Below are 112,558 nucleotides of genomic sequence, written 5' to 3' on the forward strand. Positions count from 1 at the left end.
TGTGAACGTGGACCTCACCATCTACGACACCCTCACCATCAGCACTGCTGACGACAGTGTGGAGGTGGTGGCATGAGTCAGATCAGTGTCCAAGACGTCATAGACGCCGGCAGGCGCACCTCCCTCACGGGGAGTGTCCTTGAGGAGTGGGCTGTCAAAGGCACACCCAAGCAGCGTGAGTATCTGCATGAGATCCTGGTTGCTGAACATGAATCACGGCTGGAGTCTCGGCGCCGGCGACTGCTGAAAGCCGCACGCCTACCGGCCTTAAAATCTTTGTCGGGGTTTGATTACAACGCGGTCCGGTTTCCCACTGACTACGGCAGAGAACCTCTGGAGTCGCGTGAGTTCATCACTCACGCTCAGGACCTGGTCCTGTACGGAGATGTTGGGACAGGGAAAACACATATGGCAAGCGCTCTTGTCGCCGCTGCCTGTAACCGCGGTATCCCTGCCCGGTTCTTCACCACCTCAGCCCTGGTCATGGCTCTACGGCGAGCTAAAGAAGAGGACCGGCTTGATAAGGAACTCGCCTCGATCGCGAAGAACGAGTTGATCGTCATTGACGAGCTCGGCTACCTCCCCATCGACACTGAAGGGGCCCGGCTGTTGTTCCAGGTCATCACCGATGGGTATGAGAGACGTAGCCTGGTCATCACCACCAACCTGGAGTTCTCCAGGTGGGGCACCGTTTTCGGGGATGACAATATGGCTGCCGCGGTCATTGATCGCCTCGTCCATCACGGCCGCCTCCTCCAATTCCGAGGAGAGTCCTACCGAGTGAAAAACGCGCTCATGAAATAACAAGAAAAACGCGGCGCTCAAACGGCCTAGAACACAGCTGAAGTGGCCTACTTCTTAGCGCTCTTTCGGCACACATCAACTTGACGAAACACACGCGGTTGCAGGCGAAACCTGGAACCGCTCCGCTGCGCGTCGGATCGACCATCCCTGATCGACAATCAGAGAAGCCAGGCGCTGCCTGCCCACAGGTGTCAATGGTGCGTTAGCGTGGGACATGAAGACCTCCGGTTACTGGATGCGAGCGTGGTAACCCACATCCTGCCGGAGGTCTTCATCTAACTCGAGCGTTCACAACCTCCCGAGGAACTACAGCTAGGCGGAGATCTCGTCTCGCGGCCCGATGTGTGAGGGTTCATGCCGAGACGGGTCGGCCGTTCTTTCTACACTCGGCCAAAAGCTCTCGGTCAGCTGGATCTCATTTTTTCTCGGGTGCTCTTTGTGGCCTCCGCGGGCGTGTCGATCGGTAGCGTCCAACGAGCGGCACGGGCAAGCTCGAAGCGACACCGATGCTTTACGCTGACTGTGTTGAGACGTTTCCAGAAGGAGTTCCCATGTTGCTCACAGATAAGGTCGCAGTCGTCACCGGAGCCGGTTCAGGTTTTGGTGAGGCTACGGCTAAGCTCTTCGCGGAGGAAGGCGCCTCCGTCGTCGTCGTGGACATTGATGGTGACGCCGCTGCGGCTGTTGCGGATGCAATCACAGGTGATGGTGGGACCGCCATCGCCGTGACCGCCGACGTCGCCGATCCTGACGCTGTCAAGGGCTTTATTGATCGTGCGGTCGACGAGTTTGGCCAGCTCGATGTCCTCTTCAACAACGCCGGCATCTACCGTCCCGGCAATGTCGAGGACACCTCAATTGAGGAATGGGACCGGTCGGTCGACGTCAACCTTAAGAGCGTGTTCCTTGGCATGAAATACGCAATGCCGCACCTGAAGAAGACGAAGGGCAACGTCATCTCGACCGCGTCAGCTGGCGGCATCATCGGCTTCCCTGACGCAGTGTCGTACGGGGCGACCAAAGGCGGGGTTGTTTCCCTCACCCGCGCCGCAGCAGTCGACTACGCCAAGGACGACATCCGGGTCAACTGCATTTGCCCCGGCACCGGAGAAACTGGCATGACACGCGGACTCCTCGATGATCCGAACATCAAGGATGCCTTCCTCGCTCCGATCCCGCTCCACCGACTCGGCCAGCCCGAGGATGTCGCGAAGGCGGCGCTCTTCCTCGCCTCTGACCTGTCGGGCTACATCTCAGGCCATGCGCTTCCAGTCGACGGCGGCTGGACGATGTCCTGACGATTGGGGCGCCGTGATCAGCGCCCCTTATGTGTCAATTCTTTATCGGTCGGTCGCCGCAACCGCCCATGTGACTCCGAACCGATCGCGCACCTGGCCGTACCAGTCGCCCCACGGGGCCTGTTCGTAGTCCATGATCTTTTCGCCGCCGTCCTCGGCGAGGCGTTCGAGGAGGGCCCTGCCCTCCTCGACGTCGTCTCCGTAGAGGACCATCGAGTACACCTGCGAGCCGAGAGCCTTGACCTCTCCGTCCCCGCCGGACACATTGACAATGCCGCGGAGCTCGCCGTGGGCGACCCAGTCGGGATCTGGGTTAAAGGGGTATTCGTCCAGGTTGCCCATCTCGCTGTAGAGCATCATCGTGAGCTCGCCCCCGAATACTGATCGGTAGTAGGTGAGGACCTCTGCTGCGTTGCCGGGAAAGGTGAGGTAGAGGCTGTGGCGTAAGGTCATGACGTCTCCTTATCAATTGCGGCCCAGGGTACTCTTGCTCGTCGCGGGCGCAACCGGGGACAGGACCGGTGAGGGACCTCTCGGACTAAGTAGCGTCCTCCACCCGTTCATAGAGTGTTGTCATTGATGGAGGTTATGTGCAGTCGCTGGTGAGGATTCTCAGGTTCACGAAAGAGCTGAGCGGACACTACGCAGCGATCATCACCGCCTCGGTGCTCACGGCCGTTGCCGCCCTGACCGTGCCCTTTATCATCGGGTCAGCGACTGACGTCGTCGTTGAGACTCTTGCGGGTGACCGCTCAGAGGCCGACGCGATCCGGACAGTCCTCCTGCTCGCGGGCGCATTCCTCGCGGTCGAGCTTTTCTCCACGGCCGTGTCATCGGTCGGCGGCTACGTCGGTGATGTCATGAGCGCTCGAATGAGGGAAATCCTCTCGACTCGCTACTACGAGAAGCTTCTCTCTTTGCCTCAGCGCTACTTTGACAATGAGCTGACGGGCAGGATCGTCTCCCGCCTCAACAGATCAATCACTGAGGTGACGAGCTTCGCGAAGTCATTCGCGAACAGCTTCTTCACCCTCCTCATCACGACCGTTGCGGTGCTCGTCATCTCCGCCTGGTACGCGTGGCCGCTCGCCGTGCTCCTCCTCATCGTCTTTCCTGTCTACATGTGGCTGACCGCCATCACGTCGAAGCGGTGGCAGCGGTATGAAGCTGTCAAGAATGAGGACATCGATGTCGCAGGTGGCCGCTTCACTGAGGTTGTCGGCCAGATCAAAGTCGTCAAGTCCTTCGTGTCCGAGCTCCGGGAGCACCGGGTCTTCTCCGAACGCTACGGGCGCACCGTCGAAGCGACGAAGAAGCAGTCGACCCATTGGCACGCAATGGATGCGTTGCGGCGCGGCGTCATGGCCGCGATCTTCTTCGGTGTCTATGCCATCATCTTCACCTATACGGTTCGCGGCATCTTCAGCGTCGGCGACATGGTCCTCCTCGTCCAGCTCGTCGCCATGGCCCGCCAGCCCGTGACCATGATGTCCTTCATTGTCGACTCCGCCCAGCGCGCGATCGCCGGATCTCGCGACTACTTCGAGGTTATCGAGCTCGAGACTGTCGAGGACACTCCGATGTTCGAACAGGCCCGCGTCCTCACCGGGGCAAGGTCGACCTTTGTACGTGACCCACATGCGCCGGCCCTCGTGTTCGAGAACGTGACTTTTGGTTACGACGATGACGAAGCGGTGCTCGACGGGGTGAGCTTCACCGTGGCGAGAGGTGAGCGGGTTGCTCTCGTCGGGGAGTCCGGAGGCGGTAAGACGACGCTTATCAACCTCCTGCTCGGCCTATACCCGCTTCGAAAGGGCCGCATTGCCGTCGCAGGTGAGGATGTCGCGACGATGTCTCTCTATGAGCTCCGCTCCCGCATCGGCGTCGTCTTCCAGGACTCAAGCCTGTTCTCCGGCACCATTCGAGAGAACATCGGATACGCGGACGAGTCGGCGACCGAGGACGCCATCATCGCCGCGGCGAAGAAGGCGAATGCCTGGGAGTTTATTACTCGTTTCAGCAACGGCCTCGACACCGTCATTGGCGAGCGCGGTCTTAAACTGTCTGGCGGGCAGAAGCAGCGCATCTCCGTTGCCCGCGCCATCCTTAAGGACCCGGCTCTGCTCGTCCTCGACGAGGCGACCTCCGCCCTCGACACCCGGTCCGAGCGGCTTGTCCAGGCGGGTCTCGAATCGCTCATGGCGGACCGCACGTCCCTCATCATCGCCCACCGTATGTCCACCATTTCGACGGTCGATCGGATCGTCACCCTTAAGGACGGCCGCGTCGACGAAATCGGCACACCCGCCGACCTCGCAATGAGCGGCGGAATCTACGCCCAGCTGCTTGCGCTTCAGAACGAAGGAACCCGCGACGCAAAGAAGAAGTTGCGTGGCTACGGCATTGAGCGCTAGGACGGCGCGGAAGGGATAACGTGGAAAAGAGAACTCTCAAGGAGGTATCTCGTGGTTGATCTGCTCTCGGCGTCGCCGCTCCTCACCATCTTCATTGTCGTCGCCCTCGGTGCCGCTCTCGGGGCAATCCCCTTCGGACCGCTCCGCCTCGGCGCCGCTGGCGCGCTCTTCGTTGGCCTCGCCATCGGGGCCTTTGTTCCCGACGTCGGCGCAACTCTCGGACTGCTTCAATCTCTTGGTCTCGCCCTGTTCGTCTACATGGTGGGGCTTTCGGCAGGGCAAACGTTCTTCGCTGACCTCAAGCGGCAGGCACCGCTCATGATGTGGGCGGCGATCATCCTTATCCTGGCTGCCGCAGGTGCCATTGTGCTCGGCCGCGTCCTCGGCCTCGAGGTCGACATGGTTACCGGCATTTTCGCTGGCTCCCTCACCTCGACCCCGGCCCTTGCCGCAGCGAACGCCGCGACATCCTCGGGACTTCCTTCGGTCGGCTACGCCATTGGTTATCCGGTAGGCGTCATCCTCGCGATTCTCGTCGTCGCCTGGATTGTCGGCAAGGACTGGCCGGGCCGTAAGGATGTTGGCTCACTCGCGGGTGAGGATATCGACGCTGTCTCCGTCGTCGTGAAGAACCCCATGCCGGTGCGCACCGTCAAGGGCTTCGCCGACCAGGAACTACGCATGAGCTACTTGCGTAGGCACGGGCGCACCCGCGTGATTTCACCCGGTGAAGAGCTTGTCGCCGGTGACGAGGTGCTATTTGTCGGCACTGCCCCCGTTGTCGCAGCCGCTGTCGAGCAGGTGGGGGAGCGGATCCCAGAACATTTGGCGCACGACCGCGCGCAGGTCGACTTCCGTCATTTCGTCGTCTCCAACGACGATCTTGCCGGTCGGACTATTGCTGAGCTCAACTTCGCCGCCCGCTTCGGCGGCGTCGTCACCCGAGTCAGCCGCGGGGACCTTGAGATGCTGGCCCGCGATGATCTCATCCTTGAACTCGGTGACCGAGCCCTCGCCGTCGTTCCGCGGGAGTCACTCGATGAGGTTGCCTCCTTCTTCGGAGATTCGGTCCGGGGCGTTTCTAGCTTCTCGGCGCTCTCAGTGGGGGTGGGGATGGCGCTTGGCTTGCTGGTCGGCATGGTTGAGATTGCCCTACCGGGCGACGCCCAGTTCTCCCTCGGTGCGGCAGCTGGTCCCCTTGTCGTCGGTATGGTCCTCGGTGCACTTCACCGTACGGGCCCCCTGGTATGGCAGGTGCCGCAGGCCGCCAACCTGACGATCCGCCAGCTCGGCCTTCTCATCTTCCTCGCCGCTGTCGGCATCACCGCGGGCCCCGCCTTCATGGAGACTGCGTTCACCCGAGTCGGGGCGCTGTCGGTTGTTGTCGGCGCTGTCGTCGTCCTTATCGCCTCGCTTGGTATGGCGGCGGCGGGACGTCTGTCCGGTCTATCGGTTCCCCGTACCGCCGGCGCAATTGCAGGCATGATCGGGCAACCAGCGATCCTGTCGTATGCCACAAGCCGCCGAGATGACGAACGTATCGAGGCTGGTTATGCGGCATTGTTCGCGCTCAGCATCATTGTGAAGATTCTCCTCGTCCACGCGATCTTGGCGTTCTGAGGAGATTTTTCCCATCCCCGCAGCGCACTTTCTTGTGGACATTTCGGGTCAAACGCCACCCACGAACATCAACGATTCTTTGAGTGCGGCTGGAACATCGTGTGAACACCCTGAGAATTCGGTGAATTCGTCCGCCGTTCCGCGCGTTATCGCGGAGTTTCCGCTAGATTCGACCTAGTGATCCAACCCGGGTCCGCAAGAACAACTGAGGAGAGGTGGGCATTATGTCCCTGAACCGTACCGAGCTCATCGCCAAGATCGCAGAGCGCTCCAACCTGACGAAGACCGATGCCGATGCTGCGATGAACGCCCTGCAGGAGGTTCTCGTCGAGTCCCTGGCTGCTGGAGAGGCCGTCAAGATCACGGGTCTCATGTCGATCGAGCGCACAGAGCGCGCCGCCCGCAAGGGCCGTAACCCCCGCACCGGTGAGGAGATTGAGATCCCGGCGGGCCACGGCGTCAAGCTCTCGGCCGGTTCGGCCCTCAAGAAGGCCGTCGCCAAGTAAAGTCATCCAATCGTTGTGCTGGCCCCGGTGACGGGGCCAGCACTATGATCGAGACCATGAGTCACCAGACATCCGGAAGCGCGTCGACGCAGGCACGTGAAGAGCAGAAGATTAAGCCGGGCGATGCCGAGCGTTATGCCCATTACGTGCGAAAAAACAAGCTGACCGAATCGAATGTGACCGGAAAAGCGGTCATCGCCCTATGCGGCAAGGTGTGGATTCCGGTTCGAAACCCAGAGGTGTTCCCCGTGTGCCCTGCATGCAAGGAAATCTACGCGCAAATGAAGAGCGGCGGCGGCAAAAGCTGACCGATCGCAACAGACTGAGGGAGCGCAATTGCGCTCCCTCTCGTCATGTCCGGACACGGCCGACCGCAGGCTCAGGTGCCGTCGTACGGGTTGTCGTCGCCCGGGAAGATGTCGATCATCGTTGACGGGATGCCCGGCTCGCCCTCCGACAGGCGCCACGCCTGGTACGGCAGTTCGTTACGAGACTCAATGTGATGGGCCGCGGCCTCCTGCGCCGTGAAGTGAGGCTGCACCTCACCAGCGAGGACGAGTGGTACCTGGAGCGGGCGAGCGCCGGTCTCATCTAGCTTTGCGAAGCCCTGCTCCCAGGATTCACAGGACACGATGAGCTCCTCTCGAGCGACGCCATCCTCGTCCCGTCGGCGGCCAGCGACTTTAAGCCCGCCTACCGAGCCCTTCGACTTGGACTTTTTTGCCACTTCGCGGATGTGGCCGTGAGAGTCCTCGCGGGCGACAAGTTTGTAGACGAGCTCTGCCGTGGGGAAACCCGAGCCCGTCACGAGCTTCGTGCCAACGCCGTATGAATCGACAGGAGCGGCGCCGAGCGCCGCAATCGAGTACTCGTCGAGGTCAGAGGTGACCGTGATCTTCGTGCTTGCCGCGCCAAGGTCATTAAGTTGCTGGCGAACCGTGACCGCTTGAGCGACGAGATCGCCAGAATCGAGGCGAATAGCACCGAGCTCGCCTCCGGCGTCGCGTGCTGCTCGGACGGCACGTTCGACGCCCCTGCGCACATCGAACGTGTCAACGAGCAGGGTCGTGTCAGGTCCCATCGACGCGACCTGGGCTGCGAAGGCGTCCTCTTCTGTGTCGTGGACGAGCGTGAACGAGTGAGCTGCCGTGCCGATGGCGCGGATGCCGTGCGTTCGTCCAGCTTCGAGAACCGAGGTGCCCACGAAGCCGCCGACAACGGCTGCTCTGGCGGCGGCAACCGCCGCCTGCTCATGAGTCCTCCGTGCCCCCATCTCCAGGCATGGTCGTCCGTGGGCCGCAATCGTCATGCGGGAGGCAGCGGCTGCGACGGCGGCATCATGGTTGAGGATCGAGAGAATAAGAGTCTCGAGGAGGACGGCTTCGGCGAATGTTCCTGTCACTGTGAGAACGGGGGATCCCGGGAAGAAGCACTCGCCCTCCCGGTAGCCGTAGATGTCGCCCGTGAACCGATAGTCCGCGAGCCACTCGATGGTCGACTCGGAGACAATCCTCCGCTCTCGGAGATAGGTCAGCTCCGCGTCGGAGAAGCGGAAGTTCGCCAGTTGCCTGAGGATCCGACCAGTTCCTGCGACGACGCCATAGCGGCGACCGGGCGGGAGACGGCGGGCAAAGACCTCGAAGACGGACTGTCGATCTGCCGCCCCGGACTGAAGCGTCGATTCGACCATCGTGAGCTCATACATGTCGGTGAGCAGTGCAGTTGACTGGTGCATAGACATCAGACTAACGGCCACGGCTAACCTCACACGTCAAGACGTTGCGATTTGCGTAGAATGGCAGCCAATGACACAGCCGACTTCTTCCCAAGCACCCTCGGAGGAGCAGGTCTCTGCTCCGTCGTGGCGCACCGTTGTCCACGACGATCCGATCAACCTCATGAGCTACGTCGCCTGGGTATTCGAGTCATACTTCGGATTCGATGCCATGACGGCCAACAGGCTCATGATGGAGGTCCACACCCGCGGCCGCGCAGTCGTGTCCTCCGGCTCTCGAGAGGCCATGGAGACCGACGTGCAGGCGATGCACACGTACGGCCTGCGTGCGACCATTGAGAAGGAGTCCTGATGTACGGATTCAAACGGGTGAGGGGTGGGGTCAGCTCCGGCGGCGACATCTTCGAACTCGAACTCGTTGCCTCCCTTATGCGAGACGTCGTCGCCATTCTCGGTGAGGATGTCGCAGTCGTCGACGTCACGGATGACCCCCTCGCGGTTCTCGAGAGGGAGCTTGCCCCCAGTGCCGAGCCTTCCTTTGACCCCGTTGTCGAACGTTTGTTGCCGGACATGAGCGAAGATCCGGACGAGGCGCGCGAGCTACGCGAGCTTAGTGAATCCAGTGTCCGCTCGACGAAGGTATCGAATCTCACGTCCGTGTATAGGGCGTTGTCGTCCTCGACTGGCCGCGTGTTTGTCGCCGAGGATGAGATCCCGGTGTGGATGTCGGCTCTCAACGATTTACGGCTTGTTCTCGGGACGAGACTCGACATCAACGATGAGGCGAGAGCGGAGGAGGTCGCGGCCCGGGCGGGCGAGATTGCCGACGGACACCACGCCAACCCACTGAGAGACGAGGACGAAGTCGAGCATCAGCTCATGCTCGTCTACGCGATGATCACCTGGTGGCAGGATTCACTCATCGACGCCGTGCGGCTCCGGCGGCCGCGCGGATAAGGTCGGTTTATGAATGATGCGCCCATCGGAATCATCGACTCAGGTGTCGGTGGTCTGACGGTCGCACGCGCGATTATTGATCAGCTTCCCGGTGAAGCAATCACCTACATCGGCGACACCGCCAACGCGCCGTATGGTCCGAGGCCGATCGCGGAGGTCCGCGAACTCACCCTCGATGTGCTCGACAAACTTGTCGAATCCGGCGTCAAGATGATCGTCGTCGCCTGTAACTCCGCGTCCGCAGCAGCTCTTCACGATGCTCGTGAACGCTACGAGGCCGGCATGGGGATCCCGGTCCTCGAGGTCATCCGCCCGGCCGTCCGGCGCGCCGCCGCGTCGACCCACACGGGTCGGGTCGGCGTCATCGGCACCGAGGCGACCATCAATTCAGGGGCCTATGGTGACGCGTTCGCAGCAGCCCCGTCCATCACGTTGACGATGGCGGCGGCTCCGCGGTTCGTTGAGTTCGTTGAGTCCGGCCAGACGACCGGGGCCGATCTCCTCGAGGTTGCCTACGAGTACCTCAACCCGATTAAGAAGGCGGGGGTCGACACGCTCGTTCTCGGGTGTACGCACTACCCGCTTCTCACCGGTGTGATCTCGTATGTCATGGGCGAATCGGTCACCCTCGTCTCCTCCGCGGAGGAGACCGCGAAAGACACATACCGGGCCCTTGTGGCTCAGGGCCTCATGAGAACACATCCATCCCCGCCTCACTACCGATTCCTGTCAACAGGTGACGCGGCATCGTTCCAGGTGCTCGCCCGCCGCTTCTTGGGGCCTGAAGTGGGCTCCGTCGACCGTGTGGAGGTCACGTGAAACTCACAGTAGTCGGATGCACCGGCTCGATGTCTGGACCGAAAGGGGCAGCATCGTGCTACATCGTCTCGACCGACACAACGACGATCCTCCTCGACCTGGGGCCGGGCAGCATGGGACAGCTCATGAACCACATCGACCCGGGCGAGATCGACGCGATTGTCCTGTCTCACCTTCACACGGATCACTGTGCCGACATTATCGGTATGCAGGTGTATCGGCGCTGGTTGCCGAGCGGCCCGCTCGGCCCCATTCCCGTCTACAGCCCGGGCGACGGTCTCGTTCGCACCCGGCAGATTGGCGGCGATCCTGCCGACGAGACGTACTCGGGAGAATTCGACTTCCGCACCGTTACCGCAGGTGACACGATCCACATCGGCGACATGTCGATCGAGTTCTTTGCCGCCGTCCATCCTGTCCCGGCGCTCGCGACGAGAATCACCGGCGCCGCGGGCGGCGTTCTCGCCTACTCCGGCGATACGGACTATTGCGAGGGACAGGTCGCTGCGGCACGGAACGCAGACCTCTACCTGTGTGAAGCTGCGTTCGAGGCAACCCGTGACACGGTGCGTGACATCCATCTGACCGGGGGGCGGGCAGGTCGGATCGCCGCCGAAGCGGGAGCGCGAAACCTTGTGCTCACGCACCTGCAACCGTGGACTAATCCGCAGACAGTATCGGACGAAGCTCGCGAAGAATATTCGGGCCCGGTCGCCGTTGCGATTCCGGGTGGGACGTTCCATGTCACCCCTGCCCCTACTATGGAGTCATGAAGACTCGCAAGGACTCCCGCAGGGCAAACGAACTACGCTCGATCACGATCACTCCCAACTGGCAGGAAGCCGGAGAAGGAAGCTGCCTCGTCGAGTTTGGTAAGACACGGGTGCTCTGTACCGCATCATTCACCGAAGGCGTGCCGCGCTGGAAGAAGGGCGCCGGGAGCGGTTGGGTGACGGCCGAGTACGCGATGCTACCGCGCGCAACCGACTCTCGCGGTATACGCGAATCAGTTAAGGGCAAGATTGGCGGTCGCACACACGAAATCTCTCGCCTCATTGGACGCTCACTGCGCGCTGTCGTCGACATGGACAAGCTCGGTGAAAACTCAATAGTGCTTGACTGCGATGTCCTCCAGGCTGATGGTGGGACGCGCACCGCCTCCATCACCGGCGCCTATGTCGCCCTCGCACTCGCGGTCGATTGGGCACTGCAGAACAAGATCCTCAAGGCGTCGCCGCTCAAGGATTCTGTCGCCGCCGTATCCGTCGGCATCGTTGACGGCGTCCCATTGCTCGACCTTCCATACGAAGAGGATGTGCGCGCCGAGACGGACATGAACGTCGTCGTTACCGGCTCGGGATCCTTCGTCGAGATCCAGGGAACTGCAGAAGACGGTACGTTCAACCGCAACGAGCTCGACGCGATGTTGGATCTCGCTCTCTCGGGCACGGCCGAGCTCACCGAGCTGCAAAAGGAGGCGCTCGCGTGATTCTTGCCTCCCGCAACGCCCACAAGCTCGGCGAAGTCCGGCAGATTCTCCGGCGAGACGATATCGAACTGTCCCCAGAAGGGCTGGGCGAGCCAATCGAGGATGATGTGACGTTTGCCGGAAACGCTCTTATCAAAGCTCGCTACGTCGCCGAACGCACCGGTACTCCTGTCGTCGCGGATGACTCCGGCTTGTGCGTTGATGTCCTCGGTGGTGCCCCCGGCGTCTTCTCAGCCCGATGGTCCGGCAGACACGGTGCTGACCAGGAGAACCTTGAGCTTCTTCTGCGTCAGCTCGCCGATGTGCGGGACGAGCATCGGGCCGCGACATTCATCTGTGCCGCCGTGTATGTGGATCCTCGCGGGCGTGAGCTCATCGCGACGGGAACGATGGAGGGTACGCTCTTGCGCGAGCCGCGTGGCGAGGGTGGCTTTGGCTATGACCCCATTTTTCAGCCACATGGTCATGATGTGAGCGCAGCAGAGCTGTCACCGGAGGAGAAGAATGCGATCTCCCACCGGGGGCATGCCTTCCGTGCGCTCAAGGCCGAACTTGATCGACTGAGGATCGGGTAACGTTCCCGATCTCTTCACCTCACGGGGCGAAATCTACGGGTCGACGCTCTCACTCGCCGAGGGAACCTGAGCGGACATACTGCGCTTGAGTTGGTGGCTTCGTTGCCGTTCGAACGAGTGTCCTCACCGTGGAGAACGAGAGCTCCGAAAAGCGGCTATCGCCCGCCACCCGAAGAAAAACACCGCAAGGACCGACGCGGTGACGAGAGTGAAGGCTCCTGCCAACCCGTCGCCGAACAGCGCGCGAAGGCCGAGGCCGCCGATTGTCGTCACGGACCAGACAATCGCTCCCGAGACGAGCGAGGCAGGGTCACGTGAGACCCGCGGGAGCGCCCAAGCTCCGACGAGGGCGATGATGAAGGGAAGAGCTGTGAGTGGGTACTCGGCGGGTGGGGACCCGTGCGATGCCATGCCAAGAGCGACGAATCCGGCTGTCAACACGAGGTCGAGGAGAAAAGCCCTCATCTAGATCGCGGCCATGTGGGCAAGCGCCTGCCTGAGGATCTGCGCATGGGATTCGCTCATCTCCGCCTGAAGTTCGGGGGTGCGGACTTCCCCGGGCGAGAACCACGTGACGTCGAGCGTGTGGGCGGCTGGGTCGCATTCACCCATGACGGGAACGATGTAGCACAGGGACACTGCATGGTGGCGTTCGTCGAACTTATCGGAGCCCGGGGTGGGAAAATACTCGGCCACGGTGAACGGCGTGATCGTCGCTGGCAGCTGAGGGAGCGACATTGGGCCGAGATCCTTTTCGAGGTGCCGGGCGATCGCCTCCCGGAGAGACTCGTGGTAGAGGACGCGTCCAGAGACGAGCGCGCGGGAAATCCCATCGTTCTGAGCTTCGAGGAGGAGCCCGATTGACTCGAGCTGACCGACCTCGTCTGTGCGGATCGGGACAATGTCGACGTACACCATGGGCACTTTGCGCCGAACAAACTCCAACTCCTCTGGCGACAGCCAGGGCCCCATATCTCCAGATGCAATATCGCTCACGTCTCGATTGTGCCAGCACTTCATCGAAACTATGAGATTGTCAGCGTATGGAGAACATTCGTCGCCTCTACTGGGGTGGGGCAGTCCTCGGCGCCATGTACTCGCTCTCGGGTATTGTCGTGTCGATCCTGACAGGATTCCCGCCCGGGCTCCTCATCGCCGTCACTTTCTCGGTTATTGGTGCCGTTATCGCCTACGTCGGCGCAAGGAAGGCCGATCTGGCGTGGTGGGCTGCCGGAATCCTCATGACGGGCTTCGTCACCCCGACGACATGGGGAATCGTGCCACTTATCATCGCGCTTGCTCTTGTCCTCGTTGCAGCCGTCCTCGTGTGGCAGCAGGAGCGTCGCCGCTCACGAGACTGACAGCGCCGTTCAGGAGCCAACGAGTGGCACGAATCGGTAAAGACCGTGCTCTGTGACGTCTGGGCCGTCTGCGCGCATGACAATCCGCAACATCCTGCCGTTGACCGGAATAACCATGACGCCGCCAACGTCGAGCTGGTCGACGAGAGCGTTCGGTATACGACTGGCCTCTGCCGAGACGAGAATCCTGTCATATGGCGCAAGTTCGGGCCATCCCAGATTGTCAGGGTCAGCATCGTGGATCGTCGCCCACGGCAGGTCCTCGCCCTTGAGCACGGTTCGAGCCCGCTCCGCGAGCTGCGGCACAATTTCGGTTGCCGTCACAGTACCGTCGGGACCGACAATGTCGCCAAGGATTGCCGTCGTCCACCCCGACCCGGAACCGACATCGAGCACATGATGGCCAGGATGGACGTCGAGAAGGACGAGCATGTCGACGACCGTCGACGGTTGAGAGTTCGTCTGACCGTGACCAATACTGATCGGATGATCAAGCCCGGCCGATCGCCTGGCATGCTCGGGAAGGAACCGCGTCCGATCGCGTCTCCTCATTGCCTCAATGACACGTAGTCGCTCACTCATTGCTCCTCCTGGCACTTACTCGGAATCTATCACCGACGTCGAGGGCCCGTAAGGCCCCGGCATAGCCGCTTCTGACGCTGCCGTTACTGTCGTCCTCTAGCCGATGACAGCGCCCAAGAATCAGAGAACGTGAAGCGGCGATGGTTGCGGCGCGTACAGCCATGCCGGGAGGATGGATTGAGGGCATTTGAGTAAGGCGCACGGGAGGACTCATGAGAGTAGTGGCAACCACGATTACGGGGCGGGTCCAAGGAGTTGGATACAGGTATAGCGCGGCGCGGCGGGCCCGCGAGCTCAAGCTTGCTGGCTGGGTGCGCAACACGGAGGACGGATCCGTCGAGGCTCTTCTCATCGGCGAGGACGCGTCTGTCGCCAAGATGCTGGATTGGTGCGCAGTCGGGCCGCCAGCGGCCCGGGTGGCGGCTGTGCACACCGCGGACCTCGAGCCCGGCGACTACGCAGACGTGAGCGGCTTCGATATTCGAGAAGGCGGCGGGGCCTGAAAAGACCGGCGCACGTGATGCAGAAGAATACAGCCCGGCTGCAGAACAGTGGGGCGCCCCATAGAGGCGCCCCACTCGGTATCGGTCAGCTTGTGGCTGGAACCGTCAAGCTGGTGTTGATGGCGTCGACGGACGCCTTCGCGTCGCCGAGGAGCATCTGAGTGTTGTCCGCAAAGAAGAGCGGGTTCTCAACCCCGGCATAGCCAGCGTTGCCCATGGAGCGCTTGAACACGATGACGTTTTTCGCCTCCCACACCTTGAGGACCGGCATTCCTTCAATGGGGGAGCCAGGCTCTTCAGCTGCAGGGTTGACGGTGTCGTTCGCACCGATGACGAGAACGACGTCGACATCAGAGAACTCTTCGTTGACCTCGTCGAGCTCGAAGACAATGTCGTACGGAACCTTTGCTTCGGCGAGAAGGACGTTCATGTGGCCAGGTAGGCGGCCAGCGACGGGATGGATTCCGAAGGAGACATCAACGCCCGCCTCGCGCAAACGCTTCGTCATGTCAGCCACGGGGTACTGTGCCTGGGCGACCGCCATGCCATAGCCGGGGGTGATGACGACCTTCTTGGCGTTCGCCAGCATCTCGGCGACATCGTCCGCGGCGGTCTCGGTGTGCGTACCGTAGTCCCGCTCCGCGGCCGCCGCGGTGGGCTGGCCGAATCCGCCGAGGATGACGGAGATGAAGGAGCGATTCATGGCGCGGCACATGATGTACGACAGGAATGCACCGGAGGAGCCGACGAGAGCGCCGGTGATGATGAGGAGATCGTTCGAGAGCATGAATCCGGCCGCGGCTGCCGCCCAGCCCGAGTAGGAGTTGAGCATCGAGACAACGACGGGCATGTCGCCGCCGCCGATCGCCGCAACAAGGTGCAGGCCAAGAGCAAGTGCGATGACGGTCATGATGATGAGCGGCACGAGCCCCTCACCGAGGGTGGCCGTGTTCATGAACCACACCATGAGGCCGATCGAAACGAGAACAGCCACGAGGTTGAGGAGATTTCTGCCGGGTAGCGTGAGAGCCGCAGACTTCATCTTCGCCGACAGCTTGAGGTAAGCGATGATCGAGCCGGTGAACGTCACGGCGCCGATGAAGATGCCGAGGAAAATCTCGCCCATGTGGAATGCATGACCCGGCCCGCTGTCACCCGCGGAGGTGATGAACGTGTTGTAGCCGACAAGGACAGCAGCGAGGCCGACGAACGAGTGCAACAGCGCGATGAGCTGCGGCATCTCCGTCATCTCGACCTTCTTCGCCACCCGCAGGCCAACGATGGCGCCAATGGCGAGAGCAACAAGGATGAGGATGAGGGTGAGGGCGACGCCGCGCGCCGGATCGGAATCGACAGCGAGCCAAATTGTCGCGACAAGGGCGATGCCCATTCCAATCGCGCCCGAGGTGTTGCCCGACTGGGCCGTGTCATAGGCCGACAGGCCGCGCAACGCATTAATGAAGAAAAGTGCGGCGACGAGGTAGGCGAGTACAACGATATTCTGAGCATCCATGTCATGCCCTCCTAAACATGCCGAGCATGCGGTGTGTGACGGCGAAGCCGCCGAAGATATTGATGGACGAGATGACGATTGCGATGAAGCTGAAGACCGTCACGACCCAGCTACCTGTTCCGATAAGGATGATCGCGCCGACGATGATGATGCCGGAGATCGCGTTCGTCACGCTCATGAGCGGGGTATGCAGAGCGTGGGTGACATTCGTGATGACGTAGAAGCCGACAATGATCGCGAGCGCGAGGACGATGTAGTGTCCTGTCATTCCGACCGGGCTCACGAGGACGAGCGCTGCACCGAGGACCGCAGTAAGCGCTAGCCAGATCGTCGACTTCTTGATCCCGCGTGCGGCGGGTTTCTCCTCGACGATCGCGGCTGGCTCAACTGCCTTCGGTTGCGGGGCGGCAGAGACCTGGATCGGTGGCGGGGGCCACATGACCTGCCCCGCGTCCGCCACCGTGACAGCGCGGATGATGACGTCATCAAAGTTGATTGCCGCCCGGCCGTCCTTCTCGGGGGTGAGTAGCTTGAGGTAGTTGACGATGTTCTGCGCATACAGTTGCGAGGACTGGGCGGGCAGGCGGGCGGCGAGATCCTCAATACCGATGATCGTCACGCCGTTCTCAGTCACGACTGTCCGGCCCGGTTCGGTCAACTCGCAGTTGCCACCACCAGCGGCGGCCATGTCGACGATGACGGAGCCGGGCTTCATGGCGTCGACCATGTCGGCTGTGATGAGGATGGGGGAACGGCGGCCAGGAATTGACGCCGTCGAGATGACGATGTCAGCGGCAGCGGTCTGCTCCGCGTACAGCCGAGTAGCGGCCTCCGCCTGTGCGTCCGTCATCTCCTTCGCGTAGCCGTCGGAGGACTCCTGCGCTGGGGCGGGGATCGGAACGAATTCGGCGCCCATCGACTCGACTTGCTCGCCGACCTCGGAGCGGATATCGGTGGCGCGGACAATGGCGCCCATCGAACCTGCGGTGCCGATCGCGGCAAGACCGGCGACGCCGGCGCCGATGACGTAGATAGCGGCTGGCGGAACCTTGCCGGCTGCCGTCACCTGACCGGTGAAGAGACGGCCGAAGGCATGGGCGGCCTCAACAACGGCACGATAGCCCGCGATGTTCGCCTGGCTTGAGAGGACGTCCATCGATTGGGCACGGGAGATGCGGGGGATGGCGTCCATCGCCATCGCCGTCACGCCACGCTCGGCGAGCGCTTCGACGAGCGCGGTGTTCGCTCCCGGGGCGAGCTTGGAGATGAGGATGCCGCCGCGGCGGATCTTCTCTAGCTCCGCGGGAGGTCGAATGCTCGTCACGATGTCGGAGGACCAGGCCTCCTCGGCGTCGACAATCCGGGCACCCGCACTGATGTACTGCTCATCCGGGAACTGCGCTTCAGCTCCGGCCCCGGATTCGACTGCAACGTCGTAGCCGAGCTTAATCAGTTGGGCGACGGTGTCGGGAGTGGCCGCGACAAGGGTCTGGCCCTGTTCGGCCGGTACACCAATTCGCACAGTAAATCCCTTCAATAAAGACACTAATGAGAAAAGAATATCCGGTCATAATGGGCATGCATGGGGATTGTGTCCTACCACAAGTCGGTCGGGACTTTGAGGTGATCGAGAACCTCGGCGATAAACGACATTGTTCCGAGAGCCAGAACGTCTCCCTCAAGCCCAGCAGACACGTCCTGAAGGGTGGGAAGACCCGCTGGGTAAGGCAACCCGGGAACGCACACGTGGATCGCGTTCGGGACGAGTGCGCTGCATCCATCGCGGTCCTTCGACTCCGGCCACGAGGCGACGATGGTTGGAGCGGGTAGCGGTGATGCCTCCAGCGCAGCGGCAACCCCGGCCGGTGAGATCGCAGCGTCGACGAACCAGCGGCCTGCTGGCCCGGTGTGGATTGAGGAGCGGCCGGGGAGATTAGGCACCCGAAAGTCACGTGGGCGGTGGCCGAGAAGCCCCGCCATCGCCGTCCCCACAGCCGCACCAACTCCCATGTTTTCGCCGATAAGGGGATTGATGTGAGGCAGCGGAGTCACCGGCACGATCTCGGCCCCCCATGTCTCCGCCGTGGAGTGAACGAGGTGGTGTGCATGAAGCTCCTGCTCCGCGGAGCCGACAATCCGGACACTGCTGGACCCCGCCCCGATGAGGTTCTCTGCGATCGACGTGAGGTCATCGCCAATGATTCCCGCATGCTCGATGAAGATCGGAGTGATGGCGAGAGCACTGTGGGCGAACAGGGACACCTCGTCGGTCACGCCACCCATGCCCTCTTCGACGATGAGGACGTCGGAACCAATCTGCTCTGCCCACCACGCCCCCATGATCGTGTATGCACCCGAGGGTGAGAGGTAATGGTCAGGTGGAAGCAACGGAAGAAGCTCCGACAGATGTGCCGAAAGTCTCACATATTCGTCGTGAGACAATTCCGCTCCGTCGACTCTGATCCGCTCGCGGTTCGAGCGGAACGCTGGCGAGGTGATGGCGACTGTTGTGAGGCCTGCCGCAGTCAGCGCCATCGATGCAGCCGCGACTGCGGTGCCCTTGCCCTTGGACCCGACGACCGCCATTGACGGCGGCGGGGACAGCGACAGCGCGCTGGCGAGTGCGACGGATGAATGAAGGGTGCGCGACATCTTGCCCCTGCGCTCCCACTGGGCGAAGAATGGCTCGTCTTCTGGCAGGTGTCGTGCTGTCATTACCCGCATCCTAGTCAGCTCCCGGCAGATTCTGTTCCTTCGCCATCACCCGCGGATAGAATCCCTTCATGACACGACTTCAGCCGGGCGATCCGGCTCCGCAATTCGAAATCGACACACCGAGCGGAAAGCTGGCGTTGGCAGACCTTCTCAAACAAGCCGAGAAGGGCGTTATCGTCTACTTCTATCCGAAGGCGATGACTCCGGGATGTACGACGGAAGCCTGCGACTTCCGGGATTCCAGGCTGACCGACTCGGGGTACCGAGTCATTGGGATCTCGCCCGATCCACTTGACAAGCTTGAGGCTTTCAGAGACGCCGAGCTACTCGACTTCCCTCTGGGCTCCGACCCGGACCACGAGGTACTCGAGGCCTATGGTGCGTGGGGCGAGAAGAAGAACTATGGACGCACGGTGATGGGCGTCATCCGCTCGACATTCGTCATCAATCCCGATGGCACAATCGCCGAGGCGATGTACAACGTGAAGGCGACGGGTCACGTCGCACGCGTGACAAAGAACATTTTCGGATAGCAGTTCGGCGATAACGGGTGTCGTCACCTATCCTGATAGTCGCGCGCGAGTGGCGGAATTGGCAGACGCGCTGGATTTAGGTTCCAGTGTCTTCGGACGTGCGGGTTCAAGTCCCGCCTCGCGCACGACTGTTTTACCTCCGATCGACGGACGAGAATTCTCGCCTGGACTAGGCTGAGAACATGCAGATTGCTCGTATCTCACTGGAATCAGGTCCCCGCTACGCAATTGTCGATCGCGACACGGACGAGTATGTGGTCCTGGCCGGTGATCCGATTTTCCAAGGTCTCGACACGACGGGCCAGCGCGTGCCCATGAGAAACACGCGGGTTTTGTCTCCGATTATCCCGCGTTCGAAGGTTGTTGCGGTCGGCCGGAACTACGCCGCCCACATCGAAGAGATGGGATCGGCGACGCCAGAGAATCCGCTCCTCTTTTTCAAACCCAATACCTCCGTGATCGGCCCCGATGACGCCATCATCCAGCCTGCCTGGTCGAATGAGATCTCCTACGAGGCAGAGCTCGCCGTTGTCATCGGCAGGCCGTGCAAGGACGTGCCCATCGAGCGGGTCGACGACGTCATCTACGGCTACACCATCGCGAACGACGTGACTGCCCGCGATGTTCAGCGCGCCGAGGAACAGTGGGCGCGGGCGAAGGGCTTTGACACGTCATGCCCGCTCGGCCCTGTCATCGACCTCGACTACGAACCATCGGACGTCGCTATCCGGTCCTACGTTAACGGCGAGCTGAGGCAGGATGGTCGCTCCTCACAGATGATCCGGCCAGTTAACGAACTCGTCTCCTACATCTCGCATGCGTTTTCGCTCCTTCCCGGTGATGTCATTCTTACCGGAACCCCGGCAGGGGTGGGCACCATCGTCCCTGGTGACACCGTCGAGATCGAGATCGACGGGCTTGGCACGTTGAGCAATGAGCTACGCAGCACCTGACAGGTGTTGATGGATTTTTCCAGTGAATGACGGCTATGTCGTAGGTCACGCGATAAGGTGGAAGAAGAAGGTTAACGGGACAACGTTGCCATCCATCCTGCCCTCGTAGAAGGAGGCCCCTGTGGCTTTACATACCGACATTCCGACCTCGACAGACATCGAACGTCTCGCCGCTGCTCGGCACGACTACTGCGTCTCGATTTATGTGCCGACGTCGCCTATCACGCAAGACACCGAGACCGCGCGGCTCGAACTTCGCAACGCTGCAGACGATGCCTACAGGCAACTGACAGACGCGGGCTTGTCCCGACAGGAAGCCGAAGCGATCACCGGGCACGTTGACGCTCTCACGAGCGACGGTCTGTTCTGGGCGTACATGTCCCACTCGTTGGCGGTTTTTTTCAGTAGCGATGGTGTGGCAACCTTCCGGCTTCCGAACCTGCTCACCTCAACAGTGCAGGTTTCCGACCGTTTCCACATTAAGCCGTTGCTACGTGCCGTGACGTTCCCGCACACGGCCTTCGTTCTTGCGCTTTCCCAGAACGCCGCCCGACTTATTGAGATCACGGCCGACTCACCTGCCTTCGATGTCGAGGTGCAGGACATGCCGACCAGTCTCGAAGATGCTGTCGGTCGATTCGATGATGCAAACCGGAGCTCGTTCGACCGTATGGACTACGGCGTCATGAAGCAGGTCCGACTGCCGCAGTACGCGCGTATGGTGGACCAGGCTGTACGGCCTGTACTCGCCGGCGGTGAGCGGCCTCTCATCCTCGCCGCCGCGGAACCTTTAGCGGGCATCTACCGGTCGGTCTCGTCGACGACGAAGCTCGCGAGCCACGGAATCGATGGTAACCCTGACGATCGAGACAACACCGAGCTATCGAACGCCGCGCGGTCCATCCTCGATGAGATTTATGCGGACGACATCGCGCAGGTGCGTGAGGACCTCCTCGAGAACTACCCGCGCGACCGGGTCGCGTTCGACAGCGCCCGGATCGCCCGGGCCGCGACCTTCGGCGCGGTCGACACCCTCCTCGTCGACATCGACAATCACCAGGCCGGTTTCCTTGACGAAGCCGATGGCAAACTGACCTTCGGTGATGAGAACGACACTCGCTATTACGGCATCAGCGATGAGATTGCCCGTCGGGCTCTGCGCACCGGAGCCAGGGTACTCGCCGTGCGGGCGGAGGACATCCCCGAGGGAGGCCCCGTCGCCGCGTTGCTCCGCTATCCGATCTAGAATTGTCCCTCTGCCCGCGGTAGGGGGACACACCTCATTGGTGTGGCTTGGCTCAGTCCAGGCTGGCGACTGCGCGCGTCATCCGTTCGAGAGCCTCGTCGAGGATCGGACCAGTTGTGCCGAAGATGAGCCTCATGTACTTCTCGTACCCGGTGCCGCAATGAGCTCCATCGGTCAGGGACACACCGTGTTCGCGGAAGAACCGTACGGGTGATTCGACCCGGTCAGCCAAGCCGGAGGCGTCAACCCAGGCGATGTACGTGCCCTCCGGTACGAAGGTCGACAGTCCCGGTATGGAATTGATTCCCTCAGCCACGCGGTGTCGCCTATCATCAAGCTCGGCTTTGACGGTCGCCAACCATTCTCCGGGGTCTCGATAGACGGCTGTGGCTGCTTCGACACCGAGGGTGTTGATCTGGCCCTCGATGAGGCCCGCCGGGGTAGCGATGGTGTCCCGGAAGGGCTCGTCGACGATCATCTGTGCAACCTTGAGTCCGGGAGTGTTCCACCCCTTCGAGGTTGACGTCGCTGTGACCGTGTGCCGAGTAGCCCGCTCAGAGATAGTGGCGTAGGGGATGTGGACGCCATCGAAAACGTGCGGGGCGTGGATTTCATCAGAAAAGACCGTCGCGCCATTGTCTGACGCGATTTGCTCGACGATCGCGAGTTCGTCTCGGTCAAGTACCCTGCCCACCGGGTTCCACGGATTGCAGAGAATGAAAAGACCGCCACCTGACAGGGCACGGTCGATGCCGTCGTAGTCGAGCACCCACCGGCCGTCCTCGACGAGGCTCGGCACCTCGATGAGTTCACGGCCTTCCTCGGCGGGAACCGTGAGGAACGGCATATAGGCCGGGGTCGGGAGCACGACCGGCCCGTCGGGCACGAGATGACGAAGGGTCTCCCGAAGCACCGCCAGCACGTCTGGGAAGAGAAAGACGGAGGCCGGCTCGACCTTCCAGCTGTAGGCTGCGGACATGTGCTCGGCTGTCGCCTCGCGGAGGTCGTCCGCCATGCGGCGGGGGAGGTAGCCGATGGCGCCGCTGTCAGCCCGGGCCCGCAGGCACTCGGAGACGACCGGGGGAACCCCGAAGTCCATCTCGGCCACAAACATACCGATCGTGCCGGGGATCGCCGTCCATTTGAGCGAGCCAGTGGCTCGGAGGGTATCGGGTGTGATGCTGTCGAACATGACTCCACCTTAGGCGCCGCGGGGGAATCCGCGACAGCCGTTATAGTCTGATGTCATGACAGATGTTCGCGTTCGTTTCTGCCCCTCGCCGACGGGCACACCTCATGTCGGCCTCATCCGCACCGCCTTGTTCAACTGGGCATATGCCCGGCACACGGGCGGTACCTTCGTGTTCCGCATCGAGGACACGGATGCTGCGAGGGACTCGGAGGAGTCCTACGAGCAGCTGCTTGACGCGATGAGATGGCTCGGCTTGGACTGGGATGAGGGTGTTGAGGTGGGAGGTCCGCACGGGCCGTACCGTCAGTCTCAGAGGCTCGACATCTATGCGGATGTTGCCCAGAAACTTCTTGAGGGAGGGTACGCGTACGAGTCGTTCTCCACACCTGAGGAAGTTGAGGAGCGTCACCGCGCGGCGGGGCGTGATCCGAAACTCGGTTACGACGGTTTCGACCGAAACCTCAGCGAGCTACAGAAGGCGGAGTACCGAGCTGAAGGACGCCAGCCCGTCCTCCGTATGCGGATGCCCGATGATGATGTGACCTTTGTCGACGCAGTCCGCGGAGAGATCACGTTCTCGCCCGGGTCGATTCCTGACTTCGTCATTGTTCGCGGCAATGGTCAGCCGCTCTATACGCTGACGAACCCGGTTGATGATGCTCTCATGGACATCACACACGTTCTGCGCGGTGAGGACCTGCTGTCATCCACTCCTCGCCAGGTTGTCCTTCATCGAGCGCTAGTCGAGCTCGGCATCGCCAAGCAGATCCCGACCTTCGGTCACTTGCCCTACGTTATGGGTGAGGGCAATAAGAAGCTGTCGAAGCGTGACCCACAGTCGAACCTCTTCCTTCACCGCGAGAAGGGAATGATCCCCGAGGGGCTCGTCAACTATCTCGCTCTCCTCGGGTGGTCGATTGCGCCCGACAACGACATCTTCACGATCGATGAGATGGTCGAGGCTTTCGACATCGCCGACGTCAATCCGAATCCGGCCCGGTTCGACGAGAAAAAGGCGATCGCAATCAACGCTGAGCACATTCGCCGCCTCGACACGGACGATTTCGTACGCCGCATTGTCCCCTTCCTCGGGGACGCTGTCTCCGCCTCGTCGTTCGACGAGCTGACCCCCATGGAGCAGAGGATTCTCCGAGGTGCCGCACCGCTCGCCCAAACGCGCATTCAGACGTTGTCGGACACTCTGCCTCTCGTTCACTTTCTTTTCGTCCGGGCACACGAGATCAACTACGATCCGAAGGCTCTCGCGAAGTTCCGCGAGTCGGCTCCCCAGGTGCTTGCTATGGCGATCAAGCATCTGTCCGAACTTGACGACTTCACTGCGGAATCCATCAAGGAGACGATGTCGACCGCTGTCATCGAGACCCTTGGACTTAAACCCCGCGTCGCCTTTGCCCCGCTGTTCGTTGCGGTGAGCGGGTCGAACGTCTCTCTACCGGTCTTCGATTCCATGGAGTTGATCGGCCGGGAGAAGACAATCGAGCACCTGCAACAGCTTTCCGACTTCCTCAAGCGGCAACCCGACTCCGAATCCTGATACGGCGCTGACACCGATCGTGCTAGCCCATTCTCGGTAGGAGTGAGCGACGGTCGCCGTAGCCGTGATCACCTTCACCCGCGCGATTTTTGCGCAGAAAAAGTGGACGGGGTAGAGTCTTATCTTGCGCGCAGCCCCGGCTGCGAGCGAGATACCTTGGGGTATGGTGTAATCGGCAGCACGAGTGATTCTGGTTCATTTAGTCTAGGTTCGAGTCCTAGTACCCCAGCAAGGTCTCTTCGGAGATCGAGGCCCCGTTCGTCTAGCGGCCCAGGACGTCGCCCTCTCACGGCGGTAACACCGGTTCAAATCCGGTACGGGGTACGGATAGTGCAAGCTATCTCGGCAGTGTATGCTGTCACTCGGCAGTGCGTACTGCCGGCAGGCCCCGTTCGTCTAGCGGCCTAGGACGTCGCCCTCTCACGGCGGTAACACCGGTTCAAATCCGGTACGGGGTACAGAGTCAAGGCCTGAGCACATGCTCAGGCCTTTCTCTTGCCTGCGGGTCAAACGCGGGCGAGCGACATGATGTCGTCCTCGAATTCCCTGGCCACGTCCGACGAAACTGTCGCCCGCGTCTGAGATGTCGCGGTGAGATAGTCCTCAAGCTCCGGCCCTCGTGCCGCACTTCCCGCGTCGTCGGTGACGGCACGTTCGAACGCGGCCTGAGAGGCGCCGCGTGCGGCGTACTCAATATCGGCAGGCGAAAAACCCTCGCTCGCATGGACGAGCACGTCAAGGTCAAGTTGGTCGCGGCATGCCTCGGGGATGAATGTCAGCCAGATGGCGCGGCGCGCCTCGTCATCCGGCAGTCCGATGGGTATGACGTAGTCGAAGCGGCCGTGCCTGAGGAAGGCCGGGTCGAGGGCGCGGATAAAGTTCGTGGCACAGATGAGAAGACGTCCGGGCTTCTCCCGAAAGCTCGGGATGACCTTGAGTAGCTCATTTGTCACGGCCTGCGTGGGCGAGGGCGGCTCGCCGCCACGTCGTGAGGCGATCTCCTCAACCTCATCAATAAAGACGACCGCGTGGTCCAGTCCGTCGATCTTTTCAAATGCCTCGCGTAGCTCACCGGCGAGCCCGCGTGGGGAGGCTGCAAGTCGGGACGGGAAGACCTCGATAAAGGGCCACTCGAGCCGTGACGCGATGGCCTTCGCGAAGGTGGTTTTACCTGTCCCGGGTGGTCCGAAGAGAACAATGGCGCGGGGCGGAACCACGCCGAACCGTTCGGCCGTAGCAGGGTCACCAAGCGGCAGAACAAGGCGTCGTTCGAGAAGCTCTTTCTCCCTCGTCATACCGCCGATTGCATCCCACCTGTCTCTGCCGAGCATGCGCCCGCCGAGCTCCCGAAGGAGGAGTATCTCCTCCTGACGGATCGGAATTGTGCGCTCGAAGTAGCGCAAATGGCGCTGGTCGGCGAAGCCGGCTCGGCTGAGTGAGGCGACGTGCTCGATCTCGTCCGGGACGAGGATCGACATGCGGCTGATGCCTTGGGATGCGAGGCGTTGCTCGATCGCACCCAGCATCGCCCGAGAGATGCCGCGGCGACGCCACTTCTCAGCAACAGCCAAGAAGACGATCCATGCCTGCTCGTGAGCCGCACGTGCGACTGTGACGCCCGCGATCTCATCCCCGATGACGGCGACGACGGCAGTATCTGCCCTCGTTGAGGCGATGACCTCGTTCAGCGCGTAGACGGGCACGTCAACCTGCGCGACATACTGCTCCCATAATCGAAGGAAGCCGTCGAGGTCGTTGGGCTGGAAATCACGGATTCGCCATGTCGTCACGGGCGCTCTTCTTTCGCTCTGCTATTGATGGTGGACACCGTACCGAAAGAACCGCCGCCTGTGGCGTATGTCTCGTTCGGCGAGCATAGGTGTTGACATCGTTGTCGCAAGCTCCCGCCCTCATCTCACATGACAGGGGCAGCCCCGGTATGGGACTGCCCCTGTCATTCGAGTGTGTCAGCGCCGTCCGATAAGGCGCCAGGTAGACGGCAGAAGCGCCATGGCGGCGAGACCCTTGATGGCGTCGCCGATGAGGAACGGCAGCACGCCCATCTGAAGCCCCGACCCAAGATCAGCGCCTGTCGCGACCATGAGCCACGGCAGTCCGATGGAGTAGATGAGTGCGGAACAGGCGAGGACGAGGAGCGCGGTTCCTCCGACGGTGCGGTCGAACCCGCGGTCAGCGAGTGCGCCAGCCGCGGCGGCGGCGAGGACATATCCGACAATGTAGCCGAAGGATGCTGCCACCCATCCCGAGCCGCCGTCAGCGAAGACCGGGGCGCCAGCTAAGCCAAGTGCCATGTAGAGCCCAAGCGAGAGTGCCCCCTTGGCTGGGCCGAGCGCTGCACCGGTGAGGATGACAGCGAAGGTCGCGAGGGAGAGGGGTACCGGGGTGAATCCGAGCGGGATGATGATCTGAGCGGCGAGCGCGACACTCGCTGTGCCGCCGAGGACGAGAGCGACATCGTGAACTCGCGAGACCGAGAGCCGGTCAGCGAGAACGCCTGCAGTTGCGATAGCGGGAGTGGACACAGTCCGCCTTCCATATGTACGAATCAGTAAGTTACTAAATAGTAAGTCGTCGGGGCTCCCTGTTCTAGGCTGTCAGGCAATGACCCGGCCCTTCGCGAGCAAGGTCACACGCGCGAAGGGCCCCGGCTATCCGAAGTGCCACAACTGTCGGATAATGGTGGACATGGGACTTGAGCACGGAAAGATCAGTGGGGATCGCCGCCAGTACGATGGAGGTTCGCTCCATGAGGACAGCCTCCCGAGGGCACCGAAAGAGCTCTTTGAGGAGTGGCTCTCACGCGCCTTCGAGGAGGATCTTCGGGACCCCAATGCCATGGTTCTGTCGACCGTCGACGGCAGGGGAGCACCATCAAGCCGAGTCGTTCTTGCGAAGGCTGTAGACGATCGTGGCATCGTGTTCTACACGAACTACGACTCCCGCAAGGCGAACGAGATCGAACACAATCGACGCGTCGCGCTCCTCTTTCATTGGCGCGAGCTTGATCGCGTGGTCCGTATCGAAGGGCGGGCCACCCGAGTGTCTGGCGAGGAAGCCGATGCCTACTTCTACTCACGTCCACCCGGGTCTAATGTCGGCGCCATGGTCTCACCTCAGTCGCGGGTTATCGCCAGCAGGGAAGAACTGCTTGGCCAGGTCAATGAGCTGGCCGCACGGGTCGAAGCCGGTGAGGCCGAGGTGGTTCGCCCGGACAACTGGGGCGGCTACCTCGTTGTTCCCGCGGTAGTCGAGTTCTGGCAGGGGCGAGCCGACCGGCTACATGACCGAATTCGCTACCGTCGCGACGGCGAGGACTGGATCATCGACCGGCTCGCCCCGTAGGGAATCGACGTCGCGTCACTGCCCGATCGGAGCACCTCGAACATAATCAACCAACGTGCCAGCGTCCTTTGGGGCGCCATTGCCGGCGCCGCGAAGGCCGTCCTTTAAAACGTTCGGCTGAGAGATGATCAGCCCTGACAGACCGTCGACTCCCCAGTCGTACAGCGCTGGCGACAGCGGGGTGCTTGGTCCCGTGAGGACGACATATGCCCCGCGGGCAAGATCGAGGAGCCGCGGCAGGGTCTTGTTGACGAGTGTCGAACCGGTGATGAAGACGGCATCCTGTTCTGGTAGCAGGTACTCGGCGGCGCTGTCGATGTAGTCACCCCTGCGTGGATTCCGTTCGATAATCGTGAGTTCGCCCGCTTCCTCGAGGCGCGATTCGATGGAGGGAAAATGGCCGATAACAGCCACCTTCTTACCCGTGATCCTGGGGCGATGAACATCGAACGCCCCGCTCTGGGGTAGCCGGTTGCCGCACGCATCCGCTCGTTCCATGTTGTTGTACCACGCGTTGATCGCCGCGACGCCGATGCTGGACTCGACGAGGTTCCACGACCGTACGAGCAGGGCGGCCTCGCGTAGCGGCCGACCGACGAGCGAGGACCGACTGCCGGGGCGGCTACGGATGTTCAGTGTCATTGCCACCCCGACCGTCCCGTCACCCGCTTCCACCCACGTCCAGATCGGATTTGCCTGGTAGTCACGCACCATCACACCGGCAGGGATTCCGTCGATGAGATCGTCATACAGGGCCCAGGGGTTCATGTGTCGATCCTAGCCGAGCAGCAGTCGTGAGCCGCGGCGGCTGACAATCACAGGACTTCTTTCAGTGGCTTGATGAGATGCTCCCAACGCCAGACCCTATCGACCCATTCTTTGCCACGTGCGCCCATGGCTTTCGCCCGCTCCGGATCCTCGAGGAGATAGGTGAGGGCTGCGACGAGCGCATGGCCGGATCTGCCATTGACGACAAGACCGGTTTCTCCTGGCAACACAGCCTCGGGCGCACCCCCTGAGTTGCCCGCGACAACGGGCAGGCCCGCGGCGTAGGCCTCAAGGTAGACGATGCCGAGGCCTTCGATATCGAGGCCTCCCCCTCGGGTGCGGCACGGCATCGCATAGATGTCCCCGAGTGAATAGTGCCCAGCGAGCTCCGCGTAGGGGACCTCACCCGTGAAGATGATCGAATCTTTGGCGGGCGATGCTTCCCGCATCCCATCGAGCTTCTCGCGGTACGGGCCTTTTCCGACGATGACGAGGCGAGCGGTGGGAAAGCGCTGGGCAATAACGTGCCAGTTCTCGATGAGGAGGTCTTGCCCCTTGCGCTCGACGAGGCGGGAAATGCAGATGACGACCGGAGCGTTCTCGTCAATCCTGTAGCGCTCGCGGAGCTCGCGGCGGAAGTCCCCGTCAAAAGCGAAGGCTTCCGGGTTGATCCCACCCGGCAGTCGTAGCCTTCCCGTGTGCTGGAGCAGGGGATCGAGTCGCCCAAGCGTCGCCTTCGTCAGATACGTGACGATATCGTTGTCGCGGAAGATCCGGGCCAGGAACTGGCGCGCGCCGGGAACCATCGACCAGCCGATCTCATGACCGTGGGTTGTCGCGATTGTCTGGGACGCCCCGGCCGCGCGAGCTGCTCGCGCCATGATTCCCAGGGGAGTCGATGCGCCAAACCACACGTTCTCGATGTCGTGTTCACGGATGATGTGTTGCATCGTCTGCCGCACGCGCGGGGTCGGCAACATCATCGTTCCGGGGTAGCGGATAACCTTGTACGGCACCGAGGCGTCGTATTCCTCGGCCCCGCCATCGGGTGGTGAGGACGCGTAGACGACGAGCCGGTCCGGATCGAGCTGTCCGACGAAACCTTCGAGGTAAGTCTGGATTCCTCCGGTTCTCGGTGGAAAATCGTTCGTCACGAGGAGAGTGCGCTGCATGGCACTATCCTCCCAGATCGTCGGACCTCACCGGTCATCGCAGACACGCATGCGCCCCGGAGGACCGGGGCGCATGAAGGGGGAAGGATGCCTCTCTGTTCAGTAATCTTCTGACCGCTTGAGGACCTCGGTTAACCTGTTGGCTGCGGCGACGACCGCGACGGAATGCTGGCGGCCCGGCTGACGGCCCATCCGCTCAATCGGGCCGGAGATCGACACCGCCGCGACGACGCGGCCGCTTGGGCCCCACACGGGAGCGGAGATCGAGGCGACTCCGGGCTCGCGCTCGGCCACAGACTGGGCCCAGCGGCGCCGACGAACTGCGGACAGCGTCGTGGCGGTAAAGTTTGCCCCATGCAGCCCTCGGTGGAGCCGGTCCGGCTCCTCCCATGCGAGAAGAACCTGAGCGGCTGAGCCCGCGAGCATCGAAAGAGCAGCCCCGACGGGGATCGTGTCCCTTAATCCGCCAAGATTGCGCTCTGCGGCGGCGACGCAGATGCGAACGTCGCCCTGGCGGCGGAAGAGCTGAGCAGATTCGCCGGTGTGGTCGCGAAGCGCGATGAGAACGGGCTTGGCCGCTGCGAGGAGCGGGTCTCCACCTGCGGCGGAGGCGAGCTCCTCCATCCGGGGACCTAGAATAAAGCGGCCCTGCATGTCCCTCGTAACGAAACGGTGATACTCAAGCGCGACTGCGAGGCGGTGTGCTGTCGGTCGGGCGAGGTGCGTTGCCGAGACGAGCTGGGCAAGGGTGTGGGGCCCCGATTCGAGAGCCCCAAGAACGGCAGCGGCCTTGTCGAGAACGCCGACTCCGGATCCCTGAGAGTTGTCCATGTAGTGATACTGTCATCTCGCCCTTTGATACGCAAGTGCGTTACACTTCGCGAAGGCAGATCCTGATCACACCGACGACACAAAGGAGAGAGTCATGGGGACGACCCTGGCCGAGAAGGTTTGGAAGTCGCACATTGTTGCGCACGGCGAAGACGGGGCTCCCGATCTCCTTTACATTGATCTTCACCTCGTCCACGAGGTGACAAGCCCGCAAGCCTTCGAGGGATTGCGTCTCGCTGGACGCGAGGTTCGCCGCCCCGACCTTACGATCGCAACTGAGGACCACAACGTCCCGACCCTCAACATTGATCTCCCAATTGCGGACAAGGTCTCGGCTAAGCAGATCGATACACTGCGCAAGAACGCAAAGGACTTCGGCATTCGCCTGCATTCGCTCGGCGACTCTGACCAGGGCATCGTCCACGTCGTCGGACCGCAACTTGGCCTGACCCAGCCCGGCCTGACCGTCGTTTGTGGCGATTCCCACACGTCGACGCACGGCGCCTTTGGGGCGCTCGCCATGGGTATTGGCACCTCCGAAGTTGAGCATGTGCTCGCAACCCAGACTCTGCCGCTTCAGCCGTTCAAGACGATGGCGATCAACGTTAACGGAACGTTGCGTCCGGGCACGACGGCGAAGGACATCATCCTCGCGATCATCGCGAAGATCGGGACGGGCGGTGGAGCTGGCTACGTGCTCGAGTATCGTGGTGAGGCCATCGAGGCGCTGTCGATGGAGGCGCGCATGACGATCTGCAATATGTCGATCGAGGCAGGCGCGCGCGCCGGCATGATCGCCCCTGACACGACAACATTCGAGTACCTCAAGGGCCGCCCGCACGCCCCCGAAGGGGCGGAATGGGATCGTGCCGTCGAGTACTGGACGTCACTGCGAACGGACGACGACGCGGTTTTCGATGCTGAGGTCGACCTCGATGCCGCGGAGCTCGAGCCGTTTGTCACGTGGGGAACGAACCCCGGCCAGGGTCTGCCGATCTCAGCTTCCGTTCCGGATCCGGAGGATTTCGCGGACGAGAGCCAGCGCTACGCGGCCCAGCGAGCCCTGGAATACATGGGCCTTGAGCCGGGAACGAAGATCAAGGACATTCGGGTCGACACGGTCTTCATGGGATCGTGCACGAACGGTCGCATTGAGGACTTGCGGAACATCGCGGATGTCATCCGCGGCAAGAAGAAGGATCCCAATGTGCGCGTCATGGTCGTGCCCGGCTCGGCACGCGTCCGCCTTCAGGCAGAGGCTGAGGGCCTGGACACGATCTTCACGGACTTCGGTGCGGAGTGGCGCAACGCTGGCTGCTCGATGTGCCTCGGCATGAACCCCGATCAGCTCCAGCCCGGCGAGCGCGCCGCCTCGACCTCGAACCGCAACTTTGAGGGCAGGCAGGGCAAGGGTGGACGGACGCACCTCGTGTCGCCGCTCGTGGCTGCAGCCACCGCGATCCGCGGCACCATCTCGACCCCTTCGGACCTGTAAGGATTGATCATGGAAAAGTTCAGCACTCACACCGGCATCGGCGTCCCGCTCCGCCGCTCCAACGTCGACACCGACCAGATCATCCCAGCGGTCTACCTCAAGCGAGTGACCCGCACGGGATTTGAGGACGCTCTTTTTGCCGCCTGGCGCAACGATCCGGACTTCGTTCTCAATCAGGAGGACTACAGATCTGGGTCCGTCCTTGTCGCCGGTGAAGACTTCGGCACCGGCTCCTCTCGCGAGCACGCTGTGTGGGCACTCAAAGACTATGGATTCCGCGCCGTCCTGGCTCCGCGCTTTGCCGACATCTTCCGCGGTAATTCCGCCAAGCAAGGGCTCGTCGCTGGCGTCATTACCCAGGATGACGCGGAGCAACTGTGGAAGATTCTCGAGACCCAGCCTGGTACCGAGGTGACAGTTGACCTCGTCGACCGCACCGTCACCGCCGGAGGGTTTTCGACAACGTTTGAGATTGATGACTACACGCGCTGGCGTCTCATGGAGGGTCTCGACGACATCGGACTGACCCTTCGCCAGGAGGGCGCCATCACTGAGTTCGAGAAGTCCCGTCCGAGCTACAAGCCCGCCACCCTACCGGCCAAAACTCTCCCAGCTGTCGAGGTCGTCTCGGCACGTCCAGTCGATGGGGAGGCCCCGCTCGCCTAATGTGAGCGCATGAAGATCATCAGGCTCGTCACCGACGGTGACGCCGAAGAGCTCACGAGGTTACTCGTGACATCGCGAGAATTCCTCGCGCCGTTTGAACCGCGGCGCGAGGATTCTTACTTTGAGCTGGATTACCAACGCCAAATCATCGCGGCCAAGCTCGTCTCCTACGAGTCTGGGTCTGTCATGCCCTTCGTCATCGTTGATCACAGCGCAATCGTTGGTCAGCTCTCGCTCGACCGGATCGAGTTCGGGCCCTACCGGTCGGCCGAGATCGGCTATTGGGTCGCGCAGAGAGATGCGGGGCGGGGGATTGCAACGGGCGCCGTCGCCGAGGCTCTTCGCTTTGCGGGGCAACTCGGGCTTGCCCGCATTGTCGCAGCGACTCTGCCTGACAATCATCCGTCGATGAAGGTGCTCCGGCGCAATGGCTTCACCGAGTTCGGGCGGGCGAGCCAGTATATGGAGATCGCAGGCAAACGGAGCGATCACCTCCTGTTTGAACGGATTCTCGACGGCTCAAAAGGTTTGAGGGGAGATACCGAGCTTCACCGAGTCCGGTAACGAGAAAATGTGCAGAGCATTTGCGCAATAACAGTTGCGCAAAAGTCTTGAATTAATTTTATTGCCGGTTTACGGTCGAGCCATGGATACAGCACAGGGCTCGACATCGATCTGGTTGAACCGCAACTACGTGTGGTGGCTGGCGGGGGATACGACCGGGATGATCGGGCGGGTTTTCTCGCTTCTCATTGTGAGCTTCGTCGTTTTCGACCTGACGGGGTCAGAGGCGTCGGCAGGTACTCTGCAGACGATCATTCTCGCTCTCATGATGCTCGCCGCCATCCCCGGTGGCGTCATCGTCGACCGGATGGACCGCCGGACGCTCATTTACTTGTACGCGCTTCTTGGCGCTGCCGTCAGCGGAGGCATCTGTCTTTTCATCTACTCGGGCAACCTCACGTACGTGACTTTCGCGGTGCTCATGGGCGTCCTCGCGCTCGTGCACGGGTTCTTTGGCGAGGCGACGAATGCGGCGCTTCGGTCCATTATGTCGGACCGTGACTTTGTAAAGGCGCAGGCGGCGAACCAGGGGAGGGACGCCGCCGTCCAGCTCATCGCGCGGCCTCTCACCGGCTTCTTCTACGGCCTGTTCGCCTGGCTGCCATTCCTTATGTCGATGATCTTCTCGGCCATTCAGGGGTTCGTCTTCACGCGCGTGCGGACGTCACTTGTTCCGGCGAAGGAGATGGCGCCAGGACGCGCACTGGTCGGGACCGAGAGTTCTGCGGACACTTCAACGGTCGCGCGTGAAGCGCGGCATGCCGCGCCCGTCAAGCGGGCGTCGATGAGCGCGGACTTTGCGGAAGGTTTGCGCTATCTCACGAGCAGACGCACCCTCCTCGTCCTTGCACTCATCGTCACCGTCGTCAACCTCGGCATGGCAGGCGTCCAGTCGCTCATGATGCTCTCCCTCATCGCTCGCGGCTACCCGGCCGTCGAGGTTGGCTATCTCGGGATGGGGATTGGACTCGGTGTCATCCTGTCGTCGACTGTGGCTGGCCGCATCGCTGGCGAGCATCCGACGGGCGTGATCACAGCGACATCACTCGGCTGGTTCACGCTCGCCACCCTTCCGCTCCTCTTGTCGGACGGCTACTGGGTCATGATGGGTGTGTCGTTCGCGATCGGGCTCTGCCTCCCCATCATCAACGCTGCCTTGCTTGGCTATGTCCTAGGCCGCACACCTGAGTCATTCCAGGGGCGTGTCAGCAGCATCCTCGGCGTGGTCGCGCAAGGACTCTCTGCATTCGCCCCGCTCATCGCGGGCGTGAGTCTCGAGACGTACGGCTACGAGCGGACCGCGATCATCTTTGTCGCGATCTGCGCCCTGGGCGCCATCATCGCGATACTATCGCCACGAGTGCGCCGCATTCCCCGGCCGTCAGAATGGGAGAGCTATGACCGAGATGAGCCGACTCAAGGCCCTGTCACATCCGCTGAGGTTGCAGATTCTCCTCGTGCTTGATGTGTTAGACGAGGCGCGGACGTCGGATCTTGCCTCCGAACTTGGGGCGGCCGCCAACAAGGTGTCCTACCATCTGTCGATCCTCGAAGCGGGAGGCTTCATCAACAAGCGGGTTGGTGCCGATGCACGCGAGACGTGGTGGTCAGTCGACGAGGAGAAGATGAATCCGCCTCAGCCCGATCCGGCAGAGCGAGACTCCGAGGACAGTCGCGCAGCGTCGTATGCCATCCTCGAATACCTCCGGAGTCTTGTCCCTGATGTCACCGACGAGGAGAAAAACCAGTTTGTCATGCTCGGTGTCGTCTTTCTCACCCCTGACCAGCGCAAAGACCTCGCCAACCGGCTGAGCGAGCTATACGACGAGATTCGCGGGCTTTCCGATACGAACCGCCTCAGTGGCGATGGCGCTCTTTACGCGCTTGGCGCACAGCTCCTACCGGCGCGCCCCGACCAGCGATAAGCTCGCGAGGTGTCCTCCGCCCGGTAACCTTGGAGGAGCAACTGGAGGAGGAGACCATGGCGTCGGTGCTGGAAGTGCGCGGCGGAAAACCGTTGACCGGAGAGATCTTTGTCCGTGGGGCGAAGAATCTCGTCCCGAAGGCTATGGTCGCGGCCCTGCTGACCGAAGAAACCTCAACGCTTCGCGGTGTTCCACAAATCCGCGATGTCGAGGTCGTATCCGAGCTACTGCAGATGCACGGCGTTGACGTCGACTATCAGCAGGAGGAGGGCGAGCTGACGATCACTCCGGGCTCGCTGACATTACCCGACCCAATCCAGGTCGATGCTCTTGCTGGTTCGTCCCGCATCCCCATTCTCTTCTGTGGCCCGCTACTTCACCGCCTCGGTGAAGCGTTCGTTCCCGACCTCGGCGGGTGCCACATCGGCGACCGTCCGGTCGATTTCCATCTGAAAGTCCTCGAAGACTTCGGTGCGGTGCGTACCTCCACCCCGCACGGCATGCATATCACGGCCCCGAAGGGCCTTCGCGGCAAGCCTGTCCGGCTTCCGTTTCCCTCGGTGGGTGCGACGGAGCAGACCCTCTTGACCGCTGTCATGGCAAAGGGCTTCACCGAGCTGTCGAATGCCGCCATGGAGCCAGAGATCATGGATCTCATCGCCGTCCTGCAGAAGATGGGCGCCATCATCTCGGTCGATATGGATCGCACGATCCGTGTCGAGGGCGTTGACAAACTACACGCCTACCGTCATACCGCTCTTCCCGACCGGATCGAGGCGGGTTCCTGGGCCTCCGCGGCTCTCGCCACACACGGCGACATCTTCATCCGTGGCGCCGCTCAGAAGGACATGACGACCTTTCTCAACTATTTCCGCAAAATTGGCGGTGCGTTCGACGTTCAAGATGATGGCATCCGGTTCTGGCATCCCGGAGGGGAACTTCAGGCGGCGGTGCTCGAAACGGACGTCCATCCAGGCCTCATGACCGACTGGCAGCAACCGCTAGTCGTCGCACTCACCCAAGCGACCGGTCTGTCGATTGTCCACGAGACCGTGTACGAGAATCGCTTCGGCTTCACAGATGCGCTGCGCGGCATGGGAGCAAACATTCAGGTCTATCGCGAATGCCTCGGCGGGCTCCGGTGCCGCTTCGGCCGACAGAACTTCTACCACTCGGCGATCATCCAGGGCCCGACGAAGCTCAAGGCTGCCGACATCGTCGTCCCTGATTTGCGCGGCGGATTCTCCCACCTCATCGCGGCCCTGGCCGCAGAGGGCACGAGCCATGTCGCAGGTATCGATATCATCAACCGCGGATACGAGCATTTCATGCAGAAGCTCTCCAAGCTCGGCGCGGACGTCACCATGCAGTCATGAGGGTCCGGCGACGACAGCTCAGGGGAAGAGAAGTCCCACCTGTCATGAGGTTGCTTTCCCTCCCCGTCATCGCCGCCGTCTACCTCATCCAGGATGTGCGAATCACCGGAAGGGACAACATTCCCGCTTCCGGTCCCGCCATCTTCATTTCGAACCACACGAGTCACCTTGATGGCTTTGTTATCGCCGTCGCTCTCTATCGCTCCGGCATCCCGCCGCGCTTCATGGCAAAGAGGGAGCTGTTCGCGCAACCGCTCGGTTCACTCCTGCGCTCCCTCGGACAGATCGAGATTGACCGTGATGCTCCGGGCGGAGTCATCGAACAGATGGCCGGCATTCTCGATGATGGTCGCAGCCTCATCATCTTCCTGGAAGGTACATTTACCCACGACCCTGCCGGGTGGCCGATGCGGGCGAAGACGGGAATTGCCCGCCTCCACGAAGCGCGCCCAGACGTTCCCATCATCCCGGTCTCCCACTGGGGCAACGAGCGGATCGTTCACCAGTGGACTGGTCGGGTGCGGTGGTCCCGTATTCTTCATCGATCCGAGCGTGTCCTCCTCCATTTTGGACCGCCCGTTTCTCTCACTGGCGCTACCTACCGTGAGCAGGCCGACTCCGCCATGACTGTCATCGCCCACGAGGTCGCTCGGCTACGTGCCGAGCTCGGCAGACCGATGGGAAGCCCACCCACTGAACGCTTTGAGCCGGACGTCCTCAACCACCGGCTCCGCACGCAGGCGCGCCGCGAGGCGAGGCAGGCCGCGCGTGCGAAGCGGGCGGCTCGCCTCCAGGCTCTCGGCAACGCCGTGAATCGATTCCTCGGGGTGACACGATCTGCCGCGAGCGGTGAGGAGCGCCCGATTCGCGCCTGAGTCGACCGCGTTGCCTAGTCGTGGAGAATGTCGATGACGATGCGCTCTGGGTCGTGGAAGACCTGCACGCGATAGGGGTGGTCCGCATCGACGCCGACGAAGATCATGTGCATACCTTCGAACGGGTAGTCGACCTGAACGTCCTTGACGACACTTGCCTGGTCAAGCCCCGTGACTGCGATTTCGTCCTTCGCTTCGTCCTGGTCGGGGTAGCGGGCCCCTGTCACAGCGATCGTGAGGAACCGCTGCCCCTCCATGTCGATCGGGAAACCGGAGCCGTCCTGAATTGCTTCATCCTCGTACGATGCGGACCAGCCGAGTTGACCCTCACCATCGTCATATTCAACGACGACACGATCGTAGTTACCGTGCCCGCCGACTCGTGCCTCGAGGGGCAAAAACTGGCCGAGCAAGTCGGGAAAATCCTCCGACTGCGTCGGACCAGTCGCGAGGTCCGCCTCATCGATCGTGTCCGCGGGCGTGCTCTCCTCATCGGCGGTCTTCGATGGTTCCTCCGATGTGGTGTCGTCCCGAGTCGTCTCGGCCGGCGTCGTCTCGGCCGGGCTAGTCGTCGTGGAGTCGGTCGCTGTCGGCTCCTCGGTCGACGTGCAGGCGGCGAGGAGGCTCGCCATCATCGCGGCAACAAAAATGCGTTTCATGCCACGAATCTACCTGGCGGAGGGCAGGACTTGGGAGAACGCACCGCTCGTTACGGGACCGCAATGTTCAAGCGACCGCGCTGTGTAGCGCCTGATCTACGTCCTCCCATAGGTCGTCGATGTCCTCAATCCCGCAGGAGAGCCGAAGAAGATCCTCCGGCACCGTCTCCGCCTCATCGGCAAGGCGGCGGCGACGCTCGAGGCTTGATTCGACACCGCCGAGCGACGTGGCGGGCAGCCAGAGCTTTGTCGCCTCCACAACACGGTCGGCAGCTTCACGGCCTCCCACGGGGCGTAACGTCAACACCCCGCAACCTTTTGGGGCGCGCTCGCGATGCGGGTGGTCGGGCAATGTTGGGTGGGTGACTGCTTCGACCAACGGGTGCTCTGAAAGGCGTCGTGCGAGTTCGCTCGCGTTCGCCGTGATTCTCTCGAATCGAAGCGAGAGAGTTCTCATACCGCGCAGAGCCAACCACGTCTCGAACGGCCCGGCGACCGACCCGGTGCGCGTACGGAAATCCCACATTGTGTGATGAAGTTCCTCGGTCGCAGCAAGAGCCGCGCCGAGGATGACGTCGGAGTGCCCGGCCAAATATTTCGTCGCCGAATGGACGACGATGTCTGCGCCCATTGCGAGCGGCTGCTGGCCAAGTGGCGTAGCGAATGTGTTGTCGACGATGACGAGGGCGCCAGCGTCGTGGGCGGCGGCCGCGATCGCGGGAATGTCGGCAAGCTCAAGCATCGGGTTGGTTGGTGATTCGATGAGGATGGCGCTCGCACCCGGAAGGGAGGAGATGACCTCGTCGGTGTTTGCGATGTCGACGGCAATGACCTCGCCACCCTCACGCTGCGCCATGTCGCGTGCGACGACGAGAGAGGCGTGGTAGGCATGCCGAGGAACGACAATACGGCCCGGACGCGCCGCATGAAGCGCGGTCGTGATCGCCGCCATGCCGGAGGAGTGCACGAGGGCGGGGTGTTCGGCGCCTTCGAGGGTTGCGAGGGTCTGTTCGAACGGGTGCCACGTCTCCGTGTTCCAGCGGGCGTAGATGTTGCCGGGTTCCGTTCCTGCGTTTCGGTACGTTGACGACAGGACGATCGGCGGATTGACCGGGCTTCCCTGGACCCTGTCGGGGCGACCGGACTGGGCGAGAATCGTTGCTGGCTTCGTCATGGCCTTGAGACTATCTTGATAGGCTCGAGCGGTGAAGAACGGTTCCACAACTCGCGTTGCCCTTATTTACGGGGGGCGTTCAGGCGAGCATCCCGTGTCCTGCATGACTGCCGGATCGGTCATGGCGGCGATTGATCGTCAGCGATATGAGATCGTCCCCATCGGCATCCGCAGAGACGGCACGTGGGTGAGCGGCACGACGGACTCTGGTTTCCTCGGTACGGGCAGGGCCGAGGTCGGCCCAGGCAATCCCGTCACCGTCGCACTTGGATCAGGCGAATTCTACGAAGACGGCACGAACCTCAATATCGATATCGCCTTCCCGCTGCTCCACGGTCCGTTCGGTGAAGACGGGACGATCCAGGGCCTGTTCGAGATGGCGGGGGTGAAGTACGTCGGGTCGGGGGTGTTTTCGTCTGCCGCGGTCATGGACAAGCACTTCACGAAAATCATCCTTCAGGCAGCAGGACTGCCTGTCGGCCCATGGGTGCTCGTGACCAAAGTCGGGTGGGAGACGAGCCGTGACGAGCTTACCGAGCAGATCGCGCAGCTCCGGATGCCGCTCTTCGTTAAGCCATCCCGGGCCGGATCCTCCCTCGGCATCTCCCGCATCGAATCCCTCGATCAGCTAGATGAGGCGATTCGGGAGGCTCAGAAGCACGATCCGAAGGTCATCGTTGAGCAGGGTCTCGCAGGGCGCGAGGTCGAATGTGCGGTGCTCGGCGGCCGTGGGACGAGTAGGGCGCGAGCATCGACCGTCGGTGAAATTGTCCTCAATGACCCCGCGTCAGGCTTTTACGATTTTGATTCCAAGTATGTGGAGACCGACGGACTCGTTCTCCAGATCCCTGCCGAGATGCCAGCCGCAGATGTCGAGCGGTTACAAGCTGTCGCGGTTGAGGCTTTCGAGGCAGTCGACTGCGAAGGCATGGCGCGAGTCGACTTCTTCTATGACGACGGGGAGATCACGATCAACGAGATCAACACGATCCCCGGTTTCACCCCATATTCGATGTATCCCCTCCTGTGGCAGAAATCCGGTCTGACCTATGCGGAGCTCATCGACGAACTCCTTCGTCTGGCACTGGAACGCGACACTGGCCTGCGCTAGTCCGAGTCGTCCTCGACAGACAGCGGAGCATCGACAAGCGCGAGGCACTCTCGTTGCGGTTCGACAATGCTGAGCGCGGATGAGAACTGGGCAAGGACGTCGGTCACGGCCCCTGCGCCGACGGCGTCGGTCGTGATGACGATTTCGACTGTCGGTTGACGCCCATACGACAGGAACGTCCACGTGTCATCCCCGCCGTTGTCCGGGATCCGCTCGTCGCCCGAGTCGAGGCTGAGCCAGTCGATCCCGCCGACCGTGATGCAGCGGTCGGTTGACGGACCGGGTTGGTCGAGCCCACACCGAAATGATGATCCGTCAGCCCAGGCTGTCGTCGACTGTGACGTCGTGTTCACCCGCGTAAAGCCGCCGATCTCGCCGGGCGTCGCCATGAGCATCTGCGCGCACACCGGGTCCGATGCATGGGGAGTGGGATCGAGCCCGAGCGTCGGGGTACATGCTGCGAGGCCGGCAAGTGCAAGAATACTGAGACGCTTCACACGACCACTCTAGCCGGGCGGAGCACTCTCGCGAGACGATGCAACAATGAAGCGTATGAGCGAAGACGACCTTCTCACGATCATCAACGAGCACCTTCCCGCCTCGACGGCGACTGTCCCGTCGGGCGATGACTGCGCGGTCCTCTCACCCGTAGGTGACGTCGCGATCTCGACCGACATCCTCGTCGAAGGTGTCCATTTCCGCACGGACTGGTCGACCGCCGAAGATGTCGGCTGGCGCTGCGTCATGCACAACGTCGCCGACGCGGCCGCGATGAGAGCCCGCCCCATGTCCCTCGTCATCGCCATGGTCATCCCACAAACAGTGGACACCAACTGGGTGGCAGGCTTTTCGAGAGGCTTACGTCAGGCGTGCGACCATGTGGCTCGCGAAACCGGACCGATAGCGGTCGACGGCGGGGACATGTCCCGCGGACCGGTCATCATCGCCGCAGGAACCGTCCTCGGGGATCTCGAACGCCGCGAACCGGTCCTAAGATCAGGTGCCGAACCGGGCGATGTTCTTATCCACACGGGTAACCTCGGAGCCTCGGCCCATGGTCTTTCCCTCCTCGAGTCAGGAGAGGGGGGCCCTGAAGCGGACCTTTTCCGACGGCCGGTGCCGCCCGTCGGAAGAGCGCTCGCGGTTCCCGCGAAGGCGATGATGGATGTGTCGGATGGACTCGTGAGGGATGCGCGGAGGATAGCGGTGGCTTCCGGTGTCTCGATTGACATCGATTCAGAACTGGTTGCCGCGGCTGCGAGTGCCGGCGCGACCCTTCAACAGGCGCTCACAGGGGGAGAGGACCACGGCTTCCTTGCCGCAGTAGAACCCGGTAGCGTTCCGAACGAGTGGAGCATCATCGGCCGCGTGTCCCAGGGACGCGGGGTCACGGTCGATGGGACCGAGCTGGACGAGCTTGGCGGGTGGGACCACTTCACGTCGTGACAGTAGACATGACTGTGCCCCCACCTTCGTGGGGGCACAGGACAAAAAGCTACTTCGTGTTGCGAACAATCCGTTCGGACTTGATGCAGTTCGTGCAGACGTTGAGCCGCTTCGGCGTACCGTCGACGAGTGCGCGGACACGCTGAATGTTCGGGTTCCACCGGCGGTTCGTCCGCACGTGGGAGTGCGAGACGCTCTTGCCGAAGCCCGGGCCCTTGCCGCAGACGTCACATACTGAGGCCACGGTTCTCTCCTGATCTTCTCGCTGACAAGACGCCAGCGGCGTCTCCTGACATGCACACGGAGTGCAACCTGTTCATGGTAACCGAGCGGGCGTCAAAGCGCCAAGATCCGACGAGTGGAGGGAACGTGGTATCCCACACTATTCGGTCACCCGCCATCCACTCCGTGGGTACGAGTGAAGAGGAACGGCAGGATCGGCCGCTACTGTGGTTCGGGGAGGGATGATGAAAGCTGTAGCAACAGACGGGCGTACCTTGCTTGACAGCCCGCTGAACCGGCTCGTTGGAGCGCGCACCGCGAAGGCGCTGGAGAAGCTCGAGCTGTTCACCGCCGGGGATCTGCTGCGACACACCCCGCGCCGCTATGTGCACAGGGGAGAACTCGTGCCGCTCGCGAGAGCAGTGGAAGGTGAGAGTGTCACGGTTGTCGCGCACGTGCTTGGCGTCAGCATGCGGCCGATGAACGCGAGGCGGGGTTTTCTCCTCAAGGTGACGATTTCTGACGGCCAGCACGACATGTCGCTCACGTTCTTCGCAAAGTCGCCGAGACCGCTCGCCTTCCACGAGTCGAAGCTCCAACCCGGAACTCTCGCGACATTCTCAGGCACGGTGTCCTCCTACCGCGGCGAGCTTCAGCTCACCCACCCGGAATACCAGCTTCTGGAGGACGAGGGAGAGGTCGACGAGCAAGACCTCGCCCGTCCCCTGCCCCTGTACCCCGCTGCCGTCAAAGTGCCGACATGGACGATCGAGAAGGCTGTCGGTTCGATACTTGACCAGGTCCGCCCAAGCGATGTGCCCGAGCCGCTACCGGACTCATTCCGGAAACAACACGGGCTACTCGGAGCCTACGACGCGCTGATCGCACTTCACCGGCCCCAGACCGACGCGGACTGGCAACGTGGTCGTGAACGCATGAAATTCGAAGAGGCACTCATCCTTCAGACTGTGCTCGCCCAGCGTGGACATGAGGCGACCGTCGCCCATTCGGATCCGCGTCCCCGACGGGCGACCGGACTCGCGGCCGAATTCGACCGGCGGTTGCCCTTCGAATTGACACGAGGTCAGATGCGCGTGGGGGAGCAGATCGCCTCCGACCTTGGGTCAACCAGACCGATGAACCGCTTATTGCAGGGCGATGTCGGCTCCGGCAAGACAATCGTCGCCCTGCGGGCGATGCTCCAGGTTGTCGACAACGGCGGTCAGGCGGCGCTCCTCGCGCCGACCGAGGTCCTCGCGGAACAGCATTACCGCTCGATTGTCACGATGCTCGGCGATCTGGCAGGAGGAGGCATGCTCGGTGGTTCCGACATCGGTACCCGTGTCGACTTGCTGACCGGGTCGTTGGGCGCGAAAGCGAAGCGGAGTGTGCTCGGCCGTCTCGCTGGCGGTGAGACAGGGATCATCGTCGGCACTCACGCCCTTCTGTCCGAGCATGTCGACATTCCCTTTCTGTCCCTTGCTGTTGTCGATGAGCAGCACCGGTTCGGCGTCGACCAGCGGGATGCTCTGCGCGCACATCCCCATGTCAACCTGCTCGTCATGACCGCCACCCCGATCCCTCGCACCCTTGCGATGACGGTCTTTGGGGACCTCGACGTCTCGGAACTCACCGATGTGCCCCTCGGCCGCCAGGAGGTCACGACGACTATCGTCCCTGCAGGGAAACGCGCGTGGGTTGATCGGGTGTGGGAACGTGTCGCAGAGGAGATCGCTGACGGTGGGCGGGCCTTCATTGTGTGTCCCCGCATCAACCCCGACGATGAACCCTCACACCTTGAGACCTCGGACGATGACAGTAGGCCGCCACTGTCGACCGTCATCGACGTCGCCGACATGTTGCGCGCCCACCCTGCCCTGGCGGGTGTAAGCATCGGTGTCCTCACGGGCCAGATGAGTTCCGAGGAAAAGACGGGTGCCATGACCGCGTTGCAGTCGGGGGAGGCGCCCGTGCTCGTCGCAACCACGGTCATCGAAGTTGGTGTCGACGTACCCGATGCGACGATCATGGTCGTCCTCGATGCGGATCGTTTCGGACTGTCACAGCTCCACCAGTTGCGCGGTCGCATTGGCCGAGGGACCCGTCCCGGCATTTGCCTCGCACTATCGTGGGCGCCGGAGGGCACGGTCGCAGCTGAACGACTTGCCGCGTTCGCCGCCACGAGAGACGGCTTCGCGCTCGCGGAGAAGGATCTCGAGCTACGCCGCGAAGGTGACGTCCTCGGTGCGAGCCAATCAGGAGTTCGCTCGCATCTTCGTCATTTGGAGATGAGGAAGGACGCCCGGATCATTGAGATGGTGAGGGAGAACGCCCTCGCCCTTGTGGCTGAAGACCCGACGTTACGCACGTGGCACGGCTTGCACCTAGCAGTCGACGAAGCGCGTAGGCAAACAGAGACCGACTACCTGGGGAGGAGCTGATGGTTCGCATCGTCGCAGGCACTGCGAAGGGCATGACTATCCGCGTTCCGAAGTCCGCGCGTCCCACCCCGGACCTCGTCCGGGAGGCGATCTTCTCGACCCTTGGTCACCGCGGCTATCTCGACGAGACCGATGTTCTCGACCTGTTCGCGGGATCGGGAGCATTCGGCTTAGAGGCAGCGTCTCGTGGCGCCCGGTCGGTTACAGCGGTTGATGCTGGCCGCGAAGCGGCCACCATCATCGCGTCGAATGCTCGGAAGGCGGGCCTTGACGTGCACGTCGTCCAGTCGAAGGTGAGGACGTTCCTCGATTCGAGTGCCACGCGTTACGACGTCATCTTCCTCGACCCGCCCTACGCAATGACGAACAGCGAGATAGCGCCGGTGCTTGAGGCGGCCGTGCCGCATCTTGTCGACGACGGCATCCTCCTGCTTGAGAGGGACAAACATGCGGGTGAGCCGTCCTGGCCTGAAGGAATCGAGGTCGATGATCGCAGGTCGTGGGGCGACACCGTCATCTGGACAGCACTTCACGCCGACTATCGACGTAACCTAAGGGCATGAGCATCGCTGTCTGCCCGGGATCATTCGACCCCATCACTCTCGGTCACGTCGACGTGGTTCGCCGAGCCCTCACCATGTTCGACCGCGTCATCGTCGGTGTCGCCCAGAACGCGGATAAGAGATATCTCTTCAGCCCGTCCGAACGGCTTGCCCTCGCCCGGGCGTCGGTCGAGCACCTTCCGGGTGCGAGTGCGGAGCCGGTCGATGGCCTGCTTGCGAACTTTGTTCAAGAGGTGGGTGCCTCGGCAATCGTCAAGGGGCTACGAGGGTCGGCTGATTACGACAGTGAGCAGGCCATGGCGCTGTTGAATCGGCATCTGAGCGGTGTTGAAACCGTCTTCATCATGGGTGATTCAGGCCTTGGCCACGTGGCATCATCTCTCGTCAAGGATGTTGCCGCGCACGGTGGGCGGATTGACGACCTCGTGCCCGCGCCGGTGGCGCGGGTGCTCACCCGAAAGGATACGAATGACTGACTACGACGTAGGTAACGCTGAGGCGGGAGATTCACTCATCGCTGTTCTCGACGAGCTCATCGAGGTCGTCACCTCAGCGAGGGGTGTCCCGATGTCGGCTTCAGCCATGATCAATAGATCTGAAGTTGTCGATCTGCTTCAAATGGCGCGCGACATCGTTCCCGACCAGATTGAGGCAGCGGACGCGATCATCGCCGAAGCAGCCGAGGTTAGGGCCGAAGCGCAGCGCCGCGCGAAGACCATCCTGGAACGCGCTCACGAAGATGCTGAAGAGACGATCAAGCAGGCCCGGCTGAAGGCAGCCGAGCTCGTGTCCCAGCACGCGATCACCATCGGAGCCGAGGAGAACGCTGACCGGATCAGGCGGGAGGCGCGCCAGCAGGCGAAGAGGATGAACGCCGGGGCGGACCGCTACTCCGATGACGCACTGGCTCACCTTCAGAATGAGGTGGAAGCCCTGCTAGGAAAGATCCACGCTGGCAGGCAGGAGCTTTCCCGCAGGGAGGAGGCTCGCGTCGCGTCCGAGAAAGAAGAGGAGCGTCGCGGGGCGCCGCCCCGCACCGAGCCCGATCCCGCCCCGAGTGACATGAGGCTCGATGGGGGACATGACATCGAGCTACCGTTTGAAGAGGACGCTCCCGAATACCGCTAATCCGAGTGAGCGGACTCGCTTGAGTGCGGCGGGCGACTGGACCACACTGGATACGGCTCCGCCACAATTCCGACCCATACAGGAGACATCAATGTCTGATGCGTTTCGCATCTCCCTCGCCGACCTTCGTCGCCAGGAGGGGTCGCGACTCGAATTCGTTCGCTCCATCCCCGCGCCCGACACGTTCGCCACGGCTCTCGTCCGCACAATTGGCGATATCAGCGTCGACGGGGCCCTGCAGTCCGTCTCCGAGGGAGTCCTCGTCACCGGAACCGTTGACTACACGACACTCGCGGAATGTGCCCGGTGTCTGCGCGAAGTCGAGGAAGATCTCACCTCGGATGTGACCGAGCTGTACTTCTACCCGAACCGCGCTAAGGCCCTCCAGGAATCGGGTGACGAAGAGGCCGAGGAGGTTGCCCTCATCGAGGACGACACGATCGATATCGAACCCCTCCTGCGTGACACCATCGTTGGACAGATGCCGTTTATCCCACTCTGTGACGAGAACTGCCCCGGACTGTGCGCCGTGTGCGGTGGACGGTTGGCAGACCTGCCTGATGACCACGCTCACGAGGAAGAGTTTCAGGAGATGACGGCCCTCGACGAGCTTCGGGCCAAGCTGGCTGCCGAAGAACAGGGCTCGTGAGCCGGTCGAAAGGCCGTCGCAAAGTCCATCCTCCGGCACGGACTGACCGGGAGGTCTTGTTGACCGCCTGGGGAACCGAGGTCGATCCGCAGTTGCTCGACCTTTCCCTCACCCACCGCTCCTGGGCGTTCGAAAATGGCGGCGTGCCGACGAATGAACGACTCGAGCTACTCGGTGATGCGGTGCTGTCGATCATCGTCACCGACCGCATCTTCCATGACTATCCGGACAAGTCCGAGGCTGAGCTCGTTCCTATTCGCGCCGCCGCAGTGTCGGAGGCACCACTCGCTGCGATCGCGAAACGGATCAAGCTGGATGAGTTCATCCTGCTCGGCAACGGCGAGCTTGTCACCGGCGGGCGCGACAAAGCGTCGATCCTTTCCGATGCTCTGGAAGCCCTCATTGGCGCGACCTACCTGACGGTAGGCCTGGACAGGACACGCGGTGTCGTCGAGCGCTTGACCGGACCTTACATCGTTCAGGCAACGAAGGCCGGGCCCGCCCTCGACTGGAAAACATCGATCCAGATGCTGGCGAACGACGGCGGTCTCGGGGACGTCCAATACGCGATCGAGTCCTCCGGACCCGATCATGCGCGCCGGTTCGTCGCCACCGTTATTCTCGACGGAAGGTCGTGGGGTAGCGGGAAGGGGACATCTCGTGCGAAGGCGGAAATGGCGGCCGCAGAAGCTGCCTATGAGGAACTCAAGCGAGCGGTCGATGCCTGAGCTTCCCGAAGTTGAAACGGTCCGGGCTGGGCTCGAGCAGCTCCTGCGAGGAGAGCTCATGACCGATATTGACGTCTTCCATCCGCGTGCTATCCAGCGTTCTGAAGGTGATGTGGCGGGGCTTGCCGCCCTCACCGGTCGGCGGGTCGAGGCGGTGGTCCGAAGAGGCAAGTTCCTGTGGTTCGAGATGGAGGGACTCGCTCTTAACTTTCATCTCGGCATGTCCGGCCAGCTCCTCGTCACGCAAGCAGGCACTCCTGCACCAGCCCATCGACATATGCGCGCACGGATGACGTTCGAAAACGGTAGCGTCCTGCGCTTCCTTGACCAACGCACATTCGGCTACCTGCAGAGATCGTCGCTCACCGAGGTCCGCGACGACCATCCAGCTGGGCAGGGCACGCAGTCTCGCCTTATTCCGGTACCCGTTTCCCACATCGCGCGCGACGTCCTCGACCCGTGGGTTGAGGCGGGTGACGTTGCAAAGAGGACGAGGCGGAAGCGCACGGAAATTAAGCGCGCCATGCTCGATCAGACGCTCGCATCCGGGATGGGCAACATCTACTGCGACGAGGCGCTCTATCGAGCGAAGATCAATCCGCGCAGGAAGACGAACGGATTGTCCTATCAGCGCCTCGAGGAGCTCTGGCAGCATTCGCGGGACGTCCTCGAGGAGGCTCTCGAACAGGGCGGCACGTCATTTGATTCGCTTTACGTTAACGTCAATGGCGCTTCCGGTTACTTCTCTCGTTCGCTTCAGGCCTACGGGCAGGGCGGCAAGCCGTGCGGCAGGTGCGGGGCGACAATGACGCGAATTCAGTTCATGAACCGGTCCTCAACCTTCTGCCCGCTCTGCCAGCCCTACGCAAGCCGGTAACGTCGCCGTCCTGCCATATCCTCGCGTCCGCACTGGTATACGACAAACCGGACGATTCCACCGGTGAAACTCTGTCGTCGACGATATTTCTCTGGGCTAGAATCCTCTCATGAGCGAAGCCAAGGAAGATATCAACGTCATGATCATCGACGACCATGAAGTGGTCCGTCGGGGGATCTCTGAGGTAGTCGAACGCGCCGACGGTCTGTCTGTCGTCGCCGAAGCAGGCTCCGTCGAGGAGGCTGTCAACCGAGCAAAGATCGTGCGTCCCGATGTCGCCCTTGTCGATCTTCGCCTGCCGGACGGTACGGGCATCGACATCATCAACCGACTCGCTGTCGAAGCACCATCCGTCCGCCCCATCGTCCTCACCTCATTCGATGACGATGACGCTTTGGACGAGGCTCTCCAGGCGGGCGCGAAAGCTTACCTGTTGAAATCCGTCCGGGGCGCGGAGATCACCGAGGTCATCAAGGCTGTTGCTGCTGGCCGTGTTCTTTTAGATGAGCGGACGCTCACCCGCCGCCGCGCGGACCACGATGATCCCACGGCCGACCTCACTCCATCTGAGCGCAAAGTTCTTGACCTCATTGGCGACGGCCTGTCGAATCGCGAGATCGGCGAACGTCTCGGTGTCGCAGAGAAGACTGTGAAGAACCACATCACGTCGCTTCTGTCGAAGATGGGGCTCCAGCGCCGCACGCAGGTCGCTGCTTGGGTGGCCGGTCAGCGCGCCGCAGGTTGGCGCGCACAAAACTGACCGATAGCAGTGGTGTCCCCAGGGCCGCGCCCTGGAAGACACCACTGCTCCAGACTCTGTGAAGCGAAGCGTTCGCCCAGACTGACCCGGCGCCTCAGCCGAGCGGCACCCACCACTGGACAACAGCGCCGCGCTGTTCTCCTCGGGCGAGTTCGAAGCCGCCGCCGTGGCGGCGGGCTCGTGCCGCGAGGTTCGCAAGGCCCGATCGACGTGCTCGGGAGGGAGACAATCCGACGCCGTCGTCGGCCACGGTGATGCGGACCTCGGACTCGTCGACTCCCACCGTGACGCTGACAGACGATGCCTTCGCGTGACGCGCCGCGTTTGACAGTCCCTCACGTGCGACCGCGACGATGTCATCGGCGATGTCGGCTCCGACGAGGTTATCGATTTCGGCGACGGTTTCATTATCTGTGTCAGAAGGCAGCGCCTGCCCGTGGAGGCTGATGATGAGGGATGGGGCGAACCCGAGAGAAGTACGGGCGAGAGAGGCCTCACGGCGCAGACGTTCGACGACGACAACGTTCGCATCCGGCTCGCGTAGCCGACGGACGATGTGGCGGATCTCCTTCACCGATTCATCGACTGATTCGATGGCCTGGTTGAGCAGGTCGACAACATCGGAGGGCGCGTCCTTCGACTCAAGGTCCTCTCGGATGGCTGTGATCTGCATGCCGGTCGCAAACAGCTGCTGTATCGCCAGGTCGTGCAAGTCGCGACCGATCTTTGCCCGCTCGTCAATCTGCGTAGCGACATCCTGAGCGTGCCGCGCCGAGGCGAGCTCGAGCGCGAGCGCGGCCTGCTTCGACACGGACTCAGCCATGGCAAGGTCGGCGAGGTCGAACTCGGGTTGGTTGCGTGAGCGCAGGAGGACGATGACGCCAGCGCCAACCCCCTGAACGATCATCGGAGCGTAGAGGGCGGGACCGTAGCCACGTAGCGCCGGTATCCGCATCGTCCGAGTTCGGGTCATCGAATCGACGACGACACCGCTCCCTTCGCGGATGACGGTTTGGGCACGGCCCTCCGGCGGGAACTCGAGTCCGATCATGTTCTCGGCGTCATAACCGTCAGCGATCTCGCATACCCACGCGTCACCGACCGACGGGAGGATGATGAGGGCTGTGCAGGACTTGGAGACGATCCTCATCTTCTTTGCGATGAGTTCAAGCGCCTCCTCCTCGTCTGTTCCCTCAAGTAGCGCAGTCGTGATCGCCTGGGAGACGGCGATCCAGGCGGCGCGGTCCTCTGATTCCGCGTAGAGTCGCGAGTTTTGAACGGCGATGGCGGCGGCATTGGCAAGCATGACCATGTTTGCCGAATCCTCGTCATCGAACCCGCCCTCCTTGTCGGTAAGGTAGAGCCTTCCGTAAACCTGCTCGTGGATGCGGACGGGAACGCCCAGGAAGTTCTTCATCCGCGGGTGGTACGACGGCCATCCCTGGAAGGCCGGATGGGAGGCGAGATCATTAATGATGAGCGGCGCATCGACTGGGATCTCCGCGAACACACCATGCCCGTGTGGTGGATGAGGCAGTCTCTCAGCCTCGTTCACCTCCATCCCCGAGAAATGGAAGGCGACAGTCTCACCGCGCGAGCCAAGGATGCCGAGGGCCGCATACTTCGCGTCCGTCAGTCGCCGTGCGGCCTCGACAAACTCCTGCAGAGCCTCAGTTAGATCCAGCCGCGAGGTCAGCGCAAGTGCAGAGTCGAACAGGCCGGACGTACTGTCAGTTGCGCTCGGAATGTGGTACCCGATCGGGTTTGTCATTGAGCCTCCTGCACCGCCCATCTAAAGCTGGGACTGTGTTCCATCAGTTCATCATAGGCGCCGATCTCGACGCCATCATCGCCCAAGTGGATCACGGTGTCCGTCCTCTGAAGATCCGTCAGCCTGTGGGTGACGACGATGACCCCGAGATCTGACTCGTAAAGATCGCCGAGGAGGCGGTCGGCTGTCTCAGGCTCCAGGTGTTCGGCTGGCTCGTCGAGGGCAATGATCGGGGCATGAGAAGCATGAGCACGAGCGAGCAGAAGCCGCCGACGCTCACCCCCAGACACGGTCGTCGCGTTCTGCCCCAGCATCGTATCGAGCCCGCCGGGCAGACGTGCAAGCCAGTCCCCGAGACCAGCTTTCGTCAGCGCTTCGCGCGCCTCATTCTCTGTCAGGTCCTTCCGCACGACGCGTAAGTTCTCCATGACTGTTGTTTGGAAGATGTGAGAGTCCTCGGCAATGAGGATGAGGGCGCGGGAGATCGATTCGCGATCGAGTGTCGAGACTTCCATGCCCCCGAGGGTTACGGTGCCGGCGTGTGGCTTAATGAGACCCGCGAGCGTCATGAGTAGCGTTGACTTGCCGACGCCGGATGGACCGACGATCGCAATCTTCGAGCCTCTGCCCACTGTGAGGTTGAACGGTCCGGCCACATCTGGGCCGCCCGGCCATCCGACAACGAGATTGCGGGCGTCGATGACCGGCTCCAGGTTGAGGTCGCGCTTCTTTGCGAGAGGCTCTTCCTCGCCGATGAGGTCGATAATGCGAGTGGCGGCCTGACCGGATTGGACGAGCTCGAGAGCCGCCGGTCCGAGCGCGGCCGTCCCCTCGAACGCCGCAAGCGGCACGAGAACGCACACAGCGAGCTCAATGCCATTGAGTTGCCCCGCCTCGAGCTGGCTAACGCCGATGATGATCGCGCCCAGTACGGCCAGGGCGAGCGCCATCGTGTCGATCGCTGCCGCCCAGGCCTGGGGTTTTGCAGCTCTGTCTCGGTGGGAGTGGATCCGGGATTCGGTGCGGCGCACCGCCTCTTTCATCGCCGCCAGCCGACCGGAAATCCGCAGCTCTCCGGCTCCCTCGAGCAAGGCTAGCGACAGCGCCGACAACTCCGCCTCGTCCTCGACTCGGCTTCGCTCCGCACGGCGCGCACCGACGGCGGCAACGACCGGTCCGAGGAGCCCCGAGATGAGGAGACAGACGACGAGGGCGATTGCGATGGGGGCGGAGAGGAACCAGACAATGCCGACAGAAACGAAAGCGGTAACGAACGCGACGCAGGCGGGCATGATGGCTTTGACGACCGTGTCGCCGATTGTGTCGACGTCGGCGCCCGTGCGCGCCAGCAGGTCGCCGCGGCGAATGCCGGCCACCCGCGAATCGGACGAGGAGGCGAGCGCCGCGTACATGTTGGTTCGGAGGCGGCCCATGCCGGACAGTGCGACGCGGTGTGAGGCAAGCCGTTCAAGGTACCGGAAGACTGCCTTGCCGATGCCGAACATGCGGACAGACGTCGCCGCGACCGACAGCTCAAGCACCGGCGGCATCTGAGAGGCGCGGGCGATGAGCCACGCTGAGACGGCGGATAGTGCGATGGCGCTCCCGAGCCCCATCGACCCGAACACGACGGCCAGTAGGAAACGGCCGCGGTTGAGCTCGAGGGCCGACAGCGCGCGACGCAGTGCCGACCATTCCTTTTTCGTAAGAATCATCGGGCGACCTCCAGCGCACTGACCGTGATGATCTTGTCGGCAATCGCGAGGAGGGTGGGACGGTGGGCAATGACGAGCACGGTCTGTCCGTTGCTCTTGGCGGCCTGAACTGCCTCGATGATGTGTGCTTCCGACGTCTGATCCAGGTGTGCAGTCGGCTCGTCGAGCACAAGGAGAGCTCGCCGCTCTCGAAGCGCACGGGTCAGGGCCAACCGCTGACGCTGACCGAGCGAAAGTCCGACGCCTCCCTGACCGATCTGTGTCTGCCACCCATGGGGGAGCGTGTCGATGACCTCGTCGAAGCCTGCGAGACGAGCTGCCTCATCGTCGATCCCGCCGATATTCTCGGCGACGGTGCCGGGCACGAGGACAGGCCTCTGCGGCACCCACGTGATCTGGGAGCGCCACGAGTCCGGGTCGATCTGACCGATCGGCACCCCGTTGACGGATGCGGTTCCCGCCGAGGGTTCGAGCAGGCCGAGAAGAACCGACACTGTCGTCGATTTACCGGAGCCCGACGGCCCGGCGAGCGCCGTGATATGGCCATGGGGAATTGTCGCGGTGAGTCCCGCAGGGGCGACGATGCCGCGCCCCTCGGCCTCGACGGAAAGGTTCTCGATGACTATATCGCTACGGTTGAGGTCAGGGCTTGGCAGGCGACCGGGTTCGGATATTGGGGTCTCAATGACGGTGATCGCTTGCTCAGCTGCCGCAAGCCCGTCGGTCGATGCATGGAATTGCGAGCCGACTTCACGCAAGGGCTTGAAAAGTTCGGGGGTGAGCATGATGATGATGAGCCCGGTCGTGAGATCGAGGTATCCGTACACCATTCGGAAGCCGACCTCGACCGCGACAAGAGCCGTCGAGAGGGTTGCGAGGAACTCGAGGACGGAACCTGAGAGGAAGGCGACCCGTAGCGCAGCCATCGTCGTCATCGTGTAGCTCCGCCCGAGGGAGTCGACCCGCTTGACCGGCCCTTGCTCGCGGCCGAGCGCCTTGAGAGTAGGAAGTCCGGCAATGAGGTCGAGGACCTGGTCGCCAAGGCTTTCCATCGAAGCTAACTTCTTTTTCGACGTTGACTCCGTCATCTTGCCGATGAGGATCATGAAGACCGGGATGATCGGGAGGCAGAAGACAATGATGATGGCGGATGGCCAGTCGAGGAGTAAGACGACGAAGAGGGAGGCTGGCGTTACTGTCGCTGTCAGGAGTAGCTGGGGTAGGTACTTGACGAAATACGGCTCGAGATCCTCAAGACCGCGGGTTGTGAATGTCACAATTGACGATGCTCGGGCGGCGAGCCAGCGCGGGCCGAGGTCGCCTGCTTTGTCGAGGACTTTGCTTCGAAGTTCAGAAATCGTCGCCAGTGCCGCGCGATGGCCGAACGATTCCTGTATCCACGTCACGACCATCCTCCCGAGGAAGACGAGAGCAAGTGAACCGATAAAAGGAATCGAGTCTGTCAGCCCCGCTGTGCCGTCAATGACGGGAGAGATTGCGTATGAGATGAGAAAGCACTGGGCGATGATGAGTGCCGCAGAGAGGATGCCTGTCACCGTCACGAGGGCGACATATCGTCTGGCTGGAGCGGCATGGGAGAGGAGTTTGGGGTCCAGAGGCTTCACAGAACTCACTCTAGTCGTGGACTAACGTCACCCGTTAAAAGAGGGCGGGCGCGGCCGAGTGGCACGCGCCCGCCCTGAGAATACTCAGCGGAGGTTGTCATCCATGACCCTGCTCAGGCCGGATGCTTGGTCGGGGATGTCATCGACGGAGATCCGCTTGGCAAACACCTTGTATGACCAGATCGAGTACCCGATGACAATCGGCACGAAGATGACCGCCGCGCCCAGCATGATGATCTGGGTCGGGCCCGTCGCCGTCGCCTGCTCGATTGACAGCGAGTACGCCTCGTTGATTGAGGACCTCATGACGTACGGGAACATGGCGGTGAAGATAAACGCCACTGCCGCTGCAATCGCAATGAAGTTGGCGATGAAGGCGCGTAGCTCGTCTCTCAACCTCGCAAAGTGCGCGGTCGCAACAAGGCAGACTGCTGCAATAACGAGTGGGATCCAGGACCACATGCTCGTCGCATACACGAACTGGGCCCATAGCGCCCATACGGCGGTGATGACGAGCGAGCCGATCGATAGCCGCGCCGCGTACTTGGCCGCGCGGGCCTGCATCTCGCCAGCGGTCTTGAGCGCGAGGAAGATCGCGCCGTGGGACAGGAACAGAGACAGCGTCACGAGGCCGCCAACGATCGTGAACGGTGTGAGGAGAGAGAAGAATCCGCCGGTCAGATGGTGCGTGAACGCGGCCGCGTCAATAGCGGAAGCGGACTCCATCTCCTGTGCCGACACAACCTCGAATGTCTGGGTTGCAGGATCGGTGATCCTCAGGACCTCGATTTCCATTCCCTTGACGAGGTTGGCGAATGCAACGCCCCAGAGGATCGACACGCCCCACGCGGAGGTCGTGTGGATCATGTCCCAGCGTTTGCGCCAACCATCGTCGTTGATTTTGCCCCGCCATTCGATGGCGGTAATGCGGACGATGAGGAGAACGAGGATGACGAAAAGCGCAAGATACATTCCGGAGAACATCGTCGCGTACCACTCAGGAAATGCAGCGAATGTCGCGCCACCTGCTGTGATCAACCAGACCTCGTTGCCATCCCAGTGAGGACCGATGGTGTTGAGAGCGACGCGTCGCTCCTTCGGATTGCGGGACAGCCGTGTGAATAGCATGCCGACACCGAAGTCGAACCCCTCGAGCGTGAGGTAGCCGGTCCAGAGGACGCCGATGAGAATAAACCAGACGTAGGGAAGGAATTCCATCTCAGCTCTCCTTAGTAAATGAAGCTCAGGGGTTGGTTCTCGTCATCAGGTTGTGGCGCCTCGTCACCTGTGAGGTCGATGCCTTCATAGGTATAGCGGCGCACGAGCAGGAACCAGACGATGCCGAGCATGAGATAGAGGACGGTGAATCCGATAAGGGTGGAGAGGACCATCCCCGGACTCGTTACCTGCGACACACCCCAGTCGGTCAACAGCAGAACGCGGTCAACACCTGTGCCTGCGGGCTCGTTGAGCGATTCCAGGTTGGGTGCCACGACCCACGGCTGACGTCCCATCTCCGTGAATATCCAGCCGAGGTTAGAGGCAATAAACGGGGTCGGGATTGTGAGGATGGCGTACTTTGCCCAGCGGTCCGAGGCCCATGTCTTGTTCCCTCGCGTGAACCACAGCGTGGCGAGGGAGAGGATGACGGGGAAGATCATGAAGCCGATCATTCCTCGGAAGGTGTAGTACGTGACGAAGAGATTCGGGCGGTAGTCGTAGTCTGCTCCGTGGAGCTCCGCGAACTGCTCCTGATAGAACTCTTGGACCTCCGCAACGCCAGCAACCTCTGACTCGGGTCCCGTGAAGTGGTTCGTCGCCATGAAGGACGTGACGAACGGGATATCGAGGATGCGGGTGACGTTCTCACAGTCGTTCGTGAAGTCGCCGATGGCGATGAGTGACAGCGGCGCGCCTTGCTCGGTGTGACATTGAGCCTCGGCAGATGCCATCTTCATCGGCTGCTGGTCGTAAACGAGCTGGCCCTGCCAGTGGCCGCTCAGAGACACGAGCACGGCGGAAATGAGGACGGTAACGGAGCCGAAGCGGGCCGCCGAGCGCCACATCTCGGGCTGGCCTTCGATGGCGCGTCGAGACGAGCGAACCATCCACCACACGGCTATGCCAACGACGACAGTGCCCGCGACCAGGAACGAGGCCGTAATGACGTGCGCGATCGCGGACAGCGCCTTGACATTGGTCAGGACCTCAAGGAATCCACCGACGCCATCCAGTTCGGCGCGACCTGTCTCTTCGTTGAAGACGGACCCGACGGGGTGTTGCATAAAGGAGTTCGCCGCGATGATGAAGTAGGCGGAGAGATTCACGCCAATGGCGACGAGCCAGATGCTCAACGTGTTGAGCCTTGCGCTCATGCGTCCCCGGCCGAAAACCCACAAGCCGAGGAAGGTGGATTCGAGGAAGAAGGCGAGTAGCGCTTCGAAGGCCAGCGGGGCTCCGAAGATATCGCCAACAAAGCGAGAGTATTCGGACCAGTTCATGCCGAACTGGAACTCCTGGACGATTCCGGTGGCGACGCCGAGCGCAAAGTTGATGATGAGGATTTTGCCGTAAAAGTCGGCGAGCCTCAGCCATTTTTCTTTACCCGATCGCAACCATTTCGTTTGCATAATTGCGACGAGAGGGGCGAGGCCAATCGTGAGCGGAACGAGAATGAAATGGTAAACAGTTGTGATTCCGAACTGCCACCGCGCGAGGTCCAAGGCCTCCATTGACGCTTCCCTTCCAAGGTGCCGAGATATGGTCCCAATTTATGCTGGGAGCCGACTGTGAATCCTAGGACTTTAGTCCTTCTTTCAGACACTGTGACCAAAAAAATTAGCCGCATAATTCGACGTCAGTCCATCGTCCAATTCTCGTATTTTCGCTGCTTTTAACGCTCCCCGTCCGGTTACGGGCCACCGGCGAAAACCTGTGAGCGCGGACTCGTGTGGGCCCGTCCGTATGGCGTAGAGAGGTGCTCGGTGACGCCCGCTCAGCGCCCGTCGCTCAAAGTGTGAGAGAATTCCAGAAGGCCGCGCGTGCACGGAACGCGAGGTCATCGTCTCCATGTGCTGAGCGCCGCCGTCCGGGTGTGCTGCCGAGCGAGAGACGATCAGAGACTTCCGCCGTTAGGACGGCGATTACGTGGGAAGGCTTCCGTGCCGTCTTTCCGGACAGGAGTCCCAATGACAGACGAACACGCTGGCAGTACATCAGAACCAATCAAGGCGGCAATGCCCGCCACCTACCTCCTCTTCCAGGAGCCCGACCCGACGCGGGTTGTTCGGCGTCCCGTGAAGCAGGCCGAGGATCAGGACAGCACGCGCGATGATGATCGGCGCGACGACGAAGATGAGCGCAAGCCTCGCAGGCGCGGTTCCCGAGGGCGCGGCAAGTCCACAGATCAGTCCGACCAAGCAGAAGAAGGCACGAAGCCGGACGAGGACGGCGATGACGAGGAGACCCCGACGCGTTCGCGGTCCAGGCAGTCACAGCCCCGCAGGGCGAGCTCTCCTTCGCGGGAGGAACCATCCGAGGCCCCAACTGACGACTCTGACGGCGAGGAGGCTCAGTCGGTCACCCGGCGCCGCCGGCGCCGCCGCTCAACATCGCCGGATGAGGTGACGGCCCTCAAGGGATCGACCCGTCTCGAGGCAAAGCGTCAGCGCCGCAGGGACGGCCGCGAAGCCGGTCGTCGCAGACAGTCGATCACCGAGTCAGAATTCCTTGCACGCAGGGAGTCAGTCGCTCGCCGGATGCTCGTACGCGAGCAGGATGGCCTCAATCAGATCGCTGTCCTCGAAGACGACATCCTTGTCGAGCACTACGTTGCACGGCACACGCAAGTTTCGATGGTCGGCAACGTCTATCTCGGTCGCGTCCAGAACGTTCTGCCGTCGATGGAGGCGGCCTTTGTTGATATAGGTAAAGGACGCAATGCCGTTCTTTACGCTGGCGAGGTTAACTGGGAGGCGGCTGGCCTCGAGGGCAAGCCGCGCAGGATCGAGTCCGCCCTCAAATCAGGTGAATCAGTCCTCGTTCAGGTGACGAAGGACCCGATTGGGCACAAGGGCGCACGTTTAACAGCGCAGGTGACGCTCGCCGGCCGCCATCTCGTCCTCGTCCCATCGGGGGCAATGACAGGCATCTCCCGCAAGCTTCCCGATCGGGAGCGGCAGCGGCTGAAGAAGCTCCTCAAAGAGATCGTTCCCGCCGAGCACGGCGTCATCGTTCGCACCGCCGCCGAAGGAGCGACGGAGGATCAGCTTCGTAAGGACGTCGAGCGACTCACTAAGAAGTGGGATGACATCCAGGCCAAGGTCAAGGCAGCCAAGAGCGCGCCGGTTCTCCTCAAGGGAGAACCCGAGCTCGCCGTCCGCGTCGTCCGGGACGTCTTCAACGAAGACTTTGAGTCACTCCACATCCAGGGTTCAAACACATTTAAGACAATCTCCGAATACGTGCATGAGCTCTCGCCCGAACTCGATGACCGGGTTCACAAATGGGTGCAGAACAAGGACATCTTCGCCGATGCGAGGGTCGACGAGCAGCTTGCGAAGGCAATGGACCGCAAGGTCTACCTCCCGTCGGGAGGTTCGCTCGTTATCGACCGCACGGAGGCGATGACCGTCATCGATGTCAACACCGGGCGGTTCACGGGATCGGGGGGCACGCTCGAGGAGACGGTGACAAAGAACAACCTTGAGGCGGCCGAAGAAATCGTGCGTCAGTTACGGCTACGCGACATCGGCGGCATCATCGTCATCGACTTCATCGACATGGTTCTTGAATCGAACCGCGATCTCGTGCTCCGCAGGCTCATCGAATGCCTCGGTCGGGATCGTACCCGCCATCAGGTCGCCGAGGTGACCTCGCTTGGTCTTGTCCAGATGACGCGTAAGCGTGTCGGACAGGGCCTAATCGAAGCTTTCTCGTCAACGTGCGAGCACTGCAGTGGCCGCGGCTACCTCATCCACAGCCATCCCGTGGAGAAGGGCGAGCCGACGCCGAAGCAGACGAAGATCGTACGGCAGGCGCCAGTTCCCGAGCCCGACGATGATGTGGTGAAGCGCGAAGAGGTCAAATCGGCACTCGCCTCCATCGCAGCGGCCGCCCAGACCCATCGCGACGACGACGCGGACGAAGAGCCTGCGTCCCCGCGCGAGGAGAAGCAAAACCGCAGAGGCGACGAGCGCCACGACCGGAGGCAGTCTGACAAGCAAGCCGCCAAAAAGGTGGAACCCGCGTCGGCCAAGCCCACTCAGGCCGAATCTGGCAAAGTGAGCGGCCGAATCTCGCCCGGTACGCCAGCACAGGCGGTACCGCCAGAGACAGTCGCCGCTGAGCCCGCACCGGCTACCCCGGTCCAGGAGCGGAAGCCGCGCCGAGTTGCATCCTCCGGAACTATCGTCACGGCTTCAGGGGGCGGAGCCATCATCGTCGCCCCGGAGGAACCGAAGAAGGTCGAGCCTAAACGGGTGCCCGCCACCCCGGTCGAAAAGCCAGCAGAGGACAAGCAGGAGGATGAGAGTCGAAAGTCGCGCCGGGCGGTTTCTTCGGGCACGATCATCCCGAAAACGAGTACCTCGTCCGGCATTATGACCTTCCCAGTTAAGTAGTGCTGAAAAACACAGGGTGCACGCCTGTTACGCGCGGTCCCGGGCTTGGCTCGCCCACACCGGATCGCATATGATAGGACGTCGGTGCCCGCCCCGGGCATGAGACTTTTTGTCCGCATACGTCAACCAGAGATGAGCAACAACGTGGCTTACGCGATTGTCAAAGCTGGCGGCCGCCAGGAAAAGGTGTCCGTCGGCTCCATTGTCGTCATGAACAAGATCGAAGGCGAGGCCGGTGACACGGTTGAGCTCGAACCGATCCTGCTTGTCGATGGCGATAAGGTCACCACGTCTGCGGACGGGATCTCCGCGACCGTGACCGGTGAGATCATTCGTGCCGAGAAGGGCCCGAAGATCGATATCGTCAAGTACAAGAACAAGACCGGATACCGCAAGCGCATGGGCCACCGCCAGCAGCTCACCCGCGTCAAGATCACCTCGATCGCCTAGAGAATCATAAGGAGCTGAACCATGGCAACCAAGAAGGGTGCTTCCTCAACCCGTAACGGCCGCGACTCGAATGCACAGCGCCTCGGCGTGAAGCGCTTCGGCGGCCAGCTCGTCAGCGCGGGCGAAATCCTCGTCCGCCAGCGCGGCACCAAGTTCCACCCGGGCAACAATGTTGGCCGTGGCAAGGACGACACGCTTTTTGCACTCTCTGCGGGCACCGTAGAGTTCGCAACCCGTCGCGACCGCAAAGTTGTCGACATCGTTCCGGTCTCTGCCTGAACAATTCGTAGGGGAGGGGCGGACGGCTTAGTGCCGCCCGCCCCTCCTGCCATATGAGGAGGTCACGATGTCGATGTTCGTCGATAGAGTCGTACTGCACGCACAGGCGGGCAATGGCGGCAATGGATGCGCCTCGGTGCGCCGCGAGAAGTTCAAACCGCTCGGGGGGCCGGATGGAGCGAACGGCGGCAGGGGCGGCGATGTCATCCTCGAGGTCGATCCGCAGGTGACGACACTCCTCACGTACCATCGCTCCCCTCACCAGAACGCTCAGTCAGGCAAGCCCGGTGAGGGCGATCTACGCGTCGGCAAAAGCGGCGAAGATCTGGTTCTCGGAGTTCCGTCGGGCACGGTTGTGAAAACGCGCGACGGTGATGTTCTCGCCGATCTTGTCGGGCTTGGGGCCCGCTATGTTCTTGCCAGGGGAGGCCAGGGAGGGCTTGGGAACGCTGCTCTCGCCTCGCCCAAACGTAAAGCTCCCGGATTCGCCTTGCTGGGCGATGAAGGTGAGCAGGTTTCGGTCGTTCTCGAGCTGAAGTCCGTTGCAGACGTCGCGCTCGTCGGCTTCCCGTCGGCAGGTAAGTCTTCCCTCATCGCCGCGATGTCGGCCGCCCGCCCGAAGATTGCGGACTATCCGTTCACGACGCTCGTGCCAAACCTCGGCGTGGTCGATGCAGAGGGCGTCCGCTACACAATCGCAGATGTCCCCGGCCTCATTCCCGGTGCCTCCGAAGGTAAGGGCCTCGGTCTCGAGTTCCTCCGTCACATCGAGCGCTGCGCTGTCATCGTGCACGTCCTTGACTGTGCGACCCTCGAGCCGGGCCGTGACCCTGAGTCTGATCTCGAGACCATCGAGAACGAGCTCGAGATTTACTCCCGCCAAATTCCGGCGACATTCGGCCACGCGCCGCTCATGGAGCGGCCGCGTCTCGTCGTCCTCAACAAGGCGGACGTGCCCGAGGCTCGCGAACTTGCCGAGTTCGTCGCCGAGGACCTGAGAAAGAAGTACCCGGTTCACATCGTCTCCGCTGTCGCCAGGCAGGGTTTACGCGAACTGTCATTCGCGTTGGCTGCGCTCGTTGAGAAGGCGCGTGCAGAGTTGCCAGAAGAGGAGCCTGCACGGACAGTACTACGCCCCGAACCACGCGGCTCTGTCGCTGACTTCGTCATCAAAAACCTTGGCGGGTCCGGTGGTCCTCTTTACCAGGTGCTTGGTGCGAAGCCAGAGCGCTGGGTGCGCCAGACGGACTTCGCAAACGACGAGGCAGTGGGTTATCTGTCCGACAGACTGGCGAAGCTTGGTGTCGAAGAGGAGCTGGCGAAAGCCGGTGCTCTGGCCGGTGATACGGTCGTCATCGGGTCAGTGGAAGGGGGCGTCGTCTTCGATTGGGAACCAACAATGTCGACTGGAGCAGAGCTCCTGGGACCCCGCGGGACCGATCTTCGGCTCGACCAGGTCGATCGCCCCACGCGGCGCGACAAGCGTGAAGCTTTCAAAGAGCGCATGGATGCCAAGGAAGCCGCGCGCCAGGAGTTGTGGATGGAGCGCGACTCCGGCGTATGGACGGATCCCGAAGAATGAACAGGGCTCTTGCCAACAGGGCGTTCGTATCGAGCGCCCCCCGCTTCGTCGTCAAGATTGGATCATCGTCCCTGACGAAAGCGGACGGCACCCTCAATCGCAAGGCCCTCGAAACACTGTCCGATACGCTTTCTGACGCGTACGACAGAAACCAGAGGTTCGCTCTCATCTCATCAGGCGCTGTCGCGGCAGGTGTTGGCCGTCTCGGCATCGCCAGTCGGCCAACCGATATGTCGGGACTGCAGGCAGCGGCGATGGTTGGGCAACCCCACCTCATGACGGCCTACGGGGAACAGTTCGGGATGCGAGGCATCGGAATCGGACAGGTCCTCCTCACAGCAGACGACGTCATCCGGCGGACTCACTATCGGAATGCGCGACTGGCATTAGAAAAGCTGTTTGCCATGGGGATCATCCCGATCGTCAACGAGAATGACGCTGTCGCGACCACCGAGCTACGGCTCGGTGACAACGACCGCCTCGCGGCCATCATCGCGCACCTTGTCAGGGCCGACGTTCTCATCCTCCTCACCGACGTCGACGGGCTCTATTCCGGACCACCGTCCGACCCGGGATCGCGTCCCATCCGATTTGTCGGCAACATGGCAGAGCTCGAGAACTACTCGATCACCGGACGAGGTAGCCTGTTCGGCACCGGCGGTATGGCGACGAAGGTGACGGCCGCTCGGATGGCGACAGCTTTTGGCATTCCCGCGCTTGTCACATCGGCGGAAAATCTGCGGCCGGCGCTGGCTGGCGAACCGGTCGGCACGTGGTTCGCAGCGACCGGCCAGAAATCTAATGCTCGAGCACTGTGGATTGCTCACGCCGCCAAGTCCCACGGGCAGGTGCGTCTCGACGCGGGTGCGGTCGACGCACTCGAGTCGGGGGGAAACTCCCTTCTTGCGGTGGGTATCACCGATGTCGTCGGCACATTCGATCCGGGCGATCCCATTGATATTCTCGGCCCCGGCGGCGACCTTATCGCTCGGGGACTGGCAGGCTGGGACTCCGAGCGCTTACGAGAATCCGCCGGTCAGCCCGGTGCAGGAAGGCCTGCCGTCCACGTCGACGACATGGTCTTGCTCCGACACTGACGCACGCGTCATCATGATTTTCATAACATGTAGCAATGGACCCTTTTCTCAGCGTTCGAGCGCGGCCGCAGTGAACGGTTCGTAGGGCTGGCGCGCGCGGGCATTTCCCCTGGCAGAGCCTGCAAAAGTCCCCTCGAGGCGGCGGTTCCAACGGTTTGGTTGGGGGACGTTGTCTGTGACATTATGTTGGTGATCGAGTTCGAGACGCCCTTGAGAGAAGCGTTGAAGGCTGATTGGCAGTCATGCTGGCGGTAATGGTGCCGTCAGATTTACTTGATGTCCAAGGGAGGACACACATGAGAAACGCAAAGCGGGCGCTCGCGCTGGTGACAGCTGGCGCTTTCGCCCTTGGCGGCCTCGCCGCCTGCGGGAACGACGATGAGGGCGGTTCGGGCGACGCAGCGGACGGTTCTGTCTACTTCCTCAACTGGAAGCCGGAATCTGAGGAGACCTACAACGAGATCGCTGCGGCATACACCGAGGAGACCGGTGTTCCTGTCAAGGTCGTGACGGCCGCATCCGGCACGTACGAGCAGACCCTCAAGTCGGAGGTCACAAAATCGGATGCTCCGACGCTGTTCCAGATTAACGGCCCGATGGGTCTGAAGAATTGGCAGTCGTACGCTCTCGAGCTAGATGACACTGACTTTGCGAAGGATCTCAACGACCCGGGGCTCGCGCTCAAGGGGGAGGACGGCAAGGTCTACGGCGTGCCGGTCGCAGTCGAAGGTTACGGCCTCATCTACAACCAGGCGATCATGGAGGATTACTTCGCGATGGACGGCGCGAAGGCGACGTCCATGGATGAAATTGCTGATTTCGAGACGTTCAAGTCTGTCGTTGAAGATATGCAGGCGCGTGCCGACGAGCTCGGTATCGACGGCGTCTTCGCTGCAACGTCACTCGCCACGGGCGAGGAATGGCGCTGGCAGACTCACCTCGCCAATATTCCCGTGTACTGGGAGTACCAAGACGATGATGTGACGGACAAGGAAGAGATCGAATTTACCTACTCCGACAACTACAGGAACATCCTCGATCTTTACCTTGAGAACTCGACTGTGGAGCCGGCGCTCACACCGTCGAAGACAGTCACGGACTCCATGCAGGAATTTGCGACGGGCAAGGTAGCCATGGTTCAGAACGGCAACTGGGCGTGGAGCCAGATCAAGGACATTGAAGGCAACGTCGTGGCCGAAGAGGACATCAAGTTCATGCCCATCTACACGGGTGTTGACGGCGAGGAGTCGAAGGGCATCAACATCGGCACCGAGGCATTCATGGCGGTCAACGCCCGCGCATCTGAAGCCGACCAGCAGGCCACGATCGACTTCGTCAACTGGCTCTTCAGTTCCGAGGCCGGCATGACGTATGTGACGGAGGACCTCGGCTTCATCGCGCCGTTCAGGTCCTTCGGCGACAGCACACCGAATGATCCGCTCGCTGTCGAGATCAACCGGTACATGACAGATCCCGACCTCGAGCCGATTCCGTGGGTGTTCACAACCTTCCCATCTCAGGCATTCAAGGAGGACTTCGGCCAGGCTCTGGCACAATACGCCTCCGGCAACGTCGAATGGAACGAAGTTGTCGACACCTTCGTCAACTCGTGGGCTCGCGAAAAGGCGAACCTGGGCTGATAACCCCTGACGTGCCGGGGCGGGCGCCGCCAGCCCCGGCACCTCAGTGTCGTAGCAGTCGCGACAACACTTAGTGGAGACGAGATGCAGAGAACACTAAAGAAATACGTCCCTATCTTCGTTGCGCCAACAGGAATTGCGTTCACGATCGCCTTCCTGTTGCCGTTCCTCATTGGCATCTATCTTTCTTTCTCGACATTCACGACGATCACGGACGCCGAATGGGTGGGCCTCGAGAACTATCAGAGGGTTTTTGAGGAAAACCAGGGCTTCACCAGTTCCTTCCAGTTCACGATCCTCATCGTCATCGTCGCTATCATCTCGGTCAACGTCTTCGCGTTCACCATTGCGAGGCTTCTCACCCAGAAGCTGAAAGGCACGAACTTTTTCCGTTCCGTCTTCTTTATGCCGAACCTTATCGGCGGCATCGTCCTCGGCTACACCTGGCAGTCGATGATCAATGCGGTCCTCGCGAACTACGGAACGACGATCATCTCGCGATGGGAGTATGGCTTTGTCGGCCTCATCCTCCTCATCAACTGGCAGCAGGTCGGCTACATGATGATCATCTACATCGCCGGTCTTCAGGCAGTTCCTCCCGAGCTGACGGAAGCCGCGGAAATCGACGGCGCCACACGGTGGCAGTCATTGCGGCACGTCACAATCCCCGTCATCATGCCGACTATCACGATCTGCGTATTCCTCACGCTGTCGAACTCTTTCAAAATGTTCGACCAGAACCTCGCGCTGACCAACGGCGCACCCCAAGGAAAGACCGAGATGGTCGCACTCAACATCGTCAACACGATGTTCGCCCGAATGGGTCAGGAGGGCGTTGGCCAGGCCAAAGCCGTCGTCTTCGTCATCATCGTCGTCGTCATCGCGTTCCTGCAGTTGCGGGCTACGCGGAGCAGGGAGGTCGAAGCATGAGCACCATCGCTGAGCAGGTCAAGCCAATCGGAGAACCGATCGTCGGGCCGAAGCATGGGGAAGGGCGTAACGGGTCGAACGCCCGTAATTCGCTCTACTACGTCATCCTCGCGCTACTCGTCGTCGTGTTCCTCGGACCGATCCTCTTCATCATCATCAACTCGTTCAAGCAACGATTTTCAATCAGCTCTGATCCGTTCGCTCTTCCCCTCGGCGAGATGTGGGCGGGACTTCAGAACTACACGACAGGTCTGGCGCGAACAGGGTTCTTCGAGGCGATCCTCTGGTCGTTCGTCATCACGGTCGCATCCGTTGCGACGATCGTGTTCCTCACAGCGATGACGGCCTACTTCATCACTCGAGTCAAGACCTGGTGGACATCTCTGCTCTATTACCTGTTCGTCTTTTCGATGGTCATCCCGTTCCAGATGGTCATGTTTCCAACGGTGAAGATCGCGGACATGCTTCACTTCAATAACCCTGCAGGCATGGTTGTCCTGTATCTCGGGTTCGGGGCTGGCCTGTCCGTTTTCATCTTCTCTGGCTTCGTCAAATCCATTCCGCTCGAGATTGAAGAGGCCGCCTACATCGACGGCTGTGGCCCACTGCAAAACTACTTCCGAGTCGTCCTGCCGATTCTCAAGCCGACGACCGTAACCGTTGCCATCCTCAACGCGATGTGGATCTGGAATGACTATCTGCTCCCTTATCTCGTCATCGGTCTTTCAACTAGGTACAAGACAATTCCGGTCGTCGTCCAGATGCTCGTCGGCTCTAACGGCAACAGGGACATGGGAGCGATGATGGCCATGCTCGTTCTCGCCATCATCCCAATTGTCATCTTCTACCTGTTCTCTCAGAAGCGCATCATCGAAGGCGTCGTCGCGGGCTCGGTCAAGGGCTGACATGGGAGGGTGGCTCGCACCCGATTCTAAGCTCTACAACGGGCTCGTCACGGTCGCGGATACCGTCATTGTCAACCTGCTACTCATCGTCTTCAGTTTGCCAATCATCACTGCAGGTGCCGCTTTCACCGGAGCCCACACAGCGCTCCTGCAGCAGGCGAGGGAAGAGGGCTCATCGCCCGTGCGGGCATTTTGGACCGGTTTTCGTTCTAAACTCGGGCAATCAACCGTCGTATGGCTGGCGCTCCTTGTTCTTCTCACGGTGTCGGCTTGGGAGATCTGGGCTATCAATCGGATGGAGATGGGTCTTGCCGGCGCGGCGGTCACGGTCATTGTCCTCACCGGCGTCGTCCTTTTTCTCGGCTTCGCCGTCTGGGTCTTCCCGCTCCTGAGCGAACGACCCGCCCGGCTCGGTCAGATCGTGCGCGGCGCTGCGCTCCTCGCCATCGGATACTTGCCGCGAACGCTTGTCGCACTATCGCTCCTACTCGTTCAGCCGTTCGTTCTCTTTCTCAACGGTGATGCGCTTGGCGTCCTCATCTTCGCGAATATCGTCATTCTGCCCGCGGCCGTGCTCTACATGCATGCGCTCATGTTCGCCGGACCACTCGCATCACATACCGCGTAGGAGACAACACTCCGAATGTGATTAAGTACACACGTACTAAAAGTTGAAGAGCTCTGCCTATTTGAAGGGAGAGCTCTTTTTGCTGTCATTCTGCGGTTTCTTGGCATGCGGTAGGTTACCCGGGACGGGTAGCGAAAGCGGATTGCGAGCCCTACTCGACCGTATCTCACGTGCTGGTCAACGGCATCTTGACATCTGGACCTGAGCGCGTGTTATCCTGGCGACGGTCCAGAGAACCAGCATTAAGCCCCGGCTAGCTGGTCGACAACCCCCCACGTGCGAGGGGTGCCCCGGGTGACGACCAGGCCTCAATCGGCAAGCGACGCACCGTTCTCGGTGGATAGCACGAAGGATAAAATATGGCATTCACGAATATTGTCGAGACGACTGGACTGCGAGTATCGGCTCCGTTCCTCCTTCGTCGAATGCGCATGTGGCACAAGTCCATGGCCTGATCCGGCCAACTGGATCTGCCCGGGAGAGTCTCCCGCACCGCTTTATGCACCTTCGTACAGCTCCATACGGAGCAGCTCTGCTATATCCAAGGAACTTCCGATGACAATCCAGCTGCCCTCATCACGACAATCCCGTCGCGGCTACAAAGTCCCCTCGATCAGCATCGATCTGTCCACCCTCGGGGCTGAGGTGTTTGACGCCTCCTCCGAGTTTGGTGAAGACTTTCCGGTCGAATCCTGCATCCTGCATCGGCTCGCCTCAATGACGAGCGCTGCAATTTCTGACGGTCTCGCCGCCGTCACCCTCGGTTCTACCTTCCTCCTGCGCTCGGACCTCCATATCCGGGACTGTCGACTCGACCCGGTGCGTGCGGCCGTCAAACTCAACTCGCGGATCACCGGCCCGATCTTTGCCGCTATCACAGCCGACAGCGGATGCGTGGAAGCCCTTGACGCGGTCAAGGGAACAGACGTTGGGCTTGAGATTCACGTCGCGGAGGGCGACCTCACTCCTGCCCTCACGATCATCGAGCAGGCGCGCGCGGCAGGAACGCCCATAACAGTCGCGCTCACGGGGGAGACCGCGTCGCGCATTGACCTCGGCAAGCTTGGCGCGGTTGCCGACAGCATCCGTCTGCGTGAACCCGATCCGCATACCGCTCGAGAGATTCGGTATTCCCTGCGGTCAGCTGCCCTCGAGCAGGGCCGCGACCTGCGGGTATCTGCTGATCTTTTCATGATTGTGTCGGCGTGCGCGATGGACGCGGAGGAGCGCGCCAGCCTCATCGCCGCTATTGGCGCCGACCGCTACGCCGTTGGCTCTGCCCGAGTTCTCGGCACCGTCCATGACGTCGCCGATCATATCGATTCGTGGCTTGCACTGGGTTCCGCAGACGCCTTCACGATTCTTCCCGGCTCTCTCCCGACCGATCTCGCGTCGACTGTGTGCGGTGTTCTGCCACTTCTCCAGGCTCGCCGCACAGCTGAGTCGGCAGAATAGCGGATGACGACAGTCATTAAGGGGGCGCCGCGGCGCCCCCTTAATGAACCTTGAGAATCGGCCCTCTCGTCGGGGCCGGTCTTTACTCGTTTATGACGTCAGGACTCTGCGCCCTGCTGTTCAGCGATCTGTGCGCGCACAGCGTCCATATCGAGCTTTTCGGCCTGGTCGATGAGGTCCTCGAGCGCGGAGGCTGGCAGGGCCCCAGCCTGTTCGAACAGTTTGATTCCGTCGCGGAACACCATGAGCGTGGGAATAGACATGATCTGGAATGCCTGGGATAGCTCAACCTGGTCTTCCGTGTCGACCTTGCCGAAGGTGACGTTCTCGTGCTTCTCAGAGGCGGCCTCGTAGGTCGGCGCGAACTGGCGGCACGGGCCGCACCACTCCGCCCAGAAATCTAGGAAGACCGTTCCCTCCTTGATGGTGTCGTTGAAGTTGTCTTTTGTAATCTCGACTGTCGCCATGTCCAGCTTCCTCCGGTTATCTTCTTTTCCCTAAAGGGCGATACGTGGGCTGTAACGGGCTGGACCCGAGAATAATTCCCTATACCCTTACTCTTATGACGAACACACGAGAGGCTGTGCAGGAGCTGGCGACGATGGCGCGCGGCGCTGCACGAGTGCTCAGAAGCTCTTCGACTACCGAGAAGAACGCCGCTCTCGCGGCGATCGCGACGCTCCTGGAGGAGCGATCGACCGAGATCATCGATGCCAATGGGCGCGATGTCGCCCGCGGGGTGAAGGACGGACTGACTGAGGCGCTGATCGATCGCCTGACCCTGGATCAGCAGAGAATCGCTGGCATCGCCGAGGCCGTGAGGCAACTCATCGCGCTTCCGGACCCAGTCGGGGAAGTCGTCGCAGGTAGTACGTTGCCGAATGGGCTCACGGTTCGCAATATCCGTGTGCCGATGGGCGTGATCGGAATGATCTATGAGGCACGACCTAACGTCACGGTGGACGCCGCGTGCCTCGCGCTTAAAGCGGGAAACGCGGTCCTGTTGCGCGGCGGCTCGGCCGCAGAACACACCAACGAGGTTCTCGTCGGTCTCATGCGTGAGGCGATCGCGTCCGCCGGGATTCCCGCGGACGCGATCGCCTCCGTGGATGAATGGGGCCGCGAGGGCGCGACAGAGCTCATGGCTGCCCGCGGTTATATCGACCTTCTCATCCCGCGAGGCGGCGCCGGCCTCATTCAGTCGGTTGTCACCAACTCGACAGTGCCTGTTATTGAGACCGGGGTTGGAAACTGTCATGTCTTCATCAACTCCGATGCTGACAGAGACAGGGCGGTCGCGATCGCGGTCAACGCCAAGACGCATCGGACCGGCGTGTGTAATGCGGCGGAGACTCTTTTGCTGCACGAGAACTTCGACCATGCCGGTGAGGTCCTTGCAGCGCTGGCGGACCGCGGCGTCACCCTTCATGTCGATGACGCGGCCAAGGCTCTCGCCGAACGGGCTGGCGTCAGTCGCGACCGGATCGTGGACGCGACCGACGAGGATTGGGATAGGGAATATCTCTCCCTCGACCTCGCTGTTGCCGTTGTTGCCTCGGTGGACGAGGCTCTCGCCCATATCGCCGCGCACTCGTCAGGACATACGGAAGCGATCGTCACGGACTCCGTGGCAGACACGAACCGGTTTGTCGCCGGGGTCGATTCGGCGGCCGTCATGGTCAACGCTTCAACGCGGTTCACCGACGGAGGCGAGCTCGGTCTCGGTGCTGAGATCGGAATTTCGACCCAGAAACTTCATGCGCGCGGGCCCATGGGGCTTGCCGAGCTGACGACGACGACATGGGTCGTTGAGGGTGCGGGGCATGTCCGCTAGCGGCTTCCCGGTGACGGCGGAGCATGACCTCGCATGGATCGAGGCGCCGCACCCGAACGATGAGCTGCATCGCCGCATTGGCGTCATGGGTGGCACGTTTGACCCAATCCACCATGGTCACCTTGTCGCGGCATCTGAGGTCCAACACCGGTTCGGGCTCGACGAGGTCATTTTCGTGCCGACGGGAGAGCCTCCCTATAAACAGGAACGTGAGGTCTCGCCTGCCGAGTACCGCTACCTCATGACCGTCATCGCGACAGCCTCGAATGCTCGGTTTTCGGTCTCACGCGTTGACATTGACCGGCCAGGGCTCACGTACACGATCGACACACTCCGCGATTTGAGGGAAATCTACCCGGATGATGAGTTCTTCTTCATCACCGGCGCCGACGTCCTGCCGCAGATTCTCGACTGGAAGGACGCCTCCGAATTGTGGGAGCTCGCCCACTTCGTCGGCGTTAGCAGGCCGGGCCACAGCATCGCATCGAACGGACTGCCCCCCGACCGTGTGACGGTCATCGAAGTGCCCGCCATGGCGATCTCGTCGACGGATGTGCGCGAACGAGAACGGATCGGTGTCCCTATTTGGTACCTCGTGCCCGATGGCGTCGTGCAGTACATACGAAAATACGGTCTCTATTCGCCCAGTCGGATACCGCGCGTGTCGCAACCCGGAAGGGCGGCACGCCAGCGGCAGGGAAGATAGACTGTGGTGTATTCGAGCGAAGGAGAACCGATGGCCAGGATGTCGCGGCGCGAGATGCGGAAGGCTGGGCTACTGAAGCCGAAGCCTGGAGACGAGGATCAAGACGCGGTTCCTGCTGATGAGCCCGAGCCGTCGGAAGCGCCCGATCATGGTACGTCCGGTCCCGTCCCAACGCCGATGGATGACCCCGAGCGAGCTGACGAGCACTCTGAAGAGCCGCACACCGGCCTGTCCGAGGATGGCGAAACGGACCTCGGAGAGACGGCGATGATCGAGCCACAGGCCACCTCGCACGACGCTGAGGAAGAGCAATCGGAGCCCAGCCCTCAGTCACAGGCGAGCCCAGAGCGAACGAGCGTCTTCGATCGATTCTCCACCTCTGATCGGACCGACGATTCCCGAACGGTCCCACGTGTCGAAGATGAATCGACCGAACCGGCCGATGTCGTGGCCCCGCTGCCACCGCTGGAGACTGATGACAGCGATGAGGATTACGCTGGGGCCCTGCGGGCGCGCCTGAAGTCCGAGCCGCCCGCGCTCGATGACTCGACCGACGAGGAGGACGACGAGCCTGAGCCGAGCAGATGGAAGACGATCCTCCTGTTCCTCATCCTCATCGTCGTCGGATTCGGTGTAGGCATCTTTCTTGGCTCCCTCATCTTCGCCGGAGGGGAAGCCGGCTCGGCGCCATACACCACCGAATACTTCTACCCTGGAGCACTGTGACCGCAACCGCCGAATCTGTCGACCTCGCCCGCCTCGCAGTTGCGGCCGCCTTCGAGAAGCTAGCAACCTCCGCTGTCGCGATCGATGTGTCGGATCGACTGGTCCTGACAGACGTCTTCGTCGTCGCCTCCGGAGAGACTGCCCGGCAAGTGCGCGCCATCGTCGACGCCATTGATGAGGCCATGCACAAAGCTGGCACTGAGCGGCTCCGCAGGGAGGGCTACGAAGGGGAGGCTCACTGGGTTCTCGTCGACTACGGCGATGTCGTCGTCCACGTCCAGCAGGATGAGGACCGAGAATACTACGCACTGGAACGCCTCTGGGGCGACTGCCCGATGATCGATGTCTCAGATCTGGACGGGGAACGTTGATCTCAAGGATTATCCTGTGGCGTCACGGACAGACTGATCTCAACAAGCAACGGCGCCTCCAGGGAGCGAGCGACTACCCGTTGAACGACACCGGCATCGCCCAGGCGAAAGCCGCCGCAAAGAAGATTGCTGAGCTCGGCCCCACCCACATTGTGTCCTCGGATCTTACGCGGGCGTACGACACAGCGACCCGGCTCGCGAAGAGGACGGGGCTGCAGATTGCTGTTGATCCGCGGGTCCAGGAGCGCAGTTTCGGCTCCTGGGAAGGTCTGACGGCCGACGAGATTGGGCAGATCGACCGCGAGGGTCTCAACCTGTGGCGAGCTGGCCAGGAGCCGGGCGGCGACGTTGAGACGCGGGAGGCCTGCGGGCGGAGAGTTGTCACAGCGATCGCGGACTGGACCGACAGACTCGCCGACCATAACGAGGCCGTGCTCGTCATCGTCTCCCACGGTGGCGCCATCTCCAACGGTCTCATGTCCCTTTTAGGAACTAACCCGTCACTGTCTCAGCCACTTGCGGGGATGGACAACTGCCATTGGGGGATCCTTGCTCCGCAGCCCAACCGCGCGCCAGCGTGGCGCCTCATGGCGTACAACCTCAGCTGAGCTCGCGCTTGGCCGATGTGCGTTCAGCGCCCTGTGGCGGTTACCACCCCCGCAGATTTGGCGTCGAGGGGGGCTTACGGCTTAGACTTGTCAAGCACTCGGGGCTATGGCGCAGTTGGTAGCGCGCTTCCATGGCATGGAAGAGGTCAGGGGTTCGAATCCCCTTAGCTCCACCGACAATCCCGCATAAAACGGGTAGCAAGTCCGGCTATATGCCGGACTTCTTGCTTTGTCGCGAAGTCCCACGATCCGAAGGTGGAGAACAGTGATTGTCAGGGCGGCGCAGCCGGACGAGGTGGCTGATGTTGAGAAGGTTTACCACGACATCATGGATCACTTAGCTCAGACCGTTGATTACCGGCACTGGCACACCGAAGGTCATCCGAGCTCGGACATGATCCGTGGGTGGGTCGAGAGCGGCGACATGTATGTTGCAACCGATGGCACAGAAATCGCAGGCGTCATGGCGCTCGACCACAAGACCGGCCTCGGCTACGAGCGAGCCGCGTGGTCGGCACCGGTGGCGAATGAACAGGCTCTCATCATTCACGTCCTCGGCGTCGCGCCCGCACACCAGGGGCGCGGCGTCGCCGGTTTTCTTGTCGAATCCGCGATTCGAATCGCTCAGGAACGCGGTTGTCTCGCGGTGCGTCTCGACGTTCTCGTCGACAACGTAGCGGCACGGGCGCTCTACACGCGGTGTGGCTTCACGGACCTCGGAGTCCATACGATTGACTACCCCAATACCGACCTCAACCGGTTCCATCTGTTCGAATACGTCCTGTGACGGTGCGGGGCAATGGACTGACCGATGCGACAGCGCCCCGCCGTTTCACCTTAAGCATCCCTCGCGCTGAGGGCCGAGTAGCGTCGGCTTGGAAGGAAACACTCACGGTGTTACGACCCCGCTAACGCCTCCCGGCGTCGTGTGTCTGTAGAACCGTTCTCGCATTGCATGGTCACGACCGGCGCTCTGTCATTGAGACACATTCGAGCGTCGCCAAGCACAGGAGAGGGCCCGAGCTGGAGACTGCTCAGGCCCTCAACCATAGTGAGTGGGGTGCTCCGCGTGGCGGGGTCAGCTACCGGAGCTCGCGATTGAGTCGAGCGCGGCCTTCAGTCGTGTGTCGGCGTCATCAGCGACCTCGCGTACCTGGGGGCTGTCGCTCAGCTTGACCATGGTCGCCGGGTCGATTGTCTCGACTGTTGTCTGCTCGTCCTCGGCGGCCCGGTGCACAACGACGTTGCAGGGTAGGAGCGCCCCCATGTGCTGGTCACCCGCCAAAGCCTTACTTGCCAGCTTCGGGTTGCAGGCGCCGAGAATGACATAGTCTCCGACAGCGTCTGCCGCCTCTGCGCCGAGCTTCGAATTGAATGTGGCCCGCATATCAATCTCGGTGAGGACACCGAAACCCTGATCCGCGAGCGCTTGACGCGTGCGCTCCACGGCATCCGCGTAAGACAGGTCGACGGTGATGGAATGGGTGTATGACATGATCTCTCCTCGTATTGTCAGTCGGTCGTCTCTTGCCGTTAGGTCTTCTGTTGCCCATGGGTAACCCGCAGCATGTCTGCTCCGCCTACCCATTAAGGCATCCCGTTGTGCCAGGCTATGCCACCCGCTTGCTTTTCGGTGGCGAAGATGTCGTGGATGTTGGACGATAACGAGCGTTGCTTGCCTGTTGCTCGGGCCTCGTTTGTCGAGTACCGCGTTCTAGCGAACGATCTCGATCCCGGTTGCCTCTGATGCTTCTTCGAGGGAACCAAGGTTGGTGATGTTCGTGAATCCGGCTTGTTCCATGAGGGCGGTTGCTTGGCTTGAGCGGTTGCCGGAGCGACAGTACACGAGATACTCCGCCTCGGGGTCGAGCTCGGGGATGGCCGATGCGACCTCGCCGGCGTTGAAATCGACGAGCTGCGCGCCCTCCAGATGGCCAGCGGCAAACTCGCTCGGCGTGCGCACGTCAAGAACGATAACGTCCTCGGACGCGTCGACTTTCCCCCCGTCGTCCGAACATGCTCCGAGACCCAGCAGGGCTGAGGCTGCGATGACTGCCGCGAGTACTCTTCTCATCTTTCAATCCTTCCAATCGACGAATCAGGGGTGAGGAAGTCAGTCCCAGGCGCTGTTGCAGTTTCGCAGATACCGCCCGGGCAATACATGGGTTCGGTCTTGCCGAACCGTTGCTGGAGGGCGCAGCCGACACAGATGCCGAAGGATGTTTCCAGGAATAGGAGAGTGAGGCACGTCCCGCACAGGACGAGCGTGACCCACAGGGGCGTTGCCAGCAACCCCATTGTCGTACATGACACGAACGCAAGACCGAATCCCAGCATCCAGGCGAACTCTTTCTGGGAAGCTCCCACCCACTCCGGCTTTTGGCGGCGGACGGCGAGTCTTCCAACTGCGAGTGTCGGTGACCACCGGTCTCCGAGTCCGATGCGAAGGAGCATGTCGAACATGAACAACATGCCGAACGGCTGAAGTGGCGCGGTTGAACCGGTGGCAAGCGCGGTGCCGAAGGCAATCCCGCCAGCGAGGAGCAGGATGCCAGCTGCGGCTCTGACGGCGCGCTCGTCAATGACAAGGACCACGTATCCGGGCACTCGGGCGCCGATCCGTGGGGGAGGGGAGGATGCCATGAAGCCTTACCTTGATGATGAAATGCGGGCGTACCGCGACTGATCAGCTGAGGAGCGGAGGTACTTCCTGAATGAGAACGAAAACTCCCATGACGAGAACGAAAACGCCGAAGCCCTTGCGAAGAGCCCGCTCCGGGACCCTCCCAGCCACGGCAGATCCAGCGAAGGATCCCGCAATCGCCACGCCCGTGAATGCCAGGATAAGTGGCCAGTTGAGGGACACCGACAGCAGGTAGCCGCCAAGTCCCGCGAACGACTTCATTGCGATGACGAGTAGCGACGTGCCGACCGCGATCGCCATCGGCAGGCCGCCAAGAATGTTGAGCGCAGGCACGATGAGGAAGCCGCCACCGGCACCGACGAGCCCGGTCGCGATACCGACGGCGAAACCATCGGCCAGGATGCGAACGAGCGAACGCCCGCCCGAGGGAGCATCTGCGCGTCCCTCTCGGCGTCCCCTAAACATTGCGGTTGCAGTCGCAATCATCATGAGGGCGAAGAGGACCATGAGGATTCCGCCAGGGATGTGCCCGCCGATGAGACCACCGACGAAGGCGCCGACCATGCCAGCGGCCCCAAACAGGAGCCCCATCCGCCATCTCACCCGGCCCGCCCTCGCATGACTCGTCATGCCAACGGCGCTTGTCACGCCGACTATGAAGAGGGAGGCGGCGATTGCCTCACGAGGCTCCATACCCAGCACATACGTGAGGATAGGAACGGTGAGGATCGAACCGCCGCCCCCGAGGAGCCCGAGTGAAACCCCAACCAGGCCAGCCAGGAGGAGTGCAGAGATGGTCAGGAGAGGATCCACTCAAGCCCCGGTATCAGACCGACTCGAGTACGGGAACGTTGCCCGGACGGGCGACCCAGGCGGCATAGCTGCCATCGATCTCCGCCACGTCGTAACCCTCCCGGCGAAGCGCGCTCGCGGCAACACTGTTGCGCACGCCGGTCTGACAGTAGGTGAGAATCGTGCCCGCGCCGGGTTCGGGGAGCTCGTCGAGGTGCCACATAATGCGGCCACCAGACAGTTGCTTCGCGCCAGGCAGGTGCCCATCGGTGAACTCGGACTTGTTCCTCACATCGAGGAGGAGGACATGGGGGAAGTCGTCAATCGCACTGGGGGAGACGACCGTCGGGGTCACGAGGTCGAGCCCATCGAGTGAGGTGATGAAGCCGCGGACGGTGTCGATGCCAACACGGATGAGGTGGTCCCTCATATCGTCCGCCTCCTCGCGGTTTTCTGCGAGCAGGACGAGCGGGCGCTTCTCAATCTCCGGGTCAACGATCCACGCACCGTAACTCGCTGCCTTGCGGACGCCTGGAATGTTGAGTGAGCGTGGCACTGTGCCCCCGTGCACAGTCTTGTGATGACGGGTATCGATGAGGATGACGCTGTCATCTGCGAGTGCCGAGACAAGCTCATCGGTGCTGTACTCGATGAGCTCTGGTAGCGCTCCGAGCACAGCCGGGCCCTCCCGGTTTTCCACCTTCATCCGAGCGAAGTAGGCATGTGCATCAGGCTGGCCACTCAGCAGCTCGTCGATGAAGCCCTTCTCGTCATCATCCTTGAGGTATGGACCCCACCACGAGAAGTGCTTCTCGTAGCCGACTGTTGAGGACGGGACTGCGCCAAGGGCCTTGCCGCACGCCGAGCCGGAGCCGTGGGCGGGCAGAACCTGGATGTAGTCCGGCAACGTTATGAAGCGATCGCGCAGACTCCGGAAAAGGTCTTTTGCTCCCTGGAACCGGGTGTCAATCCCGCCCGCTGCCTCGTCGAGGAGGTCTGGGCGGCCGAGATCGCCGACGAAGACGAAATCGCCCGTCAGCATGAAACCGGGTTCCTCGGACTGTGCGCCGTCCGTGATGAGGAAGGACATGTGTTCTGGCGTGTGGCCGGGGGTGTGGACCGCCTCGAGGGTGATATTGCCCAGCGAGATCCGGTGGCCGTCCTTCATACGGACTGCCCCATCAAATGCGTCGGAATAGGTCCAATCGGGGCCGCCCTCGTCGGAGACATAAACGGTAGCTCCCGTCTTCGCCGCAAGCTCGCGGGTTCCCGAGAGATAATCGGCATGGATGTGAGTCTCCGTCACGGCGACAATCGTCATGTCGTTCTTTTTCGCGAGGTTGAGGTAGACGTCGAGGTCGCGGCGGGGATCGACGACAATTGCGGTTCCGTTGGCCTGACAGCCGACGAGGTAGCTCGCCTGCGCGAGGTCTTCATCGTAGATGCGTTCGAGGAGCATGGTGATGCCTTTCGTGGATCAGGGGCGGAGTGAAATGTCCTACCGGCAGCGGCAACGCTCGGCTTCGGGAACGCCGCGCAGGGCGTAGTCGACATGCTGTCCGCAGCCGGACCATGTCGGCTTGCCGCAGTTAGAACAGGTGATTCGTGAACACATAGCTTTTTTACTCCGTGGGTTAATCAGATGACTGGGTTACGAGTGTTGTGTGGTTCCTACGCCTTGGCGTCAGTTTTCTGCTTTTCGGCTAGCTGCCGGCGCACGTCGTCCATGTCGAGGTCGCGTGCTCCTTGAATGAGCTGGTCGAGCTGTGGGGCACGCAGAGCGCCCGGCTGGGAGTAGACAAGGATGCCGTCGCGGAAAACCATAAGAGTTGGGATCGACTGAATACGGTACTGAGCGGCAAGAAGCTGCTCGGCCTCCGTGTCGACCTTGCCGAAGACGATGTCAGGATTGGCCTCGGACGCCTTCTCGTAGGTCGGTGCGAAGAAGCGGCACGGACCGCACCATGCGGCCCAGAAATCGACGAAGACAATGCCGTCGCGGTTGACGGTATCGGCGAACGTATCGTTCGTGAGATTGACGGTTGCCATAATGATCTCTTTCTCCTTACCGGCCGAACATCCGCGCGAAGAATCCTCCGCGCTGTGCCTTGGCAGCATCGATCTCTTCCTGGGTGTGTTTCCCGCCGCACCACTGTGACGCGGGCACAGACCTCCTCACCTGGGCAACATGCTGGCCGCAGCCAGACCACGTCGTCTTGCCGCAGGTGCGGCAGGTTGTAGCACTACACATTCATCTATCCTTCAGATCTGCCCAGACTCGATACGCCGGGGGGTATAATTTCGGTCGCGATAAGGATACCCTGGGGGGTATAAGCGATGTCAAGTAGAAGGACACGAGGATGTCATCCATCGAGACGAGCGATGAAAGCAAAGCAGAGGCGAAACGGAAGATCCTCAACCGGTTTCGCCGTGCGCACGGTCAGCTGGGGGCGATGATCGACGCATTTGAGCAAGATGCTCCATGCCGGGAGATTGTCCATCAGCTGGCGGCCGTGTCGAAGGCGCTCGATCGGGCAGGTTATCTCGTCATCTCACGTGCTTTGACGGATTGCCTCATGAATCCTGAGTCCGGTACGGAGGATCCCGACGAGTTGGAGGAGCTCTTTCTCCGGCTCGCGTGACATCCACCCTTCCTCCAGGTTGCCTTACTATGTTGGCGTCGAGGAGGAAGTTATGACTGACATCCGCGACACCGATCCCAAGGTTATCCTTTCTGCCATGCGCGAGGCAGGTGACAAAGTCGCCGAGTACCTCAGACGAGTGGCGCGCACTCCAACGGACCGAGATTTCAAGCGCGACAGGTTCGACGTCGTCACAGAGCACGATAGGCAGTGTGAAGAAATTGCTGTCGACGTGTTGCGTCGGGCGATACCCGACTGTCGAATCGTTGGTGAGGAGAAGGGCGAACGGCCTGGCGACAGCCCCGTGACGTTCTACGTCGATCCCATCGACGGCACGGCCAACTTCGCGGCGGGCATGCCGACGTTCGCCTTCTCGGTCGGCGCAGAGGTCGATGGCGAGCTCATCGCCGGCGTCGTCAACGCTCCGCTTCTCGGCCACGAATTCTACGCAGCGAAGGGCCACGGCTCCTGGGTCACGTCCTTCGACAGGGAGGAGCCGATCCGGCTTGGGGAGCCGATCGAACGTACGGCCTCAGAGAGTCTCGTCCTCACGGGTTTCCCCTCCGCCCGCGATCGACACACGTGGGGACCTGAAGGCCTCGCTGTTGCCGCCAAGCTCGCCACCGGTGTTCTCGGAGTGCGAAACCTCGGCAGCGCGGCCATCGACATCGCATGCGTCGCCGCCGGCTGGGCGGACGCCGCGTATGGCGTCGGCGCCAACCCCTGGGACACGGCAGGGGGAATCGTTCTCGTCATGGAGGCGGGCGGCCAATTCCTCCACTCGCCACTCCGCGGCGGCTACGGCGATCTGCCATGGCAACAACCGGGCTATGGCGTTATTGCACCCGGCCGCACAATTCCGCAGATCGGGTTGGCTCTCGAGGAGCTCGAGGGCGTCGCAGGACGCCTCGACGCGACGTGACACTCCGATTGTTCGGATATGCGCTGAGGACAAAAAATTGCGGTGATAGCGTCCCGATTATCGAACACCGGCACCAGGAAGACAGATGGAGTGGTTGACAGATCGAGCTCGGGGAACGTTCGCGGGATTCGTCCTCGGCGACAGCCTCGGTATCCCCACCAGCGGAATGACAGCGGACGAGGTAACAGATAAATACGGCTTCATCACGGGTGTCGGCGACCTCGGGGATCATGCGCGCCATCCTCGCGCACCACGGGGCTCGACCAGTTCCTACACGGAGCTCATGCTCCACTCAGCGCGGCTCATCGGTGAAGACTCTATTGATGCTGGCGGCGAGCCCCGTGACCCGCACCCCCGCCACACACCGGCATTCTCGACTGCGCGAGCCGCAGCCATGGCGCTGCCGATCGGAGTCGCCTATTCCGTAGCGGCGCACGGGGACCTGCTCTTCACAACAGTGGATGACCTGTGCTCCGTCACCAACGAGTCCCGGCAGTCACGTGAAGCGGCGATGATCGTTGCGGCCGCTATCAGCGCCGCCATCGATGGACAGACGGTGCATGAGGCAATAGACATCGCGCTCGCGCAGACGGCGGGCGCGACGATCGGAGGCCATCGGACCTCTGAGGCGTCCGTTGTTGCCCGGACGCTCCAGGCACTCGACTGGGCCGCGGATCTGCGCAGCATCGAACTCGTCGGTCACCTTCATGACGTTGTTGGCCTGTCGGTGTCAGCTGGTGAGGCGGTTCCCGCAGCGATGACGCTGGCCAGGGCTTACTCGCGCGACCCCTTTCGGGGAGTGTGTGCCGCGACTCAGCTTGGTGGCGAAAGCCCCCTTATCGGCGCCCTCGCGGGAGCTTTACTTGGCGCTGCCCGTGGGATTCAGGCCTACCCCCGCGATGTTCTCGACCGACTCGACCCGCTGGCCCTTGACATGGCAGTCGCGGACCGGCTCCTTGCCGATTCCGGACGGTGCAGCACGATCCGTGGTGCGACGATCGGGTGACGAGAACGTCATCGTCGGCTGGAGGGCCGGGGAGGCGGAGCGAACTGGTTAGAAAGCTGCGACCTTTGCCGGGTAGCCGCTCTTCGTCACGGTGTCAGCCAGAAGCTGGGCGTTGACAGACTCGGCGTGGCCCACGGTAATTTTACCGGTGGCGAACTGCACGTCGACCGAGTCGACACCGTCGATCTTCCCGAGAGCCTTCTCGAGCTTGTCGACGCAGGAGGGGCAGGAGAATCCCTGGGCGCGAAGGAGTGTTGTAGCTGACATGGGCTGTCCTTTCATCGAACGTGTTGACGATGCAAGGGTATGGGGGACGGGAGCCCGGGACGATGATCTGCATCAATCAACGAAGGTTCACTACACTGGCCACGGAAGAAACCAGAAGAAATGGGGTGACGGTGGCTCGATCACCGGTGACAAGGGCTGTTGGTGAGCCGCATCAGTGCTCGGAGGAGACGCGGCTCCGTGTCCTGCGGGCTGTGCGTTGGTTCAAGGACCTCAGCGAGGACGAGATCTACTCCATCAGCAGGGGAATCACTTCCCATGCGTGGTCCCCAGACGAATACTTGCAGATTGAGGGCGATCGAGCTGATGCGCTGCATGTCATCGCCCAGGGGATGGCGAAGGTTGAGAAGGTGTCGGCCGATGGGACGACGAGAATCGTCGACATCGCCGCTCCCGGGGATCTTGTCGGCGTTCTGCCGCAGCTCGGCGCGCCTGTCTACACGGACTCTGTCGCGACGCTCTCTGTCACCTGTGCGCTTCGCATCGAGGCCGAGCTCTTCACATCGATCATGCTTGAGCACCCTTCGGTTGCTGTCAACGTCGTCGACGATCTCGCCCATAAGCTCGCGCGCTCCCGACACAGCGAAACCCACGGCGGCCGGCCGGTGCCCCAACGGCTCGCCGATGTCCTCCTTATGCTGATGCGGAAAGCGGGGCGGCGCGACAACGAGGGCATCCTCATCGACCTGCCGCTCAGTCGGGTCGACCTCGCGGCGATGGCGGGATCAACCCCCGAATCGGTGTCGCGGACGATGAGTCGGTGGAAGTCTCAAGGACTCATCGACTCCGGTAGGCGCTGGACGAGAGTGCTTCGCCCGCGCGAGATCCACGAGATCGCGGGGGCCTGACCGCAGGTGTCGCAGTGCGAGGCGGTGCTTCAGCGGTGAGAGAACGCGCGCGACACTAAGGGTCCCCTTTTCGCTTAGTTTCTGCGGGAATACAGGTAAAGCCGCTGACGGGCTGGGCTGAAGTCCACCTGTCAGCTCTTTCGGAAGCACCGCCGGCTTATTAGTGTCGGTGGTATGACTGCAGATTTCTCCTCCTGGCCCCATGTTGTCATCGTCGGCGGCGGTTTTGCTGGCATCGCGGCAGCCCGCGGACTGCGCCGCGCGCGTGTTCGCGTCACGCTCATCGACCGCAACCCCTACTCGACGTTCCAGCCGTTGCTCTATCAGGTTGCGACTTCGACTCTCAATCCGGGCGACGTCACGTATTTCCTCCGAGCCGTCCGGCGCAACCAACCCAACCTGCGAGTCGAGCTTGGCTCCGTCGAGTTCATGGACCACGAGGACAAGCATGTCGTGCTCGACGATGGGAGGGCAATCAGCTACGACTACCTCATCGTCGCGAGCGGTGTCTCCGCCGCCTTCTTTGGCATTCCCGGTGCCGAAGAGAATGCGCTTCCTCTCTACACCCGAACGGAAGCGATCGATGTGCGCGACCGGATCAACGGCCTGCTCGATGCGGCGACGAAGCGGCCCGGCGAGCAGCTTCGCATCATCATCGTTGGGGGTGGGCCTACCGGAGTTGAGACAGCCGGAGCCCTCGCCGAGCTGAAAAATAAGGACTTGCCCATCCTTTATCCCGAGCTCGACGTCGACGCAATGGAGATCATGCTCGTCGACATGGCGGACCGTGTGCTTGGAGCCTTCAGCGAGTCCTCGTCGACCTATACGCATGAGGAGCTGGAGAAGCGCGGCGTGACCGTTGCCCTTGGCCAGTCCGTCAAGGAAGTCCGTGCAGACGGGGTCAAACTGCAGGCGATGGACGACTCGGGTGAGGAGACGTGGATGCCGGCCGCCGCTGTGCTGTGGGCCTCTGGTGTCGCTGTCCCACCCATTGCCAACTGGAACCTGCCTCAGGGCCGGGGCGGTCGAGTGTCGGTCTCTGACACTCTTCAGGTCGAAGGCCTTCCGCACGTCCTCGCCGCGGGCGACATCGCTGCTCTCGAAAGCGGGCCGCTACCGCAGCTTGCTCAGCCTGCGAAGCAGACCGGCGCCTACGCCGCGAAGGTCATCGAGGGACTCATCAACGGGACGGAGATCAGCCCCTTCGAGTACAAGGACCTCGGAGTGCTCGCGACAATTGGCCGCGCTGACGCCGTGGCAGAGGTCGGCAACCTTCCGGCACTCAAAGGCTTCGCCGCGTGGATGATCTGGAACTCGGTCCACATCGCCACCCTCATTGGCGGCCGTAATAGGATCTCTTCGATGGTCAACCTCGGATTGAAATACATCATGTGGGGGAGGAGCAACAACCTCATCGTCGGCGACATCACGGACTTCTCTCGAAACGCCACGATAGGTCCGCTGAGTGCCGCTCGGTCGATGAAGCGCCACGATCATTGGCGATAAGAGGGGCTTGACGATGGGGCGCGTGCTCGAGAGCACGCGCCCCATCACATCATCGCCAACCCTGTGGCTGACGACTGGAGTTCACGTCACCTGTTGTCGGTCACCCAGACGCGTCCCACGAAAGAACCCGCATCAACCCTCTCGCCGTTGACCGAAATGGTGCCGCCCTCAATCCTCACGGTTTGACCTGGATAGAGGCCCAGTCGTGAGGCTTCGCGCAGGCGCTCCGGATCTGAATCGTCAACCCTGACAACGATGGCCTCACCCTCCGCGGCATCGTCCAGCGGTATTGCCTGCCGAGGAGGCAGGCTACCATCCCGCCTCGGGATCGGGTCGCCATGTGGATCGTATTCGGGCGTGCCGAGAAGGTCGTCGATTGCCTCGATGAAGCGTGGCGACACAACGTGTTCGAGAGCGTCCGCCTCTTCGTGGATCTCGTCCCAGGAGTAGCCGAGGCGGCTGTGGAGAAACGTCTCGATGAGACGGTGGGCGCGGACCATCTCGAGGGCATGCGTCGTTCCCTCGTCGGTGAGCCTGATCGACTGATACTTCTCGTGATCGACGAGACCCTCGCGTGCGAGCTTGGCGATCGACTCCGAGACGGTCGACGGGGACAGGCCCATATCGCGCGCCAACTGGGTTGTCGTCACCGGCTCATCGGACCATTCGTTCGCTGACCAGATGTGCTTGAGATAGTCCTCGGTCGCTCTCGTCAGTCCACCCATAGGTCCTCCTTGTCACCGCTTCAAGCCTATTACCAGGAGCTTGAGGAACAAATCTAAGGATGGTCACGTTACATATGAATGTGAACCTACAACGTGACGATGATGCCACTGAATCGGGAATCCTCCGCCTGCTCAAGCGTGAAGGGCCCACGGAGAACGTGTCGATTGCCGTTGCCATTCTCGACCACATCGAGCAGGCCGGTCAGATGAGGGCGATTCTCGACTGCGCTGTCGACGACGTCCTCGACCTGAGGGCGTCTCAGGTCAGTGCGCTCAAGGAAATCGCCTCATCTCCCTGCACGATCGAGGAGCTCGCGGACCGCCTCGGACTCATTATGGCGGCCGCTCAACCGACCGTGGACTCTCTCGTCGACCTTGGCTACGTCGTCGCAACCGGGTCCGACGTCTACTATGCGACGGAGGCGGGCCTGGCAACGGTCGATCGCGCGGACGCGATTCGCTACCGTAGCGCAGACCTCGCCTCCGGACAGCTCACTGCCGAGCAACGTGCGGAGCTACCAGCGCTGCTCGGCGTGGGATTTAGCAGTGCGCGGCAGCTGCGGCGAGCTTGAGCGCTCCTTCGAAGCGGGCTTCGCGATCCTCAGCAGACATGTTCTGTGAATCATCGAGGAGATGGTCAGACACGGTGAGAACCGTCAGCGCCTCGGCTGAGTGCTGAGCGGCCAGCATGTACAGCGCCGCGGTTTCCATCTCCACACCTAACGTTCCCATGTCAGCCAGCTTTTGAACCTGGGCAGGGTCGTTGCCGTAGAACTTGTCGCGCGAGACGACGGGTCCGACATGGACGGTCGTGTCGCCGTCGGCTGCGGCGACAGCCGCCGACAGAAGATTCCAGGACGCCGTGTGCGACAGGCTGATGCCGGGTACGACGTCTGTGACAGATGAGTCTGTATGAGCGCCAATCGCGACGACGACGTCACCGACGTTGACTTTCGCTGCCATACCGCCGCACGTGCCGACCCGAATAATCCTTTGAACGCCGTAAAACATGAAGAGTTCGCTCGCGTAAATCGCGAGCGAGGGCTGACCCATTCCGGACGCCATGACCGACAGCGGCTTTCCGTTGTACTGCCCGGTGTAGGCACCGATGCCGCGTACGTCGGAGACCTTCTCCGCGTCCGGCATGAGGAGGGCTGCGATGCGCTCGGCGCGGCGGGGGTCTCCCGGCATGAGGACAGCGGGCGCGATAGAGCCCTCGGGGGCGCTGATGTGTGGGGTGGGCATAGTGCTCCTTCTCAATTGATCGGACGTGGCCAGTGTACGTTTGCGCCGGCTCGGTGCGCGGCGAAACTCGAGTCAGATATGGAGCTCTTCAATTCTTCCGAGGTTTGTCGGAACGGCTGGGTCTGTGGCCAATAGCGTGCGCTATGTCACTTAATCAGCGACAATGGGGCTCAGGCGCAAACGATGGCGCTTGGGAAAGGAAGCATCATGTCGCAACAGGGAGGGCCCCACGGCCCCAATTATGAGCAGGCTGCGAATCATCAGTCCGACCCTTCCTCCTACTCTGGACCGCAACAGGGACAGCCCGGGCGGCCGCCGATGGGTCAGCCGCACGCTGGCCAGCCGCACCCCGGGCAGCCGGGCTATGGCTACGGCTATGGGTCCCAGGCGGGCTACGGGACGCAACCGAGCGGATTTGTCGCTCTCTTCTCCACGAACTTCCCTCACCGCGGCCCGCAGTCTCTGCTCAGAATCGTCATGCTTCTCGGCATCATTGCATTTGGCATCTATGCTGGCTACGCTCTATTTGATCTCCTGACGATCCTGACCGCTGATTACGGTCCGGGGGCGATGGGGATCGTGACAGCAATACTCAGCTTCGCGTTCCGCGTAGCGTTCGGGCTTGTCCTCCTGGGTCTGCTCCGCGTGATCCTCGAGCACGACAGCCGCTCTGACAAGAAAGCCGATTCGTAAACCAATTGAGCTCCCATTACCGGATGGTCGCCTTCGACCTTGACGACACTCTCGCCCCCTCGAAGTCCCCTATCCCTCCCCGCATGGCGGCGGCGCTGGTCGAACTCCTCGACTGCGCCGACGTCTGCATCATCTCCGGAGGCAACCTCACGCAGTTTGAGAGCCAAGTTCTCGACCAGATCGAGGCGAGTGATTCGGCTCTTGAGCACCTCCACCTCATGCCGACCTGCGGCACGCGCTACCTGCGCTACCAGGACGGCAGGTGGGTGACTGTGTATGCACACGATCTCAGCGATGAGGAACGCGACTCGGCGATCTCCTCGTTGAAGAACCGAGCTGTCGAGCTGGACCTGTGGGAGGACAGGACGTGGGGCGATGTCATCGAGGACAGGGGATCCCAAATCACCTTCTCCGCCCTCGGCCAGGAAGCCCCCATCGAGGCAAAACGAGCGTGGGACCCTGACGGGTCGAAGAAGAACGCTCTGCGAGCAGCGGTGGCGGATGATCTTCCCGAGCTCGAGGTTCGCTCCGGCGGATCGACATCTGTCGATGTCACCCGAGCAGGCGTTGACAAGGCCTTCGGGATTACTCGTCTTTCGGAATACACGGGTGTTTCCTTCGATGACATGATTTTCGTCGGGGACCGTCTCGACCCGAACGGTAACGACTACCCTGTCGTCGCCCTCGGTTGCAAGACTTTTGCTGTGCGTAACTGGGAGGACACCGCCGATCTCGTCGAAAGGCTCGTCGACTGCTTCCCTGCAGAGACGCGCACGACGTCCGTCTGACACGACTGTGCCCCGGCCGAAGCCGGGGCACAGTCGTGTCGTTCAGATACCGCCGAGAAGCCGACGCAACTCCGCTAGGCGCGGAACCCCGACGATCCGCCACTGCTCGGCCCCGTCCGGCCCGCGGCTGATAAGAGTAGGCGTTGACGTAACACCGTCCGCCATGGCGGATTCCGGATGGTCGGAGGCGTTGATCTCCGTCACGGTGAATGCCACGTCCTTCGACGCGTAGTCAATCATGTGGCGCGCTGTCCGACAGGGTGCGCAAAACCCCGTCGTGTAGAGCACGAGTTCAGGCATCCGCGCGTCCTTCGGGCCGGACCTCCTCGCCCGGCGTGACCGGACCGGGGGGAGTGCCCTCACCGAACGGGCGCCCGCCGAGCGTCTCCCGTCCGTGCTCACTCAGCCAGCCTGAGTTGTCGGGGCCAGCGGGGACGATGCCGGAGGGATTAATGTCCGTGTGGACCTCGTAATAGTGGCTCTTAATCTGCTGGAAATCGATGGTGTCGCCGAAGCCGGGGGTTTGGAACAGGTCGCGTGCGTACGCCCACAGGACCGGCATTTCGGTCAGCTTCGATCGGTTTGTCTTGAAGTGGCCGTGGTAAACGGCGTCGAAGCGGACGAGGGTCGTGAAGAGTCGCACATCAGCTTCCGTGATTGTGTCGCCCATGAGGAAGCGCCGTGTCTCGAGCCGTTCGGAGACGGTGTCGAGAGCGGTGAACAGTCGCACATACGCCTCCTCATACGACTCCTGAGACCCGGCGAAGCCGCAGCGATAGACCCCGTTGTTAATCTCCGTGTAAATGAACCGCATGAGCGGATCCATCTCCTCGCGCAGATGCTCCGGATAGAGATCCGGCGCGCCCGGTCGGTGAAACTCTGCCCATTCGGTCGAGAAATCAAGAGTCATCTGTGCGAAATCATTTGTCACGACCGCGCCGTCACGTGTGTCGACGATGGCGGGGACGGTGATGCCGAGGGGGTACTCGGGATCGCGCGCGAGGTAGGCGTCCTTGAGCCGGTGGACCTTGAGGACTGGGTCAAGACCGCCCTCGTCTAAGTCAAAAGTCCACGAATCCGCGTCGTGTGTCGGCCCAGGCATGCCAACCGAGATCGCCTCCTCCAGGCCGAGGAGGCGGCGGACAATAAGGGTGCGGTTTGCCCATGGGCACGCGCGGGCGGCAATGAGGCGATAGCGGCCCGGCTCGACAATGTAGCCGGACTCTCCGTCGCGGGTAATGCGCGTCGTGATGTACCGGGAATCGCGTTCGAACGATTGGCCGGGGACGGAATAGACACCGCCCTTGGTGTGCTCTTCGCGCTGCTCTGATGCCACAGAAGTCCTTCCACAGATGTTGGTTCGACAGTTTACGTGTGTCGGCTCTCCACCTATCTAACTGGGTAACGTGCCCGTTAATTCCGTGTTCGCTTCGAGCGTCGGTTTGTGCTTCGTGTCGATGAGGGAGGAGATCGGCAGTTGGCTCGAGAGGTCACCTTCCTGTCAGAGAACAGGGCGTCGGCTCGCGATTGCTACCATGGGGCAGGCGAGCACTGCACGCTGCCCGCACCGACGAAACGGATCTGCGATGACCGATTTTGACAACATGACCGACGACGAGATTGAGGCCTATCTGGCAGCCGGAGAGGTCGAGCGGCCTCCAGCACCCGGAGCGGCCGAGTTTGGCCTGCTTATGATCGTCAGCGGTTTACTCGGGGCCTTCGCTTCTCTCCAGCTCCTCCTGAGCCAGCGTGCCCTCGAGTCGGATCCGTTCGCCTCGCTCTCCTGTGATGTCAACGAGATTCTCTCATGTTCGACGTTCCTCACGTCATGGGAGGGGAATGTCCTCGGCTTCTCGAACAGCTACCTCGGTCTCGTCGGTTTTGCCGCGATGGCGGTCATGGGCGTCTATCTGCTCGTGCGGAAAGCCCTTGCGTCATTCATGTGGGTCGCGATGGCCGCCGCCGCTGCGGCTGGAGTGCTCGCGCTCGCCTGGTTTCAATACACGTCTTTCAGCGCCGAGACACTGTGCCCGTGGTGCCTCGTCATCTGGGTCGCACTCGTCCCCTTCATCGTCCACGCCAGCGGGCAGGCGCACGCCAATCTGACGGACGGAACGAGCCGGGTGTGGCGCTACCGGTGGCTCATGATCGGGATCTGGTTCCTCGCGCTTCTTGCCTTCACATTCGTCTACTTCATCGACACGTGGCGGGTAGTACTCGGCTGGGAGTGAGCGGACGGTCAGTCGAGTGACGTCATGTGCTGTGGCACATATTTGCCATGACCGGCCTCGATGAGCGCGCTACGTAGCCGTTCCATCGCCGCATCGAGCTCCTCGCTTGGAACGTCCTTCTGCGCGGAGGCGAATGCGAGAGCTTTCTCGGTCAGCATGGGAATGACGTGAAGGTGGCAGTGCGGCACGCCGTAACCAGCGATGACGAGCCCGGACCGTGGCACGTCGAACGCGGTCTCCTGGACGCGCGCGATGATCCGCGCAACGTTGAAGAGGTGAGCCGCCGTGTCATCGTCAAGGTCGATGAACTTGTCGATCTCCTCGCGCGGTATGACCATGACGTGGCCGGTGGCGTGCGGCTCGATCGTTGCCATGGCGACACACACGTCGTCCGCCCACACAAATCGTCCAGGGATCTTGCCCGACATAATTTTTGTGAAAATGCTCATGGCGCCATTCTATGAGGTCGCTGCCATCACGTGGACCACGAAAGAGGCCCGCGGAGGCCTGCGCTAGAGTTGGTGCGTTACGAAGGGAGAACTATGTCCGAGACGACCGAACAGCCGTATCGGTACACGGCAGAGCTCGCAGGTGAGATTGAGCGCCGCTGGCAGGATCGCTGGGAAAACGGGGGCACCTACCACGTGCCCAATCCTGTTGGCGACCTTGCTGGAGATGTCTCTGCGGAGAAGTTCTACCTTCTCGACATGTTCCCCTACCCGTCCGGTAAGGGCCTTCACGTCGGCCACCCGTTCGGTTACATCGCCACCGACGTCGTCGGCCGCTTCCAGCGCATGCTCGGCAAGGCGGTGCTCCACACGATGGGATTCGACGCGTTCGGCCTGCCAGCCGAGCAGTATGCAGTCCAGACGGGCCAGCACCCGCGCCTGACGACCGAGCAGAACATCGAGAACATGAAGCGGCAACTGCGCCAGATCGGCCTCGGGCACGATCAGCGTCGCTCGTTCGCGACGACAGATGTCGACTATGTTCGTTGGACCCAGTGGATCTTCCTTCAGATCTACAACTCGTTTTACGACGAGAATGCGGACGGCCGCACCCCCGGTACGACGGGTCGTGCCCGCCCCATCTCCGAGCTTGTTGCCGAGTTCGAGTCCGGTAAGCGCCCGACACCGTCGGGCGCGCCGTGGGCTGATATGAGCGAGGACGCTCGTGCCGCCATCATCGATGATCACCGTCTTGCCTACATTTCTCATGCGCCCGTCAATTGGTGCCCGGGCCTCGGCACGGTGCTGGCGAACGAAGAGGTGACGAACGAGGGCCGGTCCGAGCGTGGTAACTATCCTGTGTTCCGTCGCCAGCTCCGCCAGTGGATGATGAGAATTACGACGTACGCAGACCGCCTTGCTGGTGACCTGGACACTGTCGACTGGCCTGAGAAGGTCGTGACCATGCAGCGGAACTGGATCGGCAAGAGCCAGGGCGCGTATGTGACCTTTACGGCGCATGGCGCTGATGGTGACCACGCCCTCGAGGTGTTCACGACCCGCCCGGACACGCTGTTCGGGGCGACGTTTATGGTCGTTTCTCCGGAGCATCCGATGTTGCAGGACGGGGCAGTGCCGACCGAATGGCCGGCGAACGTCACAGACGCATGGACGGGTGGTGCCCCCAACCCGCGTACCGCGGTGTCCTCCTACCAGGCGGCTGCGCGAAAGCTTGGGGAAGCGGCGAGGACGAGCGACGAGCGGGAAAAGACCGGCGTCTTTACCGGTATCTACGCCACGAACCCCGTCAGTGGTGACGAGATTCCAGTCTTCACGGCCGACTACGTCCTCATGGGATACGGGACCGGCGCGATTATGGCAGTTCCTGCGCACGATCAGCGCGACTACGACTTCGCGACCGCATTCGGCCTCCCGATCGTGCTCACGATCGCACCAGCCGACGACTTCCCGGGAGATGCGGCCTACCTTGGCGACGGTGAGGTCATCAACTCGGCGAACCCCGAGTTCTCGATTAACGGTCTCGACAAGACCGCTGCGATCGCCGCCGTGTCCGATTATCTCGCCCACAAGGGGATGGGAACACCGGCGGTGACGTACCGGCTACGTGATTGGCTGTTCTCACGCCAACGCTACTGGGGTGAGCCGTTCCCCATCGTCTACGACGAAGCAGGCAGGGCCTACGACCTGCCGGATTCGATGTTGCCGGTTGAACTCCCTGAGACCCCGGACTACTCGCCGCGCTCCTATGACCCGGACGATGCGGAGTCGATGCCGGAGCCGCCTCTCGGCCGGCTCAAAGATTGGGTCGCGGTGACTCTCGACCTGGGCGACGGCGAGAAGACGTATTACCGCGACACGAATACGATGCCGAACTGGGCAGGCTCCTGCTGGTACGAGTTGCGCTACCTGGACCCGAATAACGAGGACCGCTTCGTTGCCCCGGAGAATGAGGCGTACTGGATGGGGCCGCGCCCCGAGGTCGGGAACATGTCTGGCGGCGCCGACCTCTATGTCGGAGGCGTCGAACACGCTGTCCTCCACCTGCTGTATGCCCGGTTCTGGCACAAGGTCCTTTTCGATCTTGGCCACGTCTCATCGTCGGAGCCGTTCCACAAGCTCTTCAACCAGGGCATGATCGAGGCCTACGCGTACACGGACTCCCGAGGCCAGTACGTGCCCGCCGACGAGGTAGAGACGGCCGAGGAGGATGGCGAGCAGGTCTTCACGTACCGTGGTGAACGGGTGAACCGCGAGTACGGGAAGATGGGCAAGTCCCTGAAGAACACGGTGACCCCCGAAGAGATCAGCGCCGAGTATGGTGCTGACACCTTCCGCGTGTACGAAATGTCGATGGGCCCCATCGAGCAGTCCCGGGTGTGGGAGCCTCGCGCTGTCGTCGGCGCCCAGCGCTTCCTTCAACGGCTCTGGCGCAACATCGTCTCCGAAAAGACGGGTGAGACGACCGTTGCCGATGTCGCGCCATCGGAGGAGACCGCACGGCTTGCTGCCCGCACCGTGACGGATGTGCGAACTGAGTACGAGGCCATGCGGCCGAATACAGCGATCGCCAAGCTCATTGTCCTCAACAACCACCTCACGTCTCTCGACGAGGTGCCGCGGGAGGTGGCCGAGCAACTCGTCGCGATGGTTGGCCCGGTTGCTCCCCATATTGCAGAGGAACTGTGGTCGCGCCTCGGCCACGACACCTCGGTCGTCTACGCTCCGTTCCCCACCATTGATGAGTCCCTCCTCATCGAGGACACCGTCACCTGTGTTGTCCAGGTCAAGGGCAAGGTCCGTGACCGCATCGAGGTCCCTGCCGATATTGCTGAGGAGGATCTGACCGAGCGTGCTCTTGCACTGCCGAAGATTCAACAGTACCTGGAAGGTGAACCGCGGAAGATCGTGGTCCGCGCACCTCACCTCATCAACATCGTCCCGTAAGGAGAGACATGGACAGCGTGAGCGAGGCGAACTTCGGCGGCAGGGCCTGGCGGCTTGAGTATGCCGGAGCGACCGCCCTCGTCGCCGCACGCGGCGCCACACTCATTTCCTGGGACCCCGGCGTCGGTGAGAGCATCGTCGCTGGCTATGAGACCCCGGAGGAACTGGCGAGCGGCAAGGGATCACGTAGCCGCATTCTCGCGCCGTTCGCAGGCCGGATTAATCGCGGCACGTTTTCCTGGAATGGCCGATCGATCTCGGTGCCGGTCGCGTCCGACGGTCACGCACGGCACGGTGTTGCCTCGAGGCTCGACTTCGAGTCCGTCTCACGCGGATCGACCCTTCAGTTGCGGGCCGAGCATGAGGCCGATGATGACTGGCCGTGGTCGTTCGCGATTGACGTCATCTATGCCCTCGGGGTCGGTGAGGGCGGCTCGCACCGGCTGTCCGTTGACATCTCCGTCACAAATCTCTCGCCAGAGAAGGCTCCAGTCGGCATCGGGTGGCATTCTCTCCTAACGTTCCCCGGCGGCGGAAGAATTACTGACGTGGGTCTGACGATCCCCGCTCGGAAGCGGATCCTCACGTCGCAGGAACTTATCCCACTTCCCGGGGAATCGGCCTACGCCGGCATTCACGCGCCTGTCGTAAGGGACCGTATCGGTAGCGAGGAGATCGACGCCGCCTACCTGGGCCTCGTCCCGAACGACGAGGGTGTCGTCAAAACGTCTCTGTCGAACCCGCTGACAGGAAAGACGATCTCCCTCATCCAGGAGCCTGCCGAGGCTCCGGTCATTGTCGTGTGGACCGGCGATGGACTGGATCGCGGGGCCCGCGAAGCGATCGCACTCGAGCCGTATTCCCACGTGCCTGATGCGGTCAATCGTGCGGACGCATCGGCGTCAATCGGCCTTCCGCCAGGCGCAGCCAGGTCGATGACTGCCACTCTCGTCTACTCGTAAGCGACCGTACACGCCAACACGGAAAGCTTGCGCAACGGCGGGCCTAGCGGCGGCGTCAACCGCCATACATTCAAGCTCGTCCGGATCGTCTGCTTTGGACACTCGAACAGGTTGGCGAGCAACGACGCGCGAGCAGGCTGGCGTGGCAGTTCACGGACTGACGCCACTGCGGCAGGGGTACGAATAGTCTCCGCGAAGGCAGGTCTGCCGACACCCTCGGGCTCTGAGTTTTGCACCGTGATCTCCAAAAGACTGACCCCCCCGTCATGAGGTTCTCGCGGTCCGATGAGGATGTCCCAGTCCCTTCCGGGACTCTTGGCACTCACCCACCATCAGCGGCGGGAAGCCTGTCGCGGTTTCGTTAGTGCAGTCGCCGATCCGGGCGAGCGTTGACTCTGCCGCGTAGGTCTCGTCCTCGCTCTGCACGACGCCCCCAACTTTTCGTTCGCTGTTCTGGGCCAGCAAGACTCGGGAGGCGTTTGATCGTCGTCACTAGTCTGGCGGACCGGATGCCAAGAGCCTCGGGTCTTCGGCTCTGTGGCAGGAGCGGTGCCGCACGGAGCGCGGCGTTTGCGGTCGCGCATCCCGCCCAGATTCTGGTGACGACGGCCTTGCGCCGGGTTTTCCTTACGTCGGAGCTTACCGAAGCGGTGCGGTCCCCAGGACGCCCGCGGATTGGCTGTCCTCAGCCCGTAATCTCTTCGCGCCAGTCGACAGACAGAGTGACGATCGTAGAAGGTATGAAAGCCAAAGACCTCGTACGCACCGCCTACCGCGTCGGGACGGGTGAGGACATTATGTCGCCCCCAGAACAGGGGAGACGAACCGCACGGCTCGCGTTCGACAATCGGTCGGCAGCTCTCACGATACTTGTCCTCGCTCTCGTCGCCGGACTACTCGTCGGCTGGACGTTGTCACGGCCCGTTGAAGTCCACGCGCTACCTGCCGCGCCGACAGATACCGTGACGTTGCCAGCAGAAGAGCCGCAGGCTCCCGTGCCAAGCCCCCTGCCCACTGAGCCGAGCACGGTGACGGTCTACGTGTCTGGCATGGTCAACAACCCCGGCATCGTCGAGCTTCCGCAGGGCTCCCGCGTCGCGCTCGCGGTCGAGCAAGCGGGTGGGATGAGTGCGGAGGCGGACTGGAACGCCCTCAATCTCGCGCGTGTCCTTGTCGACGGTGAACACGTCGTCGTTCCTGCACCGGGTGAGGAGGTGCCAGCCGCTATTGAACAGGCACCCGAGCAGGCCGCGGAACCATCATCGGGGCTTGTCAACATCAACAGCGCGGGTCCTGCCGAACTTGAAACACTGCCCGGGGTCGGCCCGGCGATCGCTCAAAAGATCATCGATTGGCGCGAGACAAACGGGCCATTTAGCACCGTCGAGGAGCTCATGGAGGTGTCGGGGATCGGACCGGCGACGCTTGCGAACCTGCGTGATCACGTGACGACATGACCCACAGGGACCTTCGGATCTTGCTCGCCGCACTAGGGTGGTGGGCCGCGGCGATCGGTACATTGCTCGAGGGAGCCGGATTCGTCATGACGTGCGTCAGCTTCTTAGCGGGCTCCTTTTTCTGTGGCCGCCTCGTGCTTCGGCATGTCGGACGAGATTCTGCGGTGCGTTTTTGGGGACCGACCGTTGTCGTTCTCATCTCTGCTGCCATATGTTCGTCCGGTCTGACCGCTGCGCACCAGTATCTCGCCGGACAGGGGATTCTCGCGAGACTGACGGAACAGCGAGCGGTCGTCCACCTTGCTGGTTCTATCACGTCCTACCCAAACCCGGCCGGTGAGCGTGTGCTGAGAAGTATGCGAGTGGAAAGAGTGACGGGGCGCGGAGAGGTATCGAGCGCCTACTCGTCGGTGGCACTGCTCGGCGGCGACGAGCTCGTGAACGTGAACCTGGGGGAGCACATCGACGTCCTCGTGAAACTCGAGCCAACTGACAGGGGCTCACGGGAGATCGCGTGGGCAACAGTTGTTGGTGAGCCGACGGTGACGGGGCACGCTGGCCCTGTCTCACGCTGGATTGCTACGCGGGCTGACCGGCTCTCCGCGAACCTACGTCACGAGTTACCGCAGATCCAAGGGCTTGTACCCGGTCTTGCCATCGGTGATGATTCGAGGCTCCCGGAGGAGCATGGGGAGGCACTCGCCGCTGTCAACCTCACCCACCTCACAGCAGTCTCGGGATCCCACGTATCAATGATCTGCGGCATCGCGCTTGTCCTTGTCGGGCGTCGCAGACGGGCACGTGCCGTCATTGTCGCGGGTGGTGTGCTTGCCGTCCTCATCGTCGCCACCGGTGGTCAGCCCTCCGTCCTGCGCGCGGGCGTCATGGGAGCGGTCGTGCTCAGCGCCATCTGGCTCCGGCGACCGAGCAGTGCCCTTCCCGCCCTTGGAGTGTCGATCATCGTTCTCGTCGGTCTCGAGCCAAGCCTCGCCCTGGCGTACGGATTCATCCTGTCCGTTGTCTCCACCGCAGCAATCATCGTGTGGGCGCGCCCAGCGGCGAGCCTCCTCGCCCCCATCCTCACCGTCCCCGGGGCGAACCTGCTCGCCGTCCCGATCGTCGCGCATCTCGCCTGCGCCCCAATCATCCTTCTCCTGTCCGACTCCGCCTCCATCTGGTCAGCTCTCGCCAATGCCCTCGTCGCTCCCGTCGTGCCAGCAGGGACTATTGTCGCGCTCGCGGGCCTCCTCCTCGCACCAGCGCCAGCAGTGGGACCCGCGCTCGCGTGGATCGCCGCACGCTGCGTCTCGTGGATTGACATCGTTGCCGGGGAACTCTCGGGGTGGCCCGGGTCGGGCATGGATGGCCGTCTCGTTGCCGCCGTGTATGCGGCGCTCCTCCTCGCTGCCTGGCTCACCGCTCGAACACGGCTACGCACAACCTGGCTCGTCGCTGCCGCCCTCGGCCTCAGCGCCTATCGTCTCGTACCGACCCCGGTCCCGGACTGGGACATCGTCCAATGCGACGTGGGTCAGGGAGCGGCGACACTTGTCCGCGTCGATGGTCTCGTTTACCTCGTCGACACGGGGCCTCCGGGGTCGCGGCTCGGTGACTGCCTGTCCGCAGCGGGTGCTGACGTCGACATTCTCATCCTCACTCACCTCCACGCTGACCATGTCGGTGAGATCCGCACCGCGCTTAACAGGGGAGTGACAGAGGTGTGGGCCGGTCCAGGAATGCAATTCGAGGTTGAGAGCATGGTCGGTGACCGGTCTGTCCGGGAGGTGTCCGCAGGTGACCGCTTTGGGGGCCTTGAGATCCTCTGGCCCCAGGGTCCAGCAGATTGTTATGACGAAAGTTGCGAGAACGACAACTCCGTCGTCGTGAGAGCGAATGTTGGCAGATCGTTCCTTATCACCGGTGACATCGAGCTGTCGGCCCAGCGCCAGCTCGCACGGCACGACGTTGCCGCCGATGTCGTTCTCGTTCCGCACCACGGATCGCCAAGGCAAAGCGAGGCCTTCGCCGATGCTGTCGGCGCGACCCTCGCACTTCTCTCCTACGGCGAGAACTCCTACGGTCATCCCGCGCCAGCAACTGTCGAGCTTTACAGCCGTGGGGCAGAGATCATGGCAACCGAAGATGGGGACATCTTCCTCCGTGTGGCGAAGTGACGGTCCGTAGCCGGGTCGGAGCCAGTCGAGCATCATGGAATACTTGGACCATGGCACAGGCAAAAGGCGTCACGTGGGACACGGTGAAACTGGCACCGGTAGTCCTCATCAAATCGAAAGAGGACGCGCTTGCGGACCGCGCCTGGGAGTCTCTCGTCGGTCAGGCCCGACGCGTCGATCCAGAGGTTGACGTCGTGAAACTCGACTCACTGTCGTACGGTGCGGGCGATCTTGCTGTCCTGGCCAGCCCATCTCTGTTCGGGGGAGCAAAGATTTGCCTCATCGGCGATCTCGAAAACATGGGAGAGGAACTCCAGACTGACCTCCTCGAGCTTATCGCGCACCCCAGCCCCGACCTGTTTCTTGTCGGCGTCCGCAACGGCGGCAACAGGGGCGCGAAAGTTTTCACCGCATGTGAACAGGCAGGCTTTCCCGTTGTCACGATCGGCGAGGTCAAGTGGGACAGCGACAAACTCGCACTTCTCACATCGGATGCTCGGCGAGCGAATCGTGCGTTGACGGATGAGGCGGCCCATGCTTTGGTTGCGAGTCTCGGAAATGACGTGCGCGAGATGCTCGCCGCCCTGCGGCAGCTCTTCAGTGACGTCGAGGGCACCATCGGTGAGCAGCATGTGCGGACGTACTTCGGTAGCAGGGTCGAGGCAGACGGCTTCGAGATCGCGGACGCCCTGATCGCAGGCAACACCGGTCGGGCACTGCAGCTCTTGCGGCATGCGCTCGCGACTGGCACGTCAGAAGTGCTCATCATCGCGAACCTCGCGTGGAAGTTCCGCCAGCTCGCACAAGTCTCAACCTCGACGGGCCGTGACGGGCACGATGTCACCATTTCCGGCAGCCCACATCAGATCAGAGCGGCCCGCAACAGCCTTCGGTCGTGGTCGGATGCGGCTCTTGCCGGTGCGATAACCGCGATCGCCCAAGCCGACGGTGACGTTAAAGGTTTCCGAGGCGAGTCCCATGACCCCGCGTACGCGGTCGAGCGGTGCCTCCGGCGGATCAGCGCTGCACGGCGCCTCTGACGAGAGCGACACGTTTTTTCCTCGCCTGTCGGATAGTTGTGTGCAACGTACGTCCGGCGACCGGATCGGGTTCACTAGTTGCCAGAAACGGCCTCACAGCGTCGTGCGGACCATGTGAAGGCAAGAAAAATGGCGGCACGATGTGCCGCCACCCTTCCTTGTGCTGACTAGGCGTCGATAGACGAGACAGCCTTCGCAAGCTTGGACTTGCGCGTCGCCGCCTGGTTCTTGTGGATAACGCCCTTCGAAACGGCCTTATCGAGCTTACGACCGGCAACCTTCAGCGCTGCGTCGGCCTCTTCCTTGTCGCCAGCGGTGACGGCGGTACGGACCTTGCGCACGTACGTCTTCAGCTCAGCCTTGTACGCCTGGTTACGGATGCGGCGCTTCTCGTTCGTGAGGTTACGCTTCTTTTGCGACTTAATGTTTGCCACGTTCTCAATTCTTTCGTCATACGGATGCGAATATCTGCTCGGTCAGTGAGGGCTCCGCCATGACCGGGACTGGGGCGTGGGGCACCCCGTGGAGTGGTCGGTGGCTTACGACCTGCGTATCGACCGGATAGCAAGTCCGATCCACGACTTTATCAGCTAGCCGCGATGAATCGAACTGATTGCCCGCGCCACATGTGTGAACCTCGTCTTATCGAGGCGACCGCCCTCCCGGCGGATCGAGTCCTTGTGGGCGATGAGAAGACGGTCGATCCTCACATCTGACGGACGGCCCTCCCTGTCCCAGTCGCCGGTGCCGATATCGACCCAGCGGCGGCCAAGATGGTCTTCGCGGCTCGCGCCAACACCAGGCGCCACGTGATCTTGGGACGTCATTTGTGCGAAGACGACAGCGTCGCCGAGGCGGGCGAGAACGAGCACCGGACGGTCCTTGCCCTGTGTCGGATCGTCCTCGTATGGCACCCATGTCCACACGACTTCTCCGGGATCCGCGTCCCCATCGGGAGAGGGATCGTAGGAAAAGGACGCCCTGCCGTGCAGTGCTGGGGAGTATTCGACTGCCTCGTCGTCCGGTCCCGGAAGGACAGGCTTGCGTAAGGTACGTGCTGCTAGCGCTGAATCTCCGTCGGCCTCGTTGTCGGCCCAGACGTCACGAACGGCTTGGCGGGTCTGCGGCACAGTAGCGACGGACTTAGCAAAGCCGAATGCTCGATTAAGGAAGCTCACGGCTTCTACCGTAGACGTGCTACTCGGTATCTGACGAGTGGAGTGCGGTGCATCGAGCCCGACCCGCACGTGGTCGGCCTAGTCGTCACGCCGGTATCCCTCACTGCTGAAGAGAAGTTCGGTTAGCTCAACGTGAACCTCTTCTACCTTTGGAATGTCGTGCAACCGGAGCGGATTGTCAGCTGACGTCTCGAGAATGAGTGTACCGCAGCCGAAAATCCGGTCGATAAGGTCGTGCTCATAGGCGACGTTGGAGATTCGGGCGAGGGGAATATCGTGCCCGTTCTTCGCGATGATTCCGGTGCGGGTGATGATGCGTCGGGACGTGATTGTGTACGTGTCGGTTAGCCACCGTAGCCAGGGCACAATGACTTTCCAGACAGCAAGGACGACGGCGAGTGCGATAACCGCGTACGTGCCCCACGGCTGGACGGACTCGGGCATGAAGATGATCGCCACGACGACTGCGGCGACCAAGACAATGGCGAGAATGCCGGAGAGGAAGAGTTCCTTGACGTGGCTGTGCATGTGGCGGATGACGACTTCGTCCCGGCCCAGGTGCTTGCGAGGAAGGCCCATACGGTAATAGTGGCACAGCGACAGAGAAAGCGCCCAGCATTGTCGAGCTGAGGTTCAGGTGATAATCGCGGTGACGATGAGGAGAAGAAACCCGAAGGGACCCGCTAGAGCCGTCAGGATTCCGGAGACAATCGTTACCCGTAGGTCGTCTTTGAGGTAGGGAGCTTCGACTGTTCCGCCCGCAACCGCGATGGCGGCACGCTGCGCGGCATGTACCCGCGGCATGAAACGTGCGGTTCGCTGCGAGGCCTCGAAGGAGGCGTCCTGGAATCTTTGCCGGGCGTCATCCTCCGATAGCGTGCGGCCGTCTTGGGTCACGATCTCGGTGCCGACTGTCTGGCTCTGCAACTCCTCCAGCTCGTCAACATAGCGAGAGAGGCGCGCGAGCCGAATGCCGAAGACGAGGACCCCCATACCGAGGATCGCGCCGAGAACGAGGGGGACCCAGGCGCCGCTGTTGCCGTCCGCAACGGCGGAGACCGTCAGCCACAGGAGAAGGGCGATGAGGGCTCCGTTCACCCACACCATGAACTTGCCGGGCCCGCGAAGAAGGCGCACGAGGAGGGGAAGGAAGACGGATAGGGCACCGGGCAAAGCACTCATAGCTTCAGCATTCCAGAATTTGTGCGCGTCCTCGTGTGATCAATGCCCGGTCATCGCTGGGCGAACACGGCGAGAGAGGTCACGACATCTCGACCGTGGGATGAGGTCGCCGCGTGGGTAGACTGGTGCGGAGTATACGAAGGAGACACGTGTCCAACAATCCCACCCAGTCACTGCAGCCGGCGAACACGCCCGCTGACCGGTTGCGGAACTTCTGCATCATTGCACATATCGATCATGGCAAGTCGACCCTTGCCGATCGGATGCTCCAGCTCACCGGCATCGTCGATGAGCGTGCGATGCGCGCCCAGTACCTCGACCGGATGGACATCGAGCGCGAACGCGGAATTACGATCAAGTCGCAGGCCGTGCGGATGCCGTGGACTGTTGACGGGAACGACTACGCGCTCAACATGATCGATACCCCCGGACACGTCGACTTCTCCTACGAGGTCAGCAGATCTCTCGCGGCCTGCGAGGGCGCCATTCTGCTTGTTGATGCTGCGCAGGGCATTGAAGCGCAGACCCTGGCCAACCTTTATATGGCTCTCGAGAACGACCTGACGATCGTGCCTGTCCTCAACAAGATTGATCTTCCTGCCGCGCAACCCGAGAAGTACGCGGAGGAGCTCGCTTCCCTCATCGGCGGCGAGCCGGAGGACTGCCTACGGGTGTCGGGTAAGACTGGGGCGGGTGTCTCGGACCTGCTCAACCGAATCGTCGGTGAGATTCCTGCCCCTGTCGGTGACCCGGATGCTCCCGCGCGGGCAATGATTTTTGACTCCGTCTACGACGCCTACCGCGGAGTCGTCACGTATGTGCGGGTGAAGGATGGCAGGTTCACACCGCGTACCAAGGTGACGACGATGTCGACCGGCACGAGTCACGAGTTGCAGGAGATCGGCGTCATCTCGCCCGAGGCGAAGCCCTCGGCGGGTCTTGGGGTCGGTGAGGTCGGCTACCTCATCACGGGCGCAAAGGATGTTCGCCAGACCCGCGTCGGCGACACTGTAACGCTGACGGCTCGGCCGGCGAAGGAGCAGTTGCCCGGCTACGTTGAACCGAAGCCCATGGTGTTCTCCGGCATCTACCCGATCGACGGCTCGGATTTTCCCGCGCTCCGCGAGGCGCTCGACAAACTCCAGCTCAACGACGCCGCCCTCACATTTGAACCCGAGTCATCCGCGGCTCTCGGGTTCGGTTTCCGATGCGGATTCCTTGGCCTCCTCCATCTCGAGATCATCCGTGAGCGTCTCGAGCGGGAATTCGGGATCGATCTCATTGCGACCGCCCCTTCAGTTATTTACACGGTCCGGACTGACGATGATCAGACGGTCGAGGTGACGAATCCGTCGGAGTTCCCTGACGGGAAATTGGCGGAGATTTCGGAACCGATGGTGCAGGCGACGATCCTCACGCCCTCTGATTACATCGGCGCTGTCATGGAGCTGTGCCAGGACCGTCGCGGCTCGATGGGTGGTATGGACTACCTGTCTGAAGACCGAGTAGAGATGCATTATCGCCTTCCACTTGCCGAGATCGTCTTCGACTTCTTCGACCAGCTCAAGTCGAAGACTCGCGGTTACGCATCGCTCGACTATGACATGGACGGGCAGGAGTCCGCCGACCTCGTCAAGGTCGATATTCTCCTCAACCATGAAAAGGTGGATGCGTTCTCCGCGATCGTCCATCGTGACAAGGCGTATGCCTACGGCGTTGACATGACTGGCAAGCTCAGGGGTCTTATCCCACGCCAGCAATTCGAGATTCCGATCCAAGCCGCCGTCGGATCCCGCGTCATAGCCCGCGAGACCATCAAGGCACTGCGGAAGGACATGCTCGCCAAGTGCTACGGAGGCGATATCTCCCGCAAGCGGAAGCTCCTAGAGAAGCAAAAGGAGGGCAAGAAGCGCATGAAGAACATCGGCAGGGTCGAGGTTCCTCAGGAAGCGTTTGTCGCCGCCCTCACGTCCGAGCAGCCGTCGGCGAAATGAAGTGGCTCGTCCTCGCTCTCGTCATCCTCATTGTCTTCATCATCGTGAGACGGTCATGTCCACCCTCTGAAAGGTAGCTGCCCGTCGCTGTCGGTCATGTTCATCACCGGCACCGCTAGAGTGAAATCATGCGTGTCACCCACATTTGTACAGTTTCGGAGCTGACCCCGGTCGACATGGGCCGGGTCGGCGTCACGGCAATTGATAAGCGCCCGGTCGACGGACCGATCAGTGTCGGCACCTACGGACTGTGGGGCGACGTCCAAGCGGATCGGGCGAATCACGGCGGCATCGATAAGGCCGTCTACGCCATGTCGAATGCGGAGATGCGGTGGTGGGAACAGCAGCTTGGAGAGGAACTTGCCCCTGGCGTGTTCGGTGAAAATCTGCGTGTTGATGGGGATGTCGACGACATTATTATTGGAACAAGGCTCCGCTTCGGCACAGCACTTCTCGAAGCGACCGGCTGTCGAACTCCGTGCAGAACGTTCGAGTGGTGGCGCGGCGAAGAGGGCTGGATCAAGAGGTTCATCGCTCGCGGTCGCCCGGGAACCCACTTTCGGGTCATCGAGCCCGGCCATGCGCAGGCGGGGGACCGGCTCGAGGTTCTGACAGTGCCGACGCACGGAGTTTCCGCCGGACGGTGGTTCCGGGAACGCCCGGCACCAGCACCCGCCCTCATCGACGCCCATGACCGCGGTGAGATCACACTCGCCTCCTACATCATCAAGCACATGCCGACTGAACTCAGGGACGCTATGGCGACAGACAAGCAGGTATTGTGAGCGGGCACCGCAGGATCACGAGCTTCACCCCGCGTGGGGGTCGTATTCCCGACCGGCAGAAGCGAACCCTCGAGCGACACGGCGACACATTCATCATCGCCGGCCCGATGGATGGGTACACGCTCCTTGAGGCACCGAATCTGGAGGAGTCGTTCGGCAGGAGTGCTCCCCTCATCGTTGAGATCGGTGCCGGGGCTGGCGACCAGATTGTTGCCCACGCGGCCCAACACCCCGAGAACAACTATCTTGCGTTCGAGGTGTGGTGGCCGGGCGTCGCATCCTCCGTGTCCCGGATTGTCCGTGAAGGTGTGACGAACGTGCGGTTGCTCTCGGCCGACGCTGTTCTCGCCCTTCCTCTCTTGTTTGGACCGAACCCCAAACCGCGTGAGGTGTGGACGTTCTTCCCCGACCCGTGGCCGAAGGCACGGCACCACAAGAGACGTATGGTCACACCGGACTTTGCCCGCATCATCGCCGATATTCTGCCCCCGGATAGTGTGTGGCGACTCGCCACCGACTGGGACGACTACGCATGGCAGATGAGGGACGCTATCGCAGCCGTTTCCGACCTCGTGAACCCGCACGCGGGCGAGAGAATCGACAGCGATGATCCTGCCGAGGCAGGCATTGCCGGCGGATTCGCTCCGCGCTGGGAGGGCCGAATCATTACCCGCTTTGAGACACGCGGCCTCGCCGAAGGCCGGCGCATTCACGACCTGGAGGTGCGTCGTGCCGGACCTGCCTGACGGAGAGAGGGCTCCCGAAGACGGTCGTCTTCCCGATATTTCGATGGACCGTCCGCTGTCGGCCTATGTCCACGTGCCCTTCTGCGAGGTCCGGTGTGGCTACTGCGACTTCAACACGTACACATCTGACGAACTTGGCCCGGGCGCCACTCCTCAGGAATACGACGGCGAGCTTCTTAAGGAGATCGCTCTTGCGGGTGACGTTCTCGACGGGGGCCGCCCGCTTGAGACGGTGTTCTTTGGCGGCGGCACTCCCACATATCTCGACGCATCACAGCTCACTCACATCCTCGGCGTACTCGAGATGGTGTTCGGCTTCGAGCCCGGTGCCGAAATCACGACCGAGGCAAATCCGGAAACCGTGGATCGGGACTACGTGCAGGAGCTTCGAGACGCTGGCTTTACTCGTGTGTCGGTCGGCATGCAGTCCGCAGTGCCCCACGTGCTCGCGACCCTCGATAGGCTGCACACGCCGGAGCGCGTGCCGCGCGTCATCGAGTGGGCGCGCGACGTCGGCCTCTCGTGCTCACTCGACCTCATCTATGGCACCCCTGGCGAGTCGCTCGACGATTGGCAGACATCTCTGGCCGAGGCAATCGCAATGGATCCGGACCACATCTCGGCTTACGGCCTCGGCATTGAACCGGGAACGAAGATGGGGCAACAGGTGCGACGCGGCGTCCTCCCCGATACTGACCCCGATGATCTCGCTGCGAAGTATGAGATCGCCGACGAGATGCTATCTGCGGCCGGATACACCTGGTACGAGGTTTCCAACTGGTCGAAGCCCGGCCACGCTGCCCGCCACAACCTCGCCTATTGGCGGGGGAACAACTGGTGGGGCTTCGGCCCGGGCGCCCATTCCCACATCAACGGCACCCGGTTCTGGAACGTCAAGCACCCGCGAGCGTGGGCCCAGCGGCTCAACTCAGGAGTGTCTCCCGCGGCCGCTCGGGAAGTGCTGAGCGAGCAGGAGCGGGCCGAGGAGCAGATCATGCTCGGAATCCGGCTCGCTGAGGGACTCCCGTTAACCGCCGGAATCCTTCGACAAGACGCAAGCATCGACCCGGTCGACCTTGCCCAGCGACGGCACAAAACGATGCTCCTCGCCGCCGACGGTCTGCTGCGAAGCGATCAGTTGGCGCGTAGCCGAATGGTGCTGACTTTGCGTGGGCGGCTTCTTGCGGACACCGTTATCCGCCAGCTGTGGGACTAAGACACGCGACCTAGATCAGTGGCAGAGCGCCAGCCTGGTGCACGCCTGTCGGTCGTGCACCAGGCAACGGCGTGCGCTCAGCTTGCCGCGAGGATGTCATCCACTGCGGCGTACCCGAATGTGATGCCTTGGCCGATCGTTGCGCCAGCGCCGGGGTACACCCCGCCGAAAGCATTGGCGGCAGCGTTGCCAATCGCATAGAGACCGTCCACGGTCGCGCCATCCGTGTTGTAGACGCGGCCCTTCCCGTCGGCCCGCAGGCCGCCGCAGGTCCCAAGATCACCAGGGATGACCTTGATGGCGTAGTACGGGCCCTCTTCTGACAGAGGACGCAGGTTGGGATTCGGTGTGTTTGTCGGGTCGCCGTAGTAGCGATCGTAAGCAGTCTTGCCACGTCCGAAATCATCATCCGTGCCCTGTGCCGCCAGCACATTGAAGCGCGCGACGCCACCCGGCAGGTCGTCCGTACCGATCTTCTTCCCAAGCTCGTCGATGGTGTCGGCCGAGACGGCAATGCCCGCGTCGAACCATTCCTTCGGGATGGCCATACCGGGCATCTTGACTCCACCCATGACGTACGACTTGACGTACTTCTCGTCGACAACCATCCATGCTGGCAGGTGCGGTGGCTCGCCATCGTCGATGCCGAGCATCTGCTCGCCGGCGGTCATGTAGTTGATCGACTCGTTGAAGAATCGATGGCCGGTCGAGTCGACGATGAGGGAGCCGGGAAGAGAACGCTCAGCGAGGAGCACGATCGGGCCTGATCCCGGCTTGATTTCTGGGATCGCCGGGAACCACCATGCCTTGTCGAGAAGATCGAGGTCGAGACCGTGCTTGTGGGCGAGATCGATCGTGTCACCCGTATTGCCGGGTGCACCGAACTGCCAGCCGTCATCGATCACCTCGGACTGGTATTCCCGCCGCTTGCTCAGATCCCTGTCGAAGCCGCCGGCAGCGAGAATGACACCGCGATTGGCCTTGACGCGGACTTCTTGCCCGTCGTGGTTGACGATGACTCCGACAGCCCTGTCATCGTCGAGGACGAGATCGACGAGGGGAGTGGATCTCCACAGTTCAACCCCCGCCTTTTTCGCCGCGCTGTAGAGGCCAGCAGCGAGAGCCTTGCCGCTGGCCGTGTAGTCCTTCCCGAGTGCCATGCCACCGATGCCCTGAGCGATCCGCTTGGCGATCCTCGGTAGTGCCTTGCCAGGTTTACGTGCCATGAGGTTCATCCATCGGAAGTCGCCGCCCGTGATCGGCATCGGCACGGGCGCCGACAGGTTGCCCGACATAATGAGGTCCTTGTCATCACCGAGCGTGTTCAAGTCGAACGGAGAAGGCTCGACCGATCTGCCGCCGCTCGAGCCACCGGGTTCGTCGGAGAAGTAATCCGCGTACTCCATCATCGCCTCGAGCCTGAGATCTGTGTTCTTGAGGATCGCATCGACACTCTTTGCCGCGTAGTCCAGGTGGGTCTGCCAGCGGGACTCAGGCGACGTGTCGCCGACGATCGTCCGCAGGTATCTCTCTGCGCGTTCGCGGGTGTCCTTCATCCCTGCTTCACGCACGACGCGGTTGCCTGGCATCCACAAGCCGCCACCGGACAGCGCTGTCGAGCCGCCGAAGCGGCTTTCCTTCTCAACAACCAGTGTCGATAACCCCTGCTTCTGGGCCATAAGCGCCGCGAAAAGGCCGGTGCCGCTGCCGACAACGACGACATCATAGGTATGGTTCCACGTATTCATTCATGACTCCTCAGAATCGTTCGTACGCTGAAAATGTGATGGTGATCAACTTTATCGGCGATGTGAACAGCAGTCCAGGTGAGAACTGTCCGCCCGTGGAGATCGACTCGAGCCTACTGAGGAGTCCGATTCCGCAGGCAGGTGACCTGTCGTCGAGAGCGTCAGTTGTGAGTGAGAAAGTCGATGAGCTCCTCTACCCGGCCGAGTAGCGAGGGTTCGAGGTCGCGCCAGTCACGCACGCGGGCAAGGATCTTCGACCAGCCAATCCCGATGTCCTCGACACTGCTGTGCGGCAGTCCGAGAGCCGCGAGAGTGCCGGCCTTGATATCGGTGCCCTTGGGGATATGGGGCCATGCGCCGAGCCCAACCCGGGCAGGCTTAATCGCCTGCCACACGTCAACGTAAGGGTGGCCGAGGACAAGAACATGCTCGTTCCCGTACTCGGCGAGAGCTTCATCGACAAGCCGCCGCTCCTTTGTCCCGGGAAGGAGGTGGTCGACAAGAACGCCAGCTCGGCGGCCCGGTCCCGGCTCGAAGGTCGCAAGCATCTCCATCAGCCTGTCCACTCCGGCGAGCTCTTCAACGGCGATGCCCTCGAGCCGTAGATCTTCGCCCCACACGCGATCGATGAGTTGCCAGTCATGTCTGCCTTCGACCCACATACGGGAAGGAAGCATAACCGCTGGCTTCGCTGCGACCTTGATCGATCCTGACGCGGTCCGCTCCGGTTCGGACGACACTCGCGTTTTCTGCGGCGGGGTGATGTTGACCGGCTCGCCGTCGATCCAGAAGCCGGGGCCAAGGGGGAACCGGCGGCGCACCCCGCCACGGCCTTCGAGGGTCATGAGCATCTCGCCGGCGACCTTCGACACGGCAACGACCTCTCCGACGAAGCCGGACTCGACATCCTCGAGAAGAAGGCCTGTCGAGGCCGGCACGTCTCGTTGAACCCGGAGGCGTCCTGGCCTGGGGGAGCCGAGGACGTCCCGCCCATATCTGTCAGCTGATCGCGAAGCACACACCTGTCCAGGGTAGGCATTATCGGCATTCTTGCGTAGAATTAGCACTCGGGTATGTCGAGTGCAAGAAAGGGGGATGGTGTGCGAAGCGAAGAAAGACGATTGAAAGTGCTGCAGGCCATCGTCCATGACTACGTGCAGACCCGCGAACCCGTCGGGTCGCGGACAATCGCCGAACGTCACGGCTTCGATGTGTCGTCGGCGACGATCAGGAACGACATGGCGGCACTCGAAGAGGTCGGCCTCATTCACCAGCCCCATACCTCGGCGGGGCGCGTTCCGACTGACCGCGGTTACCGAACCTTTGTTGATTCAATTTCCCAGGTCAAGCCTCTGTCGACCGCTGAAAAGCGAGCGATCGAGACGTGGCTTGAGGGAGCAGCCGATCTTGACGATGTCGTCATGCGTGCGAGCAGACTGCTGGCCCAGCTCACGAAGCAGGTTGCTGTCGTCCAATACCCGATACGCCGACGGAGCGCTGTCCGCCATATCGAGTTAGTGCCGATCTCGGCTCATCACACGTTCCTTATTGTTATCGCGGACTCAGGTGCTGTTGAACAGCGGAACCTCGACGTCAGCCTGACGGACGAGCAGGCGACCGACATATCGAGCCGCCTCAACGCGGTCTTCGTCAACAGGGCTGCCCACGAGATCTCTGAGGACGCTCTCGGCGACGTTGCGCCAGCCGAACGTGGGCCTCTCGGCGCCATCGTTGCGGTCCTCAAGGACATCATGACGGATGAGGCGGAGGAGCGGATCGTCATGGCCGGAACCGCTAATCTCGCCCGCACCGATATCGATTTCGCGCACACCATCACCCCCGTGCTCGAAGCGCTCGAGGAGCAGGTCGTCCTTCTTCGGTTGTTTGCCGAGTTGACCGGCGACCTTGCGATCACGATCGGTTCGGAGAACAATGACGAGGGCCTCTCCGAGACCTCCGTCGTCACATCCAGCTACGGGTCGAGCGGCACAGCCCGTCTCGGCATCGTGGGCCCAACCCGCATGGACTACCCGGTGGCTATGGTGAGCGTGCGGGCTGTCGCTCGTTACCTGACCAGGATCCTCGGCTCCTAAAGTTCATCTCCACCAACTAGAAAGAATTGGCGTCAGTGGCTGACTACTACGACATTCTCGGCGTGTCCCGAAGCGCAACGTCGGATGAGATCAAACGCGCGTACCGCAAGAAGGCACGCAAGCTACACCCGGATGTTGCCGGGCCGGACAGCTCTGAAGAGTTCAAGGCGGTGACAGCCGCATACGATGTCCTCTCCAACGACGAGAAGCGTCGGCTTTACGACATGGGTGGCGAGCAGGCTGTCCGTAACGGTGGAGCGCCGGGTGGCTTCGGCGGATCCTTCCAAGACATTTTCGACACGTTCTTCGGCGGGGCAACAGCAGCCCGCGGGCCCGTGCCACGCGGCAGGCGCGGCCAGGACGCGCTCGTTCCGATCGAGGTCGAGCTGCGGGACGCAGTCTTTGGACTTGAGACCGACATCACTGTCGAAACCGCGGTGCGCTGCACGACCTGTGACGGCACCTGCACGCGCGATGGGCGGCCGCCGCAGACGTGTACCGCCTGTGGCGGGACCGGCTCGATCCGTAAGGTGACGAACTCGTTCCTCGGTCAAGTCATGTCGACGACGTCCTGCGGCGTGTGTCAGGGCCACGGCACCGTCATCACCGACCCGTGCCTCGACTGTGCTGGCGAAGGCCGGGTGCGCGCAACCCAGACTCTCAACGTTCGCATCCCCGCCGGTATCGAGGATGGGATGAGAATCCGCATGGCGGGCAGGGGCGAGGTCGGTCCCGCTGGTGGTCCGCAGGGCGACCTCTTCATCGAGGTCCACGTCGCCGAGCACCCGCAGTTCACGCGCCACGGTGACGATCTCGTATGCGAGCTAGAAATCCCGATGACAGCGGCCGCACTTGGTACGACGATGACGATTGAATCCTTCGATGGCCCGGAGGAGATCGAGATCGAGCCCGGCACGTCCGCTGGCGTGTCCCTGCGGGTTCGGGGCAAGGGTGTCGGCAGGCTTCACCGCTCCGACCGCGGTGACCTCGTCATCAACCTTCACGTCCTCACCCCCTCGAGGCTGTCGAGCCGCGAGAAGGAGCTGTTGCGTGAGCTTGCCGAGATCCGGGGCGAGACCGATCCCGATGCCAGCCTTGTGTCGGACAGTCCGTCGGTCTTTTCACGCTTCCGGGACCGCTTCCTGTGACCCTGCCGGTCTATTTCGATCCCGATGTGGGTGAAGCTGCAGGGTCGTCAATCGAATTGGCGGGCGCCGAAGCCCATCACGCACATGTCAAGAGAACCCGGCCGGGTGACCACATTGACATTGTCAACGGTCGCGGCACCCGAGTCACCGTCGAGGTTACGAGCATCACCCCCGCCCTTGTGAGAGGCACAGTGATCGCCCGCACCGACGATGACACACCGCCGAACCCGATTACTCTTGTCCAGGCGCTGGCAAAGGGCGGCAGGGATGAGGCCGCCATCGAATCGGCCGTCGAAGTCGGCGTTCTCGGCATTGTTCCATGGCAGGCCGACCGCTCGATCGTCCGCTGGAGCGGTCCGAAGGCCGTCAAGGGCCGGGACAAGTGGCAGCAGGTCGCGTTGGCCGCGATGAAGCAGTCCCGCCAAGCGCATCTTCCCTCTGTAGCCGCGCCCGTGACGACTGTCGGCCTCGCGGGAATGGTGCGAGCCGCTGTCGCCGCTGGCGGACGGGTCTTCATCTGTCATGAGACTGCGAGCGAGCCACTCTCGGCCCGCGCAATCGACGGTTCTGGGCCGCTATGGATCATCGTTGGGCCAGAAGGCGGCATAAGCGATCCCGAGCTCTCAGCGCTCGTCGATGCCGGTGGTGAGCCAGTATTGCTCGGCCGGTCGGTGCTCCGCTCCGGTACTGCGGGAACCGTGGCGGCTACCGTGCTCCAGGTGACTAGCGGGCATTGGCGCTAGACTGGCGCCCAACAAGGAAGGCAGCACGTGACGATACAGGTTCTCAACGTCCCGGACGATGTTCCCCTCATCAACCTCCTCGGCCACCGAGATGAGGTCTTGCGGGCTTTGGAAAAGGGGCTCGCGCCCGCAGTCGTTCATGTGCGTGAGCGGGAGATCACGATCAGCGGGGACGAGGGGCCCGTTGCGCTGGCCGCCTCGCTACTGCGCGAACTCATCGACGTCGTTCGCAGCGGCACTGCTCTCACAGTCGACTCGGTTCAGCGGGCCATTAGCATCACGAAAGAGGGCCTCGCTGCGGCAAGCGATATTCTCACGACCGACATCCTCTCGAACCGCGGCAAGACAATCCGTCCGAAGACCGTGGGCCAAAAGAGCTACGTCGATGCGATCGACGACAACACGATCGTTTTCGGTATTGGCCCCGCAGGCACAGGCAAGACGTACCTTGCGATGGCGAAGGCAGTCGTCGCGCTCCAGCGCCGAGACGTGTCCCGGATCGTCCTCACCCGGCCCGCCGTCGAGGCAGGGGAGTCCCTCGGATTCCTGCCGGGTACGCTGACCGACAAGATCGACCCGTACCTGCGGCCGCTCTACGACGCACTGCACGATATGCTCGACTCGGAGGCGATTCCGAAGCTTATTGCCGCCGGCACGATCGAGGTTGCCCCGCTCGCGTACATGCGCGGACGCACTCTCAACGACGCGTTCATCATCCTCGATGAAGCTCAGAACACGACGCCGGAACAGATGAAGATGTTCCTCACGCGGCTCGGTTTCGGCTCGAAGGCCGTCATCACGGGGGATGTCACCCAGGTGGATCTTCCCGGCAGTACCCAGTCGGGACTGCGAGTCGTGCGCCGCATTCTCACCGATATCGAGGACCTCGCATTCATCGAGTTAACGAGCGCAGATGTCGTGCGACACAGACTGGTCGGCGACATCATCGATGCGTACGACAGGTGGGGCGCCGAACACCCAGAGACCGACAATCGCAGGAGGCGGCGTTGATCGAATACGCGGACGAGTCCGGCTTCGAGCCGACGATCGACGGAGAAGAGGTCGTCGAACTCGCGCGCTATGTTCTTGACGAGATGCGTATCCATCCCGGAGCGGACCTGTCAGTCACTCTCGTCAGCGAGTCCGTCATGTCCGACCTGCACGTCAAGTGGATGGACGAAGAAGGACCCACGGACGTCCTGTCCTTCCCAATGGACGAGGTGCGGCCCCCGCCTGCCGGCCACGA

General features: G+C 62.0%; 117 protein-coding genes, 5 tRNA genes, 1 pseudogene and 1 riboswitch (1 of these 124 cut by a window edge). Of the genes and pseudogenes, 80 read left to right on the forward strand and 43 right to left on the reverse strand.

Annotation, left to right across the window (positions count from 1 at the left end; translation table 11 throughout):
* Positions 1-72 precede the first annotated feature (72 nt).
* On the forward strand, positions 73-804 hold the full coding sequence (gene istB, locus H7E91_RS04670; RefSeq protein WP_182353945.1) for an IS21-like element helper ATPase IstB: 732 nt from the start codon (positions 73-75) through the stop codon (positions 802-804).
* Positions 805-897: 93 nt separating this feature from the next.
* Here istB and H7E91_RS04675 read toward each other — a convergent pair.
* Positions 898-1,020: pseudogene (locus H7E91_RS04675) on the reverse strand (IS481 family transposase); the annotation flags it as partial.
* A gap of 335 nt (positions 1,021-1,355) precedes the next feature.
* Between H7E91_RS04675 and budC the strand changes: the two are divergent.
* A complete protein-coding gene (gene budC / locus H7E91_RS04680) occupies positions 1,356-2,102 on the forward strand; it encodes a meso-2,3-butanediol dehydrogenase (RefSeq protein ID WP_182353946.1) in 747 nt (248 codons plus the stop codon).
* Positions 2,103-2,144: 42 nt separating this feature from the next.
* On the opposite strand, the gene H7E91_RS04685 is transcribed toward budC, so the two are convergent.
* Complete coding sequence (locus H7E91_RS04685; RefSeq protein WP_182353947.1) at positions 2,145-2,555, reverse strand: VOC family protein; 411 nt, start codon at positions 2,553-2,555, stop codon at positions 2,145-2,147.
* Between the two features lie 149 nt (positions 2,556-2,704).
* Between H7E91_RS04685 and H7E91_RS04690 the strand changes: the two genes are divergently transcribed.
* The 4 genes from H7E91_RS04690 to H7E91_RS04705 all read left to right on the forward strand — a co-directional run bounded on the left by H7E91_RS04690 (position 2,705) and on the right by H7E91_RS04705 (position 6,950).
* Positions 2,705-4,516, forward strand: a complete 1,812-nt coding sequence (locus H7E91_RS04690) for an ABC transporter ATP-binding protein (RefSeq protein WP_338401731.1) — start codon at positions 2,705-2,707, stop codon at positions 4,514-4,516.
* 51 nt (positions 4,517-4,567) lie between these two features.
* A complete protein-coding gene (locus tag H7E91_RS04695; RefSeq protein WP_182353949.1) occupies positions 4,568-6,136 on the forward strand; it encodes an aspartate-alanine antiporter-like transporter in 1,569 nt (522 codons plus the stop codon).
* A 224-nt stretch (positions 6,137-6,360) separates the two neighbouring features.
* Positions 6,361-6,642, forward strand: coding sequence for an HU family DNA-binding protein (locus H7E91_RS04700; RefSeq protein ID WP_182353950.1), 282 nt, complete (start codon positions 6,361-6,363; stop codon positions 6,640-6,642).
* Positions 6,643-6,698: 56 nt separating this feature from the next.
* Positions 6,699-6,950 carry a DUF3039 domain-containing protein gene (locus H7E91_RS04705; protein WP_182353951.1) on the forward strand — a complete coding sequence of 84 codons (252 nt, stop codon included), beginning with the start codon at positions 6,699-6,701 and terminating at the stop codon, positions 6,948-6,950.
* A 71-nt stretch (positions 6,951-7,021) separates the two neighbouring features.
* Here H7E91_RS04705 and H7E91_RS04710 read toward each other — a convergent pair whose 3' ends face one another.
* Positions 7,022-8,383, reverse strand: a complete 1,362-nt coding sequence (locus tag H7E91_RS04710) for a nicotinate phosphoribosyltransferase (protein ID WP_182354107.1) — start codon at positions 8,381-8,383, stop codon at positions 7,022-7,024.
* A 64-nt stretch (positions 8,384-8,447) separates the two neighbouring features.
* Here H7E91_RS04710 and clpS point away from each other — a divergent pair, with 64 nt between their 5' ends.
* The 6 genes from clpS to rdgB are packed head-to-tail and all read left to right on the forward strand — an operon-like array spanning position 8,448 to position 12,217.
* Entirely contained in the window at positions 8,448-8,729 is a 282-nt protein-coding gene (gene clpS / locus H7E91_RS04715; RefSeq protein WP_182353952.1) for an ATP-dependent Clp protease adapter ClpS, read from the forward strand.
* The gene (locus H7E91_RS04720) at positions 8,729-9,334 is read left to right on the forward strand and encodes a DUF2017 family protein (protein WP_182353953.1); all 606 of its coding nucleotides are present in this window, start codon (positions 8,729-8,731) and stop codon (positions 9,332-9,334) included. Before clpS ends, H7E91_RS04720 begins: the two co-directional genes overlap by 1 nt.
* A gap of 9 nt (positions 9,335-9,343) precedes the next feature.
* Positions 9,344-10,153, forward strand: coding sequence for a glutamate racemase (gene murI, locus H7E91_RS04725; protein WP_182353954.1), 810 nt, complete (start codon positions 9,344-9,346; stop codon positions 10,151-10,153).
* On the forward strand, positions 10,150-10,926 hold the full coding sequence (locus H7E91_RS04730) for an MBL fold metallo-hydrolase (RefSeq protein ID WP_182353955.1): 777 nt from the start codon (positions 10,150-10,152) through the stop codon (positions 10,924-10,926). Before murI ends, H7E91_RS04730 begins: the two co-directional genes overlap by 4 nt.
* On the forward strand, positions 10,923-11,642 hold the full coding sequence (rph, locus tag H7E91_RS04735) for a ribonuclease PH (protein WP_182353956.1): 720 nt from the start codon (positions 10,923-10,925) through the stop codon (positions 11,640-11,642). Before H7E91_RS04730 ends, rph begins: the two co-directional genes overlap by 4 nt.
* A complete protein-coding gene (gene rdgB, locus H7E91_RS04740) occupies positions 11,639-12,217 on the forward strand; it encodes an RdgB/HAM1 family non-canonical purine NTP pyrophosphatase (RefSeq protein WP_182353957.1) in 579 nt (192 codons plus the stop codon). Before rph ends, rdgB begins: the two co-directional genes overlap by 4 nt.
* A gap of 123 nt (positions 12,218-12,340) precedes the next feature.
* On the opposite strand, the gene H7E91_RS04745 is transcribed toward rdgB, so the two are convergent.
* Positions 12,341-12,682: a DUF3054 domain-containing protein gene (locus tag H7E91_RS04745; protein ID WP_182353958.1), complete on the reverse strand. Its 342-nt coding sequence runs from the start codon at positions 12,680-12,682 to the stop codon at positions 12,341-12,343.
* Complete coding sequence (locus H7E91_RS04750; protein ID WP_182353959.1) at positions 12,683-13,213, reverse strand: DUF4916 domain-containing protein; 531 nt, start codon at positions 13,211-13,213, stop codon at positions 12,683-12,685.
* A 47-nt stretch (positions 13,214-13,260) separates the two neighbouring features.
* On the opposite strand from H7E91_RS04750, the gene H7E91_RS04755 reads away from it, so the two are divergent.
* Positions 13,261-13,578: a hypothetical protein gene (locus tag H7E91_RS04755; protein WP_182353960.1), complete on the forward strand. Its 318-nt coding sequence runs from the start codon at positions 13,261-13,263 to the stop codon at positions 13,576-13,578.
* Between the two features lie 9 nt (positions 13,579-13,587).
* Here the strand turns inward: H7E91_RS04755 and H7E91_RS04760 are convergent, their stop codons facing one another.
* The gene (locus H7E91_RS04760) at positions 13,588-14,160 is read right to left on the reverse strand and encodes a protein-L-isoaspartate O-methyltransferase family protein (protein ID WP_206680357.1); all 573 of its coding nucleotides are present in this window, start codon (positions 14,158-14,160) and stop codon (positions 13,588-13,590) included.
* A gap of 212 nt (positions 14,161-14,372) precedes the next feature.
* On the opposite strand from H7E91_RS04760, the gene H7E91_RS04765 reads away from it, so the two are divergent.
* Positions 14,373-14,663, forward strand: a complete 291-nt coding sequence (locus H7E91_RS04765) for an acylphosphatase (RefSeq protein ID WP_182353961.1) — start codon at positions 14,373-14,375, stop codon at positions 14,661-14,663.
* Positions 14,664-14,748: 85 nt separating this feature from the next.
* Here H7E91_RS04765 and pntB read toward each other — a convergent pair whose 3' ends face one another.
* The 3 genes from pntB to H7E91_RS04780 form a co-directional block, all read right to left on the reverse strand.
* Positions 14,749-16,176 carry a Re/Si-specific NAD(P)(+) transhydrogenase subunit beta gene (pntB, locus tag H7E91_RS04770; protein ID WP_182353962.1) on the reverse strand — a complete coding sequence of 476 codons (1,428 nt, stop codon included), beginning with the start codon at positions 16,174-16,176 and terminating at the stop codon, positions 14,749-14,751.
* 1 nt (position 16,177) lies between these two features.
* Complete coding sequence (locus H7E91_RS04775; RefSeq protein ID WP_182353963.1) at positions 16,178-17,698, reverse strand: Re/Si-specific NAD(P)(+) transhydrogenase subunit alpha; 1,521 nt, start codon at positions 17,696-17,698, stop codon at positions 16,178-16,180.
* 74 nt (positions 17,699-17,772) lie between these two features.
* The gene (locus H7E91_RS04780) at positions 17,773-18,891 is read right to left on the reverse strand and encodes a folylpolyglutamate synthase/dihydrofolate synthase family protein (protein ID WP_182353964.1); all 1,119 of its coding nucleotides are present in this window, start codon (positions 18,889-18,891) and stop codon (positions 17,773-17,775) included.
* Positions 18,892-18,959: 68 nt separating this feature from the next.
* Between H7E91_RS04780 and H7E91_RS04785 the strand changes: the two genes are divergently transcribed.
* The 4 genes from H7E91_RS04785 (at position 18,960) to H7E91_RS04800 (ending at position 21,623) form a co-directional block, all read left to right on the forward strand.
* Positions 18,960-19,424, forward strand: a complete 465-nt coding sequence (locus H7E91_RS04785; protein WP_182353965.1) for a peroxiredoxin — start codon at positions 18,960-18,962, stop codon at positions 19,422-19,424.
* Between the two features lie 43 nt (positions 19,425-19,467).
* Positions 19,468-19,549: transfer RNA gene (locus H7E91_RS04790), tRNA-Leu, on the forward strand.
* 57 nt (positions 19,550-19,606) lie between these two features.
* Positions 19,607-20,377: a fumarylacetoacetate hydrolase family protein gene (locus tag H7E91_RS04795; RefSeq protein ID WP_182353966.1), complete on the forward strand. Its 771-nt coding sequence runs from the start codon at positions 19,607-19,609 to the stop codon at positions 20,375-20,377.
* A gap of 121 nt (positions 20,378-20,498) precedes the next feature.
* A complete protein-coding gene (locus tag H7E91_RS04800) occupies positions 20,499-21,623 on the forward strand; it encodes a baeRF11 domain-containing protein (RefSeq protein ID WP_182353967.1) in 1,125 nt (374 codons plus the stop codon).
* Between the two features lie 52 nt (positions 21,624-21,675).
* Here the strand turns inward: H7E91_RS04800 and H7E91_RS04805 are convergent, their stop codons facing one another.
* A complete protein-coding gene (locus H7E91_RS04805) occupies positions 21,676-22,815 on the reverse strand; it encodes a MalY/PatB family protein (RefSeq protein WP_182353968.1) in 1,140 nt (379 codons plus the stop codon).
* Positions 22,816-22,870: 55 nt separating this feature from the next.
* Between H7E91_RS04805 and gltX the strand changes: the two genes are divergently transcribed.
* From gltX to H7E91_RS04825, 4 genes are all read left to right on the forward strand, one after another.
* Positions 22,871-24,370, forward strand: coding sequence for a glutamate--tRNA ligase (gltX, locus tag H7E91_RS04810; RefSeq protein WP_182353969.1), 1,500 nt, complete (start codon positions 22,871-22,873; stop codon positions 24,368-24,370).
* A gap of 157 nt (positions 24,371-24,527) precedes the next feature.
* Positions 24,528-24,599, forward strand: a tRNA-Gln gene (locus H7E91_RS04815).
* 22 nt (positions 24,600-24,621) lie between these two features.
* Positions 24,622-24,694 (forward strand) — tRNA-Glu (locus H7E91_RS04820).
* Positions 24,695-24,755: 61 nt separating this feature from the next.
* A tRNA-Glu gene (locus H7E91_RS04825) sits at positions 24,756-24,828 on the forward strand.
* Between the two features lie 48 nt (positions 24,829-24,876).
* On the opposite strand, the gene H7E91_RS04830 is transcribed toward H7E91_RS04825, so the two are convergent.
* The gene (locus tag H7E91_RS04830; protein WP_182353970.1) at positions 24,877-26,160 is read right to left on the reverse strand and encodes a GNAT family N-acetyltransferase; all 1,284 of its coding nucleotides are present in this window, start codon (positions 26,158-26,160) and stop codon (positions 24,877-24,879) included.
* 177 nt (positions 26,161-26,337) lie between these two features.
* Positions 26,338-26,913 carry a biotin transporter BioY gene (locus tag H7E91_RS04835; RefSeq protein ID WP_182353971.1) on the reverse strand — a complete coding sequence of 192 codons (576 nt, stop codon included), beginning with the start codon at positions 26,911-26,913 and terminating at the stop codon, positions 26,338-26,340.
* A gap of 163 nt (positions 26,914-27,076) precedes the next feature.
* Here H7E91_RS04835 and pdxH point away from each other — a divergent pair, with 163 nt between their 5' ends.
* The gene (gene pdxH / locus H7E91_RS04840) at positions 27,077-27,733 is read left to right on the forward strand and encodes a pyridoxamine 5'-phosphate oxidase (RefSeq protein WP_182353972.1); all 657 of its coding nucleotides are present in this window, start codon (positions 27,077-27,079) and stop codon (positions 27,731-27,733) included.
* Between the two features lie 15 nt (positions 27,734-27,748).
* Here pdxH and H7E91_RS04845 read toward each other — a convergent pair whose 3' ends face one another.
* The 3 genes from H7E91_RS04845 to H7E91_RS04855 form a co-directional block, all read right to left on the reverse strand.
* Positions 27,749-28,501 carry a DUF364 domain-containing protein gene (locus tag H7E91_RS04845; RefSeq protein ID WP_182353973.1) on the reverse strand — a complete coding sequence of 251 codons (753 nt, stop codon included), beginning with the start codon at positions 28,499-28,501 and terminating at the stop codon, positions 27,749-27,751.
* A 47-nt stretch (positions 28,502-28,548) separates the two neighbouring features.
* Positions 28,549-29,673 carry a glycosyltransferase family 4 protein gene (locus H7E91_RS04850; RefSeq protein ID WP_182353974.1) on the reverse strand — a complete coding sequence of 375 codons (1,125 nt, stop codon included), beginning with the start codon at positions 29,671-29,673 and terminating at the stop codon, positions 28,549-28,551.
* 99 nt (positions 29,674-29,772) lie between these two features.
* Entirely contained in the window at positions 29,773-30,504 is a 732-nt protein-coding gene (locus H7E91_RS04855; RefSeq protein ID WP_126039609.1) for an IclR family transcriptional regulator, read from the reverse strand.
* 94 nt (positions 30,505-30,598) lie between these two features.
* Between H7E91_RS04855 and leuC the strand changes: the two genes are divergently transcribed.
* The 7 genes from leuC to H7E91_RS04890 all read left to right on the forward strand — a co-directional run bounded on the left by leuC (position 30,599) and on the right by H7E91_RS04890 (position 37,405).
* Complete coding sequence (leuC, locus tag H7E91_RS04860) at positions 30,599-31,999, forward strand: 3-isopropylmalate dehydratase large subunit (protein ID WP_182353975.1); 1,401 nt, start codon at positions 30,599-30,601, stop codon at positions 31,997-31,999.
* 9 nt (positions 32,000-32,008) lie between these two features.
* Positions 32,009-32,665: a 3-isopropylmalate dehydratase small subunit gene (leuD, locus tag H7E91_RS04865; protein WP_182353976.1), complete on the forward strand. Its 657-nt coding sequence runs from the start codon at positions 32,009-32,011 to the stop codon at positions 32,663-32,665.
* Positions 32,666-32,674: 9 nt separating this feature from the next.
* Positions 32,675-33,229: a GNAT family N-acetyltransferase gene (locus H7E91_RS04870; RefSeq protein WP_182353977.1), complete on the forward strand. Its 555-nt coding sequence runs from the start codon at positions 32,675-32,677 to the stop codon at positions 33,227-33,229.
* Positions 33,230-33,311: 82 nt separating this feature from the next.
* Complete coding sequence (locus tag H7E91_RS04875; RefSeq protein WP_182353978.1) at positions 33,312-34,694, forward strand: MFS transporter; 1,383 nt, start codon at positions 33,312-33,314, stop codon at positions 34,692-34,694.
* Positions 34,687-35,154, forward strand: coding sequence for an ArsR/SmtB family transcription factor (locus tag H7E91_RS04880; RefSeq protein WP_338401732.1), 468 nt, complete (start codon positions 34,687-34,689; stop codon positions 35,152-35,154). Before H7E91_RS04875 ends, H7E91_RS04880 begins: the two co-directional genes overlap by 8 nt.
* Before the next feature lie 56 nt (positions 35,155-35,210).
* The gene (murA, locus tag H7E91_RS04885) at positions 35,211-36,530 is read left to right on the forward strand and encodes a UDP-N-acetylglucosamine 1-carboxyvinyltransferase (RefSeq protein ID WP_182353980.1); all 1,320 of its coding nucleotides are present in this window, start codon (positions 35,211-35,213) and stop codon (positions 36,528-36,530) included.
* 44 nt (positions 36,531-36,574) lie between these two features.
* Positions 36,575-37,405: a lysophospholipid acyltransferase family protein gene (locus tag H7E91_RS04890; protein WP_182353981.1), complete on the forward strand. Its 831-nt coding sequence runs from the start codon at positions 36,575-36,577 to the stop codon at positions 37,403-37,405.
* 14 nt (positions 37,406-37,419) lie between these two features.
* On the opposite strand, the gene H7E91_RS04895 is transcribed toward H7E91_RS04890, so the two are convergent.
* Together H7E91_RS04895 and H7E91_RS04900 are read right to left on the reverse strand one after the other, a co-directional pair.
* Positions 37,420-38,064 carry an AMIN-like domain-containing (lipo)protein gene (locus tag H7E91_RS04895; protein WP_182353982.1) on the reverse strand — a complete coding sequence of 215 codons (645 nt, stop codon included), beginning with the start codon at positions 38,062-38,064 and terminating at the stop codon, positions 37,420-37,422.
* 67 nt (positions 38,065-38,131) lie between these two features.
* Entirely contained in the window at positions 38,132-39,238 is a 1,107-nt protein-coding gene (locus H7E91_RS04900) for a trans-sulfuration enzyme family protein (protein ID WP_182353983.1), read from the reverse strand.
* Positions 39,239-39,269: 31 nt separating this feature from the next.
* On the opposite strand from H7E91_RS04900, the gene H7E91_RS04905 reads away from it, so the two are divergent.
* Complete coding sequence (locus tag H7E91_RS04905) at positions 39,270-40,349, forward strand: D-alanine--D-alanine ligase (RefSeq protein WP_182353984.1); 1,080 nt, start codon at positions 39,270-39,272, stop codon at positions 40,347-40,349.
* Here H7E91_RS04905 and H7E91_RS04910 read toward each other — a convergent pair.
* Complete coding sequence (locus tag H7E91_RS04910) at positions 40,346-40,846, reverse strand: DUF3515 family protein (RefSeq protein ID WP_182353985.1); 501 nt, start codon at positions 40,844-40,846, stop codon at positions 40,346-40,348. The two genes, H7E91_RS04905 and H7E91_RS04910, sit on opposite strands and share 4 nt — an antisense overlap.
* Before the next feature lie 55 nt (positions 40,847-40,901).
* Between H7E91_RS04910 and thiL the strand changes: the two genes are divergently transcribed.
* Positions 40,902-41,795 (forward strand): thiamine-phosphate kinase, encoded by an 894-nt coding sequence (gene thiL, locus H7E91_RS04915; protein WP_241698399.1) that lies wholly within the window; start codon positions 40,902-40,904, stop codon positions 41,793-41,795.
* Between the two features lie 49 nt (positions 41,796-41,844).
* On the opposite strand, the gene rpmB is transcribed toward thiL, so the two are convergent.
* Positions 41,845-42,039: a 50S ribosomal protein L28 gene (gene rpmB / locus H7E91_RS04920; RefSeq protein ID WP_182353987.1), complete on the reverse strand. Its 195-nt coding sequence runs from the start codon at positions 42,037-42,039 to the stop codon at positions 41,845-41,847.
* A gap of 220 nt (positions 42,040-42,259) precedes the next feature.
* On the opposite strand from rpmB, the gene H7E91_RS04925 reads away from it, so the two are divergent.
* The 8 genes from H7E91_RS04925 (at position 42,260) to H7E91_RS04960 (ending at position 49,163) form a co-directional block, all read left to right on the forward strand.
* Positions 42,260-44,458 carry an ATP-dependent DNA helicase RecG gene (locus H7E91_RS04925; protein WP_182353988.1) on the forward strand — a complete coding sequence of 733 codons (2,199 nt, stop codon included), beginning with the start codon at positions 42,260-42,262 and terminating at the stop codon, positions 44,456-44,458.
* Positions 44,458-45,021, forward strand: coding sequence for an RsmD family RNA methyltransferase (locus H7E91_RS04930; RefSeq protein WP_182353989.1), 564 nt, complete (start codon positions 44,458-44,460; stop codon positions 45,019-45,021). Before H7E91_RS04925 ends, H7E91_RS04930 begins: the two co-directional genes overlap by 1 nt.
* Complete coding sequence (gene coaD / locus H7E91_RS04935) at positions 45,018-45,497, forward strand: pantetheine-phosphate adenylyltransferase (protein ID WP_182353990.1); 480 nt, start codon at positions 45,018-45,020, stop codon at positions 45,495-45,497. Before H7E91_RS04930 ends, coaD begins: the two co-directional genes overlap by 4 nt.
* Positions 45,490-46,149: a hypothetical protein gene (locus H7E91_RS04940; RefSeq protein WP_182353991.1), complete on the forward strand. Its 660-nt coding sequence runs from the start codon at positions 45,490-45,492 to the stop codon at positions 46,147-46,149. Before coaD ends, H7E91_RS04940 begins: the two co-directional genes overlap by 8 nt.
* A gap of 91 nt (positions 46,150-46,240) precedes the next feature.
* A complete protein-coding gene (locus tag H7E91_RS04945; RefSeq protein WP_182353992.1) occupies positions 46,241-46,798 on the forward strand; it encodes a YceD family protein in 558 nt (185 codons plus the stop codon).
* A gap of 59 nt (positions 46,799-46,857) precedes the next feature.
* Positions 46,858-47,526, forward strand: a complete 669-nt coding sequence (gene rnc, locus H7E91_RS04950; RefSeq protein WP_182353993.1) for a ribonuclease III — start codon at positions 46,858-46,860, stop codon at positions 47,524-47,526.
* On the forward strand, positions 47,495-48,403 hold the full coding sequence (gene mutM, locus H7E91_RS04955) for a bifunctional DNA-formamidopyrimidine glycosylase/DNA-(apurinic or apyrimidinic site) lyase (RefSeq protein ID WP_241698400.1): 909 nt from the start codon (positions 47,495-47,497) through the stop codon (positions 48,401-48,403). The genes rnc and mutM overlap by 32 nt, the downstream gene beginning before the upstream one ends.
* 139 nt (positions 48,404-48,542) lie before the next feature.
* A complete protein-coding gene (locus H7E91_RS04960) occupies positions 48,543-49,163 on the forward strand; it encodes a response regulator (protein ID WP_182354110.1) in 621 nt (206 codons plus the stop codon).
* Between the two features lie 94 nt (positions 49,164-49,257).
* Here H7E91_RS04960 and H7E91_RS04965 read toward each other — a convergent pair whose 3' ends face one another.
* From H7E91_RS04965 to H7E91_RS04985, 5 genes are all read right to left on the reverse strand, one after another.
* Positions 49,258-50,934, reverse strand: coding sequence for a sensor histidine kinase (locus H7E91_RS04965; protein ID WP_182353994.1), 1,677 nt, complete (start codon positions 50,932-50,934; stop codon positions 49,258-49,260).
* Positions 50,931-52,649 carry a thiol reductant ABC exporter subunit CydC gene (cydC, locus tag H7E91_RS04970; RefSeq protein WP_182353995.1) on the reverse strand — a complete coding sequence of 573 codons (1,719 nt, stop codon included), beginning with the start codon at positions 52,647-52,649 and terminating at the stop codon, positions 50,931-50,933. Before cydC ends, H7E91_RS04965 begins: the two co-directional genes overlap by 4 nt.
* Complete coding sequence (cydD, locus tag H7E91_RS04975) at positions 52,646-54,274, reverse strand: thiol reductant ABC exporter subunit CydD (RefSeq protein ID WP_182353996.1); 1,629 nt, start codon at positions 54,272-54,274, stop codon at positions 52,646-52,648. Before cydD ends, cydC begins: the two co-directional genes overlap by 4 nt.
* An 84-nt stretch (positions 54,275-54,358) precedes the next feature.
* Entirely contained in the window at positions 54,359-55,492 is a 1,134-nt protein-coding gene (cydB, locus tag H7E91_RS04980; protein WP_182353997.1) for a cytochrome d ubiquinol oxidase subunit II, read from the reverse strand.
* 11 nt (positions 55,493-55,503) lie between these two features.
* Positions 55,504-57,006 (reverse strand): cytochrome ubiquinol oxidase subunit I, encoded by a 1,503-nt coding sequence (locus H7E91_RS04985; protein WP_182353998.1) that lies wholly within the window; start codon positions 57,004-57,006, stop codon positions 55,504-55,506.
* A 456-nt stretch (positions 57,007-57,462) separates the two neighbouring features.
* Here H7E91_RS04985 and H7E91_RS04990 point away from each other — a divergent pair, with 456 nt between their 5' ends.
* The 10 genes from H7E91_RS04990 (at position 57,463) to H7E91_RS05035 (ending at position 68,861) form a co-directional block, all read left to right on the forward strand.
* Positions 57,463-59,895: an Rne/Rng family ribonuclease gene (locus tag H7E91_RS04990; RefSeq protein WP_182353999.1), complete on the forward strand. Its 2,433-nt coding sequence runs from the start codon at positions 57,463-57,465 to the stop codon at positions 59,893-59,895.
* A 132-nt stretch (positions 59,896-60,027) separates the two neighbouring features.
* Positions 60,028-60,345: a 50S ribosomal protein L21 gene (gene rplU, locus H7E91_RS04995; RefSeq protein ID WP_182354000.1), complete on the forward strand. Its 318-nt coding sequence runs from the start codon at positions 60,028-60,030 to the stop codon at positions 60,343-60,345.
* A 21-nt stretch (positions 60,346-60,366) separates the two neighbouring features.
* Positions 60,367-60,624 carry a 50S ribosomal protein L27 gene (gene rpmA, locus H7E91_RS05000; protein ID WP_126039522.1) on the forward strand — a complete coding sequence of 86 codons (258 nt, stop codon included), beginning with the start codon at positions 60,367-60,369 and terminating at the stop codon, positions 60,622-60,624.
* Between the two features lie 67 nt (positions 60,625-60,691).
* Entirely contained in the window at positions 60,692-62,206 is a 1,515-nt protein-coding gene (obgE, locus tag H7E91_RS05005) for a GTPase ObgE (RefSeq protein WP_182354001.1), read from the forward strand.
* The gene (gene proB / locus H7E91_RS05010) at positions 62,203-63,303 is read left to right on the forward strand and encodes a glutamate 5-kinase (protein WP_182354002.1); all 1,101 of its coding nucleotides are present in this window, start codon (positions 62,203-62,205) and stop codon (positions 63,301-63,303) included. Before obgE ends, proB begins: the two co-directional genes overlap by 4 nt.
* A gap of 296 nt (positions 63,304-63,599) precedes the next feature.
* A complete protein-coding gene (locus H7E91_RS05015) occupies positions 63,600-64,943 on the forward strand; it encodes an ABC transporter substrate-binding protein (protein ID WP_182354003.1) in 1,344 nt (447 codons plus the stop codon).
* Between the two features lie 84 nt (positions 64,944-65,027).
* Positions 65,028-65,873 carry a carbohydrate ABC transporter permease gene (locus H7E91_RS05020; protein WP_182354004.1) on the forward strand — a complete coding sequence of 282 codons (846 nt, stop codon included), beginning with the start codon at positions 65,028-65,030 and terminating at the stop codon, positions 65,871-65,873.
* On the forward strand, positions 65,870-66,778 hold the full coding sequence (locus H7E91_RS05025; protein WP_182354005.1) for a carbohydrate ABC transporter permease: 909 nt from the start codon (positions 65,870-65,872) through the stop codon (positions 66,776-66,778). Before H7E91_RS05020 ends, H7E91_RS05025 begins: the two co-directional genes overlap by 4 nt.
* A 1-nt stretch (position 66,779) precedes the next feature.
* The gene (locus H7E91_RS05030) at positions 66,780-67,406 is read left to right on the forward strand and encodes a MusI family membrane protein (RefSeq protein ID WP_182354006.1); all 627 of its coding nucleotides are present in this window, start codon (positions 66,780-66,782) and stop codon (positions 67,404-67,406) included.
* A gap of 225 nt (positions 67,407-67,631) precedes the next feature.
* Positions 67,632-67,734, forward strand: a riboswitch (SAM riboswitch).
* 227 nt (positions 67,735-67,961) lie between these two features.
* On the forward strand, positions 67,962-68,861 hold the full coding sequence (locus tag H7E91_RS05035) for an LLM class oxidoreductase (protein WP_182354007.1): 900 nt from the start codon (positions 67,962-67,964) through the stop codon (positions 68,859-68,861).
* Positions 68,862-68,959: 98 nt separating this feature from the next.
* Here the strand turns inward: H7E91_RS05035 and trxA (H7E91_RS05040) are convergent, their stop codons facing one another.
* The gene (gene trxA / locus H7E91_RS05040) at positions 68,960-69,328 is read right to left on the reverse strand and encodes a thioredoxin (RefSeq protein WP_182354008.1); all 369 of its coding nucleotides are present in this window, start codon (positions 69,326-69,328) and stop codon (positions 68,960-68,962) included.
* A 95-nt stretch (positions 69,329-69,423) separates the two neighbouring features.
* Here trxA (H7E91_RS05040) and H7E91_RS05045 point away from each other — a divergent pair, with 95 nt between their 5' ends.
* From H7E91_RS05045 to H7E91_RS05075, 7 genes are all read left to right on the forward strand, one after another.
* Entirely contained in the window at positions 69,424-70,695 is a 1,272-nt protein-coding gene (locus H7E91_RS05045) for a glutamate-5-semialdehyde dehydrogenase (RefSeq protein WP_182354009.1), read from the forward strand.
* On the forward strand, positions 70,685-71,401 hold the full coding sequence (gene nadD, locus H7E91_RS05050; protein ID WP_182354010.1) for a nicotinate-nucleotide adenylyltransferase: 717 nt from the start codon (positions 70,685-70,687) through the stop codon (positions 71,399-71,401). Before H7E91_RS05045 ends, nadD begins: the two co-directional genes overlap by 11 nt.
* 30 nt (positions 71,402-71,431) lie before the next feature.
* Positions 71,432-72,127 carry a hypothetical protein gene (locus H7E91_RS11700; RefSeq protein WP_182354011.1) on the forward strand — a complete coding sequence of 232 codons (696 nt, stop codon included), beginning with the start codon at positions 71,432-71,434 and terminating at the stop codon, positions 72,125-72,127.
* Positions 72,124-72,498, forward strand: a complete 375-nt coding sequence (gene rsfS, locus H7E91_RS05060) for a ribosome silencing factor (protein WP_182354012.1) — start codon at positions 72,124-72,126, stop codon at positions 72,496-72,498. The genes H7E91_RS11700 and rsfS overlap by 4 nt, the downstream gene beginning before the upstream one ends.
* Positions 72,495-73,106: a histidine phosphatase family protein gene (locus H7E91_RS05065; RefSeq protein WP_182354013.1), complete on the forward strand. Its 612-nt coding sequence runs from the start codon at positions 72,495-72,497 to the stop codon at positions 73,104-73,106. The genes rsfS and H7E91_RS05065 overlap by 4 nt, the downstream gene beginning before the upstream one ends.
* Before the next feature lie 100 nt (positions 73,107-73,206).
* Positions 73,207-73,279 (forward strand) — tRNA-Ala (locus H7E91_RS05070).
* Between the two features lie 92 nt (positions 73,280-73,371).
* On the forward strand, positions 73,372-73,893 hold the full coding sequence (locus H7E91_RS05075) for a GNAT family N-acetyltransferase (protein ID WP_182354014.1): 522 nt from the start codon (positions 73,372-73,374) through the stop codon (positions 73,891-73,893).
* Positions 73,894-74,184: 291 nt separating this feature from the next.
* Here H7E91_RS05075 and H7E91_RS05080 read toward each other — a convergent pair whose 3' ends face one another.
* From H7E91_RS05080 to trxA (H7E91_RS05105), 6 genes are all read right to left on the reverse strand, one after another.
* Positions 74,185-74,601, reverse strand: coding sequence for a DUF302 domain-containing protein (locus H7E91_RS05080; protein WP_182354015.1), 417 nt, complete (start codon positions 74,599-74,601; stop codon positions 74,185-74,187).
* A gap of 219 nt (positions 74,602-74,820) precedes the next feature.
* Positions 74,821-75,180, reverse strand: coding sequence for a rhodanese-like domain-containing protein (locus H7E91_RS05085; protein ID WP_182354016.1), 360 nt, complete (start codon positions 75,178-75,180; stop codon positions 74,821-74,823).
* Positions 75,177-75,749: a DUF4395 domain-containing protein gene (locus tag H7E91_RS05090; RefSeq protein WP_182354017.1), complete on the reverse strand. Its 573-nt coding sequence runs from the start codon at positions 75,747-75,749 to the stop codon at positions 75,177-75,179. The genes H7E91_RS05085 and H7E91_RS05090 overlap by 4 nt, the downstream gene beginning before the upstream one ends.
* A gap of 43 nt (positions 75,750-75,792) precedes the next feature.
* Complete coding sequence (locus tag H7E91_RS05095; RefSeq protein WP_206680358.1) at positions 75,793-76,563, reverse strand: TSUP family transporter; 771 nt, start codon at positions 76,561-76,563, stop codon at positions 75,793-75,795.
* 13 nt (positions 76,564-76,576) lie between these two features.
* On the reverse strand, positions 76,577-78,001 hold the full coding sequence (locus tag H7E91_RS05100) for an MBL fold metallo-hydrolase (RefSeq protein ID WP_182354018.1): 1,425 nt from the start codon (positions 77,999-78,001) through the stop codon (positions 76,577-76,579).
* Between the two features lie 212 nt (positions 78,002-78,213).
* Positions 78,214-78,591: a thioredoxin gene (gene trxA / locus H7E91_RS05105; protein ID WP_182354019.1), complete on the reverse strand. Its 378-nt coding sequence runs from the start codon at positions 78,589-78,591 to the stop codon at positions 78,214-78,216.
* A gap of 311 nt (positions 78,592-78,902) precedes the next feature.
* Here trxA (H7E91_RS05105) and H7E91_RS05110 point away from each other — a divergent pair, with 311 nt between their 5' ends.
* The 3 genes from H7E91_RS05110 to H7E91_RS05120 all read left to right on the forward strand — a co-directional run bounded on the left by H7E91_RS05110 (position 78,903) and on the right by H7E91_RS05120 (position 81,112).
* Positions 78,903-79,184 (forward strand): metal-sensitive transcriptional regulator, encoded by a 282-nt coding sequence (locus H7E91_RS05110; protein WP_182354020.1) that lies wholly within the window; start codon positions 78,903-78,905, stop codon positions 79,182-79,184.
* Between the two features lie 52 nt (positions 79,185-79,236).
* Positions 79,237-80,106, forward strand: a complete 870-nt coding sequence (locus H7E91_RS05115; protein ID WP_182354021.1) for an inositol monophosphatase family protein — start codon at positions 79,237-79,239, stop codon at positions 80,104-80,106.
* A gap of 85 nt (positions 80,107-80,191) precedes the next feature.
* On the forward strand, positions 80,192-81,112 hold the full coding sequence (locus tag H7E91_RS05120) for an ADP-ribosylglycohydrolase family protein (protein ID WP_182354022.1): 921 nt from the start codon (positions 80,192-80,194) through the stop codon (positions 81,110-81,112).
* A 48-nt stretch (positions 81,113-81,160) separates the two neighbouring features.
* On the opposite strand, the gene H7E91_RS05125 is transcribed toward H7E91_RS05120, so the two are convergent.
* Positions 81,161-81,379 carry a heavy-metal-associated domain-containing protein gene (locus tag H7E91_RS05125; protein ID WP_241698402.1) on the reverse strand — a complete coding sequence of 73 codons (219 nt, stop codon included), beginning with the start codon at positions 81,377-81,379 and terminating at the stop codon, positions 81,161-81,163.
* Between the two features lie 131 nt (positions 81,380-81,510).
* On the opposite strand from H7E91_RS05125, the gene H7E91_RS05130 reads away from it, so the two are divergent.
* Together H7E91_RS05130 and H7E91_RS05135 are read left to right on the forward strand one after the other, a co-directional pair.
* Positions 81,511-82,245 carry a helix-turn-helix domain-containing protein gene (locus H7E91_RS05130; protein ID WP_182354024.1) on the forward strand — a complete coding sequence of 245 codons (735 nt, stop codon included), beginning with the start codon at positions 81,511-81,513 and terminating at the stop codon, positions 82,243-82,245.
* Between the two features lie 174 nt (positions 82,246-82,419).
* Positions 82,420-83,751, forward strand: coding sequence for an NAD(P)/FAD-dependent oxidoreductase (locus H7E91_RS05135; protein WP_182354025.1), 1,332 nt, complete (start codon positions 82,420-82,422; stop codon positions 83,749-83,751).
* An 86-nt stretch (positions 83,752-83,837) separates the two neighbouring features.
* Here H7E91_RS05135 and H7E91_RS05140 read toward each other — a convergent pair whose 3' ends face one another.
* Complete coding sequence (locus tag H7E91_RS05140; protein WP_182354026.1) at positions 83,838-84,476, reverse strand: metal-dependent transcriptional regulator; 639 nt, start codon at positions 84,474-84,476, stop codon at positions 83,838-83,840.
* 80 nt (positions 84,477-84,556) lie between these two features.
* On the opposite strand from H7E91_RS05140, the gene H7E91_RS05145 reads away from it, so the two are divergent.
* Positions 84,557-85,048 carry a helix-turn-helix domain-containing protein gene (locus H7E91_RS05145; protein ID WP_182354027.1) on the forward strand — a complete coding sequence of 164 codons (492 nt, stop codon included), beginning with the start codon at positions 84,557-84,559 and terminating at the stop codon, positions 85,046-85,048.
* Here the strand turns inward: H7E91_RS05145 and H7E91_RS05150 are convergent.
* The gene (locus H7E91_RS05150; RefSeq protein WP_182354028.1) at positions 85,017-85,721 is read right to left on the reverse strand and encodes a purine-nucleoside phosphorylase; all 705 of its coding nucleotides are present in this window, start codon (positions 85,719-85,721) and stop codon (positions 85,017-85,019) included. The genes H7E91_RS05145 and H7E91_RS05150 overlap by 32 nt on opposite strands.
* A gap of 207 nt (positions 85,722-85,928) precedes the next feature.
* On the opposite strand from H7E91_RS05150, the gene H7E91_RS05155 reads away from it, so the two are divergent.
* Positions 85,929-86,414: a hypothetical protein gene (locus H7E91_RS05155; RefSeq protein ID WP_182354029.1), complete on the forward strand. Its 486-nt coding sequence runs from the start codon at positions 85,929-85,931 to the stop codon at positions 86,412-86,414.
* Positions 86,415-86,437: 23 nt separating this feature from the next.
* Positions 86,438-87,202 carry an HAD-IIB family hydrolase gene (locus H7E91_RS05160; protein ID WP_182354030.1) on the forward strand — a complete coding sequence of 255 codons (765 nt, stop codon included), beginning with the start codon at positions 86,438-86,440 and terminating at the stop codon, positions 87,200-87,202.
* Between the two features lie 42 nt (positions 87,203-87,244).
* Here H7E91_RS05160 and H7E91_RS05165 read toward each other — a convergent pair whose 3' ends face one another.
* Together H7E91_RS05165 and H7E91_RS12090 are read right to left on the reverse strand one after the other, a co-directional pair.
* The gene (locus H7E91_RS05165; RefSeq protein ID WP_182354031.1) at positions 87,245-87,502 is read right to left on the reverse strand and encodes a thioredoxin family protein; all 258 of its coding nucleotides are present in this window, start codon (positions 87,500-87,502) and stop codon (positions 87,245-87,247) included.
* On the reverse strand, positions 87,495-88,538 hold the full coding sequence (locus H7E91_RS12090) for a glutathione S-transferase C-terminal domain-containing protein (RefSeq protein ID WP_182354032.1): 1,044 nt from the start codon (positions 88,536-88,538) through the stop codon (positions 87,495-87,497). Before H7E91_RS12090 ends, H7E91_RS05165 begins: the two co-directional genes overlap by 8 nt.
* 250 nt (positions 88,539-88,788) lie before the next feature.
* On the opposite strand from H7E91_RS12090, the gene H7E91_RS05175 reads away from it, so the two are divergent.
* Complete coding sequence (locus H7E91_RS05175; protein ID WP_182354033.1) at positions 88,789-89,433, forward strand: vitamin K epoxide reductase family protein; 645 nt, start codon at positions 88,789-88,791, stop codon at positions 89,431-89,433.
* A gap of 8 nt (positions 89,434-89,441) precedes the next feature.
* Here the strand turns inward: H7E91_RS05175 and H7E91_RS05180 are convergent, their stop codons facing one another.
* Complete coding sequence (locus H7E91_RS05180) at positions 89,442-89,882, reverse strand: HIT family protein (RefSeq protein WP_182354034.1); 441 nt, start codon at positions 89,880-89,882, stop codon at positions 89,442-89,444.
* 93 nt (positions 89,883-89,975) lie between these two features.
* Between H7E91_RS05180 and leuS the strand changes: the two genes are divergently transcribed.
* The 5 genes from leuS (at position 89,976) to holA (ending at position 98,479) form a co-directional block, all read left to right on the forward strand.
* Positions 89,976-92,846: a leucine--tRNA ligase gene (gene leuS, locus H7E91_RS05185; RefSeq protein ID WP_182354035.1), complete on the forward strand. Its 2,871-nt coding sequence runs from the start codon at positions 89,976-89,978 to the stop codon at positions 92,844-92,846.
* A gap of 8 nt (positions 92,847-92,854) precedes the next feature.
* The gene (locus H7E91_RS05190) at positions 92,855-93,808 is read left to right on the forward strand and encodes an aldose 1-epimerase (protein ID WP_182354036.1); all 954 of its coding nucleotides are present in this window, start codon (positions 92,855-92,857) and stop codon (positions 93,806-93,808) included.
* 722 nt (positions 93,809-94,530) lie between these two features.
* Positions 94,531-95,265: a helix-hairpin-helix domain-containing protein gene (locus H7E91_RS11965; RefSeq protein ID WP_182354037.1), complete on the forward strand. Its 735-nt coding sequence runs from the start codon at positions 94,531-94,533 to the stop codon at positions 95,263-95,265.
* Complete coding sequence (locus tag H7E91_RS05200) at positions 95,262-97,439, forward strand: ComEC/Rec2 family competence protein (RefSeq protein WP_182354038.1); 2,178 nt, start codon at positions 95,262-95,264, stop codon at positions 97,437-97,439. The genes H7E91_RS11965 and H7E91_RS05200 overlap by 4 nt, the downstream gene beginning before the upstream one ends.
* A gap of 50 nt (positions 97,440-97,489) precedes the next feature.
* Complete coding sequence (holA, locus tag H7E91_RS05205; RefSeq protein WP_182354039.1) at positions 97,490-98,479, forward strand: DNA polymerase III subunit delta; 990 nt, start codon at positions 97,490-97,492, stop codon at positions 98,477-98,479.
* A gap of 167 nt (positions 98,480-98,646) precedes the next feature.
* Here holA and rpsT read toward each other — a convergent pair whose 3' ends face one another.
* The 4 genes from rpsT to H7E91_RS05225 all read right to left on the reverse strand — a co-directional run bounded on the left by rpsT (position 98,647) and on the right by H7E91_RS05225 (position 100,839).
* Positions 98,647-98,913, reverse strand: coding sequence for a 30S ribosomal protein S20 (rpsT, locus tag H7E91_RS05210; protein ID WP_182354040.1), 267 nt, complete (start codon positions 98,911-98,913; stop codon positions 98,647-98,649).
* Between the two features lie 156 nt (positions 98,914-99,069).
* Positions 99,070-99,657, reverse strand: coding sequence for a type II toxin-antitoxin system PemK/MazF family toxin (locus H7E91_RS05215; protein WP_338401735.1), 588 nt, complete (start codon positions 99,655-99,657; stop codon positions 99,070-99,072).
* 78 nt (positions 99,658-99,735) lie between these two features.
* A complete protein-coding gene (locus H7E91_RS05220; protein WP_182354041.1) occupies positions 99,736-100,236 on the reverse strand; it encodes a PH domain-containing protein in 501 nt (166 codons plus the stop codon).
* 54 nt (positions 100,237-100,290) lie between these two features.
* Positions 100,291-100,839: a hypothetical protein gene (locus tag H7E91_RS05225; RefSeq protein ID WP_182354042.1), complete on the reverse strand. Its 549-nt coding sequence runs from the start codon at positions 100,837-100,839 to the stop codon at positions 100,291-100,293.
* A 149-nt stretch (positions 100,840-100,988) separates the two neighbouring features.
* Here H7E91_RS05225 and lepA point away from each other — a divergent pair, with 149 nt between their 5' ends.
* The 4 genes from lepA (at position 100,989) to hemW (ending at position 105,580) form a co-directional block, all read left to right on the forward strand.
* Entirely contained in the window at positions 100,989-102,833 is a 1,845-nt protein-coding gene (lepA, locus tag H7E91_RS05230) for a translation elongation factor 4 (protein WP_338401736.1), read from the forward strand.
* Positions 102,834-102,961: 128 nt separating this feature from the next.
* A complete protein-coding gene (locus tag H7E91_RS05235) occupies positions 102,962-103,618 on the forward strand; it encodes an MOSC domain-containing protein (RefSeq protein WP_182354043.1) in 657 nt (218 codons plus the stop codon).
* Entirely contained in the window at positions 103,615-104,364 is a 750-nt protein-coding gene (trmB, locus tag H7E91_RS05240; protein WP_338401737.1) for a tRNA (guanosine(46)-N7)-methyltransferase TrmB, read from the forward strand. The genes H7E91_RS05235 and trmB overlap by 4 nt, the downstream gene beginning before the upstream one ends.
* A complete protein-coding gene (gene hemW, locus H7E91_RS05245; RefSeq protein ID WP_182354044.1) occupies positions 104,348-105,580 on the forward strand; it encodes a radical SAM family heme chaperone HemW in 1,233 nt (410 codons plus the stop codon). Before trmB ends, hemW begins: the two co-directional genes overlap by 17 nt.
* Positions 105,581-105,657: 77 nt before the next feature.
* Here hemW and H7E91_RS05250 read toward each other — a convergent pair whose 3' ends face one another.
* Together H7E91_RS05250 and H7E91_RS05255 are read right to left on the reverse strand one after the other, a co-directional pair.
* Positions 105,658-107,328 carry an FAD-dependent oxidoreductase gene (locus H7E91_RS05250; RefSeq protein WP_182354045.1) on the reverse strand — a complete coding sequence of 557 codons (1,671 nt, stop codon included), beginning with the start codon at positions 107,326-107,328 and terminating at the stop codon, positions 105,658-105,660.
* A 161-nt stretch (positions 107,329-107,489) separates the two neighbouring features.
* Entirely contained in the window at positions 107,490-108,266 is a 777-nt protein-coding gene (locus H7E91_RS05255; RefSeq protein ID WP_422111032.1) for a DUF3097 family protein, read from the reverse strand.
* A 183-nt stretch (positions 108,267-108,449) separates the two neighbouring features.
* On the opposite strand from H7E91_RS05255, the gene hrcA reads away from it, so the two are divergent.
* The 5 genes in view from hrcA to ybeY are tightly spaced (at most 35 nt apart) and all read left to right on the forward strand, a layout consistent with a single transcriptional unit that may run on beyond the window.
* Positions 108,450-109,421 carry a heat-inducible transcriptional repressor HrcA gene (gene hrcA, locus H7E91_RS05260; RefSeq protein WP_338401739.1) on the forward strand — a complete coding sequence of 324 codons (972 nt, stop codon included), beginning with the start codon at positions 108,450-108,452 and terminating at the stop codon, positions 109,419-109,421.
* Between the two features lie 35 nt (positions 109,422-109,456).
* On the forward strand, positions 109,457-110,569 hold the full coding sequence (dnaJ, locus tag H7E91_RS05265) for a molecular chaperone DnaJ (RefSeq protein WP_182354048.1): 1,113 nt from the start codon (positions 109,457-109,459) through the stop codon (positions 110,567-110,569).
* Positions 110,566-111,312: a 16S rRNA (uracil(1498)-N(3))-methyltransferase gene (locus H7E91_RS05270; RefSeq protein ID WP_338401740.1), complete on the forward strand. Its 747-nt coding sequence runs from the start codon at positions 110,566-110,568 to the stop codon at positions 111,310-111,312. The genes dnaJ and H7E91_RS05270 overlap by 4 nt, the downstream gene beginning before the upstream one ends.
* A 27-nt stretch (positions 111,313-111,339) precedes the next feature.
* The gene (locus tag H7E91_RS05275) at positions 111,340-112,323 is read left to right on the forward strand and encodes a PhoH family protein (RefSeq protein ID WP_182354050.1); all 984 of its coding nucleotides are present in this window, start codon (positions 111,340-111,342) and stop codon (positions 112,321-112,323) included.
* Positions 112,320-112,558, forward strand: the 5' portion of a protein-coding gene (ybeY, locus tag H7E91_RS05280; RefSeq protein ID WP_182354051.1) for an rRNA maturation RNase YbeY. 220 nt of this gene lie beyond the right edge of the window; 239 of the gene's 459 nt are visible here — the first part of the coding sequence; its start codon is at positions 112,320-112,322; its stop codon lies beyond the right edge, outside the window. Before H7E91_RS05275 ends, ybeY begins: the two co-directional genes overlap by 4 nt.

This window comes from Flaviflexus huanghaiensis (genome assembly GCF_014118685.1).
GTDB classification, from domain to species: Bacteria; Actinomycetota; Actinomycetes; order Actinomycetales; family Actinomycetaceae; genus Flaviflexus; species Flaviflexus huanghaiensis.

Bases quoted from the DNA above. Each gene is read 5' to 3' on its own strand.
- istB (WP_182353945.1), top strand. From the start codon at position 73: ATGAGTCAGATCAGTGTCCAAGACGTCATAGACGCCGGCAGGCGCACC.
- murI (WP_182353954.1), top strand. From the start codon at position 9,344: ATGAATGATGCGCCCATCGGAATCATCGACTCAGGTGTCGGTGGTCTG.
- murA (WP_182353980.1), top strand. From the start codon at position 35,211: ATGGCGTCGGTGCTGGAAGTGCGCGGCGGAAAACCGTTGACCGGAGAG.
- H7E91_RS05235 (WP_182354043.1), top strand. From the start codon at position 102,962: ATGCGTGTCACCCACATTTGTACAGTTTCGGAGCTGACCCCGGTCGAC.
- H7E91_RS05135 (WP_182354025.1), top strand. From the start codon at position 82,420: ATGACTGCAGATTTCTCCTCCTGGCCCCATGTTGTCATCGTCGGCGGC.
- H7E91_RS04855 (WP_126039609.1), bottom strand. From the start codon at position 30,504: ATGGACAACTCTCAGGGATCCGGAGTCGGCGTTCTCGACAAGGCCGCT.
- H7E91_RS05090 (WP_182354017.1), bottom strand. From the start codon at position 75,749: ATGGCATCCTCCCCTCCCCCACGGATCGGCGCCCGAGTGCCCGGATAC.
- clpS (WP_182353952.1), top strand. From the start codon at position 8,448: ATGACACAGCCGACTTCTTCCCAAGCACCCTCGGAGGAGCAGGTCTCT.
- H7E91_RS05125 (WP_241698402.1), bottom strand. From the start codon at position 81,379: ATGTCAGCTACAACACTCCTTCGCGCCCAGGGATTCTCCTGCCCCTCC.
- H7E91_RS04795 (WP_182353966.1), top strand. From the start codon at position 19,607: ATGCAGATTGCTCGTATCTCACTGGAATCAGGTCCCCGCTACGCAATT.
- gltX (WP_182353969.1), top strand. From the start codon at position 22,871: ATGACAGATGTTCGCGTTCGTTTCTGCCCCTCGCCGACGGGCACACCT.
- H7E91_RS05190 (WP_182354036.1), top strand. From the start codon at position 92,855: ATGGACAGCGTGAGCGAGGCGAACTTCGGCGGCAGGGCCTGGCGGCTT.
- H7E91_RS05180 (WP_182354034.1), bottom strand. From the start codon at position 89,882: ATGAGCATTTTCACAAAAATTATGTCGGGCAAGATCCCTGGACGATTT.
- H7E91_RS05030 (WP_182354006.1), top strand. From the start codon at position 66,780: ATGGGAGGGTGGCTCGCACCCGATTCTAAGCTCTACAACGGGCTCGTC.
- H7E91_RS04745 (WP_182353958.1), bottom strand. From the start codon at position 12,682: ATGAGGGCTTTTCTCCTCGACCTCGTGTTGACAGCCGGATTCGTCGCT.
- H7E91_RS05020 (WP_182354004.1), top strand. From the start codon at position 65,028: ATGCAGAGAACACTAAAGAAATACGTCCCTATCTTCGTTGCGCCAACA.
- H7E91_RS04900 (WP_182353983.1), bottom strand. From the start codon at position 39,238: ATGACGAAGCCAGCAACGATTCTCGCCCAGTCCGGTCGCCCCGACAGG.
- H7E91_RS05220 (WP_182354041.1), bottom strand. From the start codon at position 100,236: ATGGGCCTTCCTCGCAAGCACCTGGGCCGGGACGAAGTCGTCATCCGC.
- H7E91_RS04755 (WP_182353960.1), top strand. From the start codon at position 13,261: ATGGAGAACATTCGTCGCCTCTACTGGGGTGGGGCAGTCCTCGGCGCC.
- H7E91_RS04940 (WP_182353991.1), top strand. From the start codon at position 45,490: ATGACTGACTACGACGTAGGTAACGCTGAGGCGGGAGATTCACTCATC.
- rpmA (WP_126039522.1), top strand. From the start codon at position 60,367: ATGGCAACCAAGAAGGGTGCTTCCTCAACCCGTAACGGCCGCGACTCG.
- H7E91_RS05025 (WP_182354005.1), top strand. From the start codon at position 65,870: ATGAGCACCATCGCTGAGCAGGTCAAGCCAATCGGAGAACCGATCGTC.
- leuC (WP_182353975.1), top strand. From the start codon at position 30,599: ATGGGGACGACCCTGGCCGAGAAGGTTTGGAAGTCGCACATTGTTGCG.
- cydC (WP_182353995.1), bottom strand. From the start codon at position 52,649: ATGATTCTTACGAAAAAGGAATGGTCGGCACTGCGTCGCGCGCTGTCG.
- obgE (WP_182354001.1), top strand. From the start codon at position 60,692: ATGTCGATGTTCGTCGATAGAGTCGTACTGCACGCACAGGCGGGCAAT.
- H7E91_RS04990 (WP_182353999.1), top strand. From the start codon at position 57,463: ATGACAGACGAACACGCTGGCAGTACATCAGAACCAATCAAGGCGGCA.
- holA (WP_182354039.1), top strand. From the start codon at position 97,490: ATGGCACAGGCAAAAGGCGTCACGTGGGACACGGTGAAACTGGCACCG.
- pdxH (WP_182353972.1), top strand. From the start codon at position 27,077: ATGGGACTTGAGCACGGAAAGATCAGTGGGGATCGCCGCCAGTACGAT.
- H7E91_RS05150 (WP_182354028.1), bottom strand. From the start codon at position 85,721: ATGCCCACCCCACACATCAGCGCCCCCGAGGGCTCTATCGCGCCCGCT.
- H7E91_RS05200 (WP_182354038.1), top strand. From the start codon at position 95,262: ATGACCCACAGGGACCTTCGGATCTTGCTCGCCGCACTAGGGTGGTGG.
- mutM (WP_241698400.1), top strand. From the start codon at position 47,495: ATGAGGAACTCAAGCGAGCGGTCGATGCCTGAGCTTCCCGAAGTTGAA.
- H7E91_RS11700 (WP_182354011.1), top strand. From the start codon at position 71,432: ATGGCCAGGATGTCGCGGCGCGAGATGCGGAAGGCTGGGCTACTGAAG.
- pntB (WP_182353962.1), bottom strand. From the start codon at position 16,176: ATGGATGCTCAGAATATCGTTGTACTCGCCTACCTCGTCGCCGCACTT.
- H7E91_RS04925 (WP_182353988.1), top strand. From the start codon at position 42,260: ATGATGAAAGCTGTAGCAACAGACGGGCGTACCTTGCTTGACAGCCCG.
- H7E91_RS04945 (WP_182353992.1), top strand. From the start codon at position 46,241: ATGTCTGATGCGTTTCGCATCTCCCTCGCCGACCTTCGTCGCCAGGAG.
- H7E91_RS05110 (WP_182354020.1), top strand. From the start codon at position 78,903: ATGTCATCCATCGAGACGAGCGATGAAAGCAAAGCAGAGGCGAAACGG.
- budC (WP_182353946.1), top strand. From the start codon at position 1,356: ATGTTGCTCACAGATAAGGTCGCAGTCGTCACCGGAGCCGGTTCAGGT.
- H7E91_RS05015 (WP_182354003.1), top strand. From the start codon at position 63,600: ATGAGAAACGCAAAGCGGGCGCTCGCGCTGGTGACAGCTGGCGCTTTC.
- H7E91_RS04705 (WP_182353951.1), top strand. From the start codon at position 6,699: ATGAGTCACCAGACATCCGGAAGCGCGTCGACGCAGGCACGTGAAGAG.
- H7E91_RS05175 (WP_182354033.1), top strand. From the start codon at position 88,789: ATGACCGATTTTGACAACATGACCGACGACGAGATTGAGGCCTATCTG.
- H7E91_RS04805 (WP_182353968.1), bottom strand. From the start codon at position 22,815: ATGTTCGACAGCATCACACCCGATACCCTCCGAGCCACTGGCTCGCTC.
- rph (WP_182353956.1), top strand. From the start codon at position 10,923: ATGAAGACTCGCAAGGACTCCCGCAGGGCAAACGAACTACGCTCGATC.
- H7E91_RS04875 (WP_182353978.1), top strand. From the start codon at position 33,312: ATGGATACAGCACAGGGCTCGACATCGATCTGGTTGAACCGCAACTAC.
- thiL (WP_241698399.1), top strand. From the start codon at position 40,902: ATGAGCGAAGACGACCTTCTCACGATCATCAACGAGCACCTTCCCGCC.
- H7E91_RS05140 (WP_182354026.1), bottom strand. From the start codon at position 84,476: ATGGGTGGACTGACGAGAGCGACCGAGGACTATCTCAAGCACATCTGG.
- H7E91_RS04785 (WP_182353965.1), top strand. From the start codon at position 18,960: ATGACACGACTTCAGCCGGGCGATCCGGCTCCGCAATTCGAAATCGAC.
- H7E91_RS04985 (WP_182353998.1), bottom strand. From the start codon at position 57,006: ATGGAGGCCTTGGACCTCGCGCGGTGGCAGTTCGGAATCACAACTGTT.
- H7E91_RS04710 (WP_182354107.1), bottom strand. From the start codon at position 8,383: ATGTCTATGCACCAGTCAACTGCACTGCTCACCGACATGTATGAGCTC.
- proB (WP_182354002.1), top strand. From the start codon at position 62,203: ATGAACAGGGCTCTTGCCAACAGGGCGTTCGTATCGAGCGCCCCCCGC.
- H7E91_RS05155 (WP_182354029.1), top strand. From the start codon at position 85,929: ATGTCGCAACAGGGAGGGCCCCACGGCCCCAATTATGAGCAGGCTGCG.
- H7E91_RS05250 (WP_182354045.1), bottom strand. From the start codon at position 107,328: ATGAATACGTGGAACCATACCTATGATGTCGTCGTTGTCGGCAGCGGC.
- H7E91_RS04930 (WP_182353989.1), top strand. From the start codon at position 44,458: ATGGTTCGCATCGTCGCAGGCACTGCGAAGGGCATGACTATCCGCGTT.
- H7E91_RS05160 (WP_182354030.1), top strand. From the start codon at position 86,438: ATGGTCGCCTTCGACCTTGACGACACTCTCGCCCCCTCGAAGTCCCCT.
- H7E91_RS05085 (WP_182354016.1), bottom strand. From the start codon at position 75,180: ATGAGAAGAGTACTCGCGGCAGTCATCGCAGCCTCAGCCCTGCTGGGT.
- nadD (WP_182354010.1), top strand. From the start codon at position 70,685: ATGTCCGCTAGCGGCTTCCCGGTGACGGCGGAGCATGACCTCGCATGG.
- H7E91_RS05225 (WP_182354042.1), bottom strand. From the start codon at position 100,839: ATGAGTGCTTTGCCCGGTGCCCTATCCGTCTTCCTTCCCCTCCTCGTG.
- trxA (WP_182354019.1), bottom strand. From the start codon at position 78,591: ATGGCAACCGTCAATCTCACGAACGATACGTTCGCCGATACCGTCAAC.
- trxA (WP_182354008.1), bottom strand. From the start codon at position 69,328: ATGGCGACAGTCGAGATTACAAAAGACAACTTCAACGACACCATCAAG.
- H7E91_RS05100 (WP_182354018.1), bottom strand. From the start codon at position 78,001: ATGCTCCTCGAACGCATCTACGATGAAGACCTCGCGCAGGCGAGCTAC.
- leuD (WP_182353976.1), top strand. From the start codon at position 32,009: ATGGAAAAGTTCAGCACTCACACCGGCATCGGCGTCCCGCTCCGCCGC.
- H7E91_RS04965 (WP_182353994.1), bottom strand. From the start codon at position 50,934: ATGACAAACCCGATCGGGTACCACATTCCGAGCGCAACTGACAGTACG.
- H7E91_RS04720 (WP_182353953.1), top strand. From the start codon at position 8,729: ATGTACGGATTCAAACGGGTGAGGGGTGGGGTCAGCTCCGGCGGCGAC.
- H7E91_RS04960 (WP_182354110.1), top strand. From the start codon at position 48,543: ATGATCATCGACGACCATGAAGTGGTCCGTCGGGGGATCTCTGAGGTA.
- H7E91_RS04870 (WP_182353977.1), top strand. From the start codon at position 32,675: ATGAAGATCATCAGGCTCGTCACCGACGGTGACGCCGAAGAGCTCACG.
- H7E91_RS05045 (WP_182354009.1), top strand. From the start codon at position 69,424: ATGACGAACACACGAGAGGCTGTGCAGGAGCTGGCGACGATGGCGCGC.
- H7E91_RS04765 (WP_182353961.1), top strand. From the start codon at position 14,373: ATGAGAGTAGTGGCAACCACGATTACGGGGCGGGTCCAAGGAGTTGGA.
- rplU (WP_182354000.1), top strand. From the start codon at position 60,028: ATGAGCAACAACGTGGCTTACGCGATTGTCAAAGCTGGCGGCCGCCAG.
- coaD (WP_182353990.1), top strand. From the start codon at position 45,018: ATGAGCATCGCTGTCTGCCCGGGATCATTCGACCCCATCACTCTCGGT.
- H7E91_RS05120 (WP_182354022.1), top strand. From the start codon at position 80,192: ATGGAGTGGTTGACAGATCGAGCTCGGGGAACGTTCGCGGGATTCGTC.
- H7E91_RS04780 (WP_182353964.1), bottom strand. From the start codon at position 18,891: ATGACAGCACGACACCTGCCAGAAGACGAGCCATTCTTCGCCCAGTGG.
- H7E91_RS04890 (WP_182353981.1), top strand. From the start codon at position 36,575: ATGAGGTTGCTTTCCCTCCCCGTCATCGCCGCCGTCTACCTCATCCAG.
- H7E91_RS05115 (WP_182354021.1), top strand. From the start codon at position 79,237: ATGACTGACATCCGCGACACCGATCCCAAGGTTATCCTTTCTGCCATG.
- H7E91_RS04685 (WP_182353947.1), bottom strand. From the start codon at position 2,555: ATGACCTTACGCCACAGCCTCTACCTCACCTTTCCCGGCAACGCAGCA.
- H7E91_RS04760 (WP_206680357.1), bottom strand. From the start codon at position 14,160: ATGAGTGAGCGACTACGTGTCATTGAGGCAATGAGGAGACGCGATCGG.
- H7E91_RS05035 (WP_182354007.1), top strand. From the start codon at position 67,962: ATGACAATCCAGCTGCCCTCATCACGACAATCCCGTCGCGGCTACAAA.
- H7E91_RS05080 (WP_182354015.1), bottom strand. From the start codon at position 74,601: ATGTCATACACCCATTCCATCACCGTCGACCTGTCTTACGCGGATGCC.
- H7E91_RS04895 (WP_182353982.1), bottom strand. From the start codon at position 38,064: ATGAAACGCATTTTTGTTGCCGCGATGATGGCGAGCCTCCTCGCCGCC.
- cydB (WP_182353997.1), bottom strand. From the start codon at position 55,492: ATGGAATTCCTTCCCTACGTCTGGTTTATTCTCATCGGCGTCCTCTGG.
- H7E91_RS04845 (WP_182353973.1), bottom strand. From the start codon at position 28,501: ATGAACCCCTGGGCCCTGTATGACGATCTCATCGACGGAATCCCTGCC.
- H7E91_RS04850 (WP_182353974.1), bottom strand. From the start codon at position 29,673: ATGCAGCGCACTCTCCTCGTGACGAACGATTTTCCACCGAGAACCGGA.
- leuS (WP_182354035.1), top strand. From the start codon at position 89,976: ATGTCCGAGACGACCGAACAGCCGTATCGGTACACGGCAGAGCTCGCA.
- H7E91_RS04700 (WP_182353950.1), top strand. From the start codon at position 6,361: ATGTCCCTGAACCGTACCGAGCTCATCGCCAAGATCGCAGAGCGCTCC.
- H7E91_RS05165 (WP_182354031.1), bottom strand. From the start codon at position 87,502: ATGCCTGAACTCGTGCTCTACACGACGGGGTTTTGCGCACCCTGTCGG.